The 103,577-nt window shown below is 49.6% G+C and carries 82 protein-coding genes, 2 tRNA genes and 1 pseudogene; 46 read left to right on the top strand and 39 right to left on the bottom strand.

What is annotated here, in order from left to right:
• Window positions 1–486 precede the first annotated feature (486 nt).
• The 9 genes from DXA74_RS06515 to DXA74_RS06555 all read right to left on the bottom strand — a co-directional run bounded on the left by DXA74_RS06515 (window position 487) and on the right by DXA74_RS06555 (window position 13,007).
• The gene (locus tag DXA74_RS06515; RefSeq protein ID WP_118525966.1) at window positions 487–1,893 is read right to left on the bottom strand and encodes an amidophosphoribosyltransferase; all 1,407 of its coding nucleotides are present in this window, start codon (window positions 1,891–1,893) and stop codon (window positions 487–489) included.
• Window positions 1,894–2,018: 125 nt separating this feature from the next.
• Window positions 2,019–2,345, bottom strand: a complete 327-nt coding sequence (locus DXA74_RS06520; protein ID WP_118525967.1) for a helix-turn-helix transcriptional regulator — start codon at window positions 2,343–2,345, stop codon at window positions 2,019–2,021.
• A 171-nt stretch (window positions 2,346–2,516) separates the two neighbouring features.
• Window positions 2,517–3,800 carry a voltage-gated chloride channel family protein gene (locus tag DXA74_RS06525; protein WP_233550475.1) on the bottom strand — a complete coding sequence of 428 codons (1,284 nt, stop codon included), beginning with the start codon at window positions 3,798–3,800 and terminating at the stop codon, window positions 2,517–2,519.
• A gap of 29 nt (window positions 3,801–3,829) precedes the next feature.
• Window positions 3,830–4,918, bottom strand: a complete 1,089-nt coding sequence (locus DXA74_RS06530; protein ID WP_118525968.1) for a serine protease — start codon at window positions 4,916–4,918, stop codon at window positions 3,830–3,832.
• 11 nt (window positions 4,919–4,929) lie between these two features.
• Entirely contained in the window at window positions 4,930–6,318 is a 1,389-nt protein-coding gene (locus DXA74_RS06535) for a hypothetical protein (protein WP_118525969.1), read from the bottom strand.
• Between the two features lie 2 nt (window positions 6,319–6,320).
• Window positions 6,321–9,764: an AAA family ATPase gene (locus DXA74_RS06540; protein ID WP_118525970.1), complete on the bottom strand. Its 3,444-nt coding sequence runs from the start codon at window positions 9,762–9,764 to the stop codon at window positions 6,321–6,323.
• 24 nt (window positions 9,765–9,788) lie between these two features.
• Window positions 9,789–11,042 (bottom strand): exonuclease SbcCD subunit D C-terminal domain-containing protein, encoded by a 1,254-nt coding sequence (locus DXA74_RS06545; RefSeq protein ID WP_118525971.1) that lies wholly within the window; start codon window positions 11,040–11,042, stop codon window positions 9,789–9,791.
• Window positions 11,043–11,311: 269 nt separating this feature from the next.
• Window positions 11,312–12,388 carry a chorismate synthase gene (aroC, locus tag DXA74_RS06550; protein ID WP_118525972.1) on the bottom strand — a complete coding sequence of 359 codons (1,077 nt, stop codon included), beginning with the start codon at window positions 12,386–12,388 and terminating at the stop codon, window positions 11,312–11,314.
• A 34-nt stretch (window positions 12,389–12,422) separates the two neighbouring features.
• Window positions 12,423–13,007: a peptidylprolyl isomerase gene (locus tag DXA74_RS06555; RefSeq protein WP_118525973.1), complete on the bottom strand. Its 585-nt coding sequence runs from the start codon at window positions 13,005–13,007 to the stop codon at window positions 12,423–12,425.
• Window positions 13,008–13,387: 380 nt separating this feature from the next.
• On the opposite strand from DXA74_RS06555, the gene ilvD reads away from it, so the two are divergent.
• From ilvD to DXA74_RS06590, 6 genes are all read left to right on the top strand, one after another.
• Entirely contained in the window at window positions 13,388–15,193 is a 1,806-nt protein-coding gene (gene ilvD / locus DXA74_RS06565) for a dihydroxy-acid dehydratase (RefSeq protein WP_118525975.1), read from the top strand.
• A 13-nt stretch (window positions 15,194–15,206) separates the two neighbouring features.
• Window positions 15,207–16,907, top strand: a complete 1,701-nt coding sequence (gene ilvB, locus DXA74_RS06570) for a biosynthetic-type acetolactate synthase large subunit (RefSeq protein WP_118525976.1) — start codon at window positions 15,207–15,209, stop codon at window positions 16,905–16,907.
• Window positions 16,908–16,919: 12 nt separating this feature from the next.
• Window positions 16,920–17,492 carry an acetolactate synthase small subunit gene (gene ilvN / locus DXA74_RS06575; protein ID WP_118525977.1) on the top strand — a complete coding sequence of 191 codons (573 nt, stop codon included), beginning with the start codon at window positions 16,920–16,922 and terminating at the stop codon, window positions 17,490–17,492.
• Window positions 17,493–17,495: 3 nt separating this feature from the next.
• A complete protein-coding gene (locus tag DXA74_RS06580) occupies window positions 17,496–18,260 on the top strand; it encodes an acyl-[acyl-carrier-protein] thioesterase (protein WP_118525978.1) in 765 nt (254 codons plus the stop codon).
• A 107-nt stretch (window positions 18,261–18,367) separates the two neighbouring features.
• On the top strand, window positions 18,368–19,411 hold the full coding sequence (gene ilvC, locus DXA74_RS06585; RefSeq protein ID WP_118525979.1) for a ketol-acid reductoisomerase: 1,044 nt from the start codon (window positions 18,368–18,370) through the stop codon (window positions 19,409–19,411).
• Window positions 19,412–19,869: 458 nt separating this feature from the next.
• Window positions 19,870–21,180: a retropepsin-like aspartic protease gene (locus DXA74_RS06590; protein ID WP_158576029.1), complete on the top strand. Its 1,311-nt coding sequence runs from the start codon at window positions 19,870–19,872 to the stop codon at window positions 21,178–21,180.
• Window positions 21,181–21,335: 155 nt separating this feature from the next.
• Here DXA74_RS06590 and DXA74_RS06595 read toward each other — a convergent pair whose 3' ends face one another.
• Both DXA74_RS06595 and DXA74_RS06600 read right to left on the bottom strand, forming a co-directional pair.
• Window positions 21,336–22,019, bottom strand: coding sequence for a PP2C family serine/threonine-protein phosphatase (locus DXA74_RS06595; protein ID WP_118525981.1), 684 nt, complete (start codon window positions 22,017–22,019; stop codon window positions 21,336–21,338).
• A 106-nt stretch (window positions 22,020–22,125) separates the two neighbouring features.
• The gene (locus tag DXA74_RS06600) at window positions 22,126–23,679 is read right to left on the bottom strand and encodes an ATP-binding protein (RefSeq protein ID WP_118526094.1); all 1,554 of its coding nucleotides are present in this window, start codon (window positions 23,677–23,679) and stop codon (window positions 22,126–22,128) included.
• A 244-nt stretch (window positions 23,680–23,923) separates the two neighbouring features.
• On the opposite strand from DXA74_RS06600, the gene DXA74_RS06605 reads away from it, so the two are divergent.
• Window positions 23,924–26,728 (top strand): outer membrane beta-barrel protein, encoded by a 2,805-nt coding sequence (locus DXA74_RS06605; protein WP_118525982.1) that lies wholly within the window; start codon window positions 23,924–23,926, stop codon window positions 26,726–26,728.
• Between the two features lie 40 nt (window positions 26,729–26,768).
• Window positions 26,769–30,785, top strand: coding sequence for a glycoside hydrolase family 2 TIM barrel-domain containing protein (locus DXA74_RS06610; protein WP_118525983.1), 4,017 nt, complete (start codon window positions 26,769–26,771; stop codon window positions 30,783–30,785).
• Between the two features lie 143 nt (window positions 30,786–30,928).
• Here DXA74_RS06610 and DXA74_RS06615 read toward each other — a convergent pair whose 3' ends face one another.
• A complete protein-coding gene (locus DXA74_RS06615) occupies window positions 30,929–31,861 on the bottom strand; it encodes an AAA family ATPase (RefSeq protein ID WP_233550477.1) in 933 nt (310 codons plus the stop codon).
• A gap of 247 nt (window positions 31,862–32,108) precedes the next feature.
• Between DXA74_RS06615 and DXA74_RS06620 the strand changes: the two genes are divergently transcribed.
• Window positions 32,109–32,312, top strand: a complete 204-nt coding sequence (locus DXA74_RS06620) for a hypothetical protein (RefSeq protein ID WP_147401045.1) — start codon at window positions 32,109–32,111, stop codon at window positions 32,310–32,312.
• Window positions 32,313–32,492: 180 nt separating this feature from the next.
• Here DXA74_RS06620 and DXA74_RS06625 read toward each other — a convergent pair whose 3' ends face one another.
• The 5 genes from DXA74_RS06625 to DXA74_RS06645 all read right to left on the bottom strand — a co-directional run bounded on the left by DXA74_RS06625 (window position 32,493) and on the right by DXA74_RS06645 (window position 38,691).
• On the bottom strand, window positions 32,493–34,643 hold the full coding sequence (locus DXA74_RS06625; protein ID WP_118525986.1) for a peptidylprolyl isomerase: 2,151 nt from the start codon (window positions 34,641–34,643) through the stop codon (window positions 32,493–32,495).
• A 96-nt stretch (window positions 34,644–34,739) separates the two neighbouring features.
• A complete protein-coding gene (locus DXA74_RS06630; protein ID WP_118525987.1) occupies window positions 34,740–36,008 on the bottom strand; it encodes a hemolysin family protein in 1,269 nt (422 codons plus the stop codon).
• Window positions 36,009–36,012: 4 nt separating this feature from the next.
• Window positions 36,013–36,648, bottom strand: coding sequence for an LPS export ABC transporter periplasmic protein LptC (gene lptC / locus DXA74_RS06635; protein ID WP_118525988.1), 636 nt, complete (start codon window positions 36,646–36,648; stop codon window positions 36,013–36,015).
• A 5-nt stretch (window positions 36,649–36,653) separates the two neighbouring features.
• On the bottom strand, window positions 36,654–37,973 hold the full coding sequence (locus tag DXA74_RS06640; RefSeq protein WP_118525989.1) for a hypothetical protein: 1,320 nt from the start codon (window positions 37,971–37,973) through the stop codon (window positions 36,654–36,656).
• Window positions 37,960–38,691: a type III pantothenate kinase gene (locus DXA74_RS06645; RefSeq protein ID WP_118526096.1), complete on the bottom strand. Its 732-nt coding sequence runs from the start codon at window positions 38,689–38,691 to the stop codon at window positions 37,960–37,962. The genes DXA74_RS06640 and DXA74_RS06645 overlap by 14 nt, the downstream gene beginning before the upstream one ends.
• Before the next feature lie 242 nt (window positions 38,692–38,933).
• Between DXA74_RS06645 and DXA74_RS06650 the strand changes: the two genes are divergently transcribed.
• The 5 genes from DXA74_RS06650 to DXA74_RS16310 all read left to right on the top strand — a co-directional run bounded on the left by DXA74_RS06650 (window position 38,934) and on the right by DXA74_RS16310 (window position 45,924).
• A complete protein-coding gene (locus DXA74_RS06650; protein ID WP_118525990.1) occupies window positions 38,934–40,139 on the top strand; it encodes a DUF4105 domain-containing protein in 1,206 nt (401 codons plus the stop codon).
• 4 nt (window positions 40,140–40,143) lie between these two features.
• Complete coding sequence (locus DXA74_RS06655) at window positions 40,144–41,730, top strand: alkaline phosphatase family protein (RefSeq protein WP_118525991.1); 1,587 nt, start codon at window positions 40,144–40,146, stop codon at window positions 41,728–41,730.
• Window positions 41,731–41,818: 88 nt separating this feature from the next.
• Window positions 41,819–45,115, top strand: a complete 3,297-nt coding sequence (gene secA / locus DXA74_RS06660; protein WP_118525992.1) for a preprotein translocase subunit SecA — start codon at window positions 41,819–41,821, stop codon at window positions 45,113–45,115.
• Between the two features lie 224 nt (window positions 45,116–45,339).
• Window positions 45,340–45,780 (top strand): hypothetical protein, encoded by a 441-nt coding sequence (locus DXA74_RS06665; RefSeq protein WP_118525994.1) that lies wholly within the window; start codon window positions 45,340–45,342, stop codon window positions 45,778–45,780.
• Between the two features lie 6 nt (window positions 45,781–45,786).
• Window positions 45,787–45,924, top strand: coding sequence for a hypothetical protein (locus tag DXA74_RS16310; RefSeq protein ID WP_158576030.1), 138 nt, complete (start codon window positions 45,787–45,789; stop codon window positions 45,922–45,924).
• Between the two features lie 112 nt (window positions 45,925–46,036).
• Here DXA74_RS16310 and pfkA read toward each other — a convergent pair whose 3' ends face one another.
• Window positions 46,037–47,017 (bottom strand): 6-phosphofructokinase, encoded by a 981-nt coding sequence (gene pfkA, locus DXA74_RS06670; RefSeq protein WP_118526098.1) that lies wholly within the window; start codon window positions 47,015–47,017, stop codon window positions 46,037–46,039.
• A 327-nt stretch (window positions 47,018–47,344) separates the two neighbouring features.
• Between pfkA and rpsA the strand changes: the two genes are divergently transcribed.
• The 7 genes from rpsA (at window position 47,345) to DXA74_RS06705 (ending at window position 53,551) form a co-directional block, all read left to right on the top strand.
• Window positions 47,345–49,132 carry a 30S ribosomal protein S1 gene (gene rpsA / locus DXA74_RS06675; protein WP_118525996.1) on the top strand — a complete coding sequence of 596 codons (1,788 nt, stop codon included), beginning with the start codon at window positions 47,345–47,347 and terminating at the stop codon, window positions 49,130–49,132.
• Window positions 49,133–49,205: 73 nt separating this feature from the next.
• Complete coding sequence (locus DXA74_RS06680; RefSeq protein WP_118525998.1) at window positions 49,206–50,120, top strand: ribonuclease Z; 915 nt, start codon at window positions 49,206–49,208, stop codon at window positions 50,118–50,120.
• Between the two features lie 74 nt (window positions 50,121–50,194).
• A complete protein-coding gene (locus tag DXA74_RS06685) occupies window positions 50,195–50,506 on the top strand; it encodes a T9SS type A sorting domain-containing protein (protein ID WP_118526000.1) in 312 nt (103 codons plus the stop codon).
• Window positions 50,507–50,515: 9 nt separating this feature from the next.
• Complete coding sequence (locus DXA74_RS06690; RefSeq protein WP_118526002.1) at window positions 50,516–52,045, top strand: L,D-transpeptidase family protein; 1,530 nt, start codon at window positions 50,516–50,518, stop codon at window positions 52,043–52,045.
• Window positions 52,046–52,077: 32 nt separating this feature from the next.
• On the top strand, window positions 52,078–52,617 hold the full coding sequence (locus DXA74_RS06695) for an RNA polymerase sigma factor (protein ID WP_118526100.1): 540 nt from the start codon (window positions 52,078–52,080) through the stop codon (window positions 52,615–52,617).
• A 49-nt stretch (window positions 52,618–52,666) separates the two neighbouring features.
• A complete protein-coding gene (locus DXA74_RS06700; protein WP_147401046.1) occupies window positions 52,667–53,050 on the top strand; it encodes a hypothetical protein in 384 nt (127 codons plus the stop codon).
• Between the two features lie 18 nt (window positions 53,051–53,068).
• Window positions 53,069–53,551, top strand: a complete 483-nt coding sequence (locus DXA74_RS06705) for a hypothetical protein (protein ID WP_147401047.1) — start codon at window positions 53,069–53,071, stop codon at window positions 53,549–53,551.
• 189 nt (window positions 53,552–53,740) lie between these two features.
• Here DXA74_RS06705 and DXA74_RS06710 read toward each other — a convergent pair whose 3' ends face one another.
• The gene (locus DXA74_RS06710; protein ID WP_147401048.1) at window positions 53,741–54,598 is read right to left on the bottom strand and encodes an ATPase; all 858 of its coding nucleotides are present in this window, start codon (window positions 54,596–54,598) and stop codon (window positions 53,741–53,743) included.
• A 220-nt stretch (window positions 54,599–54,818) separates the two neighbouring features.
• Here DXA74_RS06710 and DXA74_RS06715 point away from each other — a divergent pair, with 220 nt between their 5' ends.
• On the top strand, window positions 54,819–57,464 hold the full coding sequence (locus DXA74_RS06715; protein ID WP_118526010.1) for a valine--tRNA ligase: 2,646 nt from the start codon (window positions 54,819–54,821) through the stop codon (window positions 57,462–57,464).
• A gap of 86 nt (window positions 57,465–57,550) precedes the next feature.
• Window positions 57,551–58,342 (top strand): nucleoside triphosphate pyrophosphohydrolase, encoded by a 792-nt coding sequence (mazG, locus tag DXA74_RS06720; protein ID WP_118526012.1) that lies wholly within the window; start codon window positions 57,551–57,553, stop codon window positions 58,340–58,342.
• Between the two features lie 863 nt (window positions 58,343–59,205).
• Here mazG and DXA74_RS06725 read toward each other — a convergent pair.
• From DXA74_RS06725 to DXA74_RS16920, 3 genes and pseudogenes are all read right to left on the bottom strand, one after another.
• Window positions 59,206–60,711, bottom strand: a complete 1,506-nt coding sequence (locus DXA74_RS06725; protein ID WP_118526014.1) for a Gfo/Idh/MocA family protein — start codon at window positions 60,709–60,711, stop codon at window positions 59,206–59,208.
• 138 nt (window positions 60,712–60,849) lie between these two features.
• On the bottom strand, window positions 60,850–62,118 hold the full coding sequence (locus DXA74_RS06730; protein ID WP_118526016.1) for an MFS transporter: 1,269 nt from the start codon (window positions 62,116–62,118) through the stop codon (window positions 60,850–60,852).
• Window positions 62,119–62,130: 12 nt separating this feature from the next.
• Window positions 62,131–65,924 (bottom strand): annotated as a pseudogene (locus tag DXA74_RS16920) (DUF4922 domain-containing protein).
• Window positions 65,925–66,043: 119 nt separating this feature from the next.
• Here DXA74_RS16920 and rlmN point away from each other — a divergent pair.
• From rlmN to DXA74_RS06760, 4 genes are read left to right on the top strand one after another with little or no spacing between them, the layout of a single operon-like run.
• Window positions 66,044–67,090: a 23S rRNA (adenine(2503)-C(2))-methyltransferase RlmN gene (gene rlmN / locus DXA74_RS06745; RefSeq protein ID WP_118526022.1), complete on the top strand. Its 1,047-nt coding sequence runs from the start codon at window positions 66,044–66,046 to the stop codon at window positions 67,088–67,090.
• Between the two features lie 12 nt (window positions 67,091–67,102).
• The gene (locus DXA74_RS06750) at window positions 67,103–68,149 is read left to right on the top strand and encodes a DUF4837 family protein (RefSeq protein ID WP_199666112.1); all 1,047 of its coding nucleotides are present in this window, start codon (window positions 67,103–67,105) and stop codon (window positions 68,147–68,149) included.
• Between the two features lie 21 nt (window positions 68,150–68,170).
• Window positions 68,171–69,271 (top strand): 4-hydroxythreonine-4-phosphate dehydrogenase PdxA, encoded by a 1,101-nt coding sequence (gene pdxA / locus DXA74_RS06755; protein WP_118526026.1) that lies wholly within the window; start codon window positions 68,171–68,173, stop codon window positions 69,269–69,271.
• Complete coding sequence (locus DXA74_RS06760; RefSeq protein WP_118526028.1) at window positions 69,268–70,272, top strand: lysylphosphatidylglycerol synthase transmembrane domain-containing protein; 1,005 nt, start codon at window positions 69,268–69,270, stop codon at window positions 70,270–70,272. The genes pdxA and DXA74_RS06760 overlap by 4 nt, the downstream gene beginning before the upstream one ends.
• A 190-nt stretch (window positions 70,273–70,462) precedes the next feature.
• Here the strand turns inward: DXA74_RS06760 and DXA74_RS06765 are convergent, their stop codons facing one another.
• Both DXA74_RS06765 and DXA74_RS06770 read right to left on the bottom strand, forming a co-directional pair.
• Window positions 70,463–71,188 carry a 2-C-methyl-D-erythritol 4-phosphate cytidylyltransferase gene (locus DXA74_RS06765; protein ID WP_118526030.1) on the bottom strand — a complete coding sequence of 242 codons (726 nt, stop codon included), beginning with the start codon at window positions 71,186–71,188 and terminating at the stop codon, window positions 70,463–70,465.
• On the bottom strand, window positions 71,185–72,108 hold the full coding sequence (locus DXA74_RS06770; RefSeq protein WP_118526032.1) for a CDP-alcohol phosphatidyltransferase family protein: 924 nt from the start codon (window positions 72,106–72,108) through the stop codon (window positions 71,185–71,187). The genes DXA74_RS06765 and DXA74_RS06770 overlap by 4 nt, the downstream gene beginning before the upstream one ends.
• 204 nt (window positions 72,109–72,312) lie before the next feature.
• On the opposite strand from DXA74_RS06770, the gene DXA74_RS06775 reads away from it, so the two are divergent.
• The 5 genes from DXA74_RS06775 (at window position 72,313) to DXA74_RS06795 (ending at window position 75,973) form a co-directional block, all read left to right on the top strand.
• Window positions 72,313–73,602, top strand: coding sequence for a sigma-54-dependent Fis family transcriptional regulator (locus DXA74_RS06775; RefSeq protein ID WP_118526034.1), 1,290 nt, complete (start codon window positions 72,313–72,315; stop codon window positions 73,600–73,602).
• A complete protein-coding gene (gene lptE, locus DXA74_RS06780; RefSeq protein WP_118526036.1) occupies window positions 73,586–74,113 on the top strand; it encodes an LptE family protein in 528 nt (175 codons plus the stop codon). The genes DXA74_RS06775 and lptE overlap by 17 nt, the downstream gene beginning before the upstream one ends.
• A gap of 31 nt (window positions 74,114–74,144) precedes the next feature.
• A complete protein-coding gene (locus DXA74_RS06785; protein WP_118526038.1) occupies window positions 74,145–74,897 on the top strand; it encodes a tetratricopeptide repeat protein in 753 nt (250 codons plus the stop codon).
• Between the two features lie 8 nt (window positions 74,898–74,905).
• Complete coding sequence (secG, locus tag DXA74_RS06790) at window positions 74,906–75,295, top strand: preprotein translocase subunit SecG (protein WP_118526040.1); 390 nt, start codon at window positions 74,906–74,908, stop codon at window positions 75,293–75,295.
• 150 nt (window positions 75,296–75,445) lie between these two features.
• A complete protein-coding gene (locus DXA74_RS06795) occupies window positions 75,446–75,973 on the top strand; it encodes a TlpA disulfide reductase family protein (RefSeq protein WP_118526042.1) in 528 nt (175 codons plus the stop codon).
• 123 nt (window positions 75,974–76,096) lie between these two features.
• Here DXA74_RS06795 and DXA74_RS06800 read toward each other — a convergent pair.
• The 5 genes from DXA74_RS06800 to DXA74_RS06820 all read right to left on the bottom strand — a co-directional run bounded on the left by DXA74_RS06800 (window position 76,097) and on the right by DXA74_RS06820 (window position 81,068).
• A tRNA-His gene (locus DXA74_RS06800) sits at window positions 76,097–76,173 on the bottom strand.
• A gap of 37 nt (window positions 76,174–76,210) precedes the next feature.
• A tRNA-His gene (locus DXA74_RS06805) sits at window positions 76,211–76,284 on the bottom strand.
• Window positions 76,285–76,492: 208 nt separating this feature from the next.
• Complete coding sequence (gene folD, locus DXA74_RS06810; RefSeq protein WP_118526044.1) at window positions 76,493–77,374, bottom strand: bifunctional methylenetetrahydrofolate dehydrogenase/methenyltetrahydrofolate cyclohydrolase FolD; 882 nt, start codon at window positions 77,372–77,374, stop codon at window positions 76,493–76,495.
• 9 nt (window positions 77,375–77,383) lie between these two features.
• The gene (gene ffh / locus DXA74_RS06815) at window positions 77,384–78,739 is read right to left on the bottom strand and encodes a signal recognition particle protein (RefSeq protein WP_118526046.1); all 1,356 of its coding nucleotides are present in this window, start codon (window positions 78,737–78,739) and stop codon (window positions 77,384–77,386) included.
• Window positions 78,740–78,875: 136 nt separating this feature from the next.
• A complete protein-coding gene (locus tag DXA74_RS06820) occupies window positions 78,876–81,068 on the bottom strand; it encodes a glycoside hydrolase family 95-like protein (protein ID WP_118526048.1) in 2,193 nt (730 codons plus the stop codon).
• Window positions 81,069–81,207: 139 nt separating this feature from the next.
• Between DXA74_RS06820 and DXA74_RS06825 the strand changes: the two genes are divergently transcribed.
• Window positions 81,208–82,107, top strand: a complete 900-nt coding sequence (locus DXA74_RS06825) for a LysR family transcriptional regulator (RefSeq protein ID WP_118526102.1) — start codon at window positions 81,208–81,210, stop codon at window positions 82,105–82,107.
• Between the two features lie 117 nt (window positions 82,108–82,224).
• Window positions 82,225–83,280: a YeiH family protein gene (locus DXA74_RS06830; protein WP_118526050.1), complete on the top strand. Its 1,056-nt coding sequence runs from the start codon at window positions 82,225–82,227 to the stop codon at window positions 83,278–83,280.
• A gap of 110 nt (window positions 83,281–83,390) precedes the next feature.
• Here the strand turns inward: DXA74_RS06830 and DXA74_RS06835 are convergent, their stop codons facing one another.
• Genes DXA74_RS06835 through DXA74_RS06845 form a run of 3 tightly spaced genes read right to left on the bottom strand, consistent with a single transcriptional unit; the run spans window position 83,391 to window position 84,495 of the window.
• On the bottom strand, window positions 83,391–83,762 hold the full coding sequence (locus DXA74_RS06835; protein WP_158576031.1) for a DUF2752 domain-containing protein: 372 nt from the start codon (window positions 83,760–83,762) through the stop codon (window positions 83,391–83,393).
• Window positions 83,759–84,028: a CD225/dispanin family protein gene (locus DXA74_RS06840; protein WP_118526054.1), complete on the bottom strand. Its 270-nt coding sequence runs from the start codon at window positions 84,026–84,028 to the stop codon at window positions 83,759–83,761. Before DXA74_RS06840 ends, DXA74_RS06835 begins: the two co-directional genes overlap by 4 nt.
• Before the next feature lie 14 nt (window positions 84,029–84,042).
• Window positions 84,043–84,495, bottom strand: a complete 453-nt coding sequence (locus tag DXA74_RS06845) for a CD225/dispanin family protein (RefSeq protein ID WP_118526056.1) — start codon at window positions 84,493–84,495, stop codon at window positions 84,043–84,045.
• Window positions 84,496–84,765: 270 nt separating this feature from the next.
• Between DXA74_RS06845 and DXA74_RS06850 the strand changes: the two genes are divergently transcribed.
• From DXA74_RS06850 to queF, 3 genes are read left to right on the top strand one after another with little or no spacing between them, the layout of a single operon-like run.
• On the top strand, window positions 84,766–85,452 hold the full coding sequence (locus DXA74_RS06850) for a queuosine precursor transporter (RefSeq protein ID WP_118526058.1): 687 nt from the start codon (window positions 84,766–84,768) through the stop codon (window positions 85,450–85,452).
• Complete coding sequence (gene queC, locus DXA74_RS06855; RefSeq protein WP_199666114.1) at window positions 85,452–86,123, top strand: 7-cyano-7-deazaguanine synthase QueC; 672 nt, start codon at window positions 85,452–85,454, stop codon at window positions 86,121–86,123. The genes DXA74_RS06850 and queC overlap by 1 nt, the downstream gene beginning before the upstream one ends.
• On the top strand, window positions 86,116–86,589 hold the full coding sequence (gene queF / locus DXA74_RS06860; protein ID WP_118526062.1) for a preQ(1) synthase: 474 nt from the start codon (window positions 86,116–86,118) through the stop codon (window positions 86,587–86,589). The genes queC and queF overlap by 8 nt, the downstream gene beginning before the upstream one ends.
• A gap of 4 nt (window positions 86,590–86,593) precedes the next feature.
• On the opposite strand, the gene DXA74_RS06865 is transcribed toward queF, so the two are convergent.
• Window positions 86,594–88,360, bottom strand: coding sequence for a DNA polymerase III subunit gamma/tau (locus DXA74_RS06865; protein WP_118526064.1), 1,767 nt, complete (start codon window positions 88,358–88,360; stop codon window positions 86,594–86,596).
• 141 nt (window positions 88,361–88,501) lie between these two features.
• On the opposite strand from DXA74_RS06865, the gene DXA74_RS06870 reads away from it, so the two are divergent.
• The 3 genes from DXA74_RS06870 to DXA74_RS06880 all read left to right on the top strand — a co-directional run bounded on the left by DXA74_RS06870 (window position 88,502) and on the right by DXA74_RS06880 (window position 89,998).
• Window positions 88,502–88,822, top strand: a complete 321-nt coding sequence (locus tag DXA74_RS06870; RefSeq protein ID WP_118526066.1) for a septum formation initiator family protein — start codon at window positions 88,502–88,504, stop codon at window positions 88,820–88,822.
• The gene (locus DXA74_RS06875) at window positions 88,806–89,177 is read left to right on the top strand and encodes a hypothetical protein (RefSeq protein ID WP_118526068.1); all 372 of its coding nucleotides are present in this window, start codon (window positions 88,806–88,808) and stop codon (window positions 89,175–89,177) included. The genes DXA74_RS06870 and DXA74_RS06875 overlap by 17 nt, the downstream gene beginning before the upstream one ends.
• Window positions 89,178–89,281: 104 nt before the next feature.
• The gene (locus tag DXA74_RS06880; protein WP_158576032.1) at window positions 89,282–89,998 is read left to right on the top strand and encodes a DUF4369 domain-containing protein; all 717 of its coding nucleotides are present in this window, start codon (window positions 89,282–89,284) and stop codon (window positions 89,996–89,998) included.
• Window positions 89,999–90,089: 91 nt separating this feature from the next.
• On the opposite strand, the gene DXA74_RS06885 is transcribed toward DXA74_RS06880, so the two are convergent.
• Genes DXA74_RS06885 through DXA74_RS06900 form a run of 4 tightly spaced genes read right to left on the bottom strand, consistent with a single transcriptional unit; the run spans window position 90,090 to window position 94,363 of the window.
• The gene (locus DXA74_RS06885) at window positions 90,090–90,845 is read right to left on the bottom strand and encodes a 1-acyl-sn-glycerol-3-phosphate acyltransferase (RefSeq protein ID WP_118526072.1); all 756 of its coding nucleotides are present in this window, start codon (window positions 90,843–90,845) and stop codon (window positions 90,090–90,092) included.
• 39 nt (window positions 90,846–90,884) lie between these two features.
• Window positions 90,885–92,057 (bottom strand): metallophosphoesterase, encoded by a 1,173-nt coding sequence (locus DXA74_RS06890; RefSeq protein ID WP_118526074.1) that lies wholly within the window; start codon window positions 92,055–92,057, stop codon window positions 90,885–90,887.
• A gap of 18 nt (window positions 92,058–92,075) precedes the next feature.
• Window positions 92,076–93,002, bottom strand: a complete 927-nt coding sequence (locus tag DXA74_RS06895; RefSeq protein ID WP_118526076.1) for a vitamin B12 dependent-methionine synthase activation domain-containing protein — start codon at window positions 93,000–93,002, stop codon at window positions 92,076–92,078.
• Window positions 92,999–94,363 carry a dihydroorotase gene (locus tag DXA74_RS06900; protein ID WP_118526078.1) on the bottom strand — a complete coding sequence of 455 codons (1,365 nt, stop codon included), beginning with the start codon at window positions 94,361–94,363 and terminating at the stop codon, window positions 92,999–93,001. The genes DXA74_RS06895 and DXA74_RS06900 overlap by 4 nt, the downstream gene beginning before the upstream one ends.
• A 123-nt stretch (window positions 94,364–94,486) precedes the next feature.
• Here DXA74_RS06900 and DXA74_RS06905 point away from each other — a divergent pair, with 123 nt between their 5' ends.
• The 3 genes from DXA74_RS06905 (at window position 94,487) to DXA74_RS06915 (ending at window position 96,500) form a co-directional block, all read left to right on the top strand.
• Window positions 94,487–95,047 (top strand): TlpA disulfide reductase family protein, encoded by a 561-nt coding sequence (locus tag DXA74_RS06905; RefSeq protein ID WP_118526080.1) that lies wholly within the window; start codon window positions 94,487–94,489, stop codon window positions 95,045–95,047.
• Between the two features lie 170 nt (window positions 95,048–95,217).
• A complete protein-coding gene (locus tag DXA74_RS06910) occupies window positions 95,218–95,712 on the top strand; it encodes a hypothetical protein (RefSeq protein WP_118526082.1) in 495 nt (164 codons plus the stop codon).
• Window positions 95,713–95,936: 224 nt separating this feature from the next.
• Window positions 95,937–96,500 carry a histidine phosphatase family protein gene (locus DXA74_RS06915; RefSeq protein WP_118526084.1) on the top strand — a complete coding sequence of 188 codons (564 nt, stop codon included), beginning with the start codon at window positions 95,937–95,939 and terminating at the stop codon, window positions 96,498–96,500.
• A 39-nt stretch (window positions 96,501–96,539) separates the two neighbouring features.
• Here the strand turns inward: DXA74_RS06915 and mfd are convergent, their stop codons facing one another.
• Window positions 96,540–99,941 (bottom strand): transcription-repair coupling factor, encoded by a 3,402-nt coding sequence (gene mfd, locus DXA74_RS06920; RefSeq protein ID WP_118526086.1) that lies wholly within the window; start codon window positions 99,939–99,941, stop codon window positions 96,540–96,542.
• 141 nt (window positions 99,942–100,082) lie between these two features.
• Here mfd and DXA74_RS06925 point away from each other — a divergent pair, with 141 nt between their 5' ends.
• From DXA74_RS06925 to corA, 3 genes are all read left to right on the top strand, one after another.
• Entirely contained in the window at window positions 100,083–100,826 is a 744-nt protein-coding gene (locus DXA74_RS06925) for a polyprenol monophosphomannose synthase (RefSeq protein WP_118526088.1), read from the top strand.
• Window positions 100,827–100,873: 47 nt separating this feature from the next.
• Window positions 100,874–101,398 (top strand): nitroreductase, encoded by a 525-nt coding sequence (locus tag DXA74_RS06930; protein ID WP_118526104.1) that lies wholly within the window; start codon window positions 100,874–100,876, stop codon window positions 101,396–101,398.
• Window positions 101,399–101,498: 100 nt separating this feature from the next.
• Entirely contained in the window at window positions 101,499–102,548 is a 1,050-nt protein-coding gene (corA, locus tag DXA74_RS06935) for a magnesium/cobalt transporter CorA (RefSeq protein ID WP_118526090.1), read from the top strand.
• Between the two features lie 658 nt (window positions 102,549–103,206).
• On the opposite strand, the gene DXA74_RS16315 is transcribed toward corA, so the two are convergent.
• On the bottom strand, window positions 103,207–103,577 hold a 371-nt coding region (locus DXA74_RS16315; RefSeq protein WP_158576033.1), incomplete at its 5' end, for a hypothetical protein.

Below are 103,577 nucleotides of genomic sequence, written 5' to 3' on the forward strand. Positions count from 1 at the left end.
CAGGGTTAAGTATGCGCTAAATTAATTCCGCCAACGGGTTTTATTCAGGTTTTATGCAGTCTTTATACGTTTTTTATGCCGTTTTGTGTCCACGGGGCCGAATGCGGGTGCGCTTTTAGGGAGAGGACAGTTGCAGCAGACCCGAAAATTCTCCCTGATGAAATGAAGAAACGCTCAAAATGGTTTTCCGATTTCTTCCCGAAAACTTTTCGTAAGCTGTCAGAGCACTTCTGTTTGCGGCGGTTTCTGCTGTTGGAAAAACGGCAAAATACAATCCAACTCCTTTCGTAACAAGCGTTTATACCGGATGCCGGGTGCTGAAACTCCCGTTTTTGCAAGATTTCTAGAAGAGGACTGCATATTCTCCAGTCTGGAAAGGTGTTTTTTGACAGAATGTCAGCATGCTCCGCGAAGGGTACGAATATAAAAAGCCCTGCCGTTGCCGGAGCAACAGCAGGGCTGTATGGTGCTTAAATCCTGTTTCGTTTAGAATTTGCTGGAACCGTCGAAGCAATGGGTACAAACCTTGCACTTAGGCAGACCGATAGCCTCGATAAGGGTTTCCAGAGTGTTGAACTTCAGAGAAGTCAGTCCGAAGCGGGCTCGGATGCGCTCCACCAGTTCCTTGTATTCCGGAGAGTCGGTAGTGGCATATTTGTCCAGTTTGGCATTTTCGTCACCCTCAATCTCCTTGATGATGCGGCGGGTAATCAGCTCCATGTCACTCTTTGAAGAAGTGAAGCCGATGAACGGACAACCGTAGATCAGCGGCGGACAGGCAATACGCATGTGCACCTCTTTTGCTCCGTAGTCGTACAACACATTCACATTGTCGCGCAACTGAGTACCGCGTACGATAGAGTCGTCGCAGAAAAGCACGCGCTTGCCCTGCAACATGGCACGGTTCGGAATCAGCTTCATTTTAGCCACCAGCGAGCGCATCTCCTGGTTGCTCGGAGTGAAGCTGCGGGGCCATGTCGGAGTATATTTGGAAATGGCGCGATGATAAGGGATGCCCTTTCCTTCGGCATAACCCAGGGCCATACCTACTCCAGAGTCCGGAATACCGCAGGCGCAGTCCACCTCTGAATCATCCGTCTGTCCCATCTTGTAACCGCTCTGGAAGCGTACTTCCTCCACGTTGCGTCCTTCGTAGCAGGATACCGGGAATCCGTAGTAAACCCAGAGGAATGAGCAGATCTGCATTTCCTGATTCGGCGCACGCATCTGTTCCAGTCCGGTGGCACGCATGCGGATAATCTCGCCCGGTCCCACATAGCGGTCAATCTCGTAGTCCAGATTCGGCAGACTGCTGGATTCGCTGGTAGCGGCATACGCACCGTTTTTCTTTCCGATGACAATCGGAGTGCGTCCCCATTTGTCGCGTGCGGCAATCACTCCGTCTTCGGTAAGAATCAGCATGGAGCAGGAGCCCTTGATTTTGTTGAACACATTCTCAATACCGCTAACGAAGTCCTTGCCTTGGATAATCAGTAGGGCAATCAGTTCCGTAGGATTGGTCTTTCCCATGCTCATTTCGGCAAAGTGCATGTTGGCGTCCAGCAGCTCCGTTGCCAGTTCCTCGGCATTGTTGATTTTGGCGACAGTGACAATGGCGAACTTGCCCAGATGCGAATTGATCATGATGGGCTGGGGATCGGTGTCGCTGATCACACCAATACCGGATTTGCCTTCGAAGGACGGAAGCTCATCTTCAAACTTTGTTCGGAAATAGGAACTTTCCAAACTGTGAATTTTTCTCATGAATCCTTTTCCCTCGGCATACGTAGCCATACCGGCGCGTTTTGTTCCCAGATGCGAATTGTAGTCTGTGCCGTAGAATAAATCGGTTACACATTCAGTCGTTGAGACTGTTCCAAAAAAACCACCCATTCCTTTAAATGTTTTTTGATGTTATTTTAATTAGTAGTGTTGATCCTGTTTGGTTATCCCTGACAATCGTCCGGAGGATATGTAGAATATAAGAAAAGACAATTGTCAGATTTTCTAAAGATAAATTATTGGCAGCATTCCTTTTTTTTCACTTCGGTTTCCAGAAAATCTTTGAATAATGATTTTGCCAATAACCAATTGTCTTGATTGATGCAGTATTTCACTTTGGGAGTTTCCAGCTCACCCTGTATGAGCCCGGCGTCTTTCAGTTCCTTGAGATGTTGCGACACAGTGGCTTTCGATATGGGAAGCTCTTCGTGTATCGCTCCAAAGTAGCATGTTTGTTGCTTGGCCAGAAACTCCATGATGGCAATGCGTGCCGGATGTCCCAAAGCCTTAGCAAAGCGAGCGATGCGCTCTTGTCGGTCTGTATATTTCTTTTTTTCTGTCATCTCTTCGAAATTATCTACAAATTTACTAGGAATCGTCGTAACGACAATTCTATGATTACATTTTTTAAGTAAAAAGTTGCTATGTTTTTTCTTTTTCTTGCCGGAGGACCCGACTGTACCGTTTCGCCCCTGCTTGTCGGAGAAAAAGGCAAACAGGGGCGGAACGTAGGGTCATTTCAAGGTTTTCCCTTTCATGTCCATATATTTCTGATGCTTGGGCGAGCCGATAATCTGGGCACTGTAGATGCCGGTGTGTCCGGAAAACAGATAAGCCGTGACACAGGCCAGACCGATGTAGATGCCGGCTTCGGCGCCAAACAACTCGATGCCCATCAGTGTGCAGGCCACCGGTGTGTTGGTTGCTCCGGAGAATACGGCCACAAAGCCCATACCGGCCAGCAATCCCATCGGCATGGGCACCCAGGCGGAAAGGGCGCTGCCGAGTGTGGCACCGATAAAGAAGAGCGGAGTCACCTCGCCTCCCTTGAAGCCCACTCCGATGGTAAAGGTGGTGAACAGCAGTTTCAGGGCAAAGTCATAGAGTTGCTGCTGTTCGTGGAAGGAAGCCACCAGCGTAGGGACACCCAGACCGATGTATTTGGTGGTGCCCAGCAGCCATACGGCGAGGGCAATCACCACACCGCCCACCAGCGGGCGGAAAGGAGGATAGGCGATGTATTTACTGCCCAACCGGCTCCAGAATCCCACACTCCGTGAAAAGAGCATGGAAACGACACCAAAAGCCATCGACACCAGCAGGGTCCATAAAATAAGTTCCGGACTGATGGACGGAACGGTGCCGATGTGATAATGGGTGTGGTTCACGCCCCAGGCCTCGCAGGCCAGATGCGCAAATACTGCCGAGAGAAAGGCCGGCAGGATGGCGTCATAGCGCATGCGTCCGATGATGACCACCTCCAGAGCAAACACCGCTCCGGCCAGTGGGGTACCGAACACCGAGGCAAAACCGGCACTGATACCGATGGTGACCATAATCTGATGGTCGCGTGCCGGCAGATGCAGGTATTTCGAGAAACGGTCGGCCAGGGCTCCACCCATCTGCACGCCCGTACCCTCGCGGCCGGCCGAACCTCCGAAGAGGTGCGTCAGCACCGTGCCGACATAAACCAGAGGAGCCATGCGGAAGGGGATAATGCCGTTGGGCGAGCGGATTTCCTCTATCAGATAATTGTTTCCCTTGGAGGCCGTTCCCGCCCAATAGTGATACATCAGGCCGATGACCAGTCCGGCCAGAGGCAGCAGGGCAATGAGCCACAGATGCTCCTCGCGCGTCCGGGTGGCCCATTCGAGTGAGACGAGCAGCAGCGCCGAGCCGCTGCCAATCACCGCTCCGGCCAATGCCGAGAGCACCAGCCAACGGAGCAGGTAAACGAAGATAGGAACCTGTTCCGTGTGGTTCCAAAGCATTTTGGTGTTATCCTTTATTTTTCCCATGAATGAATCTTTTTCCTTTTGCTTTCTTCTTATTCGGCAACTTCGTCCATCAAATGACGCAGATGAATGGAGCGGATGCCGTAGTTAAAACTCTGTGTCTTGTCCAGACCGGCATACTGGATGGCCACCAGTTGTCCCCGGGCGTTGATGACAGGCGATCCGCTGGAGCCGTGCAGGGCAGGGATGGAGTAGAGAATGCGGTCCTGGTCCTTCTGGCTGATACTTCCCGAGGTGTATTGTGCCTTGATGCCCTGGTTGGTCACGGCCAATACCGGTCCCAGATTATAACCGATCATGACCAGACGCTGGTTCTTGTCGGCATGGATGCTTTTCAGGGCCTGTTCCCAGAGTGAATAATCCTCCAGCGGATCACTGTCGCTCACGGGGAACACGTAGCGTCCCTGCGGCGTTTTTCCGTCGGCAAGCTGGATCAGGGCCAGATCGTGCTGTTCGTCGCTGCCGATCAGGTTGCAGGAATGAAAGTCGGCCTCGCTCCGGATATAGCTGTCGTTGTAGGCAATATCTATTTTGTTGTGCAGCTTCAGCTGTGCCTGGGCGATGTTCAGCGAAGAGTAGGCCTGATACAGGCGGCGGTATGCCTCCATCTGCGATTCGAGCCAGGCGGCCGTATAGCTTTCTTCGGTAAAGTCCTGCCCGAACATGTATTTGAGCATCTGGCGGTTTTGCAGTTCCTTCTGATAGGCGGCCAGCTGGTTATACTCGGCGCTCAGTTGCTCCTGCACGCGGCGCACCACCTCGCGGATGGCCTGTTTCACCTCGCCGGGAGCTATATACGGGGCGATGACATGATGGTTGGTGGCAATCAGTCCCTCGTCCGAAACAAAGAAGCCGGTGCCATACGATTCGAAAGGAACGATGGAGTCCGGGTTGATGGTAAAGCGTACCAGTCCCTCTTCTTTCGAATAGTCGGTAAAGTAGATGCTTCCGCCGTTCGGGATGCTCAGTTCATAATAGCCCTGATTCTTGATCAGGACCACACCGCTTCCGCACTTCTCATTGATGGCTTCCTCGCTCTGGTTGCAGGCTCCCAACAGAAGCCCGCCCAGCAGCAACAGGAATAGCCACGAAGCGTGTATGATATTGGTTCGTTTCATCATATATTCGTTTTTTAGATTTTCTCAAGATCGATGGTTACGGCTGCCGGGAACAGACGCTGCGGGTCGGTGAAGACCATACAACTGTTGATCAGATGCTCCATGCGCAGCTGCGGTTTTCCCTCATAGGCTTTTTCGCCGTTGACATAAACGGTGACTTCCTGGTCCAGATTCACCAGGTCGGGCGACAGATACAGCAGGAATTTGCCGCTGTGGGCCGGTTCGTAAGTCTTTTTGTATTTCAGACCGATGCCCCATTGCGGATCCTTCTCGGTCACCTCATAGCTCACATTGTTTACTTCCAGATTAATCCGGTTGCCCTGAATGTCCATCACGTACACGGTACGCTCTCCCTCCTTGGTGTTCGAACGCTCCAGTACCACCAGATTGTAGAATCCTTTCCGGTAGATGCCGTCCATCTCGAAATTCTCCCAGATGAAGCTCTTGGGTTGCGGGGTACGCACAAAGTCTTTCAGCCAGGGAGTGGTCGGGCGGTAGTCAATGCCGTGTCCGCGTCCCGGAATCAGAGCGATGCGGTGGCGGTAGTGTCCCGGATATTTCTGTTCCAGACTGTCGAACGCCTCTTTGGTGTTCTGGGTCAGGATGTGGCGGTAGAAACCATAGTCCTGGGCACCGGTCAGCATGGAATATCCGATGTTCATGCAATTTTCTACCGGGGCATTGATCAGAGGCTCGCCGCCCGCCATAGGACCGGCTGCTGCCAGATAGTCGGCATAATAGGAGGCCAGACGCTGACTGCCGTATCCGCCCTCCGAGATGCCGAAGCAGTAAAGACGGTTCGGATTGATGGAGTCGGTGAGCAGGGCTTGACGGAACAGGCGCTCCCAGGCATAGATCTTGGCTTTCTGCCACCAGCGGTAATAGCCTCCTTCGTTGGGAATCTGAGGAATGAAGTAGACCGAAGGACCGTCTTCAAACATTTCTGCCAGTTTCCAGCCGGTGTACCATTCATCGTCCTTCGGGCCCGAGCCGTGCAGATAGAGGAACAGCGGGTATCCGGCTTCCGGACGGATGCCCTTGCTTCCCCAGTAGTAAGGCATCTGGGCATTGGGCTCTTTCTCGGCGGGCAGCTTCCACAGTCCTTTGCCTCCCTCGGTTAAAGGCTTGAGCGGTATCAGTTTTTCTTCTTTCAGCTGTTGGTTGGCCTTTTTCCACCACTGCCATACCTTGTCCTGCATTTGCCGGATCTGTCCGGCTTTGATGCTCTGACTGCAGGCAAAAGTCTGGATGCTGTCTTGGGCTATGTTCTCGGTGAAGTAAGTCACCACGGCCGATTCCGTGGCCTTTTTCTTCTTGGGAGTGCCGGGATTTTCTCCCATCACGGCGAAGGGCATCAACAGAAATGCCCAGGTAAAAAGCTGAATGGTTCTTCTTGTTATCATAATCAAATGTTTTGTATAATCTGTTCGTTTTCGTTGGTCACACTGATGCTGCTGCGCCCCTGATCAATCCGTTTGACCTGTATCTGCGTCTTAATCCGTTCGCGCAGTCCCTCCACATGGCTGATGATACCCACTTTCTTGCCGCCCAGCTGGTGCAGGCGTTCCAGAGTGTCCATCACCACGTTCAGATAGTCGCTGCTCAGGGTGCCGAAGCCTTCGTCGATGAACAGCGTGTCGACCGACAGGCTCTGCCGGTTCAGGGAAGACAGTCCCAAGGCGAGGGACAGGGAAACCAGAAAGCCTTCGCCGCCAGACAGGGTGCTGGCCGGACGGGATACTCCGCCCTGATACCAGTCCGTAAGCAGGATGGTGAGCGAGCCGGCCTGGCAGCTCAGTTCATAGCGCTCGGTGAGGTGTCCCAGATAAAAATTGGCCCTTTCGAGCAGTTCCTTCAGGACAAAGCTCTGCGCGATGTTGCGGAACTTCTTTCCTTTCTCGTCGCCGAAGAGGGAACAGAGCCTGTACCACTGCATGTAGCTGTTCTTGCACTGTTCTGCTTGGGCCCTCAGTTCCTCGCTTTTCTTCAGATTCTGTGCGTTGCTTTCAATTTGTGCCCGGTTGCGCCCGATGTTCTGGTGAATCTCAGCCATGCGTCCGGTCAGTTCCGCCAGCTGTTCCTGCAGATGCTCCGGAGTGTCCTGCTCGTTGAGCTCCGGTTTCTGCTCCAGCAGTTCCTGATAGGACTGGCGGCTGCGCTGCAAGTTGGCACTGTATTCCAGAAAAAGATCTTTCAGTTGTTGGATTTCCTTGCGATAACCTTCTACTACCGCTCCGCTCAGGGCGCTCATCTGGGCAATCTTTTCTGCCGACAGGGCAGGATGGCTGTCCAGAAAAGCCTTCTCGGCTGTCCGGGTCTGCGATTCCTCCTGTTCGTTACGGCCGATGCGTTCGTTCAGCGCAATGGCTTTGGCCGAGAGTTCCGTCCAGTCTGCTTCCAGATTGCCGTTGGCGGTGCCGCCGGTTGCCGGAATTGTATCGGTTTGCCATTCGGGGAACGTGCGGACGGCGATCTGTCTTTGTTCGTCAATCCGTTTTTGCTGCTGTTCGCCCTGTTCAATGCGTTCCAGAGTCTTCTGATATTGCTCCGTCTGTTGCAGATAGTGGGCGGTCTCTTTTTCCAGTCTTTCTATCCAGTCATTTCGGGAAACGGAATCGTCGGTCCTGAAGTCCTCCCATAAGATTTTGGGATAGACCGATTCTTCGGTGGCCGTCTTTTCCTGCATGTCCTGTTGCAGTTCCCGCTGCACCTCTTCCTGGCCTTGTTGCAGGCGACCGATTTGCACGGCCTCGTTGTGCGCCTCCTGACGTATCTTTTCTGTTTCCTGCTGCAGGCGGTCTTTCTCCTGCTGCTTCAGGTTCAGACGGTTAATCTGTTCCTGCAAGGCTTTCATGCGCCCGCCGATTTCATTCTGGCGTTCCTTGTTCAGGCGGATACGCTCATCGACAAGAGCCTGGGTCTCCTTTTGTAATTGCAGGATTCCGCATGCGGCACAGGCTTCCACAGTTTGCTGATAGGCGGTGCGATAGGCCTGTTTGTCGTCTTCGAGTTTCTTTTTCTGTCTTTCATTCAGGTCGAGGAGTCCTTTCAAGTGTGCCTGAAGTTCAATCATCACTTTCTCTGCCTGCTCCTTTGCCTGCTTTTTGCGTTCCAGTTCCTGTTGCAGAGGAGCCAGAGCCGAGCGGAAGTCTTCTTCGCAGAGGTCTTTCTCCACCAGTGCCCCACAAACGGGACACGTGTCTCCCCGGTGCAACTGATTACGCAGTTCGCGGGCCCAGTCCGACAAGGCCAGCTTCTGTTTCTCAAACAGCTCCTCACTGAGGCGGAACGCCTCGGCGGCTTGGGTTGCCGCTTTCCGGGCCTCTTCTTCCTGCAGGCCGGTTTTGGTCAGTGCCTGTTGTGTCTGTTCCTGCTCGGTCACGGATTTCTGTTTCTGTTCCACCCGCTCTTTCAGGAGCAGAATAACCTGCTGGGCACGGGAAAGCAACAGCAACTCATCCGTGAGTTGCTTCTGTTCCGTTTGCAGCCGGGTGTATTCATCTGTACCCATCAGACTTCGGATGTGTTCAATTTCCTTTTGCTGCTCCTCCAGATGCTGCTCGCGCGACTTCTGTTCCTGCTGTAAGGCTTGCAACCGGTTTTGGTGGCGGGGCAGTTGCTCGCTGATGTCTTTCAGTTCCTTGTGGCGCTTTCCGATACGCTCTTCAAAGCGAATCAGGTTGCGCAGTTCCCCTAAAATGACCGGACTCTGTTCGTACATCGGAATCAGAGGAGCCAGAGTCTGTCGCTCTAGTTCCAACCGTTTCCGTTGTTGCTGCAGCTGTTGCAGTTCAGTCTGCCAGATGGAATAGTCGCCCAAAAGACGGTGATATTTCTCTGTGAGCTGCCGGTAACTGTCGCGGCATGCCTGCTTTTCCTGGGCAATCCGCTGCTTCTGTTTTACGATGCCGCGGATTTCTTCCGTTTCGGTCCACAGACTCAGTATTTCTTCTTTCTCCTTACATTCTGGAGCATTCAGCTGACCGGTGATCTGCTGACTTTTCTCTTCGTCCTTTCGGATCTGCTCGGTGAGCTCCTGCTCCTGTTTGAGCCAGTCACTTTTGCGACGGATTTCCTGCTGTTCCTGCTCGTTGCCTTTCAGTTCCTGCTCTTGTCCGCTGATTTCCGACAGAATCTGGTTTACTTCCTCTTCCGACAGAATCTTTATGTCGCCCAGTCTCTGCTGCTGTTCCTCATAATCTCTTTTTTTATCCCGGGTGAGCGCAAAGATTTTGGCACCGATGCAGGAATAGATTTCCGTGCCTGTCAGTTTCTCCAGAATCTCCGATTTTTCGGCCTCCTTACTTTGCAGGAACTGGGTGAAATCCCCCTGTGCCAACAGAGCCGTGCGGCAATATTGGGCAAAATTCAGTCCCACGGCCTGAAGAATCTCCTGATTGATTTCCGTTGACTTGGTCCATGTATGTTGCAAGGTGAGGTCTTCCAAGCTCCATTTCACTTTTTGCAGGTTTCCGTTGAGGCGCTTGCGACTCCGGGCCACATACCATTCGGCCCGGTATTCATGGTCGTTGCTTCCGGTAAACTCCAGAATGCTCCAGGCCTCTGCCGTATTCCGCCGCATCAGCTGGCGGCAGTCGTTGATGGTAAAGTCTTCGCTGCGGTCTTCCTCGGGCGAGGTATCGGTATAAGTTTCCTTGGCCGTTTTGTTCATGCGCGGCGTCTGGTTATAGAGCGCCAGACAGATACCATCCAGAATGGTGGTCTTTCCGCTTCCGGTATCTCCGCAGATGAGGAATACCGGTTCGCAGTCCAAAGGAGCCTGATCAAAGCAGATTTCTGCCTCCTCGATGGACGCGATATTTTTTAGAATCAGTTTCTTGAGTTTCATGAGTTGGTTTTTGAAAAGAAAAGACTACAGTCCGTTATTCTCTGAAAAATCTGCCGGTGCTTCCTGGTCACGGGTGGTTTCCTGCCAGGCTTCGAGCATCAGTTGGGCCAGTTCCTGTTCCATGGCCTCGCCTTCTTTCTCTTCGTAATACATTTGTGCGATTTCCACCGGTGATTTCTGCTTCAGTTCCTCGATGCTCAGTTCCTTGCGTTGCTGCATGTCGGCAGGGGATTCCTTTTCTATTTTTACGTAACAGAAGCGGCATTGCTTGTCTTGCAGCAGCGTGGTGATCCGGTCGAGGATATCCGGGGTGATGCTTCTGTCTGCCTTGAGATGCACCCGGATGTAGTCTTTCTGCTGCTCCGGCCACTGTTCCAGTGCCAGCAAGGCTTCGTCCAGCGTGCTTGCTTGCTGCGGCAGGGTAGTGAGCGGGCGCGGATTCTGTATCTCAATCGTTTTCAGTTGGGGGAGTTCGCCGTGCTGCTGTATTTCGAGTACGGTGACGGAGTGCGGGTAGTCCTCGTCAAAATCTATGGCCAGCGGACTGCCGCAGTAGGCCATGATCGGATACTCCTTCCGCACCAGATGGGGATAGTGGATGTGTCCCAGCGCCAGATAATCATATCCGTTGCCCAGTTCGTCGGGGGCGATGGTATCCATGCCTCCGATTATTTTCATTTCGTCGTCCGTTGCATCGCTTGCACTCACGGCCAGATGGGCGGTGAGAATGACCGGCAGCTGCTGTCGGTTCTTTTGTTGGATATGATCCAGAAGTCCTTGAAAAAAGGCCGGTTGCCTTTCTTCCCGGTTAAGAGTTCCGTTCTCGGATGGAAAGTTATGCGGATAGACGTGCGGCACGGCCCCGATATAACCGATGACATTTCCGGCCGGGTCGGTCACTTCCAGGATATGCTGTTCCCAGTCCGTACTGCGGTCTGCCTTACGTGCAATGTTTCCGATGACGGTGACATTGAAATGCTGCCACAGACTGCGGTCAATCTCCAGTTTGGCGCAACTGTCGTGATTGCCGGCAGTAACGACAATCTGTGTGGTGGGGCATGCCTGATGGATGGCCAGCAGCCCTTCGGTATACATTTTCTGGGTGGCCGACGAGGGAGTCGTGGTATGATAGATATCCCCGCAGATGAGCAGGACATCCGGTTCTTCCCGGCCCACAATATCCCGAAGCTGATCCAGAAATGCCTGTTGCTCTTCGCTCCGGTCGTAATTATACAAACTGTGTCCCAGATGCCAGTCGCTGGTGTGTATTAATTTCATAAGCAGACAATGAACGGTTGTTTTGAATAAGGTTTCCGGAAAGAGTTTCTTTCCACAAGAACAAAGTTAGTAAAAAGTTTCCTGAACGACAGACGGGAAACATGTTTTTTAAAAAGTTAATGGGAACACATACATGTTCCCATTAACCATCACAAAACTAAACTAGATCTTTTAACTAAGTTACTACATTTAGAGTTTCACAACTCCTAGTTGCAAAGATAATATGATTTTATTGATCTCCAAATGAAATGAGTTATTCTCAGTCAAAGTTATAATTTTGTAGTTTTATTTAATAAATAGTAGTCTAAAATGACCATGGCTGCCATAGATTCCACGATAGGAACGGCACGCGGCAATACGCAGGCATCGTGTCGGCCCCGGGCTTTCAGAACAGTGTCTTCACCGTCGATGGTCACCGTTTCCTGCTCCATCAACAGGGTCGCTACCGGCTTGAAGGCCACACGGAAGTAAATGTCCTGTCCGTTGCTGATGCCTCCCTGAATGCCGCCACTGTTGTTTGTGCGGGTGTTGATGCGTCCGTTGTCGTTGAAGAACAGGTCGTTCTGCATCTTTCCGGTCTGGCTGACACCGGAAAATCCCTGTCCGTATTCAAAACCTTTTACGGCGTTGATGCTCAGCATGGCCTGTCCCAGGGCGGCATGCAACTTGCCGAATACCGGTTCGCCCAGTCCCACGGGGCATCCTTTAATCACTCCGGTGATGATTCCGCCGATGGTGTTTCCTTCCGCTTTTACCTCTTCTATTCTGCGGGCCATGCGTGCTGCCGTTTCCGGATCGGGACAGCGCACATTATTTTGCTCGATCTGTGCCGGATCATAATGCGTATAGTCCTGCGACAGGGCGATGTCGCCCACCTGTGAGGTATAGGCATAAATCTGCACTCCCAACTGCTTGAGAGCCATTTTGGCCAAAGCACCGGCCACACAGCGTGCAATGGTTTCGCGGGCCGAAGAGCGTCCGCCACCGGCATGGTCGCGCAAACCGTATTTCTGCGTGTAGGTAAAGTCCGCGTGTGAAGGGCGGAACACATTGCGGATATTGTCGTAATCGTTGGAATGCTGGTTCTGGTTTCGGATGATGAAACCGATGGGGCATCCCGTGGATTTCCCTTCAAAAATTCCGGAGAGGAACTCCACCCGGTCATTTTCCTTTCTTGGAGTAGTCAGAAGGCTTTGTCCCGGCCTTCTTCTGTTCAGTTCACTCTGGACAAACTCCTCGTCGATTTCGATGCCGGCCGGAAATCCGTCGATGACTCCGCCTACAGCCGGTCCGTGGCTTTCTCCGAAACTGGTCAGTCTGAATATATTACCGAAACTGTTGCTCATAACTGAATCCGATCAAAAATGGTTGAATATCCGATTAGTGGCAACCGCAACCGCTGCCTTCTTCGCCGCATCCGCCGCACTCGTGGTCGCCACAGCCGCCACCGCAACCGCCGCCACAGCCTTCGCCGCTCAGCATGTTCAGCATTTCCTGAATTTCTTCTTTGGTAGCCTCACGATGCTCAACCACTTCACCGATGAAGTGCAGCTCCTTGCCGGCCAATGGGTGATTCAGGTCTACCGTTACTTTATCACCGACGATTTCTACGATAGTACCGTTGAAACGGGCACCGTCAGCGTTCATCAAAGGAACGACAGCTCCCGGGTAGATGTGCTCGGTGTCGAACTTGCCGTTGATGGTGAATACCGCCTTGTCCAGCTCCAGCACTCTTTCCTGCTCGTAAGGACCGTAAGCCTCGTCTACAGTCAGGGTGAAGTCAAACTGTCCGCCTTTTTCCAGCGGTTTGATATGTGCTTCGAAAGCATCCAAAGTAGTGCCCATGTCAGAGATAAACTGGAAAGGGTGCTCCTTGGTAGCTTTTTCTACCAGTTCATTTTTACCGTCGAAATCAGAATACAGTTCGTAAGCTACGGTGATGTACTTGTTTGATGTGGTGTTCATTGTTTCTTTTTGTTTGTTAAGTTGAAAAATCATACTCGGAATGCAGGAATTCTATACAATATAAAATATAATAATGAGCGATTATCCTGATTCCATTAGGGCAAAGATACAATTTTTTTAGGAATACCGCCATGCCTTCTTGGCGTTTTGTCGCTTTTTTTATCGTGTCAGGCGGTTCTCTTCCTTTTCCTGCCGTTGCCATACCCTGCTTATGCTGACATTAATCTTTCTTTTTGTAGGAATCTTCTTATAATTTATTTTTAAAATGATGATTTTTCTTTTAAATCGTATTTTTGGAGCTTTTTTTGCTAAATATTTTTGTTTAGAACAAAAAAACAATCTAAATTTGTGTTCTGAATTTATAAACAGAAGATAAACACATGAAAAATAGATTACGTAGTGCACAGAGCACAGAAGGACGCCGTATGGCAGGAGCCCGTGCCCTGTGGGTGGCCAACGGCATGAAGCGCGAGCAGTTCGGAAAGCCCATTATTGCGATCGTTAACTCTTTTACGCAATTTGTTCCGGGCCACACGCACCTGCACGAGGTGGGACAGATGGTCAAGGCCGAGATCGAGAAACTGGGTTGTTATGCTGCCGAGTTCAATACCATTGCCATTGACGACGGTATTGCCATGGGACATGACGGTATGTTGTATTCCTTGCCGTCACGCGACCTGATTGCCGACAGTGTGGAATATATGGTCAATGCACACAAGGCCGATGCGATGATCTGTATTTCGAATTGCGATAAGATTACTCCGGGAATGCTGATGGCCAGCATGCGTCTGAATATTCCTACCGTATTTGTTTCCGGTGGCCCGATGGAGGCACATAAATACAACGGTGCCAATGCCGACCTGATTACCGCTATGGTGAAGGCGGCTGATGTAACTGTTAGCGACGAGGAAATCCAACAGATTGAGTCCTGCGCCTGCCCCGGTTGTGGAAGCTGTTCGGGAATGTTTACCGCTAACTCCATGAACTGTCTGACCGAGGCTATCGGTCTGTCATTGCCCGGCAACGGAACAATTCTGGCTACTCATACCAACCGCATCCAGCTCTTCAAGGATGCTGCCCGCCTGATTGTGGCCAATGCCTTGAAATATTATGAGGAGGGCGATGACAGCGTGTTGCCGCGCAGCATTGCTACCCGCCAGGCTTTCCTGAATGCCATGACCTTGGATATCGCTATGGGCGGTTCTTCCAACACCGTGCTTCACTTGCTGGCCGTAGCCAACGAGGCCGGAGTGGATTTCCAGATGAGCGATATTGACGCTTTGAGCCGCAAGGTTCCTTGCTTGTGCAAGTTGTCACCGAATACCGCTAAATATTCCATTCAGGAGTGTAACCGTGCCGGTGGTATCCTGAACATTCTGGCCGAACTGAACCGTGCGGGCCTGTTGGACACCAGCTGTCACCGGGTGAACGGAACAACTTTGGCCGAGGACATTGCCAAATACGATGTGACCGGTTCTACAGTAGATGCCGAGGCCATGCGTATCTATACCAGCGCGCCGGGAGGGGTGTTCAGTAACAAGATGGGCTCACAGAGTAAGGTGTACGATTCACTCGATACCGACCGTGCTGAAGGTTGTATCCGCGATGTGGCACATGCCTACAGTAAAGACGGTGGTCTGGCCGTGCTCTTCGGAAATATTGCACAGGGTGGTTGCGTTGTAAAGACCGCCGGTGTGGACGAAAGCATCTGGCATTTCTGTGGCCCGGCCAAAGTATTCGACTCTCAGGAAGATGCCTGCGAAGGAATCCTGAACGGAGCGGTGCAGAGCGGAGACGTGGTGGTCATCACTCACGAAGGACCGAAGGGAGGTCCCGGTATGCAGGAAATGCTTTATCCGACCTCTTACCTCAAGAGCCGTCATTTAGGAAAGGAATGCGCCCTGATTACCGACGGACGTTTCTCTGGCGGTACTTCCGGACTGAGTATCGGACATATTTCTCCTGAAGCCGCTTCTGGCGGTAACATCGGAAAGATTGTCGATGGTGACCTGATAGAGATTGATATTCCGAGCCGAAGCATCAACGTGAAGTTGAGTGACGAAGAACTGGCTGCCCGTCCGCAGCGTCCGATGACCCGCAAACGCGTGGTGCCGAAGTCACTCAAGGCCTATGCTTCGATGGTAAGCTCTGCTGATAAGGGAGGAGTAAGAATTATTAACGACTAGCCGATTAAGAAACATGGAAAAACAAAAGATAACTGGAGCAGAAGCGTTGATGCGCTCCTTGGAGCACGAGGGGGTAACCACCTTATTCGGTTATCCCGGCGGTGCCATCATGCCGGCATTCGACGCTTTGTACGATCATAAAGAAACATTGAATCACATTCTTGTGCGTCACGAGCAGGCGGCAGCCCATGCGGCACAGGGGTATGCCCGTGTGTCCGGTAAGGTGGGTGTGTGTCTGGTGACCAGCGGTCCCGGTGCTACCAATACGATTACCGGTATTGCCGATGCCATGATGGACAGCACTCCGATTGTAGTCATCTGTGGTCAGGTGGGTGCTTCTATGTTGGGAACCGATGCTTTTCAGGAATGTGACTTGGTAGGTGTCACCCAGCCAATCACCAAATGGGCCTATCAGATCCGTCGTCCGGAAGATGTAGCCTGGGCGGTGAGCCGTGCGTTTTATATTGCCCGTAGCGGTCGTCCCGGTCCGGTTGTGCTCGACTTTGCCAAGAACGCGCAGACCGAGTTGGTAGACTACGAACCGGAAACCATCGACTTTATCCGCAGTTATGTGCCGGTGCCGAAAATAGAAGATGAGGCCATTCAGGAAGCTGCCCGCATGATTAACGAAGCCAAGAAACCTTTGGTACTCGTGGGTCAGGGTGTTGAATTGGGCGGTGCACAGGAAGAAATCCGTGCTTTCCTCGAAAAAGCCGATATGCCTGCCGGTTGCACTTTGTTGGGACTCTCAGCTCTGCCTTCCGATCATCCGTTGAATAAGGGTATGCTCGGTATGCACGGTAGTCTGGCCACCAACCGCAAGACTCAGGAATGCGACCTGCTGATTGCGGTGGGTATGCGTTTCGATGACCGTATTACCGGAAAGCTCAGCACTTACGCCACTCAGGCCAAGAAAATTCATTTCGATATCGACCCGAGCGAAATCAACAAGAATGTAGTCGTTGATCTGGCAGTATTGGGTAATTGTAAGGAAACCTTGAGTGCCGTAACCGCCCTGTTGAAGGAGCAGAAGCACACCGAGTGGATCGAGAGCTTCAACGAACACTATGAAGAAGAGCGCGTCCGCGTGATTGAACCTGAGATTCATCCACAGGAAGGACCGATCAAGATGGGAGAAGTTGTGCGCAAGGTTACGGAAATGACCGATAACAAAGCCATTCTGGTGACCGACGTAGGCCAGAACCAGATGCTGGCAGCCCGTTACTTCAAGTTTACCGAAAAGCGGAGTATGGTAACTTCCGGCGGTATGGGAACTATGGGATTCGGACTTCCGGCAGCTGTAGGCGCTACCTTCGGAGCACCCGACCGTCTGGTATGCGCCTTTATGGGCGACGGCGGTATCCAGATGTCCATTCAGGAGTTCGGAACCATCATGGAACAGCAAGCTCCGGTGAAGATCATTCTGCTCAACAACAACTATCTGGGCAATGTGCGGCAGTGGCAGGAAATGTTCTTCCATCACCGCTATTCATTCACTCCGATGCTCAACCCCGATTATGAGAAGATTGCTTCGGCCTACAACATACCGTCTGAAACGGTTGTCGAGCGTGCCGATTTGGAGAAGGCCATCGACAAGATGATCCATACCGACGGACCATACCTGTTGCAGGTGGCTGTAATCGAAGAGGGAGAAGTACTGCCCATGTGTTGCCCCGGCAATGATGTGGACGATATGTTGTTAGAGATTAAATAAGGAGATTGAAACATGGAACAAGATAAGAAGTTTTACACCCTGATCGTTTTCTCTGAGAACTTTGCCGGTGTATTGAATCAGGTTACTGCCGTATTTACCCGTCGGCAGGTAAACATTGAGAGTCTGAATGTGTCGGCTTCCAGCATCAAGGGTGTGCATAAATATACCATTACCTGCTGGACAACCGAAGAGCAGATTGTGATCATCACCAAGCAGATCGAAAAGAAAATTGATGTGCTTCAGGCCAACTACTTTACCGACGATGAAATCTTCATTCAGGAAGTGGCTCTGTATAAGCTCGCCACTCCGGTAGTGCTTGACACACCTCAGGTTTCTGAAGAGGTGCGCCGTCACGGAGCACAGATTGTGGAGGTGAATCCAACCTATACCGTAGTGACCAAAAAAGGACGTACCGAAGATATTATGTCGCTCTATCATGCGTTGAACCAGTGGAACTGTGTGCTGCAATACGTACGTTCCGGTCGCATTGCCATCACCAAGAGCTGCATTGAATATCTGGACCGTTTCCTGGCCGAGCGTCGCGAGTCTTATGAGGCTCAGAAGAAACAACAAGCCAACGGATAAGTCATGGAGCACAGTAAGATAGGAACCTATCGGCTGGTAGCCGAGCCGTTTCATGTAGATTTCAGCGGTTCGCTCTTTTTGGGTGTACTGGGCAATCATCTGCTCAACTGCGCCGGTTTTCATGCCAAGGAGCGCGGTTTCGGTATGGCTTCTCTGAATGAAAGCAACTACACCTGGGTGCTTTCGCGCCTTGTGGTCGAGATGGAGCGTATGCCGAAGGAGTTCGAAGAGTTTACGGTAGACACCTGGATCGAGAATGTGTATCGCCTGTTTACCGACCGTAACTTTGCCGTGTGCGACGCTTCCGGTACCCCCATCGGTTATGCCCGTTCCATTTGGGCCATGATCAATATGGATACCCGTAAGCCTGCGGACCTGTTGCTGATGCACGACGGGCATATTGTGGACTATATCGAGAGCGAGAAGCCTTGTCCCATCGAGAAGTTCTCCCGCATCAAACTGAGCAATCCCGAGTGCGTGCGCACCTATCCGGTGGTGTATAGCGATATAGACGTGAACGGACATGTAAACAGTGTGAAATATGTGGAGCATGTGCTCGATCTGTTTCCGCTTGAGACCTATCGCACTCAGTATATCCGCCGCTTCGAAGTGGCCTATATCGCTGAGGGGCATGTGGGAGATACCTTGCTGTTTTACAAGGAATCCTGTGGTGACGGAGTGTACGATATCGAGATACGCCGAGCCCCTGTAGCCGATGGCAAGGAAGAGACATTATGTCGCTTTAGAATATATTTTAGTAATAAATAGTAGCTTTTTATTCGTTATATAAAATAAATTTGTATATTTGCTGGCGATTAGATTTTAAATAGAAAAAGAAATACCAGTAATAAACAACACAATAAAAAATTAGAAAAATGGCAGAATTGAATTTTGGCGGTGTTATCGAAACCGTGATGACCCGCGAAGAATTTCCATTGGAAAAAGCACGTGAGATTTTGAAAGACGAGACTATTGCTGTCTTGGGTTATGGTGTTCAGGGACCGGGTCAGGCTTGTAACCTGCGCGACAACGGTTTCAACGTCATCGTCGGACAGCGTCCGGGCAAGACTTACGACAAGGCAGTGGCTGACGGATGGGTTCCGGGCGAAACACTGTTCTCTATCGAAGAGGCTGCTCAGAAGGGTACTATCGTCTGCATGTTGCTGTCAGATGCCGCTCAGATTGCCGTATGGCCACAGATCAAGCAGTACCTGACTCCGGGCAAGGCTCTGTACTTCTCACACGGTTTTGGAATCACTTACAAGGAAAGAACAAATATTATCCCACCGGCAGATATCGACGTGATTATGGTTGCTCCTAAGGGTTCAGGTACTTCTTTGCGTACCATGTTCCTGGAAGGTCGTGGCTTGAACAGCTCTTATGCCGTATATCAGGATGCTACCGGCAGAGCTATGGACCGTACTTTGGCCTTCGGTATCGGTATCGGTTCCGGTTATCTGTTTGAAACAACCTTCAAGCGTGAGGTTTACTCTGACCTGACCGGTGAGCGTGGTTCCTTGATGGGTGCTATCCAGGGCTTGTTGCTGGCTCAGTACGAGGTGTTGCGTGAGAATGGTCACACACCATCTGAGGCTTTCAACGAAACCGTAGAAGAGCTGACTCAGTCTTTGATGCCTCTGTTCGCACAGAAGGGTATGGACTGGATGTATGCTAACTGTTCTACTACTGCACAGCGCGGTGCTTTGGACTGGATGGGTCCGTTCCACGATGCCATCAAGCCAGTGATGCAGAAGTTGTATGAGTCTGTAAAGAGCGGTAACGAGGCACAGATCTCTATTGACTCTAACTCACAGCCGGACTACCGTGTGAAGTTGGAGAAGGAGTTGCAGGCTTTGCACGACAGCGAAATGTGGCGCACTGCCGAGACTGTCCGCAAATTGCGTCCAGAGAATAACTAAAAAGTCAATTTTAAGTGAGTGGAGAAGCCTTTTTCCGCTATCACGAAAAACAAATATAAACGGGAGGTGTGCTTGGCATGCTTCCCGTTTTTTTTATTTCTCTTCTATCAGCCATTTCTCGATGCCACGGATGGCTCTGCTGAAGTTTAGGTCGATTTTAAAAAGCTTTCGGGGATCAGAAGCGAAGGGTAGGGCAAGGTCTGCACGACAAGGGCAATACGATTCATTTACTCCGTTCCTTTCATCTATAGCGAGAAAGGTGAATAAAATAATTAATATTTAATAATGTTAAATTGGGGGGGTAAAAATATTTTTTGTAATTTTAAAACGAGGCAATCGCTTGAGATGACCATGCTATTATGAAAACGCTTTCTGTTGCAAATGACTTAGTCATTTCCGAAGGATTGTGTCTTAAATGCCTTTTTAAGGCGATGTATCATTTTTGTAAAGCAACGAGTATGAAACGAATTATTTTCTATGTTCTGCTGACCTTCCTGTTTGTGAATGTGTCTGCTGCACAAAGTGTTGATGAACGTATTGGAAATGCGATGAACAGCGAGTCCTGGCATCAGTTGAGAAAGATTTACATGGAGGAGGGGACGCATATACAAAGTCCGTTTCTGAAAACATTGTCCCGTTTCTTTGTGGCCCATTTCTATAACGAGCCGGATTCAGCCCTGCACTATGGCGGCATCCTGTTGGAGAAGTATCAGGGAGATTTGGGCGGAGGTGTGGCCAATGTATTGTATCTGATGTCGGATGATGCTGCCCGTTTGGGATTGTGGAACGATGCCTATCAGATGATGCACGCCTACAATGCGGCTCTGGCGCAGGCACAGGTACCCGCAGAACCGCTGTTTGTGGCTACGGAGAACCAATATGCGGCTTTGCGTGATGCAGGCGGCTTTCAGGTCATCAAACCGGCAAAGGAGATTCGTATACCATTTAGTTATCTTTCCGGAAAACGCGAGAATCCGGGACTGATTTGTCTTTCCGCCCAGATTCATGGAGAAACGGTTCGGGTAAACTACGATACAGGTGCGGGAACTAACGTAATGTCGGAAGAGATGGCCCGCAAACTGAATCTGAAGCTGTATAATTTTGCCGGTACTCAGATTGGCGGTGTTTCCCAAGTAAACAGCAAGTTTGCCATCGTAGACTCCGTTTGCTTGGGTGAAATCGTTTATCGGAACGTGCCTTTCCAGATCATTGACTTTTCAACGGGAAATACCGAAGCCGATGTCCAGCTTAAGGAAATCGGTTTGCATTGTGTGCTGGGCACTCAGACCATGATGCCGCTCGGCGAAATCCAGTTTGATTTTGCGAACTGTAATCTTATCGTTCCCGAGAAGCTTTCCGCAAAGCCGTCTTATGCTCCCAATATTTACCGGTCTGCCGGAAATGCCTTCGTTTTGTCTTTGTATGACTGTAAGTCACAGACAAACATTGATGCCCATCTGGACAGTGGTGCTGCTTATCACGGCCTTACCTTTAAATATTTTGACCGTAACCGGGGTTTGTTTGAAGGTCTGGTTCCGACAGATTCCTTGCGTTATGCCGGAGCCGGCGGAGTGAGATCTGCCAAGATCGGTTATACAAACATGCATTATAAAATCGGCGACCGTACCGTTAAATCCGATTCTGTCAGAGTGGCTATGGAAGGCGACCTTCAGGGAGAAGAGTTTGATATGTTGTATGGATTGCCCGAGATGACAGCTTTTGATAAGATGATTCTCAATTTTAAGGATATGTGGCTCCGGATGGAGTAGGCGGGCAGCCTATTGGTGGACAAAGCCTAAGAACAACAGCGAATGGGAAAGTTGTGATGACGTATTTTCCGTTCGCTGTTGTTCGTTTTGTTTTGTCTTGTATGAGGATATATTTCTCGATAATGAGTAGTAACTTTCCGGAATATTCGCTAGGACTATTCGCAAAAAGCGACGATGGCCGAATAGTTATCGTGCGATTCGGTCTGGCAGATCCGGTCCATCTTTTCGATAATCTGCTCCGGAGTGTCATACTCCTGCATTAAGGCCTGAAGTGCTTCCGGAGTCATGCTTTTATAGACACCGTCGGAACAAAGCAGAATGCGGTCGCCCGATTTTACGGGAAACTGCATGATATCCGGATAGGCCTTTATCGGATCGTAAGAGAAGAAACAACGGTTTATCACCTCCCAACCGAAGCTGTCTTCCGTGTGGTCACGCGTTTGAAACAAGAGTCCGCTGTTTTCTCTGAAAAGGTAACATCTGCTGTCGCCTACGTGTACCACTGTGAACTGTTCCTGTTTGATGCTGGCCATGACTAAGGTGGTGCCCATTTCCAGATGATGCAATTCATTTGCCTTTGCATTCAGCTCTTTGAAAGCCGAGGCACAGGCATAGAGAATCTTTTCTTTGGAGTCTTCTTGCTTTTCCTGATCCATCCAGTAATTCATAAAGGCCGTGATCACAGTATTGCTGGCTATTTCTCCGCCCTTATGTCCGCCCAAACCATCGCAGACAATGCCGGTCCACCTTTCTTTTTCCGGTGCCTCAGACACCAGAACGGCATCTTCATTTTGCGGACGCTTTCCGGTCTTGCTGATTGTTGCGTATATGATCTTCATGTTCCTTAAAGTTTAGTTTTGGTTATTGTTTTATATTCAGAAAGAGGTCATCGCTTCTTGAAGTCTATCGCCTTTGGCGTTTCAGATAAATCAGATTTTCTCCTTTTTATTTCTCCTCGATTAACCACTTCTCGATACCGCGGATGGCGTTGCTGAAGTTCACGCCGATTTTAAAAAGTTTCCGGGAATCGGACGCAAAGGGTAGGGCATAATGCTTTTCGTTGATCTGGCGCAAGGCTTCTTCGGCAGTGCCTTCCAGCTTGAACTCCATCACATAAATATAGTCCGTGGTCTGCAAGACAAGGTCGATGCGACCTTCCGAAGTGTGGTATTCCGCCTGCGTGTAGAATCCTAAAAGTTTGAAGACAATGAAAAGCACATTCTGATAGTGACGTTCCAGATCACGTGCCAGCTCATACGGACAGTCGGCGAAGAAACTTTGCAGACGTTTCATAAAAGCATCAGTCAGACCGCCACGTACTTCCTGTACAAAACGACTCAGTTCGAATGCCGTGTTCCCGGAAGACAGATGCGCATAGTGCGGAAGCAGGAATTTGGTAAATCCTTCTTCCACCTCTTTATTCGGAAAGCCTAAAGTATAGTACCGGAATTCCCGATCAAAGTCTTTGATGGTGAGATACCCGCTCTGGTAAAGAATCGGCACGGGGTTCTCTTCCATGGAGTCCATTCCGTTGAGAGAATCCGCCATGGCCATTTCCTGCGTCAGGCGGTTCAGGTCATAACGACAGTGTTTCAACAGTTCCACCAGGAATGTCGGTGTACCCGTTTCAAACCAAAAGCTGCCGAACTGCCTTTGTGCAAAAGTATTGAGCAGACTGAACGGATTGTAAATATCTTCGCTTTTATCCGAAAAGTGATAGCCGTCATACCATTGTTTCAGTTCCCGTGAAGTTTCTTCCGGAGACGTTCCTTGGCTTTCACCCAATAATCTGATGTCTTCTTTAAAGTAATGGTGCAGCTCCTGTTCCGTGATTCCGCAGATGGAAGCGAAGCGTGAAGATAAGGAAATATTCATCAGATTGTTCAGATCGCTGAATACGCTGACCTTGCTGAATTTGGTGACACCGGTCAGCATGGCAAAGCGCAGATACTTGTCGCAACTCTTCAGAACCCCATAAAAGGCCTTCAGTGTGTTGCGGTATTCTGTTTGCAAGGGTTCGTTACCGATAGCCTGAAGCATGGGTTTGTCGTATTCGTCGATCAGGACAACGACTTGCTGGCCGCTTGTCCGGCTGACTTTCTCGATCAGATAGGCAAAACGTTCTTCAGGGGCACGGTCTTTCTTTTCATCGCCATAAATGGTTTCCCAACTTTCAAGATATTGATTCAGGATAGCCCTAAGTGCTTCTGCCGAATCATACTTTTGCGCGTTCAAATCCAGATGCAATACCGGATAAGTATTCCATTCCTGCTCCAACTGCTCGACTGCAAGTCCGTGAAACAGTTCTTTTTTGCCTTCAAAATAAGCCTGTATGGTAGATAGTAGCAGACTCTTTCCGAAGCGTCTCGGACGGCTCAGAAAGTAATATTTTCCACTCTGCACCAACTGATACATCAGCTCAGTCTTGTCCACATAACAGTAGCCCTCTTTGCGGAGGTCTTCAAAATTCTGTATGCCTACCGGATATTTTCGGATCATCATGCGTTCTGTTTTTTGTATCCTTGTTTATTTACAAAAATAGCGTTTTCTCTATGGATTCGCAAATTATCCATTGATTTGCTTCGTTTCTTTCATCTGAATCGTGAGAAGCATAGAAAATAATTTATATTTAATAATGTTAAATTGGGGGGGTAAAATGTTTTTTTGTAATTTAGAATCGAAAAATATAGCTCGTAATCAAGCTTTACTGTGATGAAAGTACTTAAAACCAAAATTTAAGACCATGAGAAAATATCTGCTTCTTTTCGCCTTGCTTCTTCTTTCGCCCTGTTTGGTGAATGCTCAGGGACTGTTTACCGTGAAAGCAAAGATTATTTCTTCTTTGGATTCACTGCCGGTATATTCCGGTGTCTGCAAAGTTTTTAATGCCCGTCAGGAAAAGATTCTGGAGATTCCGTGGAAGGAAGACGGACTGGTGTCGATGTATATTGGAAATCCCGGTAAGTATGTCTTTCAGTTTCAGGCAGACGGATATGTGGCAAAAGATTATGCGAAAACCATACTCCAGTCCACAGATTTGGGAACGATTGCCTTGAAAGACAATATGGTACGCCTGAAGGTAGTCACAGTGGAGGGGAAGGCACGCTTCCAGATTGTCAAAGGAGATACGACTATTTATAATCCAAAAGCCTTTGCCATGAAACCGGACGCAACCCTGAAAGACATGGTCCGGCAGATACCCGGAATGGAAATACGGGCGGGGGAACTGGTATGGCATGGAAAGACCATCGACCGTATTCTGGTAAACGGACAGGACTTTTTTGGAAAAGACAAGTCCATTGCTTTGGAAAACCTTACGTATGACGCTATTGACAAGGTAAAGGTTTATGACAAGCAAAGTGAGTTTACGGAAAAGACTGGTATTGAAGACGGAGATAAGAAGACCGTGATGGACGTGGCACTGAAGGATAGTCATAAGGCCCGTTTCATCGGAAATCTGCGGGCCGGGGGCGGTACGGAGGAACAATATCGCTTGGGCGGTTTCGTGACTCGCTTCACAGACCGTCTGCGTACTTCCGCATTGGCGGAAACGTCCTCACAAATGCCTACCATGATTGATATGGGTAGTGGCAGACTGTTGGGAAGTGGCACGCAGACCGGCAGGAATCATAACCAGCAGTATGCCGGCGAAGTGGTGTGGAACAACGGAAAGCCCAACAATAAGGCAGGAGCTCTGAATCTGAACACACACGTGAAATATGCCGTGTATGACAAGTACAACGAGTCGCTTCGTTCCGAAGAACTGTTTGTTCCCCAAACGGATGCCGTGTTTCATTTGTCGCAGCTCAAGGAGTCGGAAGTATGGAAGGAACTGAATGCCAAAGTCAATCTGAAATGGCAGATGACCGATAAGGTTTATGGCAGTATGAATCTGGTCTTCAATAATGTCTGGCGTGACTTGGAAAGCCGCAAGCGTATGGCTGCTTTTAGAAGTACCCCCTATGGTGGAGGCGCCGATGTTTTGGACGAATTATGGCAGGAAAACCCCGAAATGATGGAACTGGCCATTCACCGGAACCGGCAGAGCAGTGATGCTTCAACGGATCAGAACCAGATGCAGTTCGACGCGACGATCATCCATAATCTGAAGCCGGGCCGCAGAAGCCTTACCTGGTATGGCGGTTTCCAGCGGGGTGTGAAGGATTACAGTCAGTACACCCTGTCGGACATTGTCTATTACGATGCCCGAAGTACAGAGGTGAACCGCCAGTATATTCCTCAGGATGAGTTTCGCACCTGGCTCAATGGTACCGTGCGCTACACGGAAACATTGAGCAAGAACCTGTCGCTGATTGCCGGATACAGTTATCTGCATACGTATGACAAGAGCGACCGTCCTCTGTTCCAGTTGGATTCTTTGGGCGGAGATTGGGTCGGAGCCGACCGTCCTTTGTGGAGCCTGCCCGAAGGAGATCTGTTGCAGACGGCGTTGAACCTGCGGAACAGTGTCTATTCCAAAAGGTACCAGCAGAATCATGCCGTGGAGTTTAAACTCAGTTATCGGGGAGCGAAGTGGACCGCTGTGGCCGGCCTTGTGCTCCGTCCGGAACAGACCCGGCTGGAATATCAGCGCGACCGGATTGATACTTCTATCGTGCGGAATCTGTTTTATCCGGCACCGACCCTTTATTTGAAAAGAGTGATCGGAAACAAGTTCGTGCTTGATGCCAATTACAGTGCGGTGGAGAAATATCCTGATCTGGTCAACATGCTGGATTATGTGGATGATACGGACCCGTTGAATGTCAGTCGCGGTAATCCGAACCTGAAGCCTTCGTGGACGCATAACGGCTCGGTGAACTTCCGCTACTATAATTCGGCCAATGAGCTCTCCATTTCAAACAATCTCCGTCTGACGGCGTCTGATCAGGGCATGAGCAGTCTGCTGACTTATAATCCCGAAACGGGAGTCCGTACGATTACGCCTCAGAACGTAGACGGAAACTATTCTTTGAATTACAGTGGTAATGCCAATATTCGTCTGGACGAGAAGGGATGGTTCCACCTTTCACCGTATTGGTCGGTAGGCCATCAGAAATATCATAATTTCATTCAGTTGGATGCGGACCGGTCGGTAGAGAGCGCCACTTCTGTGCTACGTGGTGGAGTGTCTGCGCAGGTGGCTTATCAGAAAGGAAACACGCGCTTTACCTTGTATGGAGGCTGGAACGGTGAGGATCTGCAAAACAATATGGACGCAGACTTCAAGGAGTTTCATTACACCGGAAATTTGGGCTCTGTGCAGATGTTTGAATTGCCATGGGCCATCCGTGTCTATTCTGATCTGGACTTGTCTTGGAATCATGGTTATGCCCATGCTCCCATGAATAAGATGGAGTATGTGTGGAATGTGCAGCTCAGCCGTTCCTTCCTGAAGAAGAACAGTCTGACGCTGACTCTGGCCGGTTATGACCTGTTGCGCGGAAAGCAGAACAATTGGTATCAGGTATCCGATTACTCAACGGTCTACAGCCGTTATATGTATGTCAATTCTTATTTTATGCTTGAGGCAAAATATATTTTCTAGATTTTACTTGGATTGTTTTTATCATTAAAATAGTAAACAGATGAGAAGATTCACTTTTAGCTTGATTTTATGTGGTATGCTAAGTACTGCTACATATGCCCAGCAACCTTTGGGGGGATTCATGTATGGTGAGGTACAGCATCCTGAGGGTACTGAATGGGAGGCCCCCGAGAAACTTTCTTTGAATAAAGAACAGCCCCGTGCTTATTTTTTCTCTTTTGCCGATGTAGAGAGTGCAAAACGAGTACAGCCTGAAGCCAGTTCTTATTGGCAAAGCCTGAATGGAACATGGAAGTTTCATTGGGCACCTAATCCTGATGAACGGCCGAAAACTTTCTTTGACGTACAGTTTGAGGATGCCGCATGGGATGACATTACCGTTCCTTCCTGCTGGAATGTTGTGGGAATACAAAAGGATGGATCCTTAAAATACGGTGTGCCTATTTATTGTAACCAGCCCGTAATCTTTAAGCACACAAAAGTTGTCGGTGACTGGAAGGGTGGTGTTATGCGTGAACCGAACAAGGACTGGACTACCTATAAATACCGTAATGAGGTTGGCTCATATCGCAGAACATTCCGCATACCGGAAACATGGAAAGACCGTGAAGTCTATATAAATTTCGATGGCGTAAATTCATTCTTCTATTTATGGATTAACGGAAAATATGTAGGATTTTCAAAGAACTCGCGAAATACGGCCTCATTTAATATCAGTGATTATCTGGTCAAAGGGGACAATGTTGTGGCTGTAGAGGTTTACCGTAATTCGGACGGCTCCTTCCTTGAAGCTCAGGATATGTACCGTTTGCCAGGTATATTCCGTGATACTTACCTGACTTCAACCGCAAAACTCGAGATACGTGACATGAAGATTGATACAGACCTGACAGCTGAGGGGGCAACCGTTTCGGTAAATGCCATGATGCGCAACCTTGGAAAGAAGGCTGCAAAAGATTTTACCTTGACATATAGTGTCTTCGAGAACAAGCTGTATTCAGACGAAATCGTGGGTAAGGCAGGTAATCCTGTTGTTTCCGAGAAGTTCACATTGGATAAGGATGGAAGTCAGAAGATAACCACAAGACTTACGATTAATAATGCCAAACTTTGGTCTGCGGAGAAACCTAACCGTTATACATTAGTGGCAGAACTGAAAGACAGGAAAGGAAAGACAGTTGATGTCGTTTCTTCTTATTTCGGCATCTGCAAGGTTGAGATACGTGATACAGAAGCAAAAGATGACGAATTTGGCCTGAAAGGACGTTACTTTTATGTGAACAACAAGCCTGTGAAACTGAAAGGTGTAAACCGTCAGGAAATAAATCCGAACAGTGGTAACAGCATCACTCATGAGCAGATGGAGGAGGAGATCATGATTATGAAGCGCGGTAACATTAACCATGTCCGTAACTCACATTATTCATGCGATCCTTACTGGTACTACCTGTGTGACAAATACGGCATCTATCTGGAGGACGAGGCGAATTTGGAAAGTCACGAATATTATTATGGAAAAGAATCTCTTTCGCATGTCCCTGAATTCAAAGATGCTCATGTGGCCCGTGTCATGGAACTGGTACATGCTCATGTGAACCATCCTTCCATTGTCATCTGGTCACTGGGTAATGAAGCCGGTCCGGGCAAGAACTTCGTGGCCGCTTATGATGCCATCAAAGCTTATGATACCAGTCGACCGGTACAGTATGAACGCAATAATGATATTGTAGATATGGGATCAAACCAATATCCTCCTATACCTTGGACACGTGAGGCCGTGAAGGGTACGTTCAATATCAAATATCCGTTCCACATATCCGAGTATGCCCACTCTATGGGTAATGCCGGAGGAAACCTTGAAGATTACTGGGAGGCTATTGAATCTACCAACTTCTTCTGTGGAGGAGCCATCTGGGACTGGGTGGATCAGTCTCTTTATAATTATGACAAGTCAACAGGAGAGAAATATCTGGCTTATGGTGGTGATTTCGGAGAAAAGCCTAATGACGGCATGTTCTGTATGAACGGTATCCTTTTCCCCGGCCATAAACCTAAACCGGAATATTTTGAGGTCAAAAAAGTCTATCAGAATGTAGGCGTAAAGGCAGTCGACATCAGGAAAGGACAGATTGAGGTGTTCAACAAAAATTATTTTGAACCGATGACTGACTATGAGATGGTATGGTCTTTATGGAAAGACGGGGAAAAGGTTCAGGAGAGCAAGAATTTCAAAGGACATCGCAACATCGTTGGTCCTCGTGAAAAAGTCCACTATACGATACCGTTTGATCTCAACAGTCTTGCTTCGGACAGCGAATACTTCATTAAAATACAGTTCTTGTTGGCTAAAGACATGCCATGGGCAAAGAAAGGATATGTACAGATGGAAGAACAGCTGCCGCTGAAACAGGCTGATACATTTGCCGGCATTGCAAGTGTCGCAGAAGGAGAAGATATCATCTTAAATGAATCCAATGAGACATATACAGTAAAAGGCAACGGCTTTACAGTAGTCTTTGACAATAAGACAGGAACGATCAACCATCTGAAATATGGTACGAAAACAATATTTACAGAAAACAACGGTCCTAAACTTGATGCATTCCGAGCACAGACCGACAATGACAACTGGGCATACAGACAATGGTTTGCCAAAGGTCTGAACAATTTGCATCATAAAGTTCTGAACAAGTCGGTATATACCCGTAAGGATGGAGCAGTAGTAATAGCTTATACTGTAGAGTCTCAGTCTCCTTGTGGATATAATATTAAGGATTTGGGTATAAGCTCAGGTAAATATGAGATTACCAAGTCTAAAGACTTCGGTCCGGATGATTTCAAATTTACAACCAACCAGATATGGACCGTTTATAAAGACGGCTCCATAGAGTTACAGGCTAATATCATATCAAATGAGCCTAATCTGGATCTTCCACGTCTGGGATATGTCATGAAGACGCCTAAGGATCTTTCCAATTATACTTATTATGGACGCGGCCCTCAGAACAATTATAATGACCGTATGAACGGAGCGTTCGTCGAACTATATCATAGTACAGTCCAGGAGCAGTTCGTAGATTTCCCTAAACCGCAGTCTATGGGTAATCGCGAAGGCGTCCGCTGGTGTGCTTTGACAGATCAGACTGGTCAGGGTGTACAGTTCGTATCTACATCTTCTCCGTTCTCTGCTTCTGCTCTGCCATGGTCGGCCATGCAGATGGTAGAAGCTCCGCATCCGTACCAGCTTCCCGAATCTGATGGTAATTATCTGCATATAGACCTTAAGATGATGGGGCTTGGTGGCAGCAGTTGTGGTCAGGACGCTCCTTTGCCTGAAGACCGTGTCAAGGCTGGAAATCATATGATGGGCTTTATCATTCGTCCGGCAAACGGTAATCTTACTCAAAGGGCGAAGATCTCTGCTGTCGGAGATATGCCGTTGGGCATATCACGTGACCGTACCGGTATGTTGAACATTACTTCTGCCAGAAAGGATGCCACTATATGTTATAGCATAAACGGATCTAAAAAAACTTTGGTCTATGCTAAACCTTTCAGCTTGCGTGACGGCGGGCTGGTGAAGGCCTGGTACAAAGATAATGAGCAACTGATGGCTACATCTGAATTTGATCGGATTGAAAACATTCCGGTAGAAGTCATTTATGCCAGCAGTGCAGAACAGGGTGAAGGTGATGCCAATCATCTTGTTGATGGAGATGCGAATACATATTGGCATACAGTATATTCTGTTACTGTGGCAAAATATCCGCATTGGATAGACTTTGACTGTACAGAAGAAAAGACTATAAAAGGTTTTGTCTACTTGCCACGACAGGATAGCAGTAATGGAAACATTAAGGATTTCCAGATTCAGGTAAGTAATGACGGAAAGAACTGGGGTGAAATTATCGTCAAAGGTTCATTTGAGAACAACCGTAAAGAGAAGCGTATCCTTTTCAATGAGCCGGTTAAAGCCCGTTATGTTCGTTTTACAGCTTTAAGTTCACAGAATGGAGATGATTTTGCAACTGGAGCGGAAATCAAGATTCTGAACTAAGCAAACATGATATTTCAGGAGTGAATAAAAACTTTGATACAAAAAACTCTCTATATTAGGAACTGAATTCTTACATATAAGATCCTAATATGGAGAGTTTTTTCATGAGTTGGATGAAATACTTTTTGTTGATCTGGCTCTTTTTATTTTTCCTCGATTAACCACTTCTCGATGCCACGGGTGGCATTGCTGAAATTCACGCCGATTTTAAAAAGTTTTCGGGAATCAGACGCAAAGGGTACGGAAGACAGATGCGCATAGTGCGGAAGCAGGAATTTGGTAAATCCTTCTTCCACCTCTTTATTCGGAAAGCCTAAAGTATAGTACCGGAATTCCCGATCAAAGTCTTTGATGGTGAGATACCCGCTCTGGTAAAGAATCGGCACGGGGTTCTCTTCCATGGAGTCCATTCCGTTGAGAGAATCTGCCATGGCCATTTCCTGCGTCAGGCGGTTCAGGTCATAGCGACAGTGTTTCAGCAGTTCCACCAGGAATGTCGGTGTTCCTGTCTCGAACCAATAGCTGCCGAATTGCCTTTGTGCAAAAGTATTGAGCAGACTGAACGGATTGTAAATGTCTTCGCTTTTATCCGAAAAATGATAGCCGTCATACCATTGTTTCAGTTCCCGTGAAGTGTCTTCCGGAGACATTCCTTGGCTTTCACCCAGTAATCTGATGTCCTCTTTAAAGTAATGGTGCAGCTCCTGTTCCGTAATTCCGCACATGGAAGCGAAGCGTGAGGATAAGGAAATATCCATCAGATTGTTCAGATCGCTGAATACACTGATCTTGCTGAATTTGGTGACACCGGTCAGCATGGCAAAGCGCAGATACTTGTCGCAACTCTTCAGAACCCCATAAAAGGCCTTCAGTGTGTTGCGGTATTCTGTTTGCAAGGGTTCGTTACCGATAGCCTGAAGCATGGGTTTGTCGTATTCGTCGATCAGGACAACGACTTGCTGGCCGCATTTTTCGGCGGCACGCTGAATCACTCCCTGAAAGCGCAGGGAATGGGTCGTTTCGCTGGGGCGTGTTTCATATTGACTTTCCCAGTTGCACAAAGTATCGTTGAGCATGCTGTACAGGCTTTCCGGCGTGTCATACTTTTGCGGGTTCAAGTCCAGTATCCTTGTTTATTTACAAAAATAGCGTTTTCTCTATGGATTCGCAAATTATCCATTGATTTGCTTCGTTTCTTTCATCTGAATCATGAAAAGCTAAGAAAATTCTTTCGCCCAGTTTGGTGAATGCTCAGGGACTGTTTACCGTGAAAACGAAGATCATTTCTTCTTTGGATTCACTGCCGGTATTGCCCATGCTCCCATGAATAAGATGGAGTATGTGTGGAATGTGCAGTTCAGCCGTTCCTTCCTGAAGAAGAACAGTCTGACACTGACTCTAACCGGTTATGACCTGTTGCGCGGAAAGCAGAACAATTGGTACCAGGTATCCGATTACTCAACGGTCTACAGCCGTTATATGTATGTCAATTCTTATTTCATGCTTGAGGCAAAATATATTTTCTAAATCCTTTTTTCAGATCATCGAAATGAACGGCAAATTTCATTTCGATGATTTTTTAATTTCATCAGGACGAAAAAATCAGGCCTTTTCATCACGAATCAGATTAAAGTGAGGGTATAAAAAAAGTGCACCGCCGAGCGATGCACTTTTTTTATGGAATATTGTGTGAGACAAATTCGTGAATTAATAGAACAGATATCTGTGATCCATCACTTCTGCCTTGTTATACAGGTCCATGATGAACTGACCCATGCCACGCATGTTCTTGCTGTTCAGCATATTCTCTTCGTTCTTCACGTCCATCTTCTCCTGACCTTTGGTCTTGTTCAGCACCTGGAAGGCATATACACCAGCCATACCCTTGATGCCACTCTTGAACTGACCCTTGGTAGCCTTGTCGGCTGCACCGTTGATGGCAGGCTCGTTGTTACCGGTTGCGCTTACGAACACCGGAGAGTTGAAGGTTACATGTTTTACAGTGTCTACCACTGCACCAGCCATCTGCTTGGCGTCGTTCACGCTCTTCCAAGAAGCCATCTTGTCCGCAATCTGCTTAGCCTTCTTGTCGTTGATCACTTCGCGGGTCAGAATGTCCTTCACGCTTTCCATTGAACGGTATCCGGCAGGATTTACAGCTGTAAGAGCAACAACCAACATGTTGTCATTGTTGCCGCACTCATACATCTTGGAAACGCTGTTTACGTCGGTATCCTCGTTGAACAACCATCTCAGAGCCTCGCTGGTGTTGCTGATACCGGCAACATTGTGCTGGTTGCTGAGCATGTCCTTCTGAGTCATCAGCTGATAACCGGCCTTGGCTGCGTTGGCTTCCATCTCTTCGAGAGTTGGGTTGGCTGCCAGGAACTGGCTGAAGTCGTTGTAAGCCTTAGAGTAAGTCTCGTTGCTGAAGGTTACCGGGCATTTTACGATAGCTACATCGAATTTGTTCTGCATGCTGCGACGGTCTGTTACCTGCAGGATTACGTTGGCCTGAGAAATCTTCAGGTTCTGCAGTTCGTTGACTGCACCGTTGGTTACGGCCTTGATATATTTCAAGTCTTCCGGACCCATAGTTGCGCCTTCGTAGTTTCTTGAAGTGATCCAAACCTTTTCGCCGGTCTGGCCATACTTCTTGGCGATAGAATCAAACGGAGTTCCGTTGTTCAGGGCTGTCATGATGCTGTCGGCAGTCTTGGCATTGGTAGCCTCGTCGGCTCCGACAATCTGAATCTGGCGATACTGGATTGAATCCGGTGCAGAAACGCGGTTCATCAGTTTCACAACATTGAAAGTCTGGTCACCCGGGTTGTAGTATGGGCCGAGCACCTTGTTCAGAGTCATGGTGTCGAGCTGTACGGCTACGTCACCTGGAAGAGCAGCCTTGCTTACAGGAATTTCAGAGTAGTTTACCAGAGATCCGCTCTCGCGTACGATCTTGCTGATGTTACCGCCCTCGGCCAGCTGCTTGCTTACCTCGGTCATTTCCTTCTTCAGCTCGGCCTTGTCCTTTTCGCTGGCTCTAACCTTAACGCTGATATATTTGAAGTCGCGGCTTTCGCTGAACTGCTTGAAGTTCTCCTTCATTTCCTCATACTTGGCTTTCAGGTCGGCATCCTCTACCTTGACGGTGCTGTCGGAGATGGTGGTGAAAGGAACTGAAGCCAGCAGCAACTCGCTTTCATTAACGTGGCCTTCGAAATTCATCTTGGCGGCTACCGGGTTGCTGATTACTGAGTGAGCCAGCAGAGACTGGTACTTGTTGACAAGTGCTTCCTGCTTGATGCTCTTTTCGATGAACTGCCACATTTTGAACATGCTTTCGTAGTACTGGATGTACTCAGCCGGCATCTGTGACGGGTTCTTCTTCATATTGTCATAGTCTGTGAGGAATTTCTTCAGCATGTTTACGTCGAATGCACCGGTCTTCTCGTTGCGGAACGGAGTCTGCATCAGATACTGGCTGCGTCCGTTGTTGATGATTTCCTGCAATTCGGCGTCGGTCACGGTCAGACCCAGCTTCTCGGCCTCATGCTCGATGAGCTTGTTCTGAACGAATGTGTTCCACACCTGGTCTCTGATCTGAGTCATTTCTGCTCCGTCCAGAGAGTTGACTCCACGGGTTAACTTAACTACTTCAGAGTACTCGTCTACCAGGCTTTGGAAATCCTGATAGGACAGCGACTCTCCGTAAATTTCACCTACTCTCTGTTTGCTTTCTGCTGAGGCAGACTGCATAGAGCGGAAGAATTCTTCGGCGATGAATGCAAACAACGCCAATCCCACAACGATCATAAGAAGTGGGCCTTTGCTTCTGATTTTTTGTAAAGTTGCCATTGGTTTAATTATGAATTTTTGTTATTTATTTTTCCATAAAAGCGTACGAAGATACAAAAAAACCTTCAAAAGAAGGATTTTTTCCCCGAAAAAATGTTATTCAACGACTTTCAGGCGCACCAATTCAATCTTCGTCATGGTGTTTTTGACGATTTTGAACTCGTATTTTCCAAAGGAAACCACTTCGTTGAGTTTGGGGAAGCTCTGGTACTGGTGCAGGATGAGTCCGCTTACTGTTTGGTAATCATCCGATTCCGGAAGGTCGAGGTCGAGCAGCTCGTTTACTTTTTCGATTTCCAGACGGGCGGAAATCAGGTATTCGTTGTGGTCCAGTTTTTTGGCAATGTAGTTTGAGGTGTCGTGTTCGTCTTCGATGTCACCGAAGATTTCCTCTACAAGGTCTTCCATGGTTACAATGCCCGAGGTTCCGCCGAATTCGTCCACGATTACGGCCAGTGACTTTTTCTGCTGCATGAATGTCTTGAGCAGTTTCTGGGCCTGCATGGTTTCGGGCACAATGGGCACCTCGCGGATGTTCTGCTGCCACTGGTCGTGTATCTTGAACATTTCCGATGAGTGGATGAAGCCTACGATGTGGTCGATGTCTCCGTCGTAGACGATGATTTTCGATTTTCCGCTTTCCACGAACAGGTTCTTCAGCTCTTCGAGTGAGGCCGTGCGGTCGATGGCCTGAATCTCCGTGCGCGGCACAATGCAGTCGCGCACCTTTACGTTGGAGAATTCCAGGGCATTCTGGAAAATCTTCACTTCTTCGTTGATTTCCTCCTTGTCCGTAGTGCTGTCTATGCTCGACTGGATGAAATAGTCCAGGTCCACTTTGGTAAAAGCTTGCTCGGTCTGGTCTTTGCTGGTGTTCAGACCCACAATGCGGAGAAACAGGCGTGACAGTCCGCTCGTAAGTTCTGATATCGGATAAAGCACCACATAGAAGATGAATGCCGGGAAGGCAAAGATCTTCATCATCTTGTTCGGATTGATCTTAAACAGGGTCTTGGGCAGAAATTCGCCCGTAACCAGTACGATCAGGGTGGAAATCAGCGTCTGGATAATCAGTTTGGCGCCTTCGTACTGTCCCAATCCGAGCGGTTCGAGCAGGTAAAAGTCGAGCACGCCGGCCATGAGAATACCGTAGACGACCAGGGCGATGTTGTTGCCCACAAGCAGGGTGGAGATAAAGTTGTTGGGATGCTCGTAGAAGATGTCGAGCACCTTGCTGGTGAAGCTCTGTGAGGACTTTTCCAGCTCATAGCGGAGTTTGTTGGAGGACACAAAGGCAATCTCCATGCCGGAAAAGAAGGCGGAGAGCAACAGGATAAAAGCTATTTCCAAAAATATTATTCCCATAGTTTTAAATTGGTTTGGCCGGTCCCTGGCGCACCACGGAGTCTTGCGGGCTGGCCGAGCCGGCATCGTTAAACGGCAATGAGCCTTTTGAATTGTAGAATGTGTAGCGGGTCATCTGTTCGTTGGAGCGGAAACGGGTTCCTTCCACCTCGCGTTCGGGGGTGATGATCCGTACATACATGTTGGAGTACACTTCGTGGCTGGACATGTCCCAGAACAGTTCTTCGGTCTTGAAGACAGTACCCTCCACGTTCCGAACTACAACGCGTCCGCGCAGCTCCCAAAGTTTCTGGTTATAACAGTAGGCGGTGTCGGCCTGGACGAACCATTCTACATGAAAGGTGGTGTCGAACTTCTCCAGAAGCAGTCCTTTCAGGAAGGTCCATTTCGGCGGGTTGGTGGTGTTGTAGATATTCCAGTTTTCGGCAATGATCTTGTAGCGGATGATTCCCGAGTCGGAAATCAGGTTGCTGATGCCCTTGGCCTGCATGAAGGGGAGGGAGTCTTTGTCGCTGACTGCGGGTGCCGTATGCACCTTTTCGCCCGAACATGAGGATATCAAAACATGCATAGCAGTTATCAGAAGTATAACTGCTATGCATGAAGTTGAATTCATATAATTATGTTTCTTTGCCGTCATAAAGCTTAGTTGATCTTCCACTTCATAAACCACTTCTCATTGAAGGTGATGCCCACGTTCAGACGGAGGTAGTTTTCGGTAATCATGGATGTAGCACTCGGGCTGCAATGCAACCATTGGAAGGATACGTTGACCACCGAGCGGTTGTTGATATTGTTGGTGATGGGCAGTCCGAATCCGGCAGTGATGCCATATTCGCGCGGACCGTCCTGACCGTTTACCTTGACGTATGGGGTGCTGTATGAAGCTCCTATCTTGTATTCCACGCGTTGCAGGTAGCGGCGGCTCTCGCGGTTAGGTACAAATTCGGCACCAATCACAGCCTTCGTGCGGTTCAGGAACTGTCCCTTTTGTGCGGCATAGACCGAAGTCTGGTCGTCGATGGCAGGCATGACACAGTCTGCCCACTTTTCGTGATGCACATCGGCACCGACGCTCCACTGGTTGTTGTACTTCCAGTTGATACCCACACCGAAGCTGTATGGCAGCTGGAAGGCATTCGGAGCCACTTGTGTGGTGGAGTCGCTGTTGGTAGTGTGAGTCAGCACGGTGGCTGAATTGTTGATTTTGTGTCCGATTCCGGCAATCGCACCGATGGTCAGCAGGTTCTTCTTGTTGATAGGAATGTCATACTGAACACCGAGGTCTACCTTGTAAGTGGTGATGTCGGCATTGAACTGTCGGTACAGATTGTTGGCATTGGCATCGGCCGAAGAGCCGTTGTATAAAGTCTGGCTCACCGTGTGGTAGTAGTTACCCCACAGATAGCTCACGTTGGCACCGATGGAAAAGTTGCGGAACGGTTCCCAACCGATACCCGCATACAGCTGATGGATACCGCCGTCGCCATAATATGTTGACTGGTTGGTGATGGTGTTGCCCGAAACATAGTCCGTGCCCACATGCTGCGATGTGGTGAAGTTGTATCCGATGCTGGAATAGGGAACAAAACCGAAAGAAAAGCCCAGGTGCTTTCTGATGCGGAACAGGGCGTTCACATAGTCCAGTGAGGTGTTATGTGCGTTGACACTGGTGCTTCCGTCGCTGAAATTTCCGTTTTGCAGAGACATACCCACATCAAAGATAAAGGTAAGGGAGTCTGCCTTGGAGTAGGATGCCGGGTTGAGCATGTTTACGCGATTGCCTGCGTGCAAGCCGATGCCCAGTCCGCTCATGGCTTTGTTGAAACCCTGTGACTGGTCATCCAGCATTCCCAGTCCGAAACGGGAGTAGGGGGAATTGGTTCCGTTGGTCTGTGCTGTGGCCGGGAGAATTTGTGCTCCGGCGAGTAATAAACTATAAAGAATCTTCCTAGAACTTTTCATTGTTGAAATTTAATATTCTGTTTAGTCCCCTTGGAACGAGGTATTTGTCTGCAAAGATGATATTTTTTATGCTGGAATCAAAATTAAAGTCGTCTCCTCCAGTTAAAAAAACCAAAAGATCCGGATACTTTTTCCGGAAGTGGCGGATATAACCCTCTATCTCAAAAGTCATTCCGGTGATTACTCCCGAGCGCATGGCCGTTTCGGTGTCATAACCCAGTTCCGGGGTGTCTCCCTTTCTGTCGATGAGAGGCAGTTTGGCGGTGAAGGTGTGCATGGCCTTCAGGCGCATCTGCAATCCCGATGTGATGTTTCCGCCCCAGTAATTTGCCTGACTGTCAATAAACTCATAGGTGAGGCAGGTGCCGGCATCAATCACGAGGATGTTGCGTTCCGGATACTGCATGTTGGCCCCGATGGCGGCGGCCAGACGGTCGGAACCCAGCGTGTGCGGCGTGCGGTAACGGTTCTGTATGGGAATTGGGGTAGAGGCGTTGAAATATAAAATTGGGAAATCGACAGATGCCAGCTGCTCCTGTACCGTAGCCGACAAGTCGATGACCGAGGCGACAATTCCCTTTTTAAATTTATATTTCTTTATGAATGAACCCAGTGCCTCCAACGAATCATTGGAGGTTCTGATTTCTTCGACAGGGGTCTCTCCATCGAAGGCTACCAGTTTGGCGAGCGTATTTCCTATGTCAATAATTAGATTCACTTTCTTTGATATATGCCTTTTGGCCTGCAAAGTTATATAAAAATGATTAGTTGTGCTACCTTTTTTCTATATTTTGCGTGCTGGAGTTACAGATTCTTTCCGATTTGAATGTTTCGTCAAATAATGTACGCTATTTTGCCATTTTTACAGAAATTCGTAGGTGTCGTGTTGATATATTGATTACTTTTGCACGGCTTTAATGAAAAGTGTTGCTTTTTCTTTTGCCCCAAAGTATGTGATTTATGAAAAAGATTTTTTTGTTTTTGTGGTGCATCTGGAATATCCTGAGTGTGCAGGCGCAGGATTTTGAACGCGATTCCATTGAGTTCAGTCTGCTCACCTGTTCGCCTTCTTCCGAGATTTATGCGCTATACGGACATACGGCCATCCGTTATCGGAATGTAACAACCGGTGACGACTGGGCCTTCAATTACGGACTGTTCGACTTTGATTCGCCGAATTTTGTGTGGCGCTTCACAAAGGGTGAGTGTGACTATGAGTTGGGGATCATCCCTTACGCTCCGATGGAAGATTATTATCGTCGCCGTGGCTCGGCGGTCTATGCTCAGGTCCTGAACCTGACACCCGCAGAGAAGGAAAATCTGTTTCGCCTGCTGATGATCAATTATGAGCCCGAAAACAGAAAGTATCGCTATAACTTCCTTTATGACAACTGTACGACCCGGGCGCGCGACCGCATTGAAGAGGCGGTCAACGGCGAGGTGGTTTACAAGGAACATGCCGGACGGGTACTCACTTACCGGCAGATTATCCACCAATACACGGCAGCAGCTCCGTGGGCCGAGGTGGGCAATGACCTCTGTCTGGGTGTCGATGCCGACAAACCTATTACGATACGTCAGGAAATGTTTGCACCTTTTTATATGAAGGACTATGCCGCTCAGGCTGTGATACGCACGACTGATGGCAAGGAACGCCCGTTTGTCTTGCGCGAGGAAACACTTGTTCCTCTGCCGGCACAGGCTGTGGAGCCTACGGGAATGGCCCGCATCTTCTCTGAATATCTGACTCCAGTGGTGGTGGGAACCCTGCTGTGCGTCGCTCTGCTGATATTGGGCGTGTTTCAGTATCGCAAGAATAAGATCTATTGGGGCGTGGATGTGTTCTTTCAGTTGCTGGTGGCTCTGATGGGCTGTGTGGTTACCGTGCTGTTCTTCTTCTCGGAACATCCTACAGTGGGGTCAAACTGGCAGATTCTGTTGCTGAATCCTCTGCCTTTCCTGTTCTTGCCGCGGATCGTAACGTGCGCCATACATCGGAAGAAAACACGAATCCATGAGGTATATACTGTATGGTTAATGTTTTTTATGATCTTTTCAGTATTTACTCGGCAGGACTTTTGTGCGCCGGTTGTATCTTTGGCATGTATTTTGTTGATACGATCATTAGGTTATATCCTTTATTATAAGAAAAATCAAATAAAATAAGATAATGCATTTAAAAAACTATCGTTTACTTACTGCCCTGATAGGAGCGTGGATTTTGTCCAACGCTTCGGCACATGCGGCTTCGGATGCGCCGCGTCTGGTGGTGAGCATTACGATCGATCAGTTGCGTTCTGATTACATGCAGGCCTTTAAATCGCTGTATGGCGAGCGGGGGTTCAAGCGTCTGATGAAAGACGGATACGTCTGCCTGAATGCGGAATATCCTTTTGTCAGTCCGGACAGAGCTTCGGCTGTGGCTTGCCTGTTTACCGGTGCTTCGCCTTATGAAAACGGTATTGTGGCGAATATGTGGATGGATCGCAAGATTCTCCGTCCGGTGTTCTGTGTGGACGACGAGAAATATCCTTCTCTTCCTAAGGGTACGGCTTCCTCGCCGCAATATCTGCGTACTTCCACTCTGGTGGACGAACTGAAGATGGCTTCGGCCGGAACCGCGCAGATTTATGCCATTTCGCCTTTTCGCGATGCTGCAATTCTGGCGGCAGGACATGCAGGCGATGGCGCTTTCTGGATCAATGACGAGACGGGACAGTGGGTTACTTCCTCATATTACGGTGGCTATCCGGCGTGGGCCAGTGCTTACGATCGCACCAATCCGTTGTGGGAAAAGGTTGGCGAGTTTAAATGGACGCCGACCAACGATCTGGTAGGTAATTTCAATTATCTGCTGGGCAGTGCCGTGACCAATTCCTTTGAACATCGTTTTAAGGGAGACCAGCGTATCTCGCAGTTCAAGACTACCGGTTGTGTCAATGAGGAGGTGAATAAGTTTGCCAAAGTGTGCATGGAAAGCACGGCTTTGGGAAAAGATGATGTGACTGACTTTTTGTCAGTGACCTATTATGCTGGAAATTTCGAGCATAGAACCTCGTCTGAATATCCTATAGAATTGCAGGATACGTATGTGCGTCTTGACCGTCAGTTGGGCGATCTGATTGATTATGTAGAGAAACGGGTGGGAACTGGACAGGTGCTCTTTGTGGTGACCTCTACCGGTTATTCAGACCCTGAGCGCCCTGAATTGGCCCGTTACCGAATTCCTACCGGAGTGTTCAGCATGAAAAAGGCATCTGCCTTGCTGAACATGTATCTGATGGCCATGTATGGCGAAGGTCAGTATGTGGAAGCCACTTACAATGCGCAGATTTTCCTGAACAAGAAACTTCTTGAAGAAAAACAGCTTAATTCGGCGGAAGTGTTGCAGCGATGCCAGGATTTCATCATTCAGCTGGAAGGTGTGCAGGATGTGTATACCAGCCATCGTCTGAATGTCGGTTCCTGGAGTCCTGTAATCAGCAAGATCCGCAACAGTTACCACCCGAAACGTTCCGGAGATATTCTGATTGATGTTTCTTCGGGCTGGAAACTGGAGACGGAAAACTCTAACGAACCGCTCTGGATCAGAGAGGGCTTCGTCAGCTTCCCGCTGGTATTCCTGGGCTATGACATCAAGTCACAAATCATAAAAACTCCTGTTTCTGTAGACTGTGTGGCACCTACACTGTCACAGTTTATGAGAATACGGGCTCCAAACGCTTGCTCTGCTTATCCGCTGACGGATTTAAAATAGAATTTGCTATTTACCGTCAATAGAATGTGCTTTTTTGAAAAAATTATAATAACTTTGCAGTCGTTTGACAAATAAAAAAACAATATATATGGATATAAATAAATTTTTAAGCAAGCTGTTTGGTAACAAGTCAACCCGAGATATGAAGCAGATTCAGCCTCTGGTTGAGAAGGTAAAGGCCGCTTATCCTGAAATACAGGCATTGGACAATGATGCACTCCGTGCGAAGACTCAGGAGTTGAAGAGTTACATTCAGGGATCGGCCAATGACCTGAAGGACAAAATAGCTGAACTGAAGGCTAAGATCGAGCAGACCGAGATTCAGGACCGTGCTCCTTTGTTTGCACAGGTCGATAAATTGGAGAAGGAGGTTCTGGACCGCTATGAAGTGGCTCTGAACGAGGTGATGCCTCAGGTGTTCGCTATCGTGAAGTCTACTGCCGAGCGTTTCGCCCAGAATGAGGACGTAATCGTTACAGCAAACGATTTCGACCGCATGCTCGCTGTGAAATATGATTTCGTGGATATTGACGGAGACAAGGCCGTATATCACGCTCACTGGACAGCCGGTGGTAACGACATCCGCTGGAACATGGTACACTATGACGTACAGCTCTTCGGTGGTATCGTATTGCATCAGGGTAAGATCGCCGAGATGGCAACCGGTGAAGGTAAGACATTGGTAGCAACCCTGCCGGTATTCTTGAATGCGTTGACTGGAAACGGTGTGCACGTGGTAACCGTGAACGACTATCTGGCCAAGCGTGACTCTGACTGGATGGGTCCGATCTACATGTTCCACGGCTTGAGCGTAGACTGTATCGACCGTCATCAGCCAAACTCTGACGCACGCCGCAAGGCTTACATGGCCGATATTACTTTCGGTACCAACAATGAGTTCGGTTTTGACTACCTGCGCGACAACATGGCTACTAACCCGAAAGATCTGGTACAGCGCCGTCATAACTATGCGATTGTCGATGAGGTGGACTCCGTGTTGATTGACGATGCCCGTACTCCATTGATTATTTCTGGACCGGTGCCACAGGGGGACAATCAGTTGTTCGGCGTCTATCAGCCGCTGGTTGAGCAGCTCGTGGCAGTTCAGCGCCAGTTGGCCACTCAGTATCTGGCCGAGGCCAAGCAGCTTATTGCCAGTGACGATAAGGAAAAGGTGGCTCAGGGTTTCCTGCAGTTGTATCGTAGCCACAAGGCCCTCCCAAAGAACAAGCCATTGATTAAATATCTGTCTGAACCGGGAATCAAGGCCGGTATGCTCAAGACAGAGGAAATCTACATGGAGAACAACAACAAGCGTATGCCGGAGGCGGTAGAACCGTTGTACTTCGTGGTAGATGAGAAGATGAACAGTGTGGATCTGACCGACAAGGGTAACGAGTGGTTGGCTCACGCAACTTCAAATCCGGATCTGTTCGTATTGCCGGATATCACATCGGCAATGTCAGCATTGGAGTCTGACACCTCATTGTCTGCTGAGGAGCGTTTGCAGAAGAAGGATCAGCTTTACAGTGACTATGCCGTAAAGAGCGAGCGAGTACACACCATCCAGCAGTTGCTTAAGGCTTACACCATGTTCAACCGCGATGACGAGTACGTAGTGATCGACGGAGAGGTGAAGATCGTGGACGAGCAGACCGGTCGTATTATGGACGGTCGTCGCTGGAGCGACGGTTTGCACCAGGCTGTCGAGGCCAAGGAGCACGTAAAGGTTCAGGCTGCCACACAGACATTTGCAACCATTACTTTGCAGAACTACTTCAGAATGTATCACAAGCTTTCTGGTATGACCGGTACGGCCAGCACCGAGGCAGGTGAGTTCTGGGATATCTATAAATTGGATGTCGTTGAGATTCCGACCAACCGTCCTATCGCCCGTCAGGACATGGATGACCGTGTTTACAAGACTCAGCGTGAAAAGTATAAGGCGGTGATCGAGGAAGTGGAGAAGATGATCAAGGCCGGTCGTCCGGTGTTGGTAGGTACCACATCCGTTGAAATCTCTGAAATGTTGAGCAAGATGCTTCAGATGAGAAAGATTCCGCACAACGTATTGAATGCGAAGTTGCACCAGCAAGAGGCTGACATCGTGGCCAAGGCCGGACAGAGCAGTACTGTGACCATCGCTACTAACATGGCCGGACGTGGTACGGATATCAAGTTGAGCGACGAAGTTAAGGCTGCCGGCGGTTTGGCAATCATCGGTACCGAGCGTCACGAGAGCCGTCGTGTAGACAGACAGTTGCGTGGTCGTGCCGGTCGTCAGGGTGACCCGGGCTCATCTGTATTCTTTGTGTCTTTGGAAGATAAGCTGATGCGTCTGTTCGCCAGCGAGCGTATTGCTCACATTATGGACAAACTCGGCTTTGAGGACGGCGAGATGATTGAACACCCGATGATCAGCAAGTCTATCGAGCGCGCCCAGAAGAAGGTAGAGGAGAATCACTTCGGTGTACGTAAGCGCCTGTTGGAATACGATGATGTGATGAACAAGCAGCGTACAGTAGTGTACGAGAAGCGTCGTCACGCCCTGATGGGAGAGCGTATCGGAATGGATATCGCCGACATGATTTGGGACCGTTGCGTATATTTCATCGACGGCGGTGATTATGAAAGCTGCAAGGATAGCTTCCTCGAAGTGTTGGCTATGGAATGTCCGTTCACCGAACAGGAATACAACGAGGTGAAGCGTGAGAAACTTTATGAAAAGGCATACGAAGAAGCCATGAAGCGCTTCAAGATGAAGACCGATCTGATGGCTGCTGTTGCCAATCCGGTGATCAAGCAGGTTTATGAGACTCAGGGTGCCATGTATGAGAATATTCTGGTTCCGATTACTGACGGACGCCGCATGTATCAGATTTCAACCCCACTGAAGGAGGCTTATGAAACAGAGAGCAAGTCAGTGATCAAGGAATTTGAGAAGACCATCATGCTGCACACCATCGACGAGGCTTGGAAAGAAAACCTGAGATCTCTGGATGAGTTGAAACACTCCGTACAGAATGCCAGCTACGAGCAGAAGGATCCGTTGTTGATCTTCAAGCTGGAGAGTGTGACCTTGTTTGACAAGATGGTTGACAAGATCAACAACCAGACGCTGAGCATCCTGATGCGCGGTCAGATTCCGGTACAGGCTCCGCAGGAAGTGCGCGAGGTAGATCCGGAACCGGCACACCAGAAGCAGAACTATGTGGAGAGCCACGAGGATTTGAATGATCCGGATATGGCTGCCGCAGCTGCACAGGATACTCGCGCCGCACAGCCGCAGCAACCTCATGTAGCCGACAAGGGACCGGGTCGCAATGATCCATGTCCTTGCGGAAGCGGCAAGAAGTTCAAGAATTGTCACGGAGCCGGTCTCTAATCCGGTTTCGTCTGCCGATAACCCATCGATGCCCGGATTCGCAAGAGTCCGGGCATCTTTTTTTAGAAAAAACTCTTTTTTGGAGCTTTTGGGCGTGTGGCTCCCGACTTTATTCCCGCTTTGTCCTATTTTCTACATATAATTTGTTTTTTTAGCTCTAAAAAGCGACATTACAAATATTTTTTTGTAATTTTGGTTTCTATAAATATAAAAGACTTTTGATTATGAGCGTAACATCACCTACGATTCAACAGATAGAACGTGCTTTGAATAAAGTCGCAGCAAAGTTTTCGATGATAAAGACCGATCCGGTGCTTACGGATATTCATTTACAAATCAAGCCCGAATCCGGTGAACTTCTTGTGTATAATGATGATTTCGATGAGCTCACCCGTTGTGTGGTTGAGGAGTGGATTGATTCAAAAGACGAGAATTTCTATGAAACGAACGTGCCTGTTTTGAGAAAGTGCATTCAGGGAATGCAGGAGGTGTGGGAGAAACTTCCTATTCTCAAGCCTTTTTCCTTTGTGCTGATTGATGAAGATCAGGATGTGGTGAGCGACCTTTATCTGGTAGATGATGACACCATCATTTTGGATAAGGACCTTTTGAAGGGGCTGGATGAGGAACTGAATGATTTCCTGAAGAAATTGCTCGAAGAATAAGTTCTTATGAGAAAAATAGCTGTAGAAAGGCAGTGTGGAGCAATCCATGCTGTCTTTGTTTTTTGCGGTGGCGCCCGTTGTAAAAAAAACATCCCAATGAAAATGAAAAATCATCAGGATGCCTTTTCATTTTCATTGGGATGATTTTTCGGATGCGTTTTCCGGAGATTTTTTGAGATGTGAAACAGAAAAAGGAGCTGCACCCGAATGAGGGATGCAGCTCCTTTTGATATACCGGTAAACCAGACAGAAGGAATTAGATGGACAGGATGCCCAATACGTTGATCAGCTCCTTCTTGATCGGTTTGTTGTTCTTGATGGCATTGGCGAACGGAACGTAAACGATTTCGTCGTCACGGATTCCGATCATCACGTTGCGCTGGCCTTCCAGAATGGCATTGATGGCACCCACACCCAGGCGTGAAGCCAAGATACGGTCGCTGGCGCTTGGTGAACCTCCGCGCTGCAGGTGGCCCAGGATAGATACACGCACATCATATTCCGGATATTCCTGTTTTACACGGTCGGCATAGTACATGGCACCGCATTTCGGGCTTTCGGAAACGATGACGATACTTGAGCTCTTGCTCTTACGGATACCACGTCCGATGAACTGCTCCAGCTGGTCGGCATTGGTGGAGTCTTCCGGAATGATGGCTGCTTCGGCACCGCTGGCGATGGCACTGTTCTGTGCCAGGAAGCCGGCATCGCGTCCCATTACTTCGATGAAGAAGATACGCTCGTGTGAAGTCGCCGTGTCGCGGATTTTGTCCACGCACTCCACGATGGTATTCAGGGTAGTGTCATAACCGATGGTTGAGTCGGTTCCGTACAAGTCATTGTCGATAGTACCCGGAAGTCCGATACACGGAACGTCGTACTCCTCGGCAAAGATTCTTGCACCGGTGAGTGAGCCGTTACCACCGATAACCACCAGTGCGTCGATGCCCTGTGCCACCATGTTGTCGTAGGCAACCTTACGGCCTTCTACGGTTTGGAACTCCTTGCAGCGGGCTGTCTTCAGGATGGTTCCGCCACGCTGAATGATATTACTTACGTTTTCGGTTGTGAACTCCTGAATCTCGTTGCGCAACAATCCCTCGAAGCCTCTGTAAATACCTTTTACCTTGAAGCCCTCGGCAATGGCGGTACGAGTCACCGCGCGGATGGCGGCATTCATTCCCGGAGCATCACCTCCGGAGGTCAGTACACCGATACATTCAATCTTTTTTTTCATGCTCTGAATTCTATTAATGTTTGTGAGTACCACAAAGGTACGATAAAACTGAGAATTTTCAGATATGTGAATAGCGAAAAATATATAAATATGTGTCATTCCGCTCCCCATGTGACATTCCTTTGTAGTTTGCCCCTCTTCCGGCGGCGGGGCAATGGGGGAGCAGGCAGGGAATGCTGAAAATTCGAATGTTATAAATAATTAAAATATAAAAAATATGAGAATGCTCTGTTTTTATTGAGGAGAAAAAGATTTATCTTTGCGGCGAATTTTAAACAATATAATGTCTAACATTATTAGTATTTTTATTATCAATTAATTAACTAAATGGCAGATTTGAAAAATGTAGCTCCTCTGGCAGATTTTGACTGGGAAGCTTATGAAAGCGGTGACGCAGCAAACGTAAGTCGTGAAGAACAGCAGAAGGCTTACGAAGGTTCTTTGAACAAAGTAAACGATCACGAAGTTGTTGACGGTACTGTTATCGCAATGAACAAGCGTGAGGTTGTTGTGAACATCGGCTTTAAATCAGACGGTATCATTCCTATGAGTGAGTTCCGTTACAATCCTGATTTGAAAGTAGGTGATGTTGTTGAGGTGTATATCGAAAATCAGGAAGACAAGAAGGGTCAGTTGATCCTGTCACACAAGAAGGCTCGTGCTACTCGTTCTTGGGATCGTGTTAACGAGGCTCTGGAGAAAGAAGAAATTATCAAGGGATACATCAAGTGCCGCACTAAGGGTGGTATGATCGTTGATGTATTCGGAATCGAGGCATTCTTGCCAGGTTCACAGATCGATGTTAAGCCAATCCGCGATTACGATGTATTCGTTGGCAAGACTATGGAATTCAAGGTGGTTAAGATCAACCAGGAATTCAAGAATGTTGTTGTTTCTCACAAGGCTCTTATCGAGGCTGAGTTGGAGCAGCAGAAGAAGGAAATCATCAGCAAGCTGGAAAAAGGACAGGTATTGGAAGGTACCGTTAAGAATATCACATCATACGGTGTATTCATCGACTTGGGTGGCGTAGACGGTTTGATCCACATCACTGACTTGTCATGGGGCCGCGTTAGCGATCCTCGCGAGGTTGTTCAGTTGGATCAGAAGATCAACGTGGTTATCCTCGACTTCGATGATGAGAAGAAGCGTATCGCTCTGGGCTTGAAGCAGCTCACTCCGCACCCATGGGATGCTTTGGATCCTAACTTGAAGGTAGGTGACAAGGTTAAGGGTAAAGTTGTCGTTATGGCTGACTACGGTGCATTTATCGAAATCGCTCCGGGTGTAGAAGGTCTGATCCACGTTTCTGAAATGTCTTGGAGCCAGCACTTGCGTTCAGCTCAGGACTTCATGAAGGTGGGCGATGAAGTTGAGGCTGTTATCCTGACTCTGGATCGCGAGGAGCGCAAGATGTCTCTGGGTATCAAGCAGCTGAAGGCTGATCCATGGGAGAACATCGAGGCTAAGTATCCTGTAGGTTCTAAGCACACTGCAAAGGTTCGCAACTTCACTAACTTCGGTGTATTTGTTGAGATCGAGGAAGGTGTTGACGGATTGATCCACATCTCTGACCTGTCTTGGACTAAGAAGATCAAGCATCCTTCAGAGTTCACTCAGATCGGTGCTGAGATCGAGGTTCAGGTTCTGGAGATCGACAAGGAGAACCGTCGTCTGAGCTTGGGTCACAAGCAGTTGGAGGAGAACCCATGGGATGTATTCGAGACTGTATTCACTCAGGATTCAGTTCACGAAGGAACTATCGTTGAGATGCTCGACAAGGGTGCCGTTATCCAGCTGGAGTACGGTGTAGAAGGTTTCGCAACTCCGAAGCACCTCGTTAAGGAAGATGGTTCACAGGCTCAGTTGAACGAGAAGTTGCCATTCAAGGTTATCGAGTTCAACAAGGAAAGCAAGCGCATCATCCTGTCTCACAGCCGTATCTTCGAAGATGCACAGCGTGCTGAGGCTAAGGAAGCTAAGAAGGCTGCTGCTCCTAAGAAGTCATCAAAGAAGGAAGATACTCCGATGATTCAGAACCAGGCTGCATCAACTACTCTGGGTGACATCGATGCTTTGGCAGCTTTGAAGGCTCAGATGGAAAAAGGTGAATAATTCTATTCAAGAATAAATAGCGAAGAGCGGTGTCCTCGGGTCACCGCTCTTTTTTTATAACAATTGGTGTTCTATGGAAAAATTCGAAGTCAATATTCTGGGTTGCGGTTCTGCATTGCCTACGATGCGCCACTATCCCTCGGCACAGGTGGTGAATGTGCGCGACAAGCTCTTCATGATAGATTGCGGCGAAGGAGCCCAGTTGCAACTGCGCCGCTCGCGTCTGAAGTTCTCGCGCCTGAACCATATCTTTATTTCGCATCTGCACGGCGACCACTGTTTCGGTCTGATCGGTCTGATTTCCACTTTCGGGCTGCTGGGGCGTACCGAAACGCTGCACATTTATGCGCCGGCACCGCTGGAATCCCTGCTGCGCCCGCAACTGGATTTCTTCTGTCAGGGAATGCCTTATGAGGTAGAGGTTCACGAACTTTCTGTCGAGACTTACTCTTTGGTCTACGAAGACCGTTCGGTCGAGGTCTATGCCTTTCCGTTGCGCCACCGGGTGCCCTGTATGGGCTTCTGCTTCCGCGAGAAACCCGTGTTGCCGCATATCATTCGCGAGAAAATAGATTTCTATAAGGTGCCCGACTATGCCATTGCGCGCATCAAGCAGGGAGCCGATTGGGTGCTCGAGGACGGAACTGTGGTGCCCAATGCCCATTTTGTGCGTCCCGCGCAGCCGCCGCGCAGCTATGCCTACTGCTCGGACACCACTTATCTGCCCGAAATCGTTCCTTTCCTCAGAGGGGTGGACCTGCTTTATCACGAGGCCACTTTTGCAGAATGCGACAAGCGCCGCGCCCGCGAAACCTGCCACAGTACGGCCCGTCAGGCAGCCGAAATGGCGCGGATGATCCGAGCCCGCCGGCTGTGCATCGGTCACTTCTCGGCCCGTTACGACGATGAGGAGCTGCTGCTCCAGGAGGCGCAGACCATCTTCCCCGATACGGTGCTGGCCCGTGAGAATCTCAATCTGCAGATTTGATTTTTGTGCATATTGTTTGCTCCTTCAAAGAAAATACTTTATATTTGTGACATTGAGAAAGGAAGTCAGGATTTATGAAGAAGAAATACATTACACTTATATTGTTACTCACTTTGTTTTTGCCGGCTGTGACACCCGCCTATGCTTTTGCTGATATGCCTTCTGTGGGAATGATGGACGAACTGGCTCCATCCATTACCGTGCGTGGTAACCAACTTACGGTGCAGCATGCCGAGGGCATGGTGTTGGAAATCTATAACCTGGCCGGTCTGAAAGTGGGTTCGTTCAAGGTAGAGAGTTCGGAGCAGAGCATCAGCACTTCTCTGCCTAAGGGATGTTATATCCTGAAACTGGGAAAACTGGTACGTAAAATCTCTATCGGATAATCTCATGTGATGAAACTCGGAAAATGCCGTTCTTTATTTCTTGCTCTTAGTTGCGCCTTTATGTATTCCTGCGGACAGGAAGAGGTAGAGGTGCACCGACAGGTGTCTGTTGATGACTTCGGGCAGTGGAATACGGATTCCTGCTCGCTGTATAGCGGAAAAATCAGAACGGAGATTGAAGAGCTGATTCATGACAAACCGGCAACCTTGTATGCCGATGCCTTTCTCAACCGTTACTATCTGGAGAAAGGTTCCTTTCTCTGGATTACCCGTAATGGGGTAGACTCTCGGGCAGACAGTCTTTTGGCCTTGTGTTCCGATGCCAAAAGATGGGGTATGCCCTCAGCACTTTTCCAGACCCAACCGATACAAAAGGATCTGGAGCGTGTGCGTGCGCTGGATTTTGCTTCCTCTCAGGAAATCAGTGCCACATACGGTCGTCTGGAATACCGGCTCACACAACTTTATCTGCGCTTGCTCTGCGGACTGCGGTTTGGTCTGCTGGAGCCTTCGCGTGTGTTCAATCGTCTGGATGTGGCCGACACCACGCCTCAGGTGGTCTATACCCGTCTTTATGACATACCGACCGAGCGCGCCAATCAGGCCTATATCCGGCGGGCGCTGAACAACCTGAGTCATATTTCTTTTGTGGACAGCATACGGGCCAGTGAGCCCGCCACTCCGGCTTATCTGCGGATGCTGGCGCTGTATCTCTCCCCCGAATCCGAGTCTTACGGCCGCTATAAGGTGCTGGCCAACCTGGAGCGTCTGCGCTGGCGGCGCACGCAACCCGACAAGCGTTATGTGTGGGTCAATATGGCTTCGCAGGAACTTATTGCCTGTGACGAGGCTGCCGGACGGAGCCTTGAAATGAAAATCTGCGGCGGCTCGCTGAAGCATAAAACCCCCTTGCTGCACTCCCGGATAGACTATATGCAGATAGATCCCTATTGGGTGATTCCTTTCAGCATCATCAAAAATGAGATTGCCGTGCGGCATGTGGGCGATTTGGGATATTATGAGCGCAACCGGATCAAGATTATCGAGAAGGGCAGCGGGGAAGAAGTTGACCCTGCCGACGTGAGTGCGTCCATGCTGCTTTCGGGCAATTACATGCTCCGTCAGGAAAGAGGCGAAGGGAACTCGCTGGGGCGCATGATATTCCGCTTTACGAACAATTTCGCCGTCTTTCTTCACGACACGAACAACAAGGGGGCTTTTGCCCGCAGCAATCGGGCCATCAGTCACGGATGTATCCGTCTGGAGAAACCTTTGGAGCTGGCTTCGTTCCTGATAGACGATGACGAAACGATGGATAAGGTGCGCCTCTCGCTCGACCTGCCGCCGACAACCGACAAGGGAAGGCGCTGGCAGCAGTCCGACAATTTTAAACCGATGAGCTATTACCGCTTTTCTGCGCCATATCCTCTGTTCATCACCTACCAGACGCTGTATTTTGATGCGTCGGGAAAGCTGCGCTCCTGCGGCGACCCTTATGGTTACGACCGTATTATCATAGAGAAACTAAAAAACATATAAAGACAAGCATACACTGTGCCTAGGCAATGAATATGACAATCAATGAGGAAGAACTGGTGAGGCAGTTGCAGGACAAATCCATGCAGCGTGCCGCTTTTGCCCGTATGGTGTCGGTATACAGCGAACCTATCTATTGGCAGATTCGCCGGATTGTACTGTCGCACGATGATGCAAATGATCTTTTGCAGAACACGTTTATCAAGGCGTGGACCAATCTGGAATCCTTTCGCGGCGATTCCAAAATTTCCACCTGGCTTTATCGCATCGCCATCAATGAGGCGCTGAATTTTGTGCAGAAGCAGAAAAATCATTTTAGTCTGGATGAAGACTCCAGTGTGGTTGACTTCCTGATGAGCGATGAGTTTTTTGACGGAGACGAGTTGCAGGCCCAGTTGCAGGAAGTCATAGCCCGTCTGCCGGAGAAACAGCGCCTGGTGTTTCAGATGAAATACTTTCAGGACATGAAGTATGAAGAAATCAGCGAGATTCTCGGCACGACTGTCGGGGCGCTGAAGGCCACATATCATCACGCAGTCAAAAAGATAGCAGAATTTTTTCAAGAAGAAGATTAAACCTTTTCGTCTTTGTATTGTCTTATAGGTGTACAAAGTAGGAGTCATTATGAGAGAAGAAGATATTATTCGTAGAAAGTTTGGCAACAAAGAACCATTCACCGTGCCGGAGAACTATTTCGCAGACTTTGCGGAGCGGCTGATGAATGAATTGCCGGAAAAGAATGCTCCGGTAGTGCACACGCCGACTGCCAAGGTGCGCCATTTGCGCTACTGGCTGGCTACAGCGGCGGTGCTCTGTTCTGTGGCCGTGACCGGTGCCTGGATTTATCTGAAGCAGGCTTCCGCTTCAAAAACTCCGGTTGCCTCTGTGGCTGTGGAGCGCGAAATCAATGTTTCTTCGGAAACTGAGTCGCTCTATATGGAGGACATGCTGGACTATGCTTTGGTTGATAATAGTGAGATTGCCATGTATCTCACAGGTTCAAATTAATTTATGAGTTTTATTGTTATGAAAAAACAATTGTTACTGATTGTTCTGCTGGCCTTTGGATGGCTGACCGAACTTTCGGCTCAGCAGAACGGGCCACACAACTTTTCTCCGCAAAAATTCCGTGAGGAAATGGAGGATTATATTATTCTCAGTACCGGTATGACGGCACTCGACGCCAAGAACTTCTTTCCGTTATATCATGAGTTGCATGACAAACAGCGGAAAATCAATAAGGAAATCATGAAGCTCAAGCGCATACACAAAAATGAAAATCCTACGGAAAAGGAGTGCAAGGAGTGCGTGGAGCGGATTATGGAACTGAAAGTGGAGTCTGCCGAGTTGGAACAGGCTTACTTTAAGAAGATGTGCAAGGTGGTGTCTCCGAAGAAGGTACACGCCGTGATGATTGCCGAAGACAAGTTCCATCGCCGGATGTTGCAGAACATTCCCAGTAACAAGAGATTTATTAAGCTGATACCTTCGCAAGGTCCGAAGAAATAAAAAAAGGGGCGCTTCTCAGCGTCCCTTTATTTCGTTTTTAGGTATTAGTTTTGTCTTAAGGTAAAAAGATTGTTTTCAGGATAACGATGCAAAGGTAATTGTATTTTTCTAACATTACAAATATATTTTTATGTTATAAAACATGTTTGTGTTTTATTCTGTAAAAACACCTGAAATGCCTTTAACAATCTACTTACCGATATAGTATTTCAATAGGCCGTCCATTGGGTCCTGGATCACGGTTCCCAGTTGGAAGCCTCTTTGCTGGAGACATTCTTTCAGTTCTTCCTGAAAATAGAAGGCAATGCTTCCGATAAAGGAAACCTGTGTGCTTTGCGGCCGGTATGCTTCCAGATTATAGAATATGAAATCGTCGAAGGCGTTGCAGAGCAGCGCATGTATTTCTTTTTCATCTTTGTGCCGATGCAGGAAAGGAGTGAGCGAGGCCAGAAAACGGTTGGCCATAGGAGCACGGTAGGTACGCTCGATGACGGTGCCCATATCCAGTCCGTATTCTTCCTGAAAGGCTTGCCGAATGGGTGCCGGCAACTTTCCCTTGAACAAAGCCCGCAGCAGTATTTTTCCCAAATAGGCTCCGCTGCCTTCGTCTCCTAAGATATAGCCCAGTGCCGGAGTCTGTGCGGCTATCTTTTTGCCGTCGTACAGACAGGAGTTGGCTCCGGTTCCCAGAATGCAGGCAATTCCTGTGCTTTGCTGAAACAGGCTGCGGGCAGCTCCCAGCATGTCGCTGTATACCTCTATGGTCTTTGTTCCGAAACACGCTTGCAGGATTTCGGCCATAAAGCTTTTTCGGGCTTCTGTGCAGCCGGCACCGTAAAAGAAAATCTTTTCCGGTTTTGAGGTCGAGAAGATATTTTCTTGCTTCTGAAGGGCCGGAAACAGTTCCTGATGGATGATGTTCAGAATGACTTCGCGGTCTTGTGTCGAAGGGTTGATTCCCGTGGTGGTGATGCGTATCTGTCTGTCGGTTTCCAGGGCAAAGCACCAGGTACATTTGCTGGAACCGCTGTCTGTAATCAGTATCATAATCTTTTTGTTTTTTGGCATTTCGTGCAAAAATAGTAAAAAAGCCTTTTTCGCGGCAGCTTTTCCGGAGATATTGTTGGGGCTGTCTCTGATCCTTCAGAATTTGCTTTGAAGCAAGAAAAGAGGTCTTCCGCAGATTTATCCCGTCATATTCTGTGGTAGTTTACCCGATTTTGTGTAAATTTGCAACATAATATGAATAGATAAACAACAAATTTATATGGAATTAGCAAGTAAGTACAATCCTGCAGATGTAGAGGAAAAATGGTATCAGTATTGGCTTGACAACAAGTTGTTCAGCTCTAAGCCCGATGGCCGCGAGCCATATACCGTGGTAATCCCACCGCCAAACGTAACCGGTGTGTTGCACATGGGACACGTTCTGAACAATACCATTCAAGATATTCTGGTGCGCCGCGCCCGTATGGAAGGCAAGAATGCCTGCTGGGTGCCGGGTACCGACCACGCTTCTATTGCCACTGAGGCCAAGGTAGTGAACCGTCTGGCCGCACAGGGCATCAAGAAGACTGACCTGACCCGTGAGGAGTTTCTGAAGCATGCCTGGGCATGGACTGAGGAGCACGGAGGTATCATTCTGAAGCAGTTGCGCAAGTTGGGTGCCAGCTGTGACTGGGACCGCACCGGCTTTACGATGGATGAAATCCGCAGCAAGAGCGTCATCAAGGTGTTCTGCGACCTGTATAACAAGGGACTCATCTACCGCGGTGTGCGCATGGTGAACTGGGACCCGAAGGCACTGACTGCCCTTTCTGATGAGGAGGTAATCTATAAGGAAGAGAACAGCAAGCTGTATTATCTGAGATATATGGTGGCCGACGAGAACGGTCAGCCGGATGGAAGCGGACGTTATGCTGTGGTAGCTACCACACGTCCTGAAACCATCATGGGTGATACTGCGATGTGCATCAATCCGGAAGACCCGAAGAACACTTGGTTGAAGGGCAAACGTGTGATTGTTCCTCTGGTGGGTCGTTGCATTCCGGTCATCGAGGATACTTATGTGGATATCGAGTTCGGTACCGGATGTCTGAAGGTAACTCCGGCACACGATATCAACGACCACATGCTCGGTGAGAAATACAATCTGGAAACTATTGATATCTTCAACGACAACGGTACTATCAGCGAGGCTGCCGGTATGTACGTGGGCATGGACCGCTTCGATGTGCGCAAGCAGATTGCCATCGATCTGGAGAAGGCCGGTCTGTTGGAGAAGATCGAGGACTATAATAATAAGGTAGGTTTCTCTGAGCGTACCAATGTGCCTATCGAGCCGAAGCTGTCTATGCAGTGGTTCCTCAAGATGGAGCACCTGGCCAAGATCGCTCTGGGACCGGTGATGAATGATGAGATCAAATTCTATCCGGCCAAATACAAGAACACTTACAAGCACTGGATGGAGAACATCAAGGACTGGTGTATCAGCCGTCAGTTATGGTGGGGACACCGCATTCCGGCTTACTTCCTGCCGCAGGGCGGTTTCGTGGTAGCTGAGACTCCGGAGCAGGCTTTGGAACTGGCTAAGGAGAAGACCGGCAACGCCGAGCTGACTCTGGCCGATCTGCGTCAGGATGAGGACGCGCTCGACACCTGGTTCTCTTCTTGGTTGTGGCCTATTTCTCTGTTCGACGGTATCAACAACCCGGGCAACGAGGAAATCAGCTACTATTATCCAACTGCCGACCTCGTAACCGGTCCGGATATTATCTTCTTCTGGGTAGCCCGAATGATTATGGCGGGTTATGAGTACGAAGGCAAGATGCCGTTTAAGAATGTTTACTTCACCGGTATCGTGCGCGATAAGTTGGGACGCAAGATGAGTAAGTCACTGGGTAACAGTCCTGATCCGCTGGATTTGATTGAGCGCTTCGGTGCCGACGGTGTGCGTATGGGTATGATGCTTTCTGCACCGGCCGGTAACGATATCCTCTTCGACGAGGCACTGTGCGAGCAGGGACGTAACTTCAACAACAAGATTTGGAATGCCTTCCGCCTGGTACAGGGTTGGAATACTGCTGCTGTGGAACAGCCGGAGAGCGCGAAGATTGCTGTGGAGTGGTTCGACGCCATGTTGAAAAAGACTGCTGCCGAGGTGGCCGATCTGTTCAAGAAATATCGTCTGAGCGAGGCTCTGATGGTGGTTTACAAACTTTTCTGGGACGAGTTCTCAAGCTGGTATCTGGAAATGATCAAGCCGGCATACGGCGAGCCGATCGACGAGCAGACTTATGCCAAGACCCTGTCCTTCTTCAACTCACTGCTCAAGTTGCTGCATCCGTTCATGCCATTCATCACTGAGGAGTTGTGGCAGCACCTGTACGACCGCAAGGCCGGTGAGAGCATCATGGTAGATGTTCTTGACTTTGCTGCACCGACAGAGCAGGATGAGGCTCTGGTGGCCGCTATTGAGCAGGCTAAGGAAATCGTAGCCGGTGTGCGTACTGTGCGCAACCAGAAGAACATCTCTCCGAAGGAATTGCTCGCCCTTGAGGTGGTAGGCAGCAATCCGGTTGCCGCTCTGAACAGCGTCATCATGAAGATGGCCAACTTGAAGAGCATCGACACCGTAGAGCAGAAGGGTAGCGGAGCCGCTTCGTTTATGGTAGGTACTACCGAGTATGCCGTAATCTTGGGCGACCTGATCGATGTGGAGGCTGAAAAGGCGAAGCTCGAAGCTGAGCTGAAGTATCTGCAGGGCTTCCTGACAGGAGTACAGAAGAAGCTGTCGAACGAGAAGTTCGTGGCCAATGCTCCTCAGACTGTTGTGGAGATGGAGCGCAAGAAACAGGCCGATGCCGAGAGTAAGATTGCTTCGATCAAGGAGAGTCTGGCTCAGTTGGGATAATACTTTATAGCAAGAAAATACGGACAATCACGGCAGGGGCTTGTTTCCCTGTCGTGATTTTTTAATAAACGGTAAAACAGATAATCATGCATACAAGAGAAGAACAAATGGCGGCATTCGGGCGCTTTCTGGATGTGCTCGACACGCTGCGCGAACAGTGCCCGTGGGACAAGAAGCAGACCAACGAAAGCCTGCGTCCCAACACGATAGAAGAAACCTTTGAACTGTGTGATGCCCTGATGAAGGACGACACGAAGGACATCTGTAAGGAGTTGGGCGATGTGCTCCTCCATGTGGCCTTCTATGCCCGCATAGCCAGTGAGAAGGAACAGTTCGACATAGCCGATGTGTGCGACCGTCTGGTAGAGAAACTCAAGTTCCGCCATCCGCATATTTACGGCGACGTGCAGGCACAGACGGCCGATGAGGTGAGCCGCAACTGGGAACAGATCAAGCAGAAGGAGAAGGACGGAAACAAGACCGTGCTTTCCGGAGTGCCCAACGCGCTGCCTTCGCTCATCAAGGCTTACCGCATTCAGGACAAGGCACGCAATGTAGGCTTCGACTGGCAGGAGCGTACTGATGTTTGGGACAAGGTTCGCGAAGAACTGGGAGAACTTCAGGTGGAGCTGGAGAAGGAAGACAAGGAAAAGTCAACCGAAGAGTTCGGCGATTTCCTGTTCAGCTTGATCAATGCGGCCCGCCTGTATCACATAAATCCCGACAATGCGCTGGAGCATACCAATCAGAAGTTTATCCGTCGCTTCAATTATCTGGAGCAGAAAGTCAAGGAGAGTGGTAAGGATTTCAAAGACCTTACTCTGGAGCAGATGGATGCTTATTGGAACGAGGCTAAGGCTTTGGAGCGCCAGGGTTGATTTTCAGGTTCTGATGACCGGAGCAGGTTGTCAGAACCTTTTTTTATGTTTCGCATGGTTTGTTTGTGGGTGTCATCCTAAAATGACAGATTGCTCCTGATTTCTGGATTTCTTCTTTCTTGGGTAAGAAAATTTCGGGCTATGCCTTTTCTTGTCATTTTTCAGAAAGAGTATTCTGGAAAGAATTCTGCATAAATATTTATTCAGCCCTCCGATTTATGCAGCTTTAAGTCAATATTTATACAGAAAACAGCCCCTTAAAATGAAAATTCGGTGTGTTTCTCGTTTGAAACTCTCAGGGTCACTCAGAAGAATCACCCTGATGATTGCAGAAAATCATTGGGAAGGCTGAGAAAAATTATCGAAGTGTTCTTTTTAACTTGCCTCATTGCTACTTTTTTCAGCTCTTTTCCGGAGAAAGATAAGTATAGAAACAAGGGCTAATTTCTTCTCCTTCAAGTGTTTCTTAGAAAAACAGCTTGCTGAGAATCTTTATTTTGAAATCTTTCCTGGAGCAGGGCGTATATTTTAGAGTCTCAGAACTCTGTTTTGACAAACTGTCATTTTGCTTTTCGGTCTTTCCTGATGCCCGGTTTCTGAAGAGGATATGTCGGTGCTGAGCTAGACCTTTTATCTGTTTGCTTCATATTTGCAGGCATGTTTTTTCTCTTTCATTGCTTTGCCTCTGATATGTTTCTGCTTTTGCTGTGTTTTCGGTTTCTGTATGAAATTAGTTTGAGGTGTCTTGATGGAAGCATTCAGCTCCCAGGTCCGGGCATTTTAGGAAATCCTATTTAAGAAGACATAAAAAAAACTGCATCGTAACGCACGATGCAGTTTTTTCTATTTATATGGTCAGATGATTAATACCAAGTGTTCTCAGTCTTATACATCTTGAAACCGTCGATCTTGTTCCAGTATCCACGAGTGAAGTCAGGAATTTCAACTGGAGCACATCCGTTAGACATTGACAGGTAACCCAACTCTGCCAAGCAGCACCACTCAGCCAAGTCATATACGTCCATATCCATTGGCAGACCGTTCTGCAAGCAGTAAACCATACGGTAGTCCATGATGAAGTCCATACCGCCGTGACCACCTACGTTCTTAGCCTTTTCGCCGACCTCAGTGATCAATGGGTGCTGGTACTGCTTAACCAATGCCTGCTGAGCCTCTGCTGGCAAGAAGCCGTGAGCTGACAGGTTCTCGTGGTTAGGCACACCGTCCAATTTAACTTCCTTACCCTGCAATGCATAACCCTCTACCGGATACTTGTTGGCAAAACCCTTAGTACCAGTCAGCTGATACTTACGGTTGTATGGCTGAGGAGTCATTACGTTGTGCTGGATTTCAATAACCTTACCCTTCTCTGTACGCAGCAAAGTAGTAGTGTGGTCACCGTTCTGGAAGTCGTTGCACTCCTTACCGGTAGCTTTCTCTACCAATCCCTTACCGATAACAGACTTGGTATCCATAGCAACCAAAGTAGTCAGACGGTCACCACGGTGAATATCCATAGCCTGTGCTACAGGGCCAAGGCCGTGAGTAGCGTATACGTCACCTTTGTGCAGTTTGTTGTATTCCAAACGCCATCCCAGCTTGTCGTTTGCATCCTTCTTCCAGTAGTAAGCCCAGAAGTCGCTCAAATCGTGAATGTAAGCACCTTCACCGCGGATTACCTCACCGAACAAGCCTTTCTTAGCCATGTTCAAAGTGTTCAATTCGAAGAAGTCATAGCAGCAGTTCTCCAACTGGATACAGTGCTTGCGAGTCTTCTCTGACATGTTGATCAAGTCCCAGCAATCTTTCAAGCTCATTGCAGAAGGAACCTCGATAGCTGCATGCTTGCCGTGCTCCATAGCATAGAGAGCTACAGGTACGTGGTGGTTCCAGTCTGTTGCAATGTAAACCAAGTCAATATCGTTGCGCTCGCACAACTGCTTGTAACCTTCCGGACCGCTGTAGATATCAGCTGCTGGCAGACCAGCCTTCTTAACGATATTTTCGTTTACACCTTTAGCACGTGCTTCTTCGTGGTCGCAAAGTGCTACGATCTGTACATTCAGACCAACATCTTTCATGTGAGTGAAACGCTCTACGGCACCTGGTCCGCGCATACCCAAACCAACGAATCCAACACGTACGGTCTTCAAAGCTGGAGTCTTCAGTTCCAGAACATTTTCCTGACCCTTTTCGCGTTTTGGAACGACTGTACGGATAACACCGTCTTTTCCGCGTTTCCATTTAGTAGTAAAGTGGTAATTCAAGGCAGGTTCATTGCCTTCATTGGCAGCAGAAGTGCTCTGTACTGGACACCAGGTAAGCATCATAGCAAAAGCACTAGCCAATAAATAATGTACTTTTTTCATGTGAATTTTGTTTAATTAGGGTGTTATTAAATTCTTCGAGCGACAAAGATAGTTTAATGTTTTATTTTTTCCAAAGATTGTGATTTTTAATACGTAAAAAGTTTGTTTTTTTTAATGCATTTAAAAAAATGCACCTTATTATTTTTTACCGAACAACGGATCAATTTTCAAAAGTGAGGATACCCAAATGGTTAACGGGCAGCAGGCCATGACAAAAAGGAAGAAATAGAAATATCCGATCTGTTCCTGTATCCAACCGGCAAACATCCCCGGAATCATCATGGACAGAGCCATGAAAGCGGTGCAGATGGCATAGTGGGCTGCCTGGTATCTGCCGCGACTGTAATAAATCAGATAGAGCATGTAGGCCGAGAAGCCGAATCCGTAGCCGAACTGTTCCAAAAAGATGCAGCTGCTGATGAGCAACAGCGAGTCGGGATGATAATAGCTCATATATACATAAACGAGATTGGGCACGGTGATGCTCCAGGTCATGGGCCAGAGCCACCGGCGCAGTCCGCCGCGTGCGATGGCAATGCCGCCGATGATGCCGCCGAGTGTCAGTCCGAGCACGCCGATGGTGCCTTGTGCCAGACCGACTTCCTGAGTTGTCAATCCCAGTCCGCCCTGACTGACGGGGTCTATCAGAAACATGTTGGCCACCTTGATCAGCAGGGCCTCCGGAAAGCGGAAAAGCAACATGAAAAGCACTCCGGCCAGAAACTGCGGCTTGCGGAAGAAACTGACAAAGGCGTTCATGAAGTTTTTCAGGAAGTCGCGCGACCGTGCCGAAGCTTGCGGAGGAACGCTTTCGTTTCGTGGCAGCATTACTTTGTGATAGGCTGCCATAAGAATCAGGAGAGCGGCCAGAATGTAGAACATCAGACTCCAGGACCGGGCTATGTTTTCGGTATAGACTTCCAGAGTGCCGGCCAGCATGATGAGCAAGCCTTGTCCGGCAATAGTACCGACGCGGTAGAATGTGCTGCGGATGCCGACATAGAGCGCCTGCTCATGCTCCTTGAGAACGCTCATATAAAAGCTGTCGGCGGCAATGTCGTGGGTGGCACTGCTGAAGGCCACCAGCCAGAAGAAGGCGAGGGTGCTCTGCACGAAATGTGTTGTGGGGATGCAGAAGGCCACTCCGGCCAGTCCTGCTCCCAACAGAATCTGGGTGATGATGATCCACCACCGCTTGTTGCGGAGCAGATCGATCACCGGACTCCAGAAAGGCTTGATGACCCACGGCAGATAGAGCCAGCTGGTGTAGAGGGCGATTTCTGCATTCGACAGGTTCAGCCTTTTATACATGACGACCGAGATACTCATCACCGTGACATAAGGAAGTGCCTCGGTGATGTAGAGGGTCGGAATCCATTTCCAGGGATTATTGTTTTGGTTTTTCATGAATATTCTTGTTTAGTAGAGTTTTTTGATTTGGGTATGCGGGTAGTAGTGTTTCAGGATTTGCCGGTAGTCGTATCCTTTCTTGCCCATCACAGCGGCCCCGATCTGGCACATGCCCACACCGTGTCCCCAGCCGGCGCCGTGCAGGATGAATTCCTTCGGTGCACCGTCGGCTTCCGGACCTTTCTCGATCATGAAGGCGGCACTGTATAAATGGGTCTTGGCAAACAGACGGCGTATCTCGAGTTCCTTGCCGATGATTTTCGAGTATTTTGTTCCGACAATCCGGATGCGTGAAAGACGGCCGCCCGGTCCCCGTTCTATGGGAACGATATCGGTTACCTGTCCGAAATCGATGCCTGTGGCTTCCTGCAGCCGTTCCAGAAGCAGCTCCTGAGGGCAGACTGCCGTCCAGCGGAAGAAGTCCGTAGTGCTTTGGTCGTAATGGTTCAGAATCTGTCCGAGCAGTTCCCGGTCGTTGGTGTTGCAGAAACATTCCGGGCTTTGGGATATCCATGCGGCGGCATCCGCTTCCCGACTCAGGTCGGCAGCCTGTGACGGGACGGTGTCTCCGTGTGCCACGAGATAAGGCACCTGATGGTCGTCCCAGCAGTAGCGGTATTCTTCCGTGGCTCCTCCGCAGCATTTCGAGAATCGTGCGTCGCAGATTTCGTGATTGAAGAGCAGCACCTCGCCCCGTGTTTCCAGTACGGCATTCCGGCTGCGCTCGGAAGTGATGCGGCTGATGCCCTGATAGCGCTGGCAGTGATCGTCGGCACACACGTCGAACAGTTTGTGCTCGCTCTGCTCATACCAGCGGATGATTTCTTCTTCATTGCTGAAACCACACACACCGGTGGCCGATGTCTTTTGCTTTTTCTGGAGAATCTGTGACAGAACCCAGCTGCGGCTGATGATGGCCGACGCTTTGAGGAATTCATACGGACTCTCGGAATTCATTTCACTGCAGATGACACTGCTCAGATAGGTCTCGGCTTTCACCCGGTTGATCAGCACCACCAGTCCTTCGTGTGCTTTCAGCATGATGCCGCCCTGAAAGGTCTGTGCTTCTTTCTGCTGCCAGTGGAAGTTGATTCCTATGGTCACTGCCGGCAGGGTGAAGTTTCCTTCTCCTTCGGGCGTCAGGTAGAGCCGGGGGTACGACTGTCCGTTCCACAGCAGTTCTCCGTTCCGGCAGCTCACGGTCTGTTCGCCCGTTACACGCTGTCCGTTGCATTGATAAGGTTCGTTCAATACGAAGGTCACCTCTTCCTGACTGAGGATACCCACCTGAATCTCAGGTTCCGATTGGGGCAGGGCCGGAGCTTTGCCGGTGATATATTCTGTGATCAGGTCGCTTTGTTCGCGGCTGATTCCCACCTCACTCAGGATTTCCGAGGCCTTTTCCGGAGTGAGCCGGTCATAGTCCTGCTCGCTGATGGCTATCAGCAGGCCGCCCATGTCGATGGCTCCCGGGCTGACCGACATTTGCTGGTCGTCCTCCCGGTAGTACACCTCCGGACGGTGCTTGCTGCGCGGGAATATCAGGATAATCTGTTCACCGCCTTCCTTTTGCCAGCCCAGCAGATTCATCATCGGCTCCTGGTCCAGCAGTTCTTCGGTCTGGGGCAGGGTGTCGGAAAACTTTTCGAGTGCCTGATATACGACGCGAAAGAGCGGACTGGCATCAATGTCCTTATGGATGCGCAGCACGAACACCGGAGTAGGGTAGTTCAGCAGCAGGAAAATACCGTAATGAGGCGTCGGGGCATGAGGCCCTCTTGCTGTAGTCTTGGGATAAAGATACTCCAGATAAGGTTCATAGTCCGTTTCCCAGCGCGCTTCTATCGGCACACATCCCTTGCTGCCGGCCTGAAAGTGCATGTGGTCGGGTGCGGAGGCACCGCAACTCGGGCCGTTATAGAACACGATATACGGAGACAGCCGGTTCAATAACATCTGGTACGAAGAGAAGGCCGGCAGGATTTCCTGCGGACGGTGTGTCTCGGCCACGATGGTGAAATGTATCGGCAGAATGGGAAAGGGATTGACCAGCAGTTGGTATCCCTTGCAGATGTTCTGATACATTTGTTCTTTGGGCCGGTTGTCGTCGCAGAGGAAGCACGAGCGGCGCTTGATGGACTGTTTGTCGGTTTTTGCCTTTGCCGACTGGACGCGTGCCGGGTTGAACTGCGCTTTCAGGCAGAAGTATTCATAGGGCAACTCCTTGCTGCGGCACGTTTCTTCCAGATTCCGGAAGCGTTCTGCCGCTTCGGGCCATCCGGCCAGCTGCTGCTGGAAAAAATCCGTGCAGGATATGTTTGGATAGTTGGAATTCATCGTTGGTTTTCTCTTTGGCGCGCCTTGATTTCCAGGGTGCGCAGCTTGTCTTTATAATGATTGTTCTTGTTTGTCTGTGTGATGTTCAGGGCGGCATCCGAGTTTCCTTCCCAGCGGCGGCACAGATAGAGTTCCGTGTAGATGCGGGCTATGTGATAATGCCGTGAGAACATCAGTCCCAGAGCATAGTCTTCGCCATAGCTGGTGTTCGGGATCTGGAGCTCGCGTAATAACGGAGTGAAGAACGCTCTCGGTGCGCCCAGACCGTTGATGCGCAAGGCATTGTTGTGACCGTTCTCTGCTGTCCATTCCTTGTGGTCGATGAGGCCGGGAGGCAGTGTGTTGAGCTGGAAGTCGGTCATGCGGTAAGAGCCGATGACCATGGCGGCCTGCTCTTTCCGGAAGGTATTGACGATGGTTTGCAGAGTATCGGGTCTGCTATACAGGTCGTCGGAGTCCAGCTGCACGGCAAAGCGTCCGCACTGCGGATGGTTCACGGCCAGACACCAACAGCCTCCGATGCCCAGATGTCCTTCCTCGGGAATGAGGTGAATCACACGTTTTTGTGCTGCCAGCGACCGGATAATCTCCGTAGTCCCGTCGGTGGAGTGATTGTCCACGACGATCACGTTGTAGTCAAAATCCGTCTGTTGTGCCAGAGCGCTTTCGATGGCATCGCGGATGGTGCGTGCCCGGTTGCGTACGGGAATGATGACTGAGGCCTCCACCGGAAAGTCACCCTCGTGACAGATGCCGCGGATGCTTTCGGGCGCGATGTAGGCCTGTATCTTTTTCAGATGTTCCGTGCAGGCCTGTTCCATTTCGATTTGTGCCTGGCGGTTCTTCGGGTCCACATAGTCAAAGTTCTTCTCTCCGCTGAGGCGCAGGTCGTCTTCCTGCTCCGTGTAGAGGAACTCATCCAGATGCACGATGCTTCCGTGCCGGCTCAGGAACAGGCGCAAGTCATACAGTCCGGCAAAGGCATAGTCCGTTTCCGGTGCCTCGTCCAGATATTTCCGGAGCAGTTCGGTGCGGATGAGCAGCAGGGAGCCCATCTGGAAATCATCGCGCACGCTGCCCTCCTGATAGTCGTTGACCGGGTGCGCCTGAAGCTCTCCATTCTTGATTTCATAAAAATCGGAATAGAGCAGGGCGGCCTGGGAATCGTCTGCCACGCGCACCATGCGCTCCAGAGCGTAAGGCTCGGGCGTTACGGGGGTTGTCTTGGTATAGAGCAGACAATATTCGGCGTGGCTTTCGCGGGCTATCTGGAGCATGCAGTCGGACGAGAACAGTCCTTTGGATGCATTCAGGAGTCGGGTATCGGGAATTTCAGCGACATCGCTTCCGGGCAGGCAGAGCAGGCTGGTCTGGCGAACAAGAGGCAGGCAGTTCCAGGCGTGGAGAAGCGGTTTTGCCTGTTCCGGGGACAGATAAGGAACAAAGCAGTCAACTAGGTGTTTCATGTGTAAATGATTTTTTATTTGATATGATAATAAATGCAAATATAATAATAAGCCACGGATTGCTATGAAAGTTTTCTGTTTTTTCCGTAACTTTGCCTACGAACGAGAATTATTTTGATATGAACGAATCGAAACAACCCTTGTTGGGAATGAATATGGAGCAACTCAAGAATGTAGTTGCCGAACTGGGCATGCCGGCTTTTACGGCCAAGCAGATTGCCGAGTGGATTTATGCCAAGAAAGTGCGGTCCATTGATGAGATGACTTCCATATCTTTGAAAAACAGAGAAAAACTGAAGGAAAAGTATCAGATAGGATGTTCCGAACCGGTGTCGTGCCAACGGTCGGTCGACGGTACGGTGAAGTACTTGTATACCACCCTGGCCGGCGGATTCATCGAAACCGTTTACATACCCGATGGGGAGCGGGCCACGCTGTGTGTGTCTTCGCAGGTGGGCTGCAAGATGAACTGCCGCTTCTGCATGACCGGCAAGCAGGGCTTTTCGGGCAATCTGTCGGTGACCGACATCCTGAACCAGCTTTACTCCCTGCCCGAAAAGGATAATCTGACCAACGTGGTCTTCATGGGACAGGGCGAGCCGTTTGACAATCTGGACGAGGTGCTCAAGGCCACCCATCTGCTGACCGCTCCATACGGATACGGCTGGAGCCCGAAGCGCATCACCGTGTCTTCGGTCGGTCTGAAGAAAGGACTGAAGCGTTTTCTGGACGAAAGCGACTGTCATCTGGCCATCAGTCTGCACAATCCTTTCCCCCAGCAGAGAGCACAGATCATGCCTGCCGAGAAGGCTTTCTCCATCCGCGAGATTGCCGATTTGCTGCGACAGTATGACTTTACCCACCAGCGTCGTCTTTCGTTTGAGTACATCGTGTTCCGCGGTGTCAATGACTCGATGGAGCACGCCCGCGAGCTGATCAGTCTGTTGCGGGGGCTGGAGTGCCGCATCAACCTGATCCGTTTCCACAAGATACCCGGAGTGGACGAACTGGACGGAGCTCCCGAGGAGGTGATGGTGCGCTTCCGCGACTATCTCACCAAGCACGGCGTGTTTACTACCATCCGTGCTTCCCGCGGAGAGGACATCTTTGCGGCCTGTGGTCTGCTGAGTACCGCCAAACAACAGGAACTGGAAAACAAACACTAAATGATAAAACCCATGAAAAAAATAAAGTATCTCATTCTGGGAGCATGCTTCCTGCCTTTCTTCACCTCGTGTGAGAGCAGTCTGACCAAGCCTACGGCCAGCGGACGACCTTATGAAATGCTGGTTGTGGTGGGCGACTCCCTGTGGCAGCGCCCTGCCGGAAGAGCCCTTTTCGATGTGTTGGATACGGACATCCCCGGATTGCCCCAGCCCGAGCGCTCTTTCCGCATTTCGCAGACAGACCCGGCACGCTTCAATCAGATTCTGAACATCTTCCGGAATATCATTCTGGTAGACATCAACAAAAAGGAATATACGCAGACCAAGATGCGTTATGTGCGCGACGAATATGCGCGCTCGCAGATCATTCTGCACATACAGAGTCCCACCGAGGAGGAATTCCGCCAGTTCGTGTCGGAGCACTCCCAGCAGATTATCGACTTCTTTGTACGCGTGGAGATGAACCGTCTGATCAAACAGCTCAAGGACAAGCATTCGGTTATGGTTTCCGAGATGGCCAAAAATATGTTTGACTGCGAACTGCTCGCTCCCGACGAGATTCAGAGCTATAAGAAAGGAAAGGATTTCTTCTGGACTTCTTCCAACTCGGCCACAGCGATGGTGAATATCTGCATGTATTCCTATCCGTATGAAGGACCGCAGACCTTCAACAAGGAGTATGTGTTGCACAAGCGCGACTCGGTGATGCAAAAGAACATTCCGGGCTCGCAGCCCAATATGTATATGGCCACCGATACCATGGCCACCTTCTGCCGCCCGATTTCCGTAAAGGGAAGCTATGCCTATGAGACCCGTGGTCTGTGGTATATGGAGAACGACGGTATGGGCGGTCCGTTTGTGAGTCATTCACGCGTGGATACCGTGAACAACAAGGTGATTGTTGTGGAAGGCTTTGTATTTGCTCCCGAAAAGATGAAGCGCGGACTGATCCGTCGTGTGGAAGGAGCCTTATATACGCTGAATTTGCCTAAGGAAAAGGTGCAGGAACTGGAACTGGGTATCCCCGAGATTGAGATTTCTGCCAAAAAGCAAGACTAACATTTAGAACATTTATTGATTATGGAGAATAGAAAAATTCGTGTGGGAATCACACAAGGAGATATAAACGGAGTGGGCTACGAAGTGATCCTGAAGGTTTTTCAGGAAGGAGGTATGCTGGATCTGTGCACCCCCATCATTTACGGCTCCCCCAAGATTGCGTCTTTCCACCGCAAGGCGCTCGACCTGAATACCAATTTCCTGACCATAGACCAGGCCGAGGATGCCGTTGACGGAAAGGTGAATCTGGTGGCCTGCATCGAGGAAGAAGTGAAAATCGACCTGGGCAAGCCGACCAAGGAGAGCGGACAGGCGGCCCTGATGGCGCTGGAGCGTTCCATCATCGACTACCGTTCCGGACTGATTGATGTGCTGGTAACCGCACCGATCAACAAATACACCATCCAGAGTCAGGAGTTCCAGTTCCCCGGACACACCGAATACATTCAGGCCTGTGTGGGCGAAGGACAGGAGGCCCTGATGGTGCTGATGAACCGCACGCTGCGTGTGGCTCTGGTAACGACACACCTTCCGATCCGAAAGATAGCCGATGCCATTACTCAGGACGCCATCGTGCAGAAGTTGCGCATCTTTAATAAGGCGCTGAAGCGCGACCTGGGCATCGAATCTCCGCGCATCGCCGTGCTCGGACTGAACCCTCATGCCGGCGACCAGGGATTGCTGGGCGAGGAGGAACAGACCATCATCAAGCCGGCACTCGAACAGGCTATGGGCGAAGGCATCTTCTGCTTCGGACCGTTTGCGGCCGACGGCTTCTTCGGCTCGCGTGCCTATGAGGCCTATGATGGTGTGCTGGCCATGTATCACGACCAGGGTCTGGCTCCGTTCAAGGCATTGGCCATGAACGACGGAATCAACTATACGGCTGGACTGCCTATCGTGCGCACTTCGCCCGATCATGGCACGGCATACGATATTGCCGGCAAGGGATTGGCCGATCCTACTTCGTTGCGCGAGGCCATCTATACCGCCATCGACGTGTATCGCAACCGGATGCGTTATGATGAGGCTTATGCCCATCCGCTCCGAAAGATGTATTATGAGAAGCGTGACGACAGCGACACGCTGAAGCTGAATGCTCCCGAAGAGGAAGAGGCATGAAAAACAAACTGAGAAACTTTTTCTTCCTGATCGGTGTGGTGGCGGTGGTCATCATGCTCTGGAAGTTTGAAATGCCTTACGATCAGGTGTTACAGAATGTGCAGCGTGCCGGAATCTGGTTTCCGGCCGTGCTGCTTCTGTGGGGCGTGATTTACTTGATGAATACCTGCGCCTGGCAGGTGATTCTGGAGTCGGGCGACGGTGAGGGGCATGTGCCTTTCTGGAAAGTCTACAAATACACGGTGACGGGCTTCTCGCTCAATTACGTCACTCCCGTGGGCCTGTTGGGCGGTGAGCCTTACCGCATCATGGAGGTCAGTGCCTATGTAGGCAAGGAAAAGGCCACCTCGAGTGTGATTCTGCATGCCATGATGCACATCTTCTCGCATTTCTGCTTCTGGGCTTTTTCCATTCTGCTTTATCTGGCGCTTTACGGAGCGCAGATGGGATGGGGGATGGCTGTGCTGCTGTTGCTCATTGCTGCCTTCTGTGCGTTGGGAATTTACTTCTTTATGAAGGGATACCGCAACGGACTGGCCCTGAATGTGCTGAATTTCTTTGCCCGTCTTCCTTTCTGCAAGAAGAAGTTCGGCGGATTTATCGAGCGCAACCGGGCCGCCATTGAGCGGGTTGATGAGCAGATTGCTGCCCTGCATGCCCAGAGCCGCCGTGTGTTCTATCTGTCGCTGTCGCTCGAATTCTTTGCCCGCATTGTGGGATGTCTGGAGATCATGTTCGTCCTGTTCATCATGACCGATCATGTTTCCTTCTGGGACTGCATCCTCATTCAGGCCTTTACCTCTCTGTTTGCCAATCTGTTTTTCTTCATGCCCATGCAGATGGGAGCGCGTGAGGGCGGTTTTGCCCTGGCAACCGGCGGACTGGCCATGACGAAGGCTTTCGGAGTCTATACCAGTCTGATTGTGCGCCTGCGGGAGATTTTCTGGATCATTGTGGGCATTGCGCTGATGAAGGTGGGCAACCGTGTGCGGAAGTCCTGACGGATTGCCGGAGACCCTCCGGAAAAAACATCTTGATGAATTGTAAAAATCATTTTGATGTTTTCAGAAATTCATCGAAATGATTTTTGAGAACGATAACGGTCGGCCACTGCATGCGGTCCGGCACCCATAAATAAAGGAGGCATTCCCATTCCGGAATGCCTCCTTTATTCGTATCTGTCCTTTCGTATTATTCCTTTTGTGCCTTGCGCCAGCTGATGACGGCCTGCACCATCTCCACATCTGCCGGTACGGTCACCTTGAAATTATAGTTGTCGCCTTGCGCAATGTGCAGAGGCATGTTTCCCCATTCCGCCATCAGGGTATAGAGCGACTGGGTGCGTTGCAATTCTTCCTGTTTCCGTTCTTTCAGTATCGGGAGCAAATCCTCCATGCGGAAGGTTTGCGGAGTCTGTGCCCGGAACAGCTTGTCTCTTTCGATCAGTCCCTCGGAGTGCAGCCGGTCGCTGCTCACCATATAAGCCTCGTTGCTTTGGATGCCGGTAATGGCATTCCCGTAGCGTTGGCAGGTTTCCAGGTTCTGGGAAATCACGTTAGCGGAAATCAGCGGTCGCACCGAATCGTGTGTCAGCACCAGATCCTGGTTGCTGTAGCCCTTGGTTTCCAGTCCCATGATGCCGTTGTAGAGCGATTGCATGCTGGTTTCTCCCGAGGGAAAGCATCCGCAGAATTTCCGGATTCCTTCCTGCTGTGCAATCTGTTTCACCTTCTCTTCCCACATCTGGTCGCAAACCACATAGATGGCATCAATGCCCTCATGCTTCTCAAAGGCGGCCATCGTGTAGGAAATGAGCGGTTTTCCCTCTATTTCCATAAACTGTTTGGGGTCGTGCTGGTGCATTCGGCACCCTTTACCTCCGGCCAACAGCAGAGCGATGTGTTTGTTTGTTCTCATTTGTCGTTCATTAATTCTTCGGTGAATTGCTCACAGAATTTCTCGTGTCTGTTTTGTGTATAGAATCGGAGTGCCTCCAGCACAATGATTTCAAAGCAGAAGAAAATCCACGGCGCTCCGACCAGCAGAGACAGGAACAGCACACCGACACGGGTGTCGAACGTCAGAATGTTGGTGTATTTCATCAGCGGCAGGCTGGCCTGACGGAATCGGTTGCACAGATCCTGCGGGATGACAGTGGGGTACTTGCTGCGCAGCACCTTGTAGAACTTCTGGAACTTGGGCGTCATCTTCTCCTGGCTGCGGGTGTAGTTGCTGTAGAAGTACAGATAAATTTTGTGGAACCATTCCTTGCGGTTCCAGGGCAGCGAGTACATCAGGTCGCGTTGCTGGCGGTAGTGGTCCAGTTCGCTTCCGCTCTCTCCCTTCAGGAAAAAAAGGTGTATGTTGCGGTAATAGTCGGCCAGAGCACATTGGCGTGCATGGCAGTGGAAACCGGAATAGGCGGCAATGATCCAAATCCAGTAACCCCATTCCGCGTGCAGGCGCAGGCAGATGAAAAAGTAGATGGAGAAGAACCACACGTCTCCGGCAAAACCGTCGAGGATGCGTCCGATGAGTGTCTTCTTTCCGGTCATGCGCGCCAGCTGACCGTCGGCACAGTCGTACCAGTTGGCCCAGATGAGCAGCAGCATACCGATCAGATTCATTTTCACATCGTCATACCAGAAGAAATAGCCTGCGGCGGCGCCGATGACGATAGACAGCAAGGTGACCGCAATGGGGTGTACGTTAAGTTTCCGGAAAAACAAAGCCCATAAATATCCGGGCGTGCGGGTTACATATTGTTCAAACTTACCTTCGGTATCTTCTGATTTCATAGTAGCGCGCACTCGCTCTTCTAATTCACTGAATTTCATATTTCAAAATTAACTATGGGGTCAAACGATCTGCGTGGAGCATCGTATTCGTACAAAACACTCCCTAAAAACGTTGCAATATTCGCAAAAAAAAGCGAGATATGCAAGTAATAGTCACAAATTTCAAAAATAGTGCTGTCATAATTGCAGTCCCTGATTTTTTTGTGTAATTTTGTCAGATTATGAACAAAAACAGTGTTTTCTATGAATACGCCCGAAGTACAGTTGCAAAAGAAAAAATATGGCATTGTCGGTAATTCAGAAGGACTGAACCATGCTTTGGATATCGCCTTGCAGGTAGCCAAAACCGATCTTTCCGTGCTTATCACGGGAGAAAGCGGAGTGGGAAAGGAAGCGATTCCCCGCCTGATACACGACAACAGCCTGCGCAAGAACAAGAAATATTTTGCGGTGAACTGTGGCTCCATTCCCGAGGGAACCATTGATTCCGAGTTGTTCGGACACGAAAAAGGGGCCTTCACGGGAGCGGTAGGCGAGCGTGAGGGCTATTTCGGTGCGGCCAACGGCGGAACTCTCTTTCTGGATGAGGTGGGCGAATTGCCGCTTTCTACCCAGGCCCGTCTGCTGCGTGTGCTCGAAACGGGTGAGTATATCCGCGTGGGCTCCAGCGAGGTGCGCAAGACGGATGTGCGCATTGTAGCGGCCACAAACGTGAACATGGCGCAGGCCATCAAGGATGGAAAGTTCCGTGAGGACCTGTATTACCGTCTGAACACCATCCCCATTAAGATGCCGGCCCTGCGCGAGCGTCCGGACGATATCGTGCTGCTCTTCAAGAAATTTGCGATGGACACCGCCGAGAAATACAATATGCCCGAACCCATAGAACTGAGTGAGGAAGCCAAAGTCCGAATGAAGAGCTATCCCTGGCCGGGCAATGTGCGTCAGCTGAAGAACGTGACGGAACAGATTTCCATCCTTTCGAAAGAAAGGTTCATCACTCCCGAGATTTTGGAGGAATATGTGCCCGAGCAACCCATCTCGCACGACCTGATCCAGCTGAATGCTTCGGGAAAGGAGCAGCATTCGTTTGAGAACGAGCGTGAGATTCTTTATAAAATCCTCTTCGATTTGCGTAATGATGTAACCGAACTGAAAAAGCTGGTGCACAGTCAGCAGACTGCCGGTTCTTCAGTCGTGCCTGCCACTTCATCGGTTCCGGCAGTGCAGATGCACAATCCGACTCCTTATTACGGCAGCAGTATGGCTTATCCTCAGGAACATCCGGCAGCCTCGGTCATGCCGCCCCAGGTGCAGGTCGTGCCGGCGGCAAAGCCTGCGCATGAGGAGGACGAGATACAGACCCCCGAAGAATATGTGGAGGAGTCTCTGTCGCTCGACGATTGGGAGCGCCAGATGATCATCAAGGCTCTGGAGAAAAACGGAGGCCGGAGAAAAGGCGCTGCACACGATCTTAACATTTCAGAAAGAACCCTTTATCGAAAAATCAAGGAATATGGACTTGAAAAATAAAAGAAAACAAATCCGGTGGGGCTGGCTGGCCGCTATGGTCGTGCTGCTGGCTTCATGTACGATATCCTATAAATTCAACGGAGCGTCTATCGATTACACGAAGACCAAAACCATTCAGATCACTCCGTTCCCGCTGCGTTCGGCCTATGTGTGGGCGCCGATGCAGTCCATCTTCAACAATCGCCTGACGGATGTATTTGCAACCCAGACCCGCCTGATCCAGGTGCAGCGTAACGGCGATTTGCAGATTGCCGGTGAGATTACGGGATACGAGCAGTATAACAAGGCAATCTCGGCCGACGGTATGTCTTCACAGGTGCAGCTCAAGATGACGGTCAATGTGCGCTTTGTCAACAACAAGAACCATACTCAGGACTTTGAACGCCAGTTCTCCGCAACAGCGGAATATGATGCTACCCAGCAGCTTAATGCCGTGCAGGAGGAGCTGGTCACTCAGATGGTGAAGGACATTGTGGACCAGATATTCAATGCCACGGTGGCCAACTGGTAAGGAGTATTTTTTATGATTTAGACATGTCTTTATGGACAACATGACTATCTGGGATTATATCCGGCACCCCGAAAAATTGGATGCTGCATCCCTCGAATATCTTGAGGGACTGGTTGCGCGCTATCCGTTCTTTGCCGTGGCAGAGTTTTTGTATGTACGTAATCTGAAGAATCTGCATCACCGCTCTTTCGAGGCTTCCCTGAGCCGGGCGGCTTTGAATGTGCCTTGTCGTGACAGGCTGTTTGCTTTTCTGGAACCCGATGCCTGTGTGCTGAAACACGAACAGAGAAGTCCCGTAGCGGCCGTGACCGAACCGGCCAGCCGGGCGGACAATCTGATCGATTCCTTCCTGAATGTGAGTACACCGGCAGAGCGGCCGTCGCGTTCCCGTGGGCGTATGGTCGATGCCCGTACGGACTATATCGGTTATCTGCTGCAAACCGAGGGAGAGCAGCTTGAGGAAAATGCGTCGGCGGATGCCTCCGAACCGGTGCCGCGCCTGAATCATCAGGATCTGATTGACGACTTTATCGGTCAGGGGGACAAGCGCATCGTGCTGTCGCAGGAAGAGACACAGCCGCATCCCGAAATCGAGGAACAGAGCAACGGAGAAAGCGACTGTTTTACGGAAACATTGGCTAAAATTTATATCAAACAGGGCAGATATGAAAAAGCTATTGAAATTATACGTAAATTAAGTTTGAAAAATCCAAAAAAAAATCGTTACTTTGCAGACCAGATACGTTTCTTAGAGAAACTGATTATTAATAACAAAAACAAATAACTAAATCAATGTACACAATTCTTTTAATTTTAACGGTCGTTATTTCCATTTTGATGTGCTTGATCGTTCTGATTCAGGAGTCTAAAGGAGGAGGTTTGGCTTCAAGCTTCTCATCTTCAAACCAGATCATGGGTGTGAGAAAAACTACCGACGTCGTTGAGAAAACCACTTGGGCTTTGGCCATCGCTTTGGTTGTATTCAGCGTACTGACTGTTTTCTTCATCCCGAAGACTACTGCAACTGATTCTGTAATCATGAATCAGGCTAAGGAGCAGAGCGCAACAAATGCAAACAACATTCAGGGATTTGGCGCCAGCCAGCAGCCGGCTCAGCAGGGTGCTGCAGCTACACAGCCTGCAAGCCAGCCAGCTCAGCCAGCCAGTCAGCCGGCTCAGTAATCCTTTTGAGGGTATTTGTTGCCCGTTTCCTTCAAGTCTGACTATAAATATAAGGCTTGTTTAAAAAAGGTTATAAAAGAAGACATCTGCTCTGCGGATGTCTTTTTTTATTTATCTTTGCTTTATAACCTATTATAATATAATTAGAGTATGAAGAAAATGATTTTGGGCGTAGCCCTCGTTTTAGGTTTAGGTCTGTCGTATTCTTCTGTAGCTTACGCTTCAGCTCCAGCAGCCGAAGTAACACAGGGAGATTTGAAGAAAGGAGATGCTTCTCCTTCATTCTCTTATAAGGATATCAATGGTAAGACCGTAACCTTGGAAAGTTTAAAGGGAAAGATTGTTTATATTGATGTTTGGGCCACTTGGTGCCCTCCTTGCCGCGCAGAACTTCCTGCCCTGAAGGAACTGGAAAAGAAGTATGGCGAGAAGATGCATTTCGTAAGTATTTCTTGCGATCAGGATAAGTCAAAATGGGAAGCTATGGTGAAGGACAAGGATCTGAAAGGTATTCAGCTTCACATCGGAGCCGATCGTTCTTTTATGCAGGCTTATGCAATCAGTGGCATTCCTCGTTTCATTTTGCTGGATGAGGCCGGTAAGATCATTGAAAGTGATATGACCCGTCCGTCAAATCCTGAGACTGCCAAAACATTGGAAGGCTTGTTGAATAAATAAGATCATCTTAAGAAATTCCCTTTGGATAGGGTGGAGGCATGGAGTTTTCTTCATGCCTTTCTTTTTGGCATACCGGTATAACAAAAAAAGAGACAAGATAACTTGTCTCTTTTTGTACTGTGGTGGGGTGGCAGATGGGACTCGAACCCACGACATTCAGAACCACAATCTGACGCTCTAACCAACTGAACTACAGCCACCATTTAATGGATGAGAATTTACCCCTGCAATAAGAGGGGTGGCAGATGGGACTCGAACCCACGACATTCAGAACCACAATCTGACGCTCTAACCAACTGAACTACAGCCACCATTTAAACTCTCTCGGGTTGCTTCCCGATTGCGATTGCAAAGGTACAACTTTTTTGTGAATTTCCAAAGAAAACGGATTCTTTTTTACGAATATCCTTCATTTTTTTCCTCAGAACCTCTTATTTCCTGGATATACATGCCAAAAACAAAGCCTGTTCCCGGCATTTTGAAGTGCCAAAGAGCAGGCTTTGTTCTTATGGAGTATTCTTATTCAGAATAAAATTCCTTTTTTCCGGCAGAAAGAGTGTTCTTCATCAGCATGCAGATGGTCATCGGACCAACGCCTCCTGGTACGGGAGTGATGAAAGCACACTTGGGCGCTACTTCGTCGAACTTCACGTCGCCGTTCAGGCGGAATCCTGATTTGCGGCTGGCGTCAGGCACACGGGTGGTGCCCACATCAATCACCGTAGCTCCTTCCTTCACCATGTCGGCGGTAACGAAATCCGGTTGTCCGATTGCTGCGATGATAATGTCTGCTTCGCGGCATTCCTTCTTCAGATCGCGGCTGTGACTGTGGCACACGGTTACCGTAGCATCGCCATACTGTTTCTGCATCATGAGCTGTGCCATCGGCTTGCCTACAATGTTACTGCGTCCCAGAACAACACATTTCTTACCGCTGGTTTCAATGTTGTAGCGTTTCAGAAGTTCAAGGATTCCTTTTGGAGTGGCCGAGATATAGCAGGGGAGCCCGATAGCCATACGTCCCACGTTGATGGGATGAAAGCCGTCTACATCCTTTCTATAATCAATAGCCTCGATGACCTTCTGTTCGGAGATATGTTTGGGCAGAGGCAACTGTACGATGAAGCCGTCTACATCGGCATCACGGTTCAGCTTGTCCACCTCGGCCAACAGTTCTTCCTCGCTGATGTTGTCCTCAAAGCGCAACAGGGTAGATTTGAAACCACAAGCTTCACAGGCCAGTACCTTGTTCTTTACATAGGTTTCGCTGCCTCCGTCGTGACCAACCAGAATAGCGGCCAGATGCGGGCGTTTTCCGCCGGCAGCCACAATCTGCTGCACTTCTTCGGCAATCTCCGCTTTGATTTGTGCGGCTGTTGCTTTTCCGTCAATCAGTTGCATAGTGAAAAATTATTTGAGTTTTGGCATTTTCGGCATACCCGGCATCTTTGGCATGTTCGCCATCATTCTGCCCATCTTGCTGCCGGTTACCATCTTCATCATCTTGCGGGTCTGGTCAAACTGCTTGATCAGTCGGTTCACATCCTGAATGTTTGTACCCGAACCCTTGGCGATACGCTGACGGCGGCTGCCGTTCAGGATTTCCGGATTGGTACGTTCCTGCGGAGTCATACTCTGGATAATGGCCTCTATACCTTTGAAGGCATTGTCATCAATTTCAATGTCCTTGATAGCCTTGCCCACACCTGGAATCATGCTGGCCAGATCCTTCAGGTTACCCATCTTCTTGATTTGCTGGATCTGTGACATGAAGTCGTTGAAGTCAAACTGATTCTTGGCAATCTTCTTCTGCAAGCGCTTGGCTTCTTCTTCGTCATACTGCTCCTGAGCCTTCTCTACCAAAGATACGATATCTCCCATACCCAGGATACGGTCGGCCATACGTGACGGATGGAACGGATCGATAGCCTCCATCTTTTCGCCGGTACCCACAAACTTGATCGGCTTGTTCACGACTGTGCGGATTGACAGGGCGGCACCACCACGGGTATCACCGTCGAGCTTGGTCAATACCACGCCGTCGAAGTCCAGACGGTCGTTGAATTCCTTGGCGGTGTTTACAGCGTCCTGACCGGTCATGGCGTCTACCACGAAGAGAGTCTCATCCGGATTGATGGCATTCTTGATGGCGGCAATTTCGTTCATCATTTCCTCGTCAACAGCCAGACGACCGGCAGTATCGACAATCACCACGTCATTACCTTTGGCCTTGGCCTGCTGTATGGCGTTGAGGGCAATCTGTACCGGATCCTTGCTGTCCGGTTCGTCGTATACCGGGATATCCATCTGCTGTCCCAACACCTTCAGCTGCTCGATTGCGGCCGGACGGTACACGTCGCAGGCAGCCATCAACGGCTTCTTGTTCTTTTTGTTCTTGAGCATCAGAGCCAACTTACCGGAGAAAGTGGTCTTACCGGCACCGTTCAGACCCGCCATCAGGATTACTGCCGGATGGCCTTTCAGCTGCAGTTCGGCAGTTTCGCTACCCATCAGCACGGTCAGCTCGTCGTGAACGATCTTGACCAGCAGCTGGCTTGGCTTCACTGCGGTGAGCACGTTCTGGCCCAGAGCCTTTTCCTTCACGGTGTCCGTAAAGGTCTTGGCTACCTTATAGTTTACGTCGGCGTCCAGCAAAGCGCGGCGCACATCCTTCAGCGTTTCCGCTACGTTTATTTCTGTAATTTTTCCTTCTCCCTTGAGAATTTTGAAAGAACGTTCCAGTCTTTCACTAAGATTGTCGAACATATCTGTATTTGATTATTTGATTATTATCTTTTTTGTTTCATGCAATTTCGCGGCAAAGATACGAAAAAAAAGCCATCCGCAGGGTATGCGGGCGTAAAAAGCTTTATTCGTATTTTCGGACGATTCTGTTTTGTGCTCATTGTTTTTTGCCGAAATACCTTCCCATGTTATTGCCGATGGCATGGATCTCAAAGTCCGGCTGGCTCTTTCGGGGGTATATGCGCACGGATTCTCCCTTCCGGATGGGAATGTTGTAGGTGCGGTCTCCGATGCGGGTAATGCGGATGCGCCGTGAAGTGTCGAAGGTAGGATTGTCAAAATCCAGTTCGATGGTGCACAGTTCACCCGCCGTGTTGGTCACTTCCACGAAAGTTGTCTTTCCGTTTACCTTCTGTGCGCTGATCAGGAATGCCCCCTCTGTACGCAGATGATAGAAAGCAATGTTTTGCCACTCGGGCGGTACGGCCGGGAATATTCGGATAATACCGTTCCAGCTTTGCATCAGCATATTCAGGATGGCCTGTGCTCCGGCCAGTCCGGGAGTATAGTTGTCGGTCTTGGTCATCGAGTTGCAGAGCACCTGTTTCCGGATCATCTGCTGCAATTGTTTCAGAGCTTCTGTGCCGTTTCTTTCCGTGGCATAGAGCGATGACGCGGTTACGAAAGGAAATCCGGCACTCTTTTCGTTCTTCTTCACCCAGTCCGTAATGGATTTATGGATGAGTGGTTTGTTTCTTTCCACCTCGATGTTGAGCGTATAGAGCGGATAGATGCTCAGCAGATGCAGCGGCACTTCCGGACGATTTTGGTTGGCCAGCAGCACACCGTTGTGTGTCTTGAGCGGAGTGAGGCGTTTCAGAATCCGTTGCCATAGAGTGATTTGCGGGTCTTCGATCTGCAGGCGTCGGCTCATGGACAGCATGGTCTGACACCCCCAGCGCAGCATGGCCAGATCAAAATTGTTGTCTGTAACCGTATCCTTGCCGTGATGATAGAATGTGGTCAGGTGATAGTGTCCGTCGCTTTCCTCATGCAGCTGGTCTATGTAACGGTTGGTAGCCTCGCGCAGCAACGGATAGAGCTTGTAGCGCAGCAGGTTGTCGTCCATCTTGTGCCGGTAGATGGCCCAAAGGTTCTGGCAGGCCCACACCAGTTGTCCGTTTTCGATGTCTTTCTCATCCACGGCGGGCGGTTGCGTTTTGTTGCCCTTGCGGGAGAGGCGTCCCAGTATCTTTTTCCAGGTTCTTGTGGTGTCGGCGTCTTCTTCTGCCGCATTGTAGAACGCGTTTTCCAGCGGCAGTGCCAGTTCGTTGTGGTTGGTGCCGTTTATGGGCATGTAAATGGAGTGCACGTTGAAGTTCCAGAGCCGGTTGGGCCATTGTTTGTACACGGCATACGGCTCACCGTGGATGATGCCCAATCCGTCCTCGCGCATGGACGAACCCATCTTATACATCTGGGCCCAGTAGAAATTCTCTATCATGGCGTCCGGCAGGGTGACGAAGCTGGCCGAGTAGAAATCGTGCCACCAGTTCCGGTGTGCGTGGCGCACCCGGTTGAATCCCTTGCGCAGCACCATGCGGAATTCGCTTTTGCCCAGTTCGGTAGCTACCGTGTCGGGATAGGCGTGATTGATTGTGATATACAGCGTGTTGGCCTCTTTCTGCCGGGACAGATACCACAGCGCGGCCGTTTCGCCGCCCGACGGGCTCTTGAAGGTGCTAATGCCCCCTTCGGGATACACCTTGGAGCGTACGAAGCGTCTTTTGTACTCCTTCTGTTTGCTGGTGCTTTCCTCCTGAGCGGCTGGTTTCCAGCTCCATTCCGGTTGCGGTTCGTCGCCTTCGGTGGTGATGCGATTGATGATGATCTGCTCGTCGGCGTGTACGAACGAGATGATTTTTATTTTTCCCCGGTCGGTCCAGATTTCGGTTGTCGTCTCCGCATTCCATAAATCCAGCTCCATTTGTCCTTTCAGAATTTTTCCGGCGGGTGTCAGGATGAAATTACCCGTAGGGAGCAGTTCTCCTCCCAGAATGGTGGCATCCTTCAGATGATTGGTGGCCTCGGCATGACCGGTTGCAAAAAGCAAGGCATTGGCCTCAGGATCCTTGTAGACCATCAGTCCCAGTTTTCCGTTGCCCATGAAGGGAGCTTCGCTGCGCTTGGTGGGAAGCACGTTCCACAGCATATTCTGTCCTTTCATGAAGCCCTCCCAGTTCAGGGCCAGCGTTGTTTTTTCTTTTTCCGGAAACACTTGGGCCTGTCCGGTCATTGGCAGGACAAGTCCCAGAAGACACAGTCCGAGGATATGTTTTATTCTTTTCATGCAATCGCAGTTCTTTTCCTTAAGTTTTCACCGCAAAAATACGGATAAAGCGCCTTAATTCAAAGCAAAAGAGGGGATTCTTCTTACAAAAGATGGAATCATGCCGGTGATGTCGGATAGAATTTCTATCTTTGCAACCATGTCAGATTTCAGATTAAAGGTATTTCGTTCGGCCGCGCGCCACCTCAGTTTTACGAAGGCTTCCGAGGAACTTTATGTTTCGCAGCCCTCGGTGACCCGTCATATCCGTGAGTTGGAGACCGAGTACGGGCAGCGGCTTTTTGAGCGCACCGGAGGCCGGTTGCTGCTCACGCAGGCCGGAGTGCGCATGTTGGAACATGTGGAACGTATTCTTGAAGCATATTCGGCTCTGGAATATGAAATGAAAAAGATTTCCGGCGAGTCGGGAGGAACGCTCCGTCTCGGAGCCAGCACCACCATCGCCCAGTATGTGCTGCCGCGGGCGCTGGCCCTTTTCTCGCAGGACCGCCGCCAGACTTCCATCTATCTGCGCAACGGGAATACCGAAGAAATCGAGCAGGCCCTGCTGGCCCATGAGATAGACCTCGGTCTGGTGGAGGGCGGAAGCCGCCAGCGCGTGCTCAATTATATACCTTTTATGAAGGACGAGCTCGTGGCGGTGGTGCGCACGCACAACCGTCTGAATCTGCCCGAAGAGCTGACGGTGGCCGATCTGGCTTCCTATCCTCTGGTGCTTCGGGAGCAAGGTTCCGGCACCCTGGATGTGCTTTCTGCGGCCCTTATGGCCCACGGCATTCCCCTGTCGAGCCTGCATTCCTACGTACATCTGGGCAGCACGGAGAGCATCAAGCGCTTTCTGCTCTATACCGACTCCATCGGGTTTGTGTCCATCCGGGCCGTGCGCGACGAGCTGGCTTCGGGGCTGCTGCGCCTCATTGAAGTGCGCGACCTGACCCTCTGCCGCGAATTTTCCGTGGTGAGCCGTCAGGGAAACCAGGCTGGTCCGTCGGCCGATTTTGTGGACTTTCTCATGAAGAATGTCCGTTTGTTTATGTAGAAAATAAATACCCTCTATACGTTTTTGTTATAGCGCATAGTTAATTTTTAAGTATCATTTTGCTTTCCACGCATTATCTTTGCAGCAGAATAAAAAACCATTTAAAACAAAAGAATTATGTTTAAGGAAAACAAAAGTGATGTGTTGCACGGTATTCTGCTGATTGTGCTATTTTCTTTTTCAGCATTCTACATTGCTGAGTTCCAGTTGATGAAGAGCCTTTCTTTCAGTCCGCTCATCATCGGTATCATTCTCGGTATGATCTATGCCAACAGTTTGCGCAACAAGCTGCCGCAGACCTGGGTGCCCGGCATCAAGTTCTGCACCAAGGAAGTGTTGCGTGCCGGCGTGGTGCTCTACGGATTCAAGCTGACTTTTCAGCAGGTGATGGAAATCGGACTGCCGGCAATTCTGGCCGACGTCATCATCATTGCAGGCACATTGCTTATCGGAGTGCTGGTGGGCAAGCTGCTGAAAATGGACAGCGAGACAGCCCTGATGACTTCAACCGGTAGCGCCATTTGCGGTGCGGCTGCCGTGCTCGGTGCCGAACCAGTGGTGAAGTGTGCTCCTCATAAAACAGCGGTGGCCGTGTCTACCGTGGTGATTTTCGGAACCCTCTCCATGTTCCTCTATCCGGTGCTCTACCGTTCCGGAGTGTTGGGACTGGACGATCAGGCCATGGCCATCTTCACCGGCTCAACGCTGCACGAAGTGGCCCATGTGGTTGGTGCTGGTAATGCGATGGATGCTGCCGGAGGACACGTGGCCGATGCGGCAACCATCACGAAGATGATCCGTGTGATGATGCTGGCTCCGGTGCTGGTCATCATGAGTCTGTGCCTGGCCCGCAAGAAGAAAAATACTTCCGGTGCCGCTCAGGAAAAAGGTAAGATTACCATTCCTTGGTTTGCTTTCGGATTCCTGCTTGTCATCGGAATCAACTCACTGCTTCAGGGCGCTACCTTCATTCCGGCCTCTGTGCTCGATCCGACTATCGGCTTTATCAACAATTTCGATACCTTCCTGCTGACGATGGCCATGACGGCTCTCGGTGCGGAAACCAGTTTCGACAAATTCAAGCAGGCCGGTGCCAAGCCTTTCCTGCTGGCCGGTATCATCTACGTGTGGCTCTTCTTCGGAGGACTCTTCATTGCCAAGTGGGTGGCCTAAGATAAACTTGCCAAACCTTATATAAAAAGATCAGGATGGATTTGAGAAATCATTTCGATGATTTTCCAAATCCATCCTGATCTTTTTTTGATACCCTCCCGGTCGGGATTTTATGCCTGAAGAAAAGCCCATAAGTTGCGTCCCGCCCACCACAGCACGATGATGCCGAAACAGCTCCAGATTACCGCCGGATGATGCACACGGACATAGAGTTCCGGATTGTTTTTCCGCTTCCATTCCGCATAGAGCAGGATGAAAATCAGCGGCAGCGACAGCACCAGCAAGGCATTATAGCGGAGTGCGGCCACAATATCCAGATGGAGCAGGGCATGAATGGCACGTTGCGAGCCGCATCCGGGACATTGCCATCCCGTGAGCATCAGGAAAGGGCATTTGGGAAACAGGGCCGAAGCCGAGGGGTCGAATGTAAAGAAGATGATTCCGGCTACGGCAATCAGGGCAATTCCTATCTTTCTTTTCATTGTAACGGAACTTCCTTGATTGTAAAAAGGGCCAGATAAACAAAAAGATAAATCAGGGTTACCGCCAGACCGGCAAAGAAACCGATCTTGGTCCATTTGGCGGCATCGGCACTGGCTTTTCGAGCCATCTCATAATTCCCCGTTGCAAAGAAAGTACTTACCTTCGAAGCATGGATGACGCCTACGATGCCGAATGGCAGACAGCAGAACAAGGTGACCAGAATGGACTCGGTGAGCCATGTTTTGGGACAAACTTGATTTTCCATATCTTAAGAATTGATCATGATTTGAATAAGAAAAAGGGGATTAAAGAAGCGCCTACGGCGAGGAACAGGTATAACATGAGCAGAATGGCCGAAGAGACCAGTCCCCAAATCGTCCACTTCTTTGCCTCGCGGGAATAATATTCCGCCATATCGTATTGTCCGCTTAGATACAGACTTTCCACTTTGGTGGCATTGATGATGCCCACAATGCCAAACGGCAGACAGCAGAACAAAGTGACGAGAATGGATTCCAGCAACCACGTTCTGGGCATAATCCGCATACTCTGGGGAGGCTCGGGCGGCATCTGTTGCAATAAATCTGCCAAATCCGCCACTTCCGATGCTTTTTTCCACTCGCTCATGCCTGCGCACCACACCAGAGAGTTCTCTGTGAGGCCTTTCTGCACCAGTTCTTCTTTTGGGAAAGGGCCTTGTTTGGCATTCCCGATTATGATATAATATTCCATAAATCAGATAGATTATTAATGATTAGTATGTCGCAAATATAAAGGATTGTCTCGAAAAAAAATAATTTCCGGGGCTATATTCTTTGATATTCCGTTCCTTTCCCGATTCCTTGGGCGAATGGCGGTAAAATGCCGGTCTGCGGCAGGGCAAAACGAAAAAACTTGGTGCATCGTGCTTGCAGAATTCATAAATATGCGTATCTTTGCAGCCGCCTTACCCTGCGGGGCAAGGCAGAATGAGTGCTTGTAACCTCTTTAAAAACAAGAAATATGAACGAAAAGAAAACCGTGAGTGTATCCTTCATGTTGCTGGGGATACTCTTCTGTGTTTGCCTCATTTCGGCAAACCTTCTGGCAACAAAACAAATCATGTATGGTCCGCTGAACATCACAGCCGGCATCATTGTATTCCCTATTTCTTACATCATCAACGACTGCATCGCCGAGGTGTGGGGATTCAAGCGTGCGCGTCTGATTATCTGGACCGGTTTCCTCATGAACTTTATTTTTGTGCTCTTCGGTGCACTGGCCGACTGGATTCCGGGTGCTCCGTACTGGAACAATGCAGAGGGCTTCCACAATCTGTTCGGACTGGCTCCGCGTGTGGCTTTTGCTTCCTTCCTGGCTTTCCTGTGCGGCTCTTTCCTGAACGCCTACATCATGAGCGCCATGAAGATTGCTGCAAACGGTAAGAACTTTTCGCTTCGTGCCATTCTTTCCACTCTGGTGGGCGAAACAGCCGATTCGCTGATCTTCTTCCCGCTGGCTCTGGGCGGCATCGTTCCGTTTGAGAATCTGCTTTGGATGATGTTCTGGCAGATTACGCTGAAAACCGCCTACGAGATTGTGATTCTTCCGGTAACTATCCGTGTGGTGAAGTATGTGAAGAAGACCGAACAGGTGGATGTGTACGACCGAAAAATTTCTTATAACGTATTGAAGATTTCTGACTTATGATGAACCATGAGGCGGCCCTCGTTGTATTCAGCGGCGGGCAGGATTCTACCACCTGTCTGTTCTGGGCCAAAAAACATTTTAAGAAAGTTTATGCGCTGAGTTTCGTTTACGGACAGAAGCATCAGCAGGAAGTGGAGATTGCACGTGCGATAGCCCGTGAGGCGGACGTGGAGTTTGAGGCGATGGATGTGTCTTTTATCGGTCATCTGGGCCGAAATTCGCTCACCGACCCTACGATGGTGATGGACGAGGAGAAGCCTGCCGACAGCTGTCCAAACACGTTTGTGCCCGGACGCAACCTGTTCTTCCTGAGCATCGCCGCAGTCTATGCTCGCGAGCGTGGCATCAATCATCTGGTGACGGGCGTGTCGCAGACCGACTTCAGTGGTTATCCCGATTGTCGCGACAACTTTATCAAGAGTCTGACCGTGACGCTGAACTTGGCGATGGAGGAGCAGTTTGTGATTCACACTCCGCTTATGTGGATTGACAAATGCCAGACCTGGGCGCTGGCCGATGAGTTGGGAGTGCTCGATCTGATACGCGAACGGACATTAACCTGCTACAACGGAGTTCCCGGCGACGGATGCGGTCACTGCCCGGCCTGCAAGCTGCGTCGTGAGGGACTGGAAAAATATCTGGAACAAAAAAAGAACAAGGAAAATGAGTAATAGCGAAAGAGAAAAAGAAGGATTGCAGTCGCTCGGAAAAACCACACAGTACCGTCAGGACTATGCACCCGAGGTGCTGGAGGCTTTTCAGAACAAACATCCTGAGAACGATTATTGGGTGCGTTTCAACTGCCCCGAGTTTACCAGCCTTTGCCCCATCACCGGGCAGCCGGATTTTGCGGAAATCCGCATCAGCTACCTGCCCGACCAGAAGATGGTGGAGAGCAAGAGCCTGAAACTGTATCTGTTCAGTTTCCGCAATCACGGCGACTTTCACGAAGACTGTGTCAACAAAATCATGAAGGATCTGATCCGTCTGATGGATCCCAAGTATATCGAGGTAACCGGTATCTTTACCCCGCGTGGCGGCATTTCCATTTATCCGTTTGCCAATTACGGCCGACCGGGAACACGCTACGAGCAGATGGCCGAATACCGCCTGATGAACCACGACCTGAAGCTGTAATGCTTCAGGCCAGTTCCAGTCCGAACGCTTCTTTCAGTTTGAGAAGGTTCGGATTTTTTTTTGCCATATTCTGAAATTGCTCTCCCTTGGTGTAGACTTTTGCTGCGGCTTCCGCCTCGGCCACCTGCACACTCATGGTCAGGTTGCGGTGGTGCAGCCGGCTTTGCATGTGTGCTTCGATTTTGGGTGCCATCTGCATCATGAACACTTTTACCTGTTCATTGTTTACGGTGACTTCAAAATGATCGCCGTCCACCAGTTTGGGCTGCATGATTTTCATGCGCTTGGCGATGGCTGTTTCCTCACGCGGCAGCAGGTTGGCAAACTCATGCCAGTAGAATACGAGCTGCTCTTCGGTGACAGGTGCATCCTCCTGTGGCACACTTCTTTGCTGTGCAGAGCCATATTGCGCCTGCATCTCGTTGCTTTCTGCCACCTGGTCGGGGCGCTTGTGGATGGACAGTCCCAGCTGTCCCATCTTGAGCTTGGGGATTTTGGGCTTGCTGTCGTCGGTTTCGGGCAGCGGACTGCTCTTGGCCTGTGCCGGGCGCGGGGCTGCCGGAGCCGCCGGAGCCTGCTGCGGACGGGCCGCAACGGGTTTCTCGGCCTTTCCTTGAAACGCCGAGAATATGGGTTTTAAGATCTTTCCGGGCTTGCGCCCGGAGCCTATTTCATCATCGGTGGTGAGTTGCGCCAACTGAATCAGGGTGATTTCCACCAGCAGACGCTTGTTTTTGCTCGCCTTGTAGTTCAGGTCGCAGTCATTGCACAGTTTGATGGCGCGATACAGCTGGGTGGGTTTCCACTTCTTGGCCTGCTCCTCATAACGCTTGCGTATGGAGTCGCTCACTTCCAGCAACGGCAGAGTGATGGCATCCTGCGACACCATGAGGTCGCGCAAGTGAGCAGCCAGACCGCTGATGAAGTGACCGCCTTCGAAACCCTTCTTCAGAATTTCGTTGAACAGCACCATGCACTCGGCCACCTTATTCTCCAGAAAATATTCCGTCAGTCTGAAATAATAGTCATAGTCCAGCACATTCAGGTTCTCGATAACCTTCTGGTAAGTCAGATTACCATTGGTAAAGCTGGCTGTCTGGTCGAAGATGGACAAGGCATCGCGCATTCCGCCGTCGGCTTTCTGGGCAATCAGGTCGAGCGCCTCCACCTCATAGGTGATGTGCTCCTGTTCGGCCACATGCTTCAGGTGCTCCACCGTGTCCTGAATGCTCATGCGGTTGAAGTCGTAAGTCTGGCAGCGGCTCAGAATGGTAGGCAGAATCTTGTGCTTCTCCGTAGTGGCCAGAATGAAGATGACATGGGCGGGCGGTTCCTCCAGAGTCTTGAGGAACGCATTGAACGCCGCGGTAGAAAGCATGTGCACCTCGTCGATGATGAACACCTTGTACTTGCCGATCTGAGGCGGTATGTATACCTGCTCGATCAGGGTACGGATGTCCTCCACCGAGTTGTTGGACGCCGCGTCGAGCTCATGGATATTCAGCGAGCGCTGTTCATTGAAAGCCTTGCACGATTCGCATTCGTTGCAGGCCTCATGATTCGGCAGGGGCGACAGACAGTTGATGGTCTTGGCAAAGATACGCGCACAGGTGGTTTTTCCCACTCCGCGCGGTCCGCAGAACAGATAGGCGTGCGCCAGTTTGCCGCTGGCAATGGCGTTCTTCAGCGTGGTGGTCAGCGCTTTCTGTCCGATCACATCATCGAAGGTGGCCGGTCTGTATTTTCTTGCAGAAACGATATATTCTCCCATGAATGATTGTATAGTCTTTTTATTGTTGAATCGATATTTTTGTATTCTGCAAAAATACGAAAAAAAGATGGCATGAGCATACTTTTTATATCTTAAATATCACTATCTTTGCCCCTACATTAATATAATAAGAACACGAATATGGGAAACAAACTCCACAGCGTATGGGCATTCATCCGGAACCATAAATATGCCTGCGTTACTTTTCTGTTTCTGCTGATTATCGGTGTGCTGGACGAGAACTCCCTGCTGAGCCGCTATCACAACCTGAAGCAGATACGCGAAATGAAAGCAGAAATCAGAAAATATACCGAGAAATATGAATACGACACCGAGCGTCTTCATGAAATGAACACACAGCCCGAGGCGGTGAAACGCATTGCCCGCGAGCAGTATTTCATGAAAACCGAGGACGAAGACATTTTTGTGATAATGCCCGAAACGAATGAAGAAGCTGAGTAAACTGCAAAACATAATCTATATGGCCGGCGCCTTGTTGCTGCTGGTGGGAGCGGCTCTGTATATCACCCGCTGGATCGGTGCTTTTTATCTTTACACCATCGGTGCCTGTTGTTTTTCGGTCATCCAGTTTCAGGCCCGCTATGAGGGAAAGAATTGGGTGGTGAAGCGCTTGCGCCGGCAACAGCTCCTCGGTGCCTTGTGCCTGTTGGCAACGGCAGTGGCCATGTCCATGAACACCTTCCATTATGGCTTTGCGCAACGGAATGAGTGGATGTTCACTTTGTGTGTGGGCTGTGTATTCCAACTGTACACTGCTTTCCGTATTCCGGCCGAATTGGAGAAAGAAGGCCTTTAAATCACTAAATGGGTTTGTATAATAATTAAAATTAGATAATAAATTTCATGACATCGGCAAATGCTTGTATCTTTGAATGATGAAGATAATATGAGATGTTTGTTATGAGGAAATTTTTTGCTTTATTGGCTGTGCCGCTTGCTTTGCTGTCCTGCTCAAAACAGTATATCATACAGGGAAGTTCCACCGTGCAGAGTCTGGATGGAAAGATGCTTTATCTGAAAGCATTGAAGGACAATCAGCTGGTGGATATCGACTCCTGCGAAGTAATCCACGGCCAGTTTGAGTTTTCCGGTGTTTGGGACTCCACCATGATGGTCAATCTCTTTATGGACGACGAGAGCATTATGCCTCTGGTGCTTGAGGAGGGCAATGTGCAGATACACATTGATCACGCCGAGCAGTCGGTCACCGGAACCCCGTTGAACGACACCCTCTATGCTTTCATTCACGAAAAGAGCCGGATAGACAATCAGATTGCTGAACTCTCGCATAAGGAAAGCCAGATGATTATGGACGGCATGGATCATGACGAGATTCTGAGAATCCTGAGCGAGCAGGCTGCCCGCCTGAACCAGAAAAACGATTCATTGGTAATCGGGTTCATATCCCGGAATTTCGACAATGTGCTGGGTCCGGGAGTGTTCATGATTCTGACCAGCTCATTCCCTTACCCGATTATCACGCCTCAGATAGATTCTCTGATGTCTATCTCTACGCCATATTTCCAGAATAACAGTTATGTAAAGGAATATATGAAACTGGCCAAGGAGAATATGGAACTGATGAAAGAGCGTCAGGAAGCCGGATTGGGAATCTGATACAATAACAAATATAAAAATACCCGCAGACGGAATGTGAACCGGTCTGCGGGTATTTTTGTTGGATCAGGCAACAGGCCCGTTAGCTTTCTCAGGCCTGTGCGTTGTTTTTCTTCTTATATTTTTCGGGCAAGGCGGACTCGATGGCTGCGTATGATTTCTCCATCGTTACCTTGATGTCCTCAACACCTTTTCCACATGGTGGGATGGGTTCGTGAATGGTCATAATCAGTTTGTGGCGGCGCACAAAAGAGAAACCGGCTGTGCGGGGAAGTATCTCGAACGAACCGTCGATGGTTACCGGTACGATTGGCAACTGCAGCTCGTCGGCCAGCTGATAGGCACCTTTCTTAAAGGAGATCATACAGCCGTCGTAGGTGCGGGCTCCTTCCGGAAAGACAACCAGTGAAGTTCCTTCTTTCAGAATCTCACGCGCCTTGCTGTAGGTTTCCTGAATCTTTTTCGGACCGGACTTGTCTACAAATATATGGCGGGCGCTTTCGCAGGCCTTACCAACGAGGAAAATCTTTCTCAGTGATTTCTTCATCATCCATTTGAAGTTTCGTCCCAGATATCCGTAAATCAGAAAGATATCGAACGCGCCCTGATGGTTGGCCGTAAACACATAGGATGTCTTCTTGTCCAGATGCTCTTTGCCGCGCACCTCTACCGGAATGAGCAGAACTTTACAGATAATCATTGACCAGATCTTGCCCGGATAATATCCCCAAAAGTGAGCACTGCCAATCCACGAGCCGATAATCGTAATGATGGCGGTCAGCGCTGTGCAAACCAAAAGTATGGGCAGCGCGATGCATAGCTGATAGATTTTATAAATGAAATTCATGCGTTTTGACTTTTTATGGCTGCAAAATTAGTGTTTTTTTTATTTACAGTGTAATGTTATGACATTTATTTCGGGCCATGCACCAAAACGGAAGGGGATGAGGGCACCGCCAACTCCCAGACTCACATGCAGGCCACGGGATTTTTCCTGATACATGCCTTTCCATTCCGGATAAAGGTATTGTGCCGGCGACCAGTTGCCGATCATGAACTGCATGCCGTGTGTGTGACCCGAGAGAGTGAGCTGTATGTCTGTGGTGGGCAGTACTTTCCGTTTCCAATGGCTCGGGTCATGACTGAGCAGTAGCTTGAACAGGGGAACATTCAGGTTGAGGCCTTCTTGTGCCTTGTTCAAGTCGCCCCGCTCCGGGAAAGGCGGTTTGCCGTCATTCTCCACTCCCAGAATGGCAATGCTGTCTTGGCCCCGATGAATCACGCTGTGTTCATTCAAAAGCAGCTTCCATCCCATTTTCTTCTGCAGGGCCAGCAACTCATGGAATTTTTGTGATTTCTCCAGAGGAGTCATATACTTGGCATAAGTCATGTAATCGTGGTTGCCCAAAATAGAGAACACTCCGTCTTTGGCCTTCAACCGGCTCAGGTCGTCAACAAAGGGGTAGAGCTCTGCCACATCGGTGCTCACCAGGTCTCCTGTAAAGCAGATGATATCGGGCTGCTGGGCATTGATGGTCTTTACCAGCTCTTTCACAAACTGCGGATGAGTCTTCATGCTGGTGAGATGCAGATCGCTGATCTGAACAATCTTGTACCCCTCAAACTCCTTGGGCAGCATCTCCGACTGGAATGAGCTTTGCTGCACCTTCAGAAGCGTGGGACCGAAGGACAGGCCGCAGACCATCATGCAGAATACGGCAAATCCTGCTGCGAAACTGACCGGAGTATTGGCCTTACGGTAAGGATGAAACAGCAGACCGATCAGTTTGCCGAGCAGCGAAACAAGCATATAAGTTGTTTTCGGAAGGGCCAGAAGCATGTAGGCTGCCAGATAAAGGATGATGGCGTCCATGTTCTCGGGTGTAAGACTCTCGGTATAGGTGAGCCACACGGCAAAGAACAGGAGCAGGGCGGTAGGTCCCCAATAAGTCACTTTGGCCCATCTTGGGATAGAGGGCTTGCGCAGATGCCAGTAATAGATGTATATGTCCGGCAAAAGACAAGTGACAAGCAGTAACGGTAAGATGCGTAGTATCATAATGAGTCTTCCTTTATATTATAGGTTGGCGGTTAGGAACTTTCGGATAGCGTCCACCGGTTTCCCTTTGCGGGATGCGTAGTCCTGAAGCTGGTCTTCACCGATTTTACCCACAGCGAAATACTTGGCCTGAGGGTGTGCCAGTATCAGGCCGCTGACAGAAGCGTGCGGAATCATGGCTCCCGTTTCGGTGATGCGGATTCCAATCCGGCTGAAATCAAGCCAGGCATCCAGATCAAAGTTTGTACTCTGGTCGGGCAGTGAGGGATAACCCACTGCCGGCCGGATTCCCTGAAAACGCTCCAGAAGCAAATCCTTGATGGAGAGTTGTTCGTCTGGCGCATATCCCCAATAGATTTTTCGTACTTCTTCGTGCATTTTCTCCACCGATGCCTCGGCCATTCGGTCGGCCAGTGTCTGGCAGAGCATGTGGACAAAGGGATCATAGTCTTCATCTTTCTCGTAAAGATGCTCGATTTCTTCATCCACCGTGGCGCAGAAAACTCCCACTTTGTCGCGGATGCCGTGGGAGACCGGTCGCACGTAATCGGAAAGACAAAGGAATGGGCCCTCAGTCTTTTTCTGCTGCTGACGGAGCAGGGGAAGGCGGAATTCCTTTTTCGCGTCTCCTTCTTCGTCCGACCAGAACACCAGATTGTCTCCGTCGGAATTCGCGTCATACAGTCCGAAGCGCACATAACTGTGGTAGGTCGCGTCGAGTTTTGTCAGCATTTGGCGGGCATCGTCATACAGACGCATGGCTTCGGTGGCCCGTGCCTTTTCTTCTTCGGAAAACTGGTTCAGCCATCCGGCTCTACATCCGGCGCAGTCATGCACATCGGCTATGCCGGCAAAACGCGGCGGAAATCCCCAGGCATGAAAGAAATATATCCAGTTGATGTAGGGGATGACATCACGCAGATGGTAAGTTATTGTTTTTATCATCGTTCAAATGTCAGGGCTTTTCCTCTATATTGTTCGTCAATTTTTCCATTCTGATAAAGCAGGTGTCCGTTGCAGAAAGTATATTTCACTTTCCAGTTGAAGGTGTGTCCTTCGAGCGGACTCCATCCGCATTTGCTGAGAATGCAGTCGGTGGTCACGGTCCAGGGCTGTTCCGGCTGTACCAGTACCAGGTCGGCAAAGTAGCCTTTGCGCACAAATCCTCGGCGGGAAATGTCAAACAGAGTGGCCGGTCCGTGTGCCATCAGGTCTGCCACGCGCTCCAAAGGAAGGATGCCCTGGTCTGCCAGTTCGAGCATGCAGTTCAGCGAGAACTGTACCATCGGCATACCCGAAACCGCTTTTACGCAGCCTCCGTTCTTTTCGCTCAGCAGATGAGGCGCATGGTCGGTGCCAACCACATCAATACGTCCGTCGGTCAGAGCCTGGCGCAAGGCATCGCGGTCGGCAGCAGTCTTGATGGCCGGATTACATTTTATGCGGGTTCCCAGTGTCTTGTAGTCATCCTGAGTATACATCAGGTGGGCCACACAGGCTTCTCCGGTAATCTGTTTGCGGGTATGTCCGCTGTAATCGTTGCTCAGGGCCTCGTTGGAGAGTAAATCCAGTTCGCGAGCCGTAGAGATATGGGCGATATGCAGACGCGCACCGGTCTCACGGGCCAGAGAGACTGCCAGTTCTGATGAGCGGTAACAGGCCTCTTCGCTGCGGATTTCCGGATGATGCTCTACAGATGGGTCTTCGCCATAAAGTTCCTTGCAACGGTTCAGATTCTGACTGATGATGCCGGAGTCCTCGCAGTGCGTCATGATCAGCATGGGGGATTTCCGGAACACTTCATACAAAGCTTCTTTCTGATCGACCAGCATGTTACCGGTGCTGCTGCCCATAAACAGTTTCACGCCGCAAATCTTTTTCGGGTCCAGTTGTGGGAGCAGGTCAGCATTATTGTTGGTCGCTCCGAAGAAGAAAGAAAAATTTACCCGGCTTTTTTCGGAAGCAAGGCGGAATTTGTCTTCCAGATTCTCCAGATTTGTAGTCAGTGGCTTCACGTTCGGCATGTCCATAAAGGAAGTCACTCCACCGGCAGCGGCTGCCCGGCTTTCCGATTCCACGTCGGCTTTGTGGGTCAGTCCCGGTTCGCGGAAATGCACATGGTCGTCAATCACTCCCGGGAACAGGTACATGCCCGATGCGTCAATGGTCTGATCCACATCATCCGGCAGGAGATTTTCGTCTGTTCCCTCAAATATTTCGGCAATCTGTTCGTCTGCAATCAGCACGGAACCGCGAACTTGTTTTCCTTCGTTTACAATTATCGCGTTTTTTATTAATATTTTCATTGTTGTTATTGGTATTTAATGTTTACCGCAAATTTAAAAAAAACTTTGGAGAAATGGGGATAATCTGTTTATTTTGCCACCTAAAATAATATTAATCTTTTAAGATATAACAGAACACAAACAATGAAGAAGTTATTTGTTACCGCCATGTTCGGTATGGCATTAGCGAGTATTCCGGTTTTTGCATGCACGGGAAATCAGAAACAGGAAGTGCAACAGACACAGGCCGATAAGGACGGATATATTGTGCGCGTGGGGCAGGAAGCGCCCGATTTTACCATTTTGTATACAGACGGCAGCAAGAAGAAACTCTCCGAGTTGCGGGGCAAGGTGGTGATGTTGCAGTTCACTGCCAGCTGGTGCGGAGTCTGCCGTCAGGAAATGCCTTTTATCGAGAAAGATATCTGGCAGAAGCATAAGGAGAATCCTGATTTCGTTTTGCTGGGAATAGACCGCGACGAACCGGTGGAAACCGTAGAGAAGTTCCGCAAATCCACCAAAGTTACCTATCCGCTGACGTTGGATCCCGGTGCCGACATCTTTGGCTTGTTTGCCTTGAAACAGAGTGGCATCACCCGAAATGTGCTGATAGACAAGGACGGCAAGATTGTGATGCTGACCCGCCTGTTCAACGAAGAGGAGTTCGGACAGTTGGTGCAGAAGATCGACAGCCTGTTGCAGTAGGTGCTTTTTCTGTTTCCTGAAATTGTTTTTTAAAAAAAACGATATTCCGTTTAAACCTTTTCTTCTTTGTTCTGTCTTAATGATGTGAGTGCCTGATAGCAGGAATGTGGTACCGGCTTGCCGTCAGGTTAAAAGAGAAAATGATTATTAACTCAAAAAATACGACAGAAATGATGAAGAAAATGTTTTTAGGTGTAGCTTTTGCCTTGGCAGCATTGATGCCGGTAAACGCCCAGAGAAATGCTAAAGCTCAAAATATTTCACCCGAGCAGGCCATTGAAATGAGAACCAACCGCATGGCCAAGCGCTTAATGCTCGATGATGCAACCACTGCAAAGTTCACTCCTATCTATAAGGAATATCTGACCGAACTTCAGGAATGCACGAAAAATTGTCCGAATGCGGCCAATTGTCCGGCCAACGGACAGAAGTGTGCTGCCATGACCGATGCGGATATTGAAAAGTGCATCGAGCAGCGTTTTGATATGCAGCAGAAGAAGTTGGACATCAGAAAGAACTATTACAAGAAACTGAAATCTGTGCTGAACATGAAGCAGATGCAGGCACTTTTCTGTGCCCCTACGGGTCCGGGCAGAGACGGTAAGTGCCCGCTCGGCAACAAGAAACCGGCACAGCGCAAGCAGATGAAGCGCAACATGCCGTAATCCTTGTGCAGAAAAAGCAGGCTTCATGGCTCCGGCAGATTCAGAAGGGCTGTAGCGTGAAGTAAAAGGATATAGAAAAGCCATATCATTACTCCGAAAAGTATTTGATATGGCTTTTTGTTTTTTTTTTGATGACACAGACCGTTGATTTTGCCGCAGATGTGTTACATTTGTGGAGACAGAAAGAAATAACCATAGTATAGACAAGTTTTAATTCTTCAGTTATGAGCGTAACTTTGTTTCTGGTCCGTCACGGTGAGACCGAAGAGAATAAACTGCGCATTTTGCAGGGGCACATGCCCGGAACCCTGAGCGAGCTGGGCAAGGAGCAGGCCGCGGCAGTCGGTGCCCGGCTGGCCGGCGAGTCGTTCGACGGCATGTATTGCAGCGACTTGCAGCGCTGCAAGGACACGGCAGCCATTATGAATGAAACGCTGGGACTGCCTGTTGTTTATTCCTCGTTATTGCGTGAGCGCGACTGGGGGCGTTCCACCGGAGTGAGTCTTTTGAAGCAGCGTGTGCCGATAGACCCTTCGGCAGAATCGGTTGAGGCCATGTTTGCCCGGGCGCAGTCTTTCCTCCGGATGATGTGGGCAGAGCATTCCGGGCAGCGGATTCTGGTGGTGAGCCACGGACTTTTTCTCCGCATTCTGATATCGGTCATCGAAGGAGAGTATTACAAGCACGTGCGTCCTTTAGAGAATACCGAGGTGCGCACTTTTGTGGTGGAGCGTCTGCCTTCGGACGACGAACTGCAAAAAGACGAGCAAGACGCAACTGCCAATTAGCGGCGTTGCGTCTTGCCCGTCTTTTTTATTTGGTGCTTGCTAGCACACGATCTCAGAAATCTGTTGCAGAATGCTCACGGCTTCCTTTACGTTCTTTACCTCTTCAATCACCAGTGACCGCTTGTCTTTGATTTCTCGCAGGCGGCAGCGGTGGGCATAGATGGAGGCATACTGGATGCACTGGCCGAATGCTTTGCTTTTGTAATAAGCACTGTCCGGATTGGAAACGAAGAACAGCGTCATGTTTCCACCTTTCAGATAAACCTTTTCGGCGCCCAGTTTCTTTCCGATGCGCCGCAGGCGTACCACTTCGATAAGCTCTTCGCCCTCTGGTGGAATCGGACCGAAGCGGTCCAGCATACGTGCCCGGAACTTTTCGATGTCCTGATCTTCTTCCAGATTGTCCAGCTCGCGATAAAGCAGCATACGTTCGCTGCTGCTCGGCACATACGTTTCCGGGAAACTCATGCGCAGGTCGCTTTCCAGAGAACATTCCTCGACGAAGGTCTCTCCTCCCAATTCTTTTCCCTGAGCCAGCTCCTCTTCGTACAGGTCGTTGAACTCCTCGTTCTTCAGTTCCTTGATAGCCTCGGCCAGAATCTTCTGATAGGTTTCATAACCCAGGTCGGCGATGAATCCGCTCTGTTCGGCACCCAGCAGATTTCCTGCTCCACGGATGTCGAGATCCTGCATGGCGATGTGGATGCCGCTGCCCAGATCCGAGAAGTTTTCGATGGCTTGCAGTCGCCGGCGCGCCTCTTGTGTGAGCGAAGAGAGTGGGGGGGCGAGCAGATAGCAAAAGGCCTTTTTGTTGCCGCGTCCCACACGGCCGCGCATCTGATGCAGGTCGCTCAGTCCGAAGTTGTGCGCCCCGTTGATGATGATGGTGTTGGCATTCGGTATGTCGATGCCGCTCTCGATGATTGTGGTAGAGATTAGCACATCATAATCGTAGTTGGCAAAGTCCAGAATCACTTTCTCCAGTTCTTCGGATGCCATGCGTCCGTGACCGATGCAGATACGCACATCCGGGATGCGCTTGCGGATCATCGCTTCCAGGTCGTAGAGCGAAGCGATGCGGTTGTTCACGATAAACACCTGTCCGTTGCGGCTCATCTCAAAGTTGATGGCCTCGCAAATCACGTCGGCACTGAATGTATGCACCTCGGTCTGTATCGGGTAACGGTTGGGCGGCGGTGTCTGGATGACACTCAGGTCGCGGGCCCCCATCAGCGAGAACTGAAGAGTTCGTGGAATCGGGGTGGCCGTCAGCGTCAGGGTATCCACATTGACTTTCAGTTGGCGGAGCTTTTCTTTGGTAGCCACTCCGAATTTCTGTTCCTCGTCAATGATGAGCAGTCCCAGATCCTTGAACTTCACGGTCTTTCCGATGAGTTTGTGCGTACCGATGATGATGTCGATATTTCCGTCGGCCAGATTCTTCAGCACAGCCCGTGTCTGGGTGGCCGTACGGGCGCGGGTCAGATAATCGATGCGCACCGGCATGTCTTTCAGTCGTTTCTTGAAGGTCTGGAAATGCTGGTAGGCCAGTACGGTGGTCGGCACCATCACGGCCACTTGCTTGTTGTCGGCGCAGGCCTTGAAGGCGGCACGTATGGCCACTTCCGTTTTTCCGAATCCCACATCGCCACACACCAGACGGTCCATCGGTTTGTCCTTCTCCATGTCGGCTTTCACATCCTGAGTGGCTTTCAGCTGGTCGGGCGTATCTTCATAAAGGAAGCTGGCCTCCAGCTCATGTTGCAGGAAACTGTCCGGACTGAAGGCAAATCCTTTTTCCTCCTTTCGCAGGGAGTACAGACGAATCAGGTCGCGGGCAATGTCCTTGATCTTGGATTTGGTCTTTTCCTTCAGGCGCTCCCACGCACCGGTTCCCAGTTTGCTCAGATGAGGCGGTTCGCCGTCCTTACCTTTATATTTGCTCACCTTGTGCAGGGCGTGTATCGACACGAACACCACATCATCGTTCTGATAGATGATTTTGATGACCTCCTGCATATTCTTTCCGTTGGGAATTTGGATGAGGCCGCCGAAACGTCCCACTCCGTGGTCCACGTGAATCACATAATCCCCAATCTGGAACTGTTGGATCTCCTTGAGCGAGAGAGCCACCTTTCCGCTGCGTGCCTTGTCGCTCTTCAGGTTATATTTATGATAGCGGTCGAAGATCTGATGATCGGTAAAGAAGCACGCCTTGAGAGTATGATCGGTAAATCCCTCGTGCAGGGTTCGGTTGATCGGAGTGAATGTGAGGCACGATTTCTGTTCGTCGAATATGGTTTGCAGTCGCTCCGTCTGTTTCTCCGAGTCGGCCAGAATATAAATCTGGTATCCCTTGGCCTTGAAGTCGGAGAGAGTTTGCTGCACCAGTTCGAAATTCTTGTGAAACACTGGTTGCGGCACCATCTCGAAGCGCACCGTAGCCTGTGGGGTGCCGGTCACCGTGGCGGCGCACTCTATCCGCCGGAAGCGGGAGATACCCTTTACGAACACATCGCGCTCTATAAGCTGGCATTCGCGTTTCATCTGCTGGTAGATTTCCTGTTCGTCCATCTCGCTCTGCGCCTGGCGCTCCAGTATGGCCTGCTGGGAGAATCCCTCGCGGTAGGCTTTCTCCACGCTGTCGCACAGGAAACTCAGGTCTTTCAGCACCAGCATGGTCTGCTCGGGCAGAAAGTCGGTAAACGGCATGTTGTCGCTTCCGGCTCCCGATTGCAGTTCCGGCACGATGGCAATCTCATTCAGCTTGTCCTGCGACAGCTGGGTCTGCACATCGAACGAGCGGATGCTGTCCACTTCATTACCGAAGAAATCCACGCGGAACGGATATTCCGAGGAGAAGGAGAAGATGTCCACAATACTGCCTCGGATGGCGAACTGCCCCGGTTCATACACGTAGTCCACATTCTTGAAGCCGAAATCAATCAGCGTCTTGCGGATTTCGGTGATTTCGATGCATTCCCCATTGCGGATGCGCAGCGTCTTTTCCTGAAGGCTTTTGCGCGACACCACCTTCTCGGCCAGAGCTTCGGGGTAGGTGACAATAAACAGAGGATAGGTTCCCGTCTGCAACCGGCTCAACACCTCGGTGCGCAGAATCTCGTTGGCAGAGTCCTTTTGGGCAAACTTGATGGCCCGCCGGTAAGACGAGGGATAATAGAAAACAAAATTCTCGCCCAGAATCTGGGTGAGATCGTGATAAAAATACCCGGCCTCTTCGGCATCGTCCAGAACGAAAAGATAAGGCATGGCGGCCGTTTCCGAGGCATGCTCTATCATGCTGCTGAACAGTACGGGCAGTGACGAGGCGCAGGCACCGCACACCTGAATGGAGCGGATTTGCGGATCGGCCACCTGTGCGGCCAGCCCCTTGAGCAGAGAGTGGCCCGCATATTGTTTTAGAATTTCTTTTATGTCCATAATTATAGGCAAAATTACAAATAAAGCAGTAAAAAAAAGGAAAGAGGGGGATTTATTTCTGTAAAATGATTGGGTTTCATATATTCTTTTTATATTTGCTTATTATTTCAATTATACAACAGAAACATCATACCATAGACTATGCGTTCAGATAGTATTGTCATTATTCCTACCTATAACGAAAAGGAAAATATAGAGAATATCATCCGGGCTGTGTTGGGCCTGGAGAAGCCGTTCAACATTCTGATTATCGACGACGGATCGCCCGACGGCACTGCAGCTATTGTCAAGAAACTGATGGCCGACGAGTTCAAGGACCGTCTGTTCCTGATTGAGCGTAGCGGAAAGTTGGGACTGGGAACCGCTTACATCACCGGTTTCAAATGGGCCATCGAGCAGAAATACGACTATATTTTTGAGATGGATGCCGATTTCAGCCATAATCCGGATGATCTGCCCCGCCTGTACCGTGCCTGTGCCGAGGAAGGTTACGACATGTCGGTCGGTTCGCGCTACATCACCGGCGTGAATGTGGTGAACTGGCCTATCGGACGTGTGCTCATGTCCTACTATGCATCCAAGTATGTGCAGTGCATCACCGGAATCGGAGTGCACGACACCACAGCCGGATTTGTCTGCTACACACGTCGCGTGCTGGAGACCATCGAACTGGACAAGGTGCGTTTCAAGGGCTATGCGTTCCAGATTGAGATGAAGTTCACGGCCATCCAGTGCGGTTTCCGCATCAAGGAAGTGCCGGTCATCTTCGTAAACCGCGAGTTGGGTACCAGCAAGATGAGCGGCGGTATCTTCGGTGAGGCCGTGCTCGGAGTGATGCGTCTGCGCCTCGACGGCTGGTTCCGCAAATATCCGCGCAAGAAATAAATTTCCGGCCGATGTCCGGCTTCTGATGTAAAAAAACATGGCTTATGATCAAGAATGATACTTTGGATATAATCCGCACCCGTCGCAGTGTGCGGCAATATAAGGCGACTCCCGTTGAGGCCGACAAACTGGAGGCGGTGCTTCAGGCAGGTACTTATGCGCCTACTTCACGCGGTAAACAGGCTCCCTACATCGTGGCAGTGGAGAATGCGGCGCTCAAGGAGCGTCTGGCACGCATGAATGCCGAGGTGATGGGAGTGACCTCGAATCCTTATTACGATGCACCGGTGTATATTCTGGTGTTTGCTCCTGCCGATGCCAACAATCCGATACAGGACGGCAGTTGTATTCTGGAGAACATGATGCTGGCGGCACATGCCTTGGGACTGGCTTCCTGCTGGATCCATCGTGAGAAGGAGATGTTCGCCACAGACGAAGGAAAGGCGCTGATGGCCGAGATGGGGCTGCCCGAAGGACTGATGGGTATCGGAGCATTGAGTCTGGGTTATGCCGACGGGCCGCTGCCCGAAGCAAAGCCGCGCAAGGAAGATTATTATCGGATTATCCGCTAAAAGGAGATTCCGGAAGAGTTATATATATTAAGGTGAAGGGCTGTCCGGCAGATGAAGTCTGACGGACAGCCCTTTGTCGTTTCTGTTTAAACCGTTTTTTATGAGCCAGAAAATCAAGAACAACCAGTTGCAGGATGAACTGGAATACCGCGGTGACGCTTCGGTGGCCACCCATCTGCACGTGTGTGCTTATGATGAGCAGGGAGTGGATATAGCAAAGGGATATCGGTTTGCGGACATCGAACCGATGGTGAACCGGCGCCGGCAGCATTGGCTTCAGGTGCACGGCCTCTCGGATGTGGCCACGATAGAGCAGATTTGCCGGCACTATGAAATTAACTTTCTGGTGGCTCAGGATATTCTGAACCCGCAGCATCTGGCCAAAATCGAGCAGCATGATCATTATAATGTAGTGATCCTAAAACTGATGCTGTTGCAAACAGACGGCAGCTATACGCTGCATCAGATTTCCATGATACAGGGAGAGGACTTTGTGCTGACTTTCTCCGACCGCGATATCGACTTTTTCTCTTCGGTGCCCGATGCGGTGCAGAACAATGTGTCCAAGGTGCGCAATCGGGGATGTGACTTTCTGCTGAGTGTGTTGCTGAACAGCATCATGAGTCACTATATGGCCATCCTTTCGGATATGGAGGATCAGCTGGAAGATCTGGAAGAGCTGTTGCTGGATACTTTGGGCGACACGACGACCTCTATCGGGGACATCCAGAAATACCGGAAACTGTGCCGCATGATCAAGAAGTACATGAACCCGCTGAAAGACGGCATGCATGTGCTGCTGCATTGCGAAAACTGTCTGGTGCAGGAGTCCACGCTTCCTTTCTTTCAGGATGTCAATGACCATCTGAAGTCGGTCTTCCAGTCGCTCGACACCTGCCGCGAAATGATCTCCGCGTTGGTCGATTTGTATCTTTCAAACAACGACCAGCGCATGAACAGCATCATGAAACAGCTTACCGTGGTTTCTACCTTATTTATTCCGTTGACTTTTTTTGCCGGAATCTGGGGCATGAATTTCCGGGTAATGCCCGAGCTGGACTGGAAATATGGCTATGCCGGAGCCTGGGGACTGATGGTTGTCATCGCTTTGGTGGTCTTTTGGTATTTCAAGCGTAAAAAATGGTATTGAGTCTGGAGTGGGCGGGAGTGTTTTCGGAAAATCTTCGGTTGTGGGGATGATGGGGAATTTTCAATGGGAATTTTGCAAAACAGAGAATATGCCTTGACGAACTACGTTCCATTGCGATGTGTCGTTTGTAAAGGGCTATTTTCCCAGCTCTAGACTTCGCCCGAAATCTTTTTTCAAATCATCCTGATGATTTGAAAAAAGCATTGGGATGAACTGAAAAAATGATCTCAATCATTTTTTTGGGGGGGACGGAGCCGTTTTTTCCGGTGTTTCGAAATATATTATTAGAAAAGATGAGTTTTTTATTTGTTGTCCATACTTATATATAAGAGTAGAGAGTACGACAAGATGAAGGGGGCGTTCTGAAAAGATGCAGATGGTTGAAGCGAAGGTGGTGAAACACTGTCTTTGAAAAGGTGAACCTAGCATTTGAAACTAGAGAACCTTGAATGATAGAGTCTTTCAGAGCGCAATGTGCTGAAGATTTTCTGGATTATTTTCTTAGAAAGGGGTTATATTGGCTTTTAATCGTTTTGATATTCCTCTTTTTAAAGGGTTATAATTGCAGACAGTAACTTTGGGGAGCGGTCATCTTTATCTTGACACACGCTCTTGTCGATATTCGGGGTATTTATGGTTTAAAATTTAAGTCCGTATCTTAAGAAAGGAGTTTGGTGTAGCCTCTATCTTTTTGATTTTGTCGCTTCTGATTGGTGCCTTTGGAAATGAACGGTGCTGTTGGCTGCCCCTTTTCTTCGGATAAATGAAACTTGCATTTTGGAGAATACTGGATTTTGATGATGGAAATACGCCTGTCTTGTAAGGCGGGATGCGTTAGCTGGAATATCTGTGATAGACCCTGATTTTCGAAAAAAAGGAGCTCCCCTTGAAAAAGAATTGAATTTTTATTCATTTTTTTGTTGGCTTGATTTTTAGTTTTAACAACCTGATTTTCATAAGTGTTATCAGTGGTGTAAAGCCGTTTTTCAGCCCTTTTTTCGATTTTTCTTTGAAAATTTTTCTCGAAAA

The organism is Bacteroides sp. OF04-15BH, from assembly GCF_003477995.1.
Classification (GTDB): domain Bacteria; phylum Bacteroidota; class Bacteroidia; order Bacteroidales; family Bacteroidaceae; genus Paraprevotella.

Coding starts and splice junctions, on each gene's coding strand:
- queC (WP_199666114.1), top strand. CDS start 85,452: ATGAACCATGAGGCGGCCCTCGTTGTATTCAGCGGCGGGCAGGATTCT.
- DXA74_RS06615 (WP_233550477.1), bottom strand. CDS start 31,861: ATGCTCAACGATACTTTGTGCAACTGGGAAAGTCAATATGAAACACGC.
- DXA74_RS06545 (WP_118525971.1), bottom strand. CDS start 11,042: ATGAAATTAATACACACCAGCGACTGGCATCTGGGACACAGTTTGTAT.
- DXA74_RS06845 (WP_118526056.1), bottom strand. CDS start 84,495: ATGGAATATTATATCATAATCGGGAATGCCAAACAAGGCCCTTTCCCA.
- DXA74_RS06610 (WP_118525983.1), top strand. CDS start 26,769: ATGAGAAGATTCACTTTTAGCTTGATTTTATGTGGTATGCTAAGTACT.
- DXA74_RS06530 (WP_118525968.1), bottom strand. CDS start 4,918: ATGATGAAACGAACCAATATCATACACGCTTCGTGGCTATTCCTGTTG.
- ilvD (WP_118525975.1), top strand. CDS start 13,388: ATGAAAAATAGATTACGTAGTGCACAGAGCACAGAAGGACGCCGTATG.
- mfd (WP_118526086.1), bottom strand. CDS start 99,941: ATGGACATAAAAGAAATTCTAAAACAATATGCGGGCCACTCTCTGCTC.
- folD (WP_118526044.1), bottom strand. CDS start 77,374: ATGCAACTGATTGACGGAAAAGCAACAGCCGCACAAATCAAAGCGGAG.
- DXA74_RS06640 (WP_118525989.1), bottom strand. CDS start 37,973: ATGAAAAGTTCTAGGAAGATTCTTTATAGTTTATTACTCGCCGGAGCA.
- secA (WP_118525992.1), top strand. CDS start 41,819: ATGGATATAAATAAATTTTTAAGCAAGCTGTTTGGTAACAAGTCAACC.
- DXA74_RS06875 (WP_118526068.1), top strand. CDS start 88,806: ATGAAGAAGCTGAGTAAACTGCAAAACATAATCTATATGGCCGGCGCC.
- DXA74_RS06840 (WP_118526054.1), bottom strand. CDS start 84,028: ATGGAAAATCAAGTTTGTCCCAAAACATGGCTCACCGAGTCCATTCTG.
- DXA74_RS06695 (WP_118526100.1), top strand. CDS start 52,078: ATGACAATCAATGAGGAAGAACTGGTGAGGCAGTTGCAGGACAAATCC.
- ffh (WP_118526046.1), bottom strand. CDS start 78,739: ATGTTCGACAATCTTAGTGAAAGACTGGAACGTTCTTTCAAAATTCTC.
- DXA74_RS06835 (WP_158576031.1), bottom strand. CDS start 83,762: ATGAAAAGAAAGATAGGAATTGCCCTGATTGCCGTAGCCGGAATCATC.
- lptE (WP_118526036.1), top strand. CDS start 73,586: ATGGACTTGAAAAATAAAAGAAAACAAATCCGGTGGGGCTGGCTGGCC.
- DXA74_RS06890 (WP_118526074.1), bottom strand. CDS start 92,057: ATGATACTACGCATCTTACCGTTACTGCTTGTCACTTGTCTTTTGCCG.
- corA (WP_118526090.1), top strand. CDS start 101,499: ATGAGCCAGAAAATCAAGAACAACCAGTTGCAGGATGAACTGGAATAC.
- DXA74_RS06765 (WP_118526030.1), bottom strand. CDS start 71,188: ATGAGAACAAACAAACACATCGCTCTGCTGTTGGCCGGAGGTAAAGGG.
- DXA74_RS06885 (WP_118526072.1), bottom strand. CDS start 90,845: ATGAATTTCATTTATAAAATCTATCAGCTATGCATCGCGCTGCCCATA.
- DXA74_RS06760 (WP_118526028.1), top strand. CDS start 69,268: ATGAAAAACAAACTGAGAAACTTTTTCTTCCTGATCGGTGTGGTGGCG.
- DXA74_RS06900 (WP_118526078.1), bottom strand. CDS start 94,363: ATGAAAATATTAATAAAAAACGCGATAATTGTAAACGAAGGAAAACAA.
- DXA74_RS06600 (WP_118526094.1), bottom strand. CDS start 23,679: ATGATCCGAAAATATCCGGTAGGCATACAGAATTTTGAAGACCTCCGC.
- DXA74_RS06750 (WP_199666112.1), top strand. CDS start 67,103: ATGAAAAAAATAAAGTATCTCATTCTGGGAGCATGCTTCCTGCCTTTC.
- ilvB (WP_118525976.1), top strand. CDS start 15,207: ATGGAAAAACAAAAGATAACTGGAGCAGAAGCGTTGATGCGCTCCTTG.
- DXA74_RS06905 (WP_118526080.1), top strand. CDS start 94,487: ATGAAGAAGTTATTTGTTACCGCCATGTTCGGTATGGCATTAGCGAGT.
- ilvC (WP_118525979.1), top strand. CDS start 18,368: ATGGCAGAATTGAATTTTGGCGGTGTTATCGAAACCGTGATGACCCGC.
- DXA74_RS06830 (WP_118526050.1), top strand. CDS start 82,225: ATGTTTAAGGAAAACAAAAGTGATGTGTTGCACGGTATTCTGCTGATT.
- DXA74_RS06515 (WP_118525966.1), bottom strand. CDS start 1,893: ATGGGTGGTTTTTTTGGAACAGTCTCAACGACTGAATGTGTAACCGAT.
- DXA74_RS06925 (WP_118526088.1), top strand. CDS start 100,083: ATGCGTTCAGATAGTATTGTCATTATTCCTACCTATAACGAAAAGGAA.
- DXA74_RS06520 (WP_118525967.1), bottom strand. CDS start 2,345: ATGACAGAAAAAAAGAAATATACAGACCGACAAGAGCGCATCGCTCGC.
- DXA74_RS06710 (WP_147401048.1), bottom strand. CDS start 54,598: ATGATACTGATTACAGACAGCGGTTCCAGCAAATGTACCTGGTGCTTT.
- DXA74_RS06685 (WP_118526000.1), top strand. CDS start 50,195: ATGAAGAAGAAATACATTACACTTATATTGTTACTCACTTTGTTTTTG.
- DXA74_RS06910 (WP_118526082.1), top strand. CDS start 95,218: ATGATGAAGAAAATGTTTTTAGGTGTAGCTTTTGCCTTGGCAGCATTG.
- DXA74_RS06535 (WP_118525969.1), bottom strand. CDS start 6,318: ATGATAACAAGAAGAACCATTCAGCTTTTTACCTGGGCATTTCTGTTG.
- rpsA (WP_118525996.1), top strand. CDS start 47,345: ATGGCAGATTTGAAAAATGTAGCTCCTCTGGCAGATTTTGACTGGGAA.
- mazG (WP_118526012.1), top strand. CDS start 57,551: ATGCATACAAGAGAAGAACAAATGGCGGCATTCGGGCGCTTTCTGGAT.
- DXA74_RS06625 (WP_118525986.1), bottom strand. CDS start 34,643: ATGGCAACTTTACAAAAAATCAGAAGCAAAGGCCCACTTCTTATGATC.
- DXA74_RS06665 (WP_118525994.1), top strand. CDS start 45,340: ATGAGCGTAACATCACCTACGATTCAACAGATAGAACGTGCTTTGAAT.
- DXA74_RS06605 (WP_118525982.1), top strand. CDS start 23,924: ATGAGAAAATATCTGCTTCTTTTCGCCTTGCTTCTTCTTTCGCCCTGT.
- DXA74_RS06850 (WP_118526058.1), top strand. CDS start 84,766: ATGAACGAAAAGAAAACCGTGAGTGTATCCTTCATGTTGCTGGGGATA.
- DXA74_RS06590 (WP_158576029.1), top strand. CDS start 19,870: ATGAAACGAATTATTTTCTATGTTCTGCTGACCTTCCTGTTTGTGAAT.
- DXA74_RS06580 (WP_118525978.1), top strand. CDS start 17,496: ATGGAGCACAGTAAGATAGGAACCTATCGGCTGGTAGCCGAGCCGTTT.
- DXA74_RS06770 (WP_118526032.1), bottom strand. CDS start 72,108: ATGAAATTCAGTGAATTAGAAGAGCGAGTGCGCGCTACTATGAAATCA.
- DXA74_RS06820 (WP_118526048.1), bottom strand. CDS start 81,068: ATGAAAAGAATAAAACATATCCTCGGACTGTGTCTTCTGGGACTTGTC.
- DXA74_RS06555 (WP_118525973.1), bottom strand. CDS start 13,007: ATGAACACCACATCAAACAAGTACATCACCGTAGCTTACGAACTGTAT.
- ilvN (WP_118525977.1), top strand. CDS start 16,920: ATGGAACAAGATAAGAAGTTTTACACCCTGATCGTTTTCTCTGAGAAC.
- rlmN (WP_118526022.1), top strand. CDS start 66,044: ATGAACGAATCGAAACAACCCTTGTTGGGAATGAATATGGAGCAACTC.
- DXA74_RS06825 (WP_118526102.1), top strand. CDS start 81,208: ATGTCAGATTTCAGATTAAAGGTATTTCGTTCGGCCGCGCGCCACCTC.
- DXA74_RS06690 (WP_118526002.1), top strand. CDS start 50,516: ATGAAACTCGGAAAATGCCGTTCTTTATTTCTTGCTCTTAGTTGCGCC.
- DXA74_RS16310 (WP_158576030.1), top strand. CDS start 45,787: ATGAGAAAAATAGCTGTAGAAAGGCAGTGTGGAGCAATCCATGCTGTC.
- DXA74_RS06795 (WP_118526042.1), top strand. CDS start 75,446: ATGAAGAAAATGATTTTGGGCGTAGCCCTCGTTTTAGGTTTAGGTCTG.
- queF (WP_118526062.1), top strand. CDS start 86,116: ATGAGTAATAGCGAAAGAGAAAAAGAAGGATTGCAGTCGCTCGGAAAA.
- DXA74_RS06655 (WP_118525991.1), top strand. CDS start 40,144: ATGCATTTAAAAAACTATCGTTTACTTACTGCCCTGATAGGAGCGTGG.
- DXA74_RS06595 (WP_118525981.1), bottom strand. CDS start 22,019: ATGAAGATCATATACGCAACAATCAGCAAGACCGGAAAGCGTCCGCAA.
- DXA74_RS06630 (WP_118525987.1), bottom strand. CDS start 36,008: ATGGGAATAATATTTTTGGAAATAGCTTTTATCCTGTTGCTCTCCGCC.
- DXA74_RS06895 (WP_118526076.1), bottom strand. CDS start 93,002: ATGATAAAAACAATAACTTACCATCTGCGTGATGTCATCCCCTACATC.
- secG (WP_118526040.1), top strand. CDS start 74,906: ATGTACACAATTCTTTTAATTTTAACGGTCGTTATTTCCATTTTGATG.
- DXA74_RS06715 (WP_118526010.1), top strand. CDS start 54,819: ATGGAATTAGCAAGTAAGTACAATCCTGCAGATGTAGAGGAAAAATGG.
- DXA74_RS06620 (WP_147401045.1), top strand. CDS start 32,109: ATGAATAAGATGGAGTATGTGTGGAATGTGCAGTTCAGCCGTTCCTTC.
- DXA74_RS06705 (WP_147401047.1), top strand. CDS start 53,069: ATGAAAAAACAATTGTTACTGATTGTTCTGCTGGCCTTTGGATGGCTG.
- DXA74_RS06650 (WP_118525990.1), top strand. CDS start 38,934: ATGAAAAAGATTTTTTTGTTTTTGTGGTGCATCTGGAATATCCTGAGT.
- DXA74_RS06865 (WP_118526064.1), bottom strand. CDS start 88,360: ATGGGAGAATATATCGTTTCTGCAAGAAAATACAGACCGGCCACCTTC.
- DXA74_RS06540 (WP_118525970.1), bottom strand. CDS start 9,764: ATGAAACTCAAGAAACTGATTCTAAAAAATATCGCGTCCATCGAGGAG.
- lptC (WP_118525988.1), bottom strand. CDS start 36,648: ATGACGGCAAAGAAACATAATTATATGAATTCAACTTCATGCATAGCA.
- aroC (WP_118525972.1), bottom strand. CDS start 12,388: ATGAGCAACAGTTTCGGTAATATATTCAGACTGACCAGTTTCGGAGAA.
- pdxA (WP_118526026.1), top strand. CDS start 68,171: ATGGAGAATAGAAAAATTCGTGTGGGAATCACACAAGGAGATATAAAC.
- DXA74_RS06700 (WP_147401046.1), top strand. CDS start 52,667: ATGAGAGAAGAAGATATTATTCGTAGAAAGTTTGGCAACAAAGAACCA.
- DXA74_RS06915 (WP_118526084.1), top strand. CDS start 95,937: ATGAGCGTAACTTTGTTTCTGGTCCGTCACGGTGAGACCGAAGAGAAT.
- DXA74_RS06525 (WP_233550475.1), bottom strand. CDS start 3,800: ATGGGAAAAATAAAGGATAACACCAAAATGCTTTGGAACCACACGGAA.
- pfkA (WP_118526098.1), bottom strand. CDS start 47,017: ATGAAAAAAAAGATTGAATGTATCGGTGTACTGACCTCCGGAGGTGAT.
- DXA74_RS06775 (WP_118526034.1), top strand. CDS start 72,313: ATGAATACGCCCGAAGTACAGTTGCAAAAGAAAAAATATGGCATTGTC.
- DXA74_RS06725 (WP_118526014.1), bottom strand. CDS start 60,711: ATGAAAAAAGTACATTATTTATTGGCTAGTGCTTTTGCTATGATGCTT.
- DXA74_RS06870 (WP_118526066.1), top strand. CDS start 88,502: ATGGGAAACAAACTCCACAGCGTATGGGCATTCATCCGGAACCATAAA.
- DXA74_RS06880 (WP_158576032.1), top strand. CDS start 89,282: ATGAGGAAATTTTTTGCTTTATTGGCTGTGCCGCTTGCTTTGCTGTCC.
- DXA74_RS06680 (WP_118525998.1), top strand. CDS start 49,206: ATGGAAAAATTCGAAGTCAATATTCTGGGTTGCGGTTCTGCATTGCCT.
- DXA74_RS06730 (WP_118526016.1), bottom strand. CDS start 62,118: ATGAAAAACCAAAACAATAATCCCTGGAAATGGATTCCGACCCTCTAC.
- DXA74_RS06785 (WP_118526038.1), top strand. CDS start 74,145: ATGGACAACATGACTATCTGGGATTATATCCGGCACCCCGAAAAATTG.